108 protein-coding genes, 1 tRNA gene and 2 pseudogenes (2 of these 111 running past the window's edge) are annotated in these 113,603 nt (G+C 60.4%); 67 read left to right on the top strand and 44 right to left on the bottom strand.

The window, feature by feature from the left end:
- The 5 genes in view from gspD to gspG are tightly spaced (at most 8 nt apart) and all read right to left on the bottom strand, a layout consistent with a single transcriptional unit that may run on beyond the window.
- Positions 1–704 carry the 5' portion of a type II secretion system secretin GspD gene (gspD, locus tag J1N02_RS25380; protein ID WP_421147951.1) on the bottom strand. The gene continues 1,627 nt to the left of window position 1, outside the view, so the window shows 704 of its 2,331 coding nt (coding positions 1–704); it begins with the start codon at positions 702–704; its stop codon lies beyond the left edge, outside the window.
- Entirely contained in the window at positions 701–1,210 is a 510-nt protein-coding gene (gene gspM / locus J1N02_RS25375) for a type II secretion system protein GspM (protein ID WP_421147950.1), read from the bottom strand. Before gspM ends, gspD begins: the two co-directional genes overlap by 4 nt.
- Positions 1,203–2,342: a type II secretion system protein GspL gene (gspL, locus tag J1N02_RS25370; RefSeq protein ID WP_421147949.1), complete on the bottom strand. Its 1,140-nt coding sequence runs from the start codon at positions 2,340–2,342 to the stop codon at positions 1,203–1,205. Before gspL ends, gspM begins: the two co-directional genes overlap by 8 nt.
- Positions 2,339–3,262 (bottom strand): type II secretion system minor pseudopilin GspK, encoded by a 924-nt coding sequence (gspK, locus tag J1N02_RS25365; protein ID WP_027603443.1) that lies wholly within the window; start codon positions 3,260–3,262, stop codon positions 2,339–2,341. The genes gspL and gspK overlap by 4 nt, the downstream gene beginning before the upstream one ends.
- 8 nt (positions 3,263–3,270) lie before the next feature.
- On the bottom strand, positions 3,271–3,720 hold the full coding sequence (gspG, locus tag J1N02_RS25360) for a type II secretion system major pseudopilin GspG (RefSeq protein ID WP_027603442.1): 450 nt from the start codon (positions 3,718–3,720) through the stop codon (positions 3,271–3,273).
- Positions 3,721–3,857: 137 nt separating this feature from the next.
- On the opposite strand from gspG, the gene gspI reads away from it, so the two are divergent.
- Positions 3,858–4,244, top strand: coding sequence for a type II secretion system minor pseudopilin GspI (gspI, locus tag J1N02_RS25355; RefSeq protein ID WP_027603441.1), 387 nt, complete (start codon positions 3,858–3,860; stop codon positions 4,242–4,244).
- 4 nt (positions 4,245–4,248) lie between these two features.
- Here the strand turns inward: gspI and J1N02_RS25350 are convergent, their stop codons facing one another.
- Positions 4,249–4,680: a type II secretion system protein N gene (locus J1N02_RS25350; protein WP_421147948.1), complete on the bottom strand. Its 432-nt coding sequence runs from the start codon at positions 4,678–4,680 to the stop codon at positions 4,249–4,251.
- Positions 4,681–4,748: 68 nt separating this feature from the next.
- Between J1N02_RS25350 and gspH the strand changes: the two genes are divergently transcribed.
- The gene (gspH, locus tag J1N02_RS25345) at positions 4,749–5,210 is read left to right on the top strand and encodes a type II secretion system minor pseudopilin GspH (protein WP_027603439.1); all 462 of its coding nucleotides are present in this window, start codon (positions 4,749–4,751) and stop codon (positions 5,208–5,210) included.
- The gene (gspJ, locus tag J1N02_RS25340) at positions 5,207–5,812 is read left to right on the top strand and encodes a type II secretion system minor pseudopilin GspJ (protein ID WP_421147947.1); all 606 of its coding nucleotides are present in this window, start codon (positions 5,207–5,209) and stop codon (positions 5,810–5,812) included. Before gspH ends, gspJ begins: the two co-directional genes overlap by 4 nt.
- Positions 5,813–5,875: 63 nt before the next feature.
- Here the strand turns inward: gspJ and J1N02_RS25335 are convergent, their stop codons facing one another.
- Both J1N02_RS25335 and J1N02_RS25330 read right to left on the bottom strand, forming a co-directional pair.
- Entirely contained in the window at positions 5,876–6,619 is a 744-nt protein-coding gene (locus tag J1N02_RS25335; protein ID WP_421147946.1) for a YkgJ family cysteine cluster protein, read from the bottom strand.
- A 274-nt stretch (positions 6,620–6,893) separates the two neighbouring features.
- On the bottom strand, positions 6,894–8,012 hold the full coding sequence (locus J1N02_RS25330; RefSeq protein ID WP_027603436.1) for an NADH:flavin oxidoreductase: 1,119 nt from the start codon (positions 8,010–8,012) through the stop codon (positions 6,894–6,896).
- Between the two features lie 102 nt (positions 8,013–8,114).
- On the opposite strand from J1N02_RS25330, the gene J1N02_RS25325 reads away from it, so the two are divergent.
- Positions 8,115–8,498 (top strand): winged helix-turn-helix transcriptional regulator, encoded by a 384-nt coding sequence (locus tag J1N02_RS25325; RefSeq protein WP_027603435.1) that lies wholly within the window; start codon positions 8,115–8,117, stop codon positions 8,496–8,498.
- Positions 8,499–8,752: 254 nt separating this feature from the next.
- The gene (locus J1N02_RS25320; protein WP_027603434.1) at positions 8,753–10,180 is read left to right on the top strand and encodes an aldehyde dehydrogenase family protein; all 1,428 of its coding nucleotides are present in this window, start codon (positions 8,753–8,755) and stop codon (positions 10,178–10,180) included.
- A gap of 221 nt (positions 10,181–10,401) precedes the next feature.
- Here the strand turns inward: J1N02_RS25320 and J1N02_RS25315 are convergent, their stop codons facing one another.
- The gene (locus J1N02_RS25315; protein WP_421147945.1) at positions 10,402–11,010 is read right to left on the bottom strand and encodes a TetR/AcrR family transcriptional regulator; all 609 of its coding nucleotides are present in this window, start codon (positions 11,008–11,010) and stop codon (positions 10,402–10,404) included.
- A 78-nt stretch (positions 11,011–11,088) separates the two neighbouring features.
- Here J1N02_RS25315 and J1N02_RS25310 point away from each other — a divergent pair, with 78 nt between their 5' ends.
- A complete protein-coding gene (locus tag J1N02_RS25310; protein ID WP_098479883.1) occupies positions 11,089–11,973 on the top strand; it encodes an NmrA family NAD(P)-binding protein in 885 nt (294 codons plus the stop codon).
- Positions 11,974–12,171: 198 nt separating this feature from the next.
- Here the strand turns inward: J1N02_RS25310 and J1N02_RS25305 are convergent, their stop codons facing one another.
- The gene (locus tag J1N02_RS25305; RefSeq protein WP_027603431.1) at positions 12,172–13,089 is read right to left on the bottom strand and encodes a LysR substrate-binding domain-containing protein; all 918 of its coding nucleotides are present in this window, start codon (positions 13,087–13,089) and stop codon (positions 12,172–12,174) included.
- A 187-nt stretch (positions 13,090–13,276) separates the two neighbouring features.
- Between J1N02_RS25305 and J1N02_RS25300 the strand changes: the two genes are divergently transcribed.
- The 7 genes from J1N02_RS25300 (at position 13,277) to J1N02_RS25270 (ending at position 21,315) form a co-directional block, all read left to right on the top strand.
- A complete protein-coding gene (locus J1N02_RS25300; protein ID WP_027603430.1) occupies positions 13,277–14,797 on the top strand; it encodes an ABC transporter substrate-binding protein in 1,521 nt (506 codons plus the stop codon).
- Positions 14,798–14,878: 81 nt separating this feature from the next.
- Entirely contained in the window at positions 14,879–15,796 is a 918-nt protein-coding gene (locus J1N02_RS25295) for an ABC transporter permease (protein WP_027603429.1), read from the top strand.
- Positions 15,797–15,805: 9 nt separating this feature from the next.
- On the top strand, positions 15,806–16,708 hold the full coding sequence (locus J1N02_RS25290; protein ID WP_421147944.1) for an ABC transporter permease: 903 nt from the start codon (positions 15,806–15,808) through the stop codon (positions 16,706–16,708).
- 32 nt (positions 16,709–16,740) lie between these two features.
- Complete coding sequence (locus tag J1N02_RS25285; RefSeq protein WP_108574706.1) at positions 16,741–17,757, top strand: ABC transporter ATP-binding protein; 1,017 nt, start codon at positions 16,741–16,743, stop codon at positions 17,755–17,757.
- Positions 17,754–18,743 (top strand): ABC transporter ATP-binding protein, encoded by a 990-nt coding sequence (locus J1N02_RS25280; protein WP_092359177.1) that lies wholly within the window; start codon positions 17,754–17,756, stop codon positions 18,741–18,743. Before J1N02_RS25285 ends, J1N02_RS25280 begins: the two co-directional genes overlap by 4 nt.
- Positions 18,740–20,164, top strand: a complete 1,425-nt coding sequence (locus tag J1N02_RS25275) for a M20 family metallopeptidase (RefSeq protein WP_027603425.1) — start codon at positions 18,740–18,742, stop codon at positions 20,162–20,164. The genes J1N02_RS25280 and J1N02_RS25275 overlap by 4 nt, the downstream gene beginning before the upstream one ends.
- Positions 20,161–21,315, top strand: coding sequence for a M20 family metallopeptidase (locus tag J1N02_RS25270; protein WP_421147943.1), 1,155 nt, complete (start codon positions 20,161–20,163; stop codon positions 21,313–21,315). The genes J1N02_RS25275 and J1N02_RS25270 overlap by 4 nt, the downstream gene beginning before the upstream one ends.
- Positions 21,316–21,361: 46 nt before the next feature.
- On the opposite strand, the gene J1N02_RS25265 is transcribed toward J1N02_RS25270, so the two are convergent.
- From J1N02_RS25265 to J1N02_RS25255, 3 genes are all read right to left on the bottom strand, one after another.
- Entirely contained in the window at positions 21,362–21,784 is a 423-nt protein-coding gene (locus J1N02_RS25265) for a hypothetical protein (protein ID WP_098479887.1), read from the bottom strand.
- A 47-nt stretch (positions 21,785–21,831) separates the two neighbouring features.
- The gene (locus J1N02_RS25260) at positions 21,832–22,296 is read right to left on the bottom strand and encodes a hypothetical protein (protein WP_027603422.1); all 465 of its coding nucleotides are present in this window, start codon (positions 22,294–22,296) and stop codon (positions 21,832–21,834) included.
- Between the two features lie 128 nt (positions 22,297–22,424).
- Positions 22,425–23,441, bottom strand: coding sequence for a 1-aminocyclopropane-1-carboxylate deaminase (locus J1N02_RS25255; protein ID WP_027603421.1), 1,017 nt, complete (start codon positions 23,439–23,441; stop codon positions 22,425–22,427).
- A 198-nt stretch (positions 23,442–23,639) separates the two neighbouring features.
- Here J1N02_RS25255 and J1N02_RS25250 point away from each other — a divergent pair, with 198 nt between their 5' ends.
- Positions 23,640–24,149, top strand: coding sequence for an Lrp/AsnC family transcriptional regulator (locus J1N02_RS25250; protein ID WP_027603420.1), 510 nt, complete (start codon positions 23,640–23,642; stop codon positions 24,147–24,149).
- 7 nt (positions 24,150–24,156) lie between these two features.
- Here J1N02_RS25250 and J1N02_RS25245 read toward each other — a convergent pair whose 3' ends face one another.
- Positions 24,157–25,137 carry an AraC family transcriptional regulator N-terminal domain-containing protein gene (locus tag J1N02_RS25245; RefSeq protein ID WP_421147942.1) on the bottom strand — a complete coding sequence of 327 codons (981 nt, stop codon included), beginning with the start codon at positions 25,135–25,137 and terminating at the stop codon, positions 24,157–24,159.
- A gap of 188 nt (positions 25,138–25,325) precedes the next feature.
- Between J1N02_RS25245 and J1N02_RS25240 the strand changes: the two genes are divergently transcribed.
- Both J1N02_RS25240 and J1N02_RS25235 read left to right on the top strand, forming a co-directional pair.
- Positions 25,326–26,504, top strand: a complete 1,179-nt coding sequence (locus tag J1N02_RS25240; RefSeq protein WP_405125988.1) for an aldo/keto reductase — start codon at positions 25,326–25,328, stop codon at positions 26,502–26,504.
- A gap of 178 nt (positions 26,505–26,682) precedes the next feature.
- Positions 26,683–27,393, top strand: coding sequence for a hypothetical protein (locus J1N02_RS25235; RefSeq protein WP_421147941.1), 711 nt, complete (start codon positions 26,683–26,685; stop codon positions 27,391–27,393).
- A 106-nt stretch (positions 27,394–27,499) separates the two neighbouring features.
- Here the strand turns inward: J1N02_RS25235 and J1N02_RS25230 are convergent, their stop codons facing one another.
- Positions 27,500–27,910 carry a winged helix-turn-helix transcriptional regulator gene (locus tag J1N02_RS25230; RefSeq protein ID WP_098479891.1) on the bottom strand — a complete coding sequence of 137 codons (411 nt, stop codon included), beginning with the start codon at positions 27,908–27,910 and terminating at the stop codon, positions 27,500–27,502.
- Positions 27,911–27,998: 88 nt separating this feature from the next.
- Here J1N02_RS25230 and J1N02_RS25225 point away from each other — a divergent pair, with 88 nt between their 5' ends.
- The gene (locus J1N02_RS25225) at positions 27,999–28,847 is read left to right on the top strand and encodes an SDR family oxidoreductase (protein WP_098479892.1); all 849 of its coding nucleotides are present in this window, start codon (positions 27,999–28,001) and stop codon (positions 28,845–28,847) included.
- Between the two features lie 185 nt (positions 28,848–29,032).
- On the opposite strand, the gene J1N02_RS25220 is transcribed toward J1N02_RS25225, so the two are convergent.
- The gene (locus J1N02_RS25220) at positions 29,033–31,231 is read right to left on the bottom strand and encodes a TonB-dependent receptor (protein ID WP_421147940.1); all 2,199 of its coding nucleotides are present in this window, start codon (positions 31,229–31,231) and stop codon (positions 29,033–29,035) included.
- Between the two features lie 176 nt (positions 31,232–31,407).
- Between J1N02_RS25220 and J1N02_RS25215 the strand changes: the two genes are divergently transcribed.
- The 7 genes from J1N02_RS25215 (at position 31,408) to J1N02_RS25185 (ending at position 39,805) form a co-directional block, all read left to right on the top strand.
- Positions 31,408–32,637 (top strand): MFS transporter, encoded by a 1,230-nt coding sequence (locus J1N02_RS25215; RefSeq protein ID WP_421147939.1) that lies wholly within the window; start codon positions 31,408–31,410, stop codon positions 32,635–32,637.
- 117 nt (positions 32,638–32,754) lie between these two features.
- Positions 32,755–33,270 (top strand): sigma-70 family RNA polymerase sigma factor, encoded by a 516-nt coding sequence (locus J1N02_RS25210; protein WP_027603406.1) that lies wholly within the window; start codon positions 32,755–32,757, stop codon positions 33,268–33,270.
- A complete protein-coding gene (locus J1N02_RS25205; RefSeq protein WP_092359193.1) occupies positions 33,271–34,248 on the top strand; it encodes a FecR domain-containing protein in 978 nt (325 codons plus the stop codon). It abuts the gene before it with no gap.
- A gap of 101 nt (positions 34,249–34,349) precedes the next feature.
- A complete protein-coding gene (locus J1N02_RS25200) occupies positions 34,350–36,764 on the top strand; it encodes a TonB-dependent siderophore receptor (RefSeq protein ID WP_421147938.1) in 2,415 nt (804 codons plus the stop codon).
- Between the two features lie 64 nt (positions 36,765–36,828).
- A complete protein-coding gene (locus J1N02_RS25195; RefSeq protein ID WP_421147937.1) occupies positions 36,829–37,983 on the top strand; it encodes an ABC transporter substrate-binding protein in 1,155 nt (384 codons plus the stop codon).
- A complete protein-coding gene (locus J1N02_RS25190) occupies positions 37,980–39,026 on the top strand; it encodes a FecCD family ABC transporter permease (protein ID WP_065926092.1) in 1,047 nt (348 codons plus the stop codon). The genes J1N02_RS25195 and J1N02_RS25190 overlap by 4 nt, the downstream gene beginning before the upstream one ends.
- Positions 39,020–39,805 (top strand): ABC transporter ATP-binding protein, encoded by a 786-nt coding sequence (locus tag J1N02_RS25185; protein ID WP_098479897.1) that lies wholly within the window; start codon positions 39,020–39,022, stop codon positions 39,803–39,805. The genes J1N02_RS25190 and J1N02_RS25185 overlap by 7 nt, the downstream gene beginning before the upstream one ends.
- A 31-nt stretch (positions 39,806–39,836) precedes the next feature.
- Here J1N02_RS25185 and J1N02_RS25180 read toward each other — a convergent pair whose 3' ends face one another.
- On the bottom strand, positions 39,837–40,844 hold the full coding sequence (locus tag J1N02_RS25180) for an aldo/keto reductase (protein WP_027603400.1): 1,008 nt from the start codon (positions 40,842–40,844) through the stop codon (positions 39,837–39,839).
- Positions 40,845–41,117: 273 nt separating this feature from the next.
- Between J1N02_RS25180 and J1N02_RS25175 the strand changes: the two genes are divergently transcribed.
- A complete protein-coding gene (locus tag J1N02_RS25175; RefSeq protein ID WP_256592558.1) occupies positions 41,118–41,252 on the top strand; it encodes a hypothetical protein in 135 nt (44 codons plus the stop codon).
- A gap of 35 nt (positions 41,253–41,287) precedes the next feature.
- Entirely contained in the window at positions 41,288–42,274 is a 987-nt protein-coding gene (locus J1N02_RS25170; RefSeq protein ID WP_108574694.1) for an MDR family oxidoreductase, read from the top strand.
- Between the two features lie 149 nt (positions 42,275–42,423).
- On the opposite strand, the gene J1N02_RS25165 is transcribed toward J1N02_RS25170, so the two are convergent.
- Positions 42,424–43,011 (bottom strand): TetR/AcrR family transcriptional regulator, encoded by a 588-nt coding sequence (locus J1N02_RS25165; RefSeq protein ID WP_027603397.1) that lies wholly within the window; start codon positions 43,009–43,011, stop codon positions 42,424–42,426.
- 148 nt (positions 43,012–43,159) lie between these two features.
- Here J1N02_RS25165 and J1N02_RS25160 point away from each other — a divergent pair, with 148 nt between their 5' ends.
- The 3 genes from J1N02_RS25160 (at position 43,160) to J1N02_RS25150 (ending at position 46,133) form a co-directional block, all read left to right on the top strand.
- Positions 43,160–44,260 carry an alkene reductase gene (locus tag J1N02_RS25160; protein ID WP_027603396.1) on the top strand — a complete coding sequence of 367 codons (1,101 nt, stop codon included), beginning with the start codon at positions 43,160–43,162 and terminating at the stop codon, positions 44,258–44,260.
- 543 nt (positions 44,261–44,803) lie between these two features.
- The gene (locus tag J1N02_RS25155; RefSeq protein WP_098479898.1) at positions 44,804–45,649 is read left to right on the top strand and encodes an alpha/beta fold hydrolase; all 846 of its coding nucleotides are present in this window, start codon (positions 44,804–44,806) and stop codon (positions 45,647–45,649) included.
- Between the two features lie 22 nt (positions 45,650–45,671).
- Complete coding sequence (locus tag J1N02_RS25150; RefSeq protein ID WP_227432272.1) at positions 45,672–46,133, top strand: SCP2 sterol-binding domain-containing protein; 462 nt, start codon at positions 45,672–45,674, stop codon at positions 46,131–46,133.
- Here the strand turns inward: J1N02_RS25150 and J1N02_RS25145 are convergent.
- The 4 genes from J1N02_RS25145 to J1N02_RS25130 all read right to left on the bottom strand — a co-directional run bounded on the left by J1N02_RS25145 (position 46,033) and on the right by J1N02_RS25130 (position 49,982).
- On the bottom strand, positions 46,033–46,401 hold the full coding sequence (locus tag J1N02_RS25145; RefSeq protein WP_081744359.1) for an NAD-dependent epimerase/dehydratase family protein: 369 nt from the start codon (positions 46,399–46,401) through the stop codon (positions 46,033–46,035). The two genes, J1N02_RS25150 and J1N02_RS25145, sit on opposite strands and share 101 nt — an antisense overlap.
- 54 nt (positions 46,402–46,455) lie before the next feature.
- Positions 46,456–47,991 (bottom strand): amidase, encoded by a 1,536-nt coding sequence (locus J1N02_RS25140; RefSeq protein WP_027603393.1) that lies wholly within the window; start codon positions 47,989–47,991, stop codon positions 46,456–46,458.
- Positions 47,992–48,204: 213 nt separating this feature from the next.
- Complete coding sequence (locus J1N02_RS25135; protein ID WP_090404594.1) at positions 48,205–48,837, bottom strand: ANTAR domain-containing response regulator; 633 nt, start codon at positions 48,835–48,837, stop codon at positions 48,205–48,207.
- Entirely contained in the window at positions 48,834–49,982 is a 1,149-nt protein-coding gene (locus J1N02_RS25130) for a transporter substrate-binding domain-containing protein (RefSeq protein WP_421147936.1), read from the bottom strand. The genes J1N02_RS25135 and J1N02_RS25130 overlap by 4 nt, the downstream gene beginning before the upstream one ends.
- 650 nt (positions 49,983–50,632) lie before the next feature.
- Here J1N02_RS25130 and urtA point away from each other — a divergent pair.
- The 12 genes from urtA (at position 50,633) to J1N02_RS25070 (ending at position 61,344) form a co-directional block, all read left to right on the top strand.
- Positions 50,633–51,814 carry an urea ABC transporter substrate-binding protein gene (gene urtA / locus J1N02_RS25125; protein WP_065926081.1) on the top strand — a complete coding sequence of 394 codons (1,182 nt, stop codon included), beginning with the start codon at positions 50,633–50,635 and terminating at the stop codon, positions 51,812–51,814.
- A gap of 79 nt (positions 51,815–51,893) precedes the next feature.
- Complete coding sequence (gene urtB / locus J1N02_RS25120; RefSeq protein WP_421147935.1) at positions 51,894–52,796, top strand: urea ABC transporter permease subunit UrtB; 903 nt, start codon at positions 51,894–51,896, stop codon at positions 52,794–52,796.
- A gap of 1 nt (position 52,797) precedes the next feature.
- Positions 52,798–53,946, top strand: coding sequence for an urea ABC transporter permease subunit UrtC (gene urtC, locus J1N02_RS25115; protein ID WP_421147934.1), 1,149 nt, complete (start codon positions 52,798–52,800; stop codon positions 53,944–53,946).
- Positions 53,943–54,680, top strand: a complete 738-nt coding sequence (urtD, locus tag J1N02_RS25110) for an urea ABC transporter ATP-binding protein UrtD (RefSeq protein WP_027603387.1) — start codon at positions 53,943–53,945, stop codon at positions 54,678–54,680. Before urtC ends, urtD begins: the two co-directional genes overlap by 4 nt.
- A 2-nt stretch (positions 54,681–54,682) precedes the next feature.
- The gene (urtE, locus tag J1N02_RS25105; RefSeq protein ID WP_027603386.1) at positions 54,683–55,372 is read left to right on the top strand and encodes an urea ABC transporter ATP-binding subunit UrtE; all 690 of its coding nucleotides are present in this window, start codon (positions 54,683–54,685) and stop codon (positions 55,370–55,372) included.
- Between the two features lie 23 nt (positions 55,373–55,395).
- Positions 55,396–55,836, top strand: coding sequence for an urease accessory protein UreE (gene ureE / locus J1N02_RS25100; RefSeq protein WP_065947803.1), 441 nt, complete (start codon positions 55,396–55,398; stop codon positions 55,834–55,836).
- A complete protein-coding gene (locus J1N02_RS25095; RefSeq protein WP_027603384.1) occupies positions 55,833–56,588 on the top strand; it encodes an urease accessory protein UreF in 756 nt (251 codons plus the stop codon). The genes ureE and J1N02_RS25095 overlap by 4 nt, the downstream gene beginning before the upstream one ends.
- A 45-nt stretch (positions 56,589–56,633) precedes the next feature.
- On the top strand, positions 56,634–57,329 hold the full coding sequence (locus J1N02_RS25090; protein WP_421147933.1) for an urease subunit beta: 696 nt from the start codon (positions 56,634–56,636) through the stop codon (positions 57,327–57,329).
- Positions 57,330–57,332: 3 nt separating this feature from the next.
- On the top strand, positions 57,333–59,045 hold the full coding sequence (ureC, locus tag J1N02_RS25085; protein ID WP_027603382.1) for an urease subunit alpha: 1,713 nt from the start codon (positions 57,333–57,335) through the stop codon (positions 59,043–59,045).
- A gap of 26 nt (positions 59,046–59,071) precedes the next feature.
- On the top strand, positions 59,072–59,725 hold the full coding sequence (gene ureG / locus J1N02_RS25080; protein WP_027603381.1) for an urease accessory protein UreG: 654 nt from the start codon (positions 59,072–59,074) through the stop codon (positions 59,723–59,725).
- Complete coding sequence (locus J1N02_RS25075) at positions 59,722–60,600, top strand: urease accessory protein UreD (protein ID WP_098479903.1); 879 nt, start codon at positions 59,722–59,724, stop codon at positions 60,598–60,600. The genes ureG and J1N02_RS25075 overlap by 4 nt, the downstream gene beginning before the upstream one ends.
- A gap of 450 nt (positions 60,601–61,050) precedes the next feature.
- Positions 61,051–61,344, top strand: coding sequence for a LysR substrate-binding domain-containing protein (locus J1N02_RS25070; RefSeq protein ID WP_421147990.1), 294 nt, complete (start codon positions 61,051–61,053; stop codon positions 61,342–61,344).
- A gap of 94 nt (positions 61,345–61,438) precedes the next feature.
- Here J1N02_RS25070 and J1N02_RS25065 read toward each other — a convergent pair whose 3' ends face one another.
- On the bottom strand, positions 61,439–62,464 hold the full coding sequence (locus J1N02_RS25065; protein ID WP_027603379.1) for a LacI family DNA-binding transcriptional regulator: 1,026 nt from the start codon (positions 62,462–62,464) through the stop codon (positions 61,439–61,441).
- A gap of 199 nt (positions 62,465–62,663) precedes the next feature.
- On the opposite strand from J1N02_RS25065, the gene J1N02_RS25060 reads away from it, so the two are divergent.
- The 5 genes from J1N02_RS25060 to J1N02_RS25040 all read left to right on the top strand — a co-directional run bounded on the left by J1N02_RS25060 (position 62,664) and on the right by J1N02_RS25040 (position 67,171).
- Complete coding sequence (locus J1N02_RS25060; RefSeq protein ID WP_256221047.1) at positions 62,664–62,792, top strand: hypothetical protein; 129 nt, start codon at positions 62,664–62,666, stop codon at positions 62,790–62,792.
- A gap of 13 nt (positions 62,793–62,805) precedes the next feature.
- A complete protein-coding gene (locus tag J1N02_RS25055) occupies positions 62,806–63,834 on the top strand; it encodes a Gfo/Idh/MocA family oxidoreductase (RefSeq protein WP_368961760.1) in 1,029 nt (342 codons plus the stop codon).
- Complete coding sequence (locus J1N02_RS25050) at positions 63,831–64,790, top strand: sugar phosphate isomerase/epimerase family protein (protein ID WP_421147932.1); 960 nt, start codon at positions 63,831–63,833, stop codon at positions 64,788–64,790. Before J1N02_RS25055 ends, J1N02_RS25050 begins: the two co-directional genes overlap by 4 nt.
- 96 nt (positions 64,791–64,886) lie before the next feature.
- The gene (locus tag J1N02_RS25045) at positions 64,887–66,305 is read left to right on the top strand and encodes a sugar porter family MFS transporter (RefSeq protein ID WP_051429288.1); all 1,419 of its coding nucleotides are present in this window, start codon (positions 64,887–64,889) and stop codon (positions 66,303–66,305) included.
- 116 nt (positions 66,306–66,421) lie between these two features.
- Positions 66,422–67,171: a nitroreductase gene (locus J1N02_RS25040; RefSeq protein ID WP_108574685.1), complete on the top strand. Its 750-nt coding sequence runs from the start codon at positions 66,422–66,424 to the stop codon at positions 67,169–67,171.
- A 90-nt stretch (positions 67,172–67,261) separates the two neighbouring features.
- On the opposite strand, the gene J1N02_RS25035 is transcribed toward J1N02_RS25040, so the two are convergent.
- Positions 67,262–67,387 carry a hypothetical protein gene (locus tag J1N02_RS25035; protein ID WP_256592556.1) on the bottom strand — a complete coding sequence of 42 codons (126 nt, stop codon included), beginning with the start codon at positions 67,385–67,387 and terminating at the stop codon, positions 67,262–67,264.
- On the opposite strand from J1N02_RS25035, the gene J1N02_RS25030 reads away from it, so the two are divergent.
- A complete protein-coding gene (locus tag J1N02_RS25030; RefSeq protein ID WP_098479905.1) occupies positions 67,386–68,168 on the top strand; it encodes an IclR family transcriptional regulator in 783 nt (260 codons plus the stop codon). The two genes, J1N02_RS25035 and J1N02_RS25030, sit on opposite strands and share 2 nt — an antisense overlap.
- Here J1N02_RS25030 and J1N02_RS25025 read toward each other — a convergent pair.
- Positions 68,165–69,643 (bottom strand): class I adenylate-forming enzyme family protein, encoded by a 1,479-nt coding sequence (locus tag J1N02_RS25025; protein ID WP_098479906.1) that lies wholly within the window; start codon positions 69,641–69,643, stop codon positions 68,165–68,167. The two genes, J1N02_RS25030 and J1N02_RS25025, sit on opposite strands and share 4 nt — an antisense overlap.
- Positions 69,644–69,645: 2 nt before the next feature.
- Positions 69,646–70,668: an alcohol dehydrogenase catalytic domain-containing protein gene (locus J1N02_RS25020; protein WP_098479907.1), complete on the bottom strand. Its 1,023-nt coding sequence runs from the start codon at positions 70,666–70,668 to the stop codon at positions 69,646–69,648.
- Between the two features lie 148 nt (positions 70,669–70,816).
- On the opposite strand from J1N02_RS25020, the gene J1N02_RS25015 reads away from it, so the two are divergent.
- From J1N02_RS25015 to J1N02_RS24960, 12 genes are all read left to right on the top strand, one after another.
- Positions 70,817–71,530 (top strand): enoyl-CoA hydratase/isomerase family protein, encoded by a 714-nt coding sequence (locus tag J1N02_RS25015; RefSeq protein ID WP_098479908.1) that lies wholly within the window; start codon positions 70,817–70,819, stop codon positions 71,528–71,530.
- A gap of 107 nt (positions 71,531–71,637) precedes the next feature.
- On the top strand, positions 71,638–74,163 hold the full coding sequence (locus J1N02_RS25010) for a TonB-dependent receptor plug domain-containing protein (RefSeq protein WP_146477435.1): 2,526 nt from the start codon (positions 71,638–71,640) through the stop codon (positions 74,161–74,163).
- Entirely contained in the window at positions 74,163–75,476 is a 1,314-nt protein-coding gene (locus J1N02_RS25005) for an MFS transporter (RefSeq protein ID WP_222935656.1), read from the top strand. Before J1N02_RS25010 ends, J1N02_RS25005 begins: the two co-directional genes overlap by 1 nt.
- A gap of 20 nt (positions 75,477–75,496) precedes the next feature.
- Positions 75,497–76,681 (top strand): acyl-CoA dehydrogenase family protein, encoded by a 1,185-nt coding sequence (locus tag J1N02_RS25000; RefSeq protein ID WP_098479911.1) that lies wholly within the window; start codon positions 75,497–75,499, stop codon positions 76,679–76,681.
- A gap of 9 nt (positions 76,682–76,690) precedes the next feature.
- Complete coding sequence (locus J1N02_RS24995) at positions 76,691–78,013, top strand: amidohydrolase (RefSeq protein ID WP_115487928.1); 1,323 nt, start codon at positions 76,691–76,693, stop codon at positions 78,011–78,013.
- A gap of 126 nt (positions 78,014–78,139) precedes the next feature.
- On the top strand, positions 78,140–79,060 hold the full coding sequence (locus tag J1N02_RS24990; protein WP_027603372.1) for an ABC transporter substrate-binding protein: 921 nt from the start codon (positions 78,140–78,142) through the stop codon (positions 79,058–79,060).
- The gene (locus J1N02_RS24985) at positions 79,057–80,169 is read left to right on the top strand and encodes a phosphotransferase (protein WP_419480287.1); all 1,113 of its coding nucleotides are present in this window, start codon (positions 79,057–79,059) and stop codon (positions 80,167–80,169) included. Before J1N02_RS24990 ends, J1N02_RS24985 begins: the two co-directional genes overlap by 4 nt.
- A complete protein-coding gene (locus tag J1N02_RS24980; RefSeq protein ID WP_421147931.1) occupies positions 80,166–81,038 on the top strand; it encodes a sulfurtransferase in 873 nt (290 codons plus the stop codon). The genes J1N02_RS24985 and J1N02_RS24980 overlap by 4 nt, the downstream gene beginning before the upstream one ends.
- Positions 81,039–81,165: 127 nt before the next feature.
- Positions 81,166–83,313, top strand: a complete 2,148-nt coding sequence (locus tag J1N02_RS24975) for a TonB-dependent siderophore receptor (RefSeq protein ID WP_368961748.1) — start codon at positions 81,166–81,168, stop codon at positions 83,311–83,313.
- Positions 83,314–83,388: 75 nt separating this feature from the next.
- The gene (pnuC, locus tag J1N02_RS24970; RefSeq protein ID WP_092359234.1) at positions 83,389–83,982 is read left to right on the top strand and encodes a nicotinamide riboside transporter PnuC; all 594 of its coding nucleotides are present in this window, start codon (positions 83,389–83,391) and stop codon (positions 83,980–83,982) included.
- Positions 83,983–84,096: 114 nt separating this feature from the next.
- Entirely contained in the window at positions 84,097–85,470 is a 1,374-nt protein-coding gene (locus J1N02_RS24965) for an LLM class flavin-dependent oxidoreductase (RefSeq protein ID WP_027603367.1), read from the top strand.
- A gap of 81 nt (positions 85,471–85,551) precedes the next feature.
- Entirely contained in the window at positions 85,552–86,286 is a 735-nt protein-coding gene (locus J1N02_RS24960; protein ID WP_027603366.1) for a UTRA domain-containing protein, read from the top strand.
- A 128-nt stretch (positions 86,287–86,414) separates the two neighbouring features.
- On the opposite strand, the pseudogene J1N02_RS24955 reads toward J1N02_RS24960, so the two are convergent.
- From J1N02_RS24955 to J1N02_RS24930, 6 genes and pseudogenes are all read right to left on the bottom strand, one after another.
- Positions 86,415–86,936, bottom strand: a pseudogene (locus J1N02_RS24955) (methyl-accepting chemotaxis protein); the annotation flags it as partial.
- 1,802 nt (positions 86,937–88,738) lie between these two features.
- A tRNA-Gly gene (locus J1N02_RS24950) sits at positions 88,739–88,814 on the bottom strand.
- 60 nt (positions 88,815–88,874) lie between these two features.
- Positions 88,875–89,435, bottom strand: a complete 561-nt coding sequence (gene pgsA / locus J1N02_RS24945) for a CDP-diacylglycerol--glycerol-3-phosphate 3-phosphatidyltransferase (RefSeq protein ID WP_027603207.1) — start codon at positions 89,433–89,435, stop codon at positions 88,875–88,877.
- Positions 89,436–89,467: 32 nt separating this feature from the next.
- A complete protein-coding gene (gene uvrC, locus J1N02_RS24940; protein WP_027603206.1) occupies positions 89,468–91,291 on the bottom strand; it encodes an excinuclease ABC subunit UvrC in 1,824 nt (607 codons plus the stop codon).
- Between the two features lies 1 nt (position 91,292).
- On the bottom strand, positions 91,293–91,934 hold the full coding sequence (uvrY, locus tag J1N02_RS24935) for a response regulator transcription factor GacA (RefSeq protein ID WP_003190387.1): 642 nt from the start codon (positions 91,932–91,934) through the stop codon (positions 91,293–91,295).
- Between the two features lie 151 nt (positions 91,935–92,085).
- Entirely contained in the window at positions 92,086–92,451 is a 366-nt protein-coding gene (locus J1N02_RS24930) for a helix-turn-helix domain-containing protein (protein WP_027603205.1), read from the bottom strand.
- Between the two features lie 81 nt (positions 92,452–92,532).
- Between J1N02_RS24930 and J1N02_RS24925 the strand changes: the two genes are divergently transcribed.
- Positions 92,533–92,772: a DNA-binding protein gene (locus J1N02_RS24925; RefSeq protein WP_065947535.1), complete on the top strand. Its 240-nt coding sequence runs from the start codon at positions 92,533–92,535 to the stop codon at positions 92,770–92,772.
- A gap of 35 nt (positions 92,773–92,807) precedes the next feature.
- On the opposite strand, the gene J1N02_RS24920 is transcribed toward J1N02_RS24925, so the two are convergent.
- Positions 92,808–93,239 carry a GNAT family N-acetyltransferase gene (locus J1N02_RS24920; protein WP_098479918.1) on the bottom strand — a complete coding sequence of 144 codons (432 nt, stop codon included), beginning with the start codon at positions 93,237–93,239 and terminating at the stop codon, positions 92,808–92,810.
- Positions 93,239–93,988: a carbon-nitrogen hydrolase family protein gene (locus J1N02_RS24915; RefSeq protein WP_027603202.1), complete on the bottom strand. Its 750-nt coding sequence runs from the start codon at positions 93,986–93,988 to the stop codon at positions 93,239–93,241. The genes J1N02_RS24920 and J1N02_RS24915 overlap by 1 nt, the downstream gene beginning before the upstream one ends.
- 622 nt (positions 93,989–94,610) lie before the next feature.
- Here J1N02_RS24915 and J1N02_RS24910 point away from each other — a divergent pair.
- Positions 94,611–95,675 (top strand): 3-deoxy-7-phosphoheptulonate synthase, encoded by a 1,065-nt coding sequence (locus J1N02_RS24910; protein ID WP_027603201.1) that lies wholly within the window; start codon positions 94,611–94,613, stop codon positions 95,673–95,675.
- Positions 95,676–95,846: 171 nt separating this feature from the next.
- Positions 95,847–96,665 carry a 2,5-didehydrogluconate reductase DkgB gene (gene dkgB, locus J1N02_RS24905; RefSeq protein WP_027603200.1) on the top strand — a complete coding sequence of 273 codons (819 nt, stop codon included), beginning with the start codon at positions 95,847–95,849 and terminating at the stop codon, positions 96,663–96,665.
- Here dkgB and J1N02_RS24900 read toward each other — a convergent pair.
- The 8 genes and pseudogenes from J1N02_RS24900 to J1N02_RS24865 form a co-directional block, all read right to left on the bottom strand.
- Positions 96,662–97,084: a chemotaxis protein CheY gene (locus J1N02_RS24900; protein ID WP_098479920.1), complete on the bottom strand. Its 423-nt coding sequence runs from the start codon at positions 97,082–97,084 to the stop codon at positions 96,662–96,664. The genes dkgB and J1N02_RS24900 overlap by 4 nt on opposite strands.
- A gap of 134 nt (positions 97,085–97,218) precedes the next feature.
- Entirely contained in the window at positions 97,219–100,833 is a 3,615-nt protein-coding gene (locus J1N02_RS24895) for a transporter substrate-binding domain-containing protein (RefSeq protein ID WP_421147930.1), read from the bottom strand.
- A gap of 1 nt (position 100,834) precedes the next feature.
- Positions 100,835–101,464 (bottom strand): response regulator transcription factor, encoded by a 630-nt coding sequence (locus J1N02_RS24890; RefSeq protein ID WP_027603197.1) that lies wholly within the window; start codon positions 101,462–101,464, stop codon positions 100,835–100,837.
- A 268-nt stretch (positions 101,465–101,732) separates the two neighbouring features.
- Positions 101,733–102,449, bottom strand: a complete 717-nt coding sequence (locus J1N02_RS24885) for an MgtC/SapB family protein (RefSeq protein WP_421147929.1) — start codon at positions 102,447–102,449, stop codon at positions 101,733–101,735.
- A 16-nt stretch (positions 102,450–102,465) separates the two neighbouring features.
- Positions 102,466–105,171: a magnesium-translocating P-type ATPase gene (gene mgtA / locus J1N02_RS24880; RefSeq protein WP_146477418.1), complete on the bottom strand. Its 2,706-nt coding sequence runs from the start codon at positions 105,169–105,171 to the stop codon at positions 102,466–102,468.
- Between the two features lie 506 nt (positions 105,172–105,677).
- Positions 105,678–106,022 carry an FKBP-type peptidyl-prolyl cis-trans isomerase gene (locus J1N02_RS24875; RefSeq protein WP_169899765.1) on the bottom strand — a complete coding sequence of 115 codons (345 nt, stop codon included), beginning with the start codon at positions 106,020–106,022 and terminating at the stop codon, positions 105,678–105,680.
- A 279-nt stretch (positions 106,023–106,301) separates the two neighbouring features.
- Positions 106,302–106,703, bottom strand: a complete 402-nt coding sequence (locus tag J1N02_RS24870) for a type II toxin-antitoxin system HicB family antitoxin (RefSeq protein ID WP_108574650.1) — start codon at positions 106,701–106,703, stop codon at positions 106,302–106,304.
- A 54-nt stretch (positions 106,704–106,757) separates the two neighbouring features.
- Positions 106,758–106,941: pseudogene (locus tag J1N02_RS24865) on the bottom strand (type II toxin-antitoxin system HicA family toxin).
- A gap of 317 nt (positions 106,942–107,258) precedes the next feature.
- Between J1N02_RS24865 and J1N02_RS24860 the strand changes: the two are divergent.
- The 3 genes from J1N02_RS24860 (at position 107,259) to J1N02_RS24850 (ending at position 111,402) form a co-directional block, all read left to right on the top strand.
- Positions 107,259–109,208 carry a flavin monoamine oxidase family protein gene (locus tag J1N02_RS24860; protein WP_421147928.1) on the top strand — a complete coding sequence of 650 codons (1,950 nt, stop codon included), beginning with the start codon at positions 107,259–107,261 and terminating at the stop codon, positions 109,206–109,208.
- 122 nt (positions 109,209–109,330) lie between these two features.
- The gene (locus J1N02_RS24855) at positions 109,331–110,218 is read left to right on the top strand and encodes a nitrilase family protein (protein WP_421147927.1); all 888 of its coding nucleotides are present in this window, start codon (positions 109,331–109,333) and stop codon (positions 110,216–110,218) included.
- A 14-nt stretch (positions 110,219–110,232) separates the two neighbouring features.
- Positions 110,233–111,402 (top strand): hypothetical protein, encoded by a 1,170-nt coding sequence (locus J1N02_RS24850; protein WP_169899763.1) that lies wholly within the window; start codon positions 110,233–110,235, stop codon positions 111,400–111,402.
- Between the two features lie 51 nt (positions 111,403–111,453).
- On the opposite strand, the gene J1N02_RS24845 is transcribed toward J1N02_RS24850, so the two are convergent.
- On the bottom strand, positions 111,454–111,675 hold the full coding sequence (locus J1N02_RS24845) for a hypothetical protein (protein WP_133822152.1): 222 nt from the start codon (positions 111,673–111,675) through the stop codon (positions 111,454–111,456).
- A 22-nt stretch (positions 111,676–111,697) separates the two neighbouring features.
- On the opposite strand from J1N02_RS24845, the gene J1N02_RS24840 reads away from it, so the two are divergent.
- Positions 111,698–113,194 (top strand): PAS domain S-box protein, encoded by a 1,497-nt coding sequence (locus tag J1N02_RS24840; protein ID WP_092359251.1) that lies wholly within the window; start codon positions 111,698–111,700, stop codon positions 113,192–113,194.
- A gap of 131 nt (positions 113,195–113,325) precedes the next feature.
- Positions 113,326–113,598, top strand: a complete 273-nt coding sequence (locus J1N02_RS24835; RefSeq protein ID WP_027603187.1) for a DUF1652 domain-containing protein — start codon at positions 113,326–113,328, stop codon at positions 113,596–113,598.
- Here the strand turns inward: J1N02_RS24835 and J1N02_RS24830 are convergent.
- Positions 113,561–113,603, bottom strand: partial view of an MFS transporter gene (locus tag J1N02_RS24830; protein WP_027603186.1) — the final stretch only. Its footprint extends 1,151 nt past the window's final position; only the last 43 of its 1,194 coding nucleotides appear in the window; its start codon lies beyond the right edge, outside the window; it ends in the stop codon at positions 113,561–113,563. The genes J1N02_RS24835 and J1N02_RS24830 overlap by 38 nt on opposite strands.

Genomic DNA, 113,603 nt, shown 5'->3' with positions numbered 1-113,603 from the left:
GCGTAGTCGGTGACAACGATGGTGTTGTTGCCCGGATAGGCGTTGATCGGGTTGTTCGGCGAAACGATCGGGCGCAGCACCGGGATCAGATTCACCGCGTTTTCGTATTGCAGGCGGAAGGTGCGCGTGAGCATGCCGCTGCCGCCCGGCTTGTCGGTACTGTAGATCGGCCCGCCGAGCAGCTTGGCATCGGCCTCGGGCACCACGTGCGCGATACCTCCCACATCCACCACGCTGAAGCCCTGCATGCGCAATGCCGCCAGCAGCATGTCGTAGGCCTGATGCGCCGGCACCTGCCCTTCGGAAACCAGCGTGAGGGAGCCCTTGACACGCGGGTCGACCAGGAACTGCTGCCCCGTCGCACGGGACAACGCCCGCACCACGGCTTGAATGTCGGCCTCGACGAAATTCAGCGTGACCGGTTGATCGCCCAAGGGTTTGCTCGGCGCCACGCCGCTGTGACCGGCACCGCCGCCACGTCCGGGATTGGTAACCTTGTGCAAGGGCCGCGACTGCCGTTCGATTTGCACTTGCGCACGCTGCCGGTCTACCAGTGCGTCGCCGCTGCGCTGGGTGGTGGCCAGGGGCAGGCCGAGCTCACTGTCCTGGGGTAAATCCGCCGTAGGCTGCGCGCTGCACGCACTCAGTGCGAGCAACAGAAACGGCGCAGCCGTGCGTACATAATGGGAACCTGACCACTTCATGATGCTTCCTTAGCGCCGTGCATCCGATCCATACGGACGGTTCCTGTGAGAGTGCCTGCCGTGTTGTCGGCCGAGGCCTCGCTGGCGCGTTGCAAACGGGCCTCCACCACGTCCAGCGAAAATTGCCTGGGGTCACTCAATAACCAGCCGAGCACCGCATCGGCGGGGGCCGCGTCCATTGTCAGTTGCCAGGACAGATCCTGGGCCTGCAACCGGTAGTGTCCCGCCAGTCCGGCGGCGTCGAGGGATTGCCGCAATGAGTGCTCAAGGTCCAGCCCGACAGGCGTGGTGACCTCGCGAAGCAACAGCGCCAGTGCCTGGCTCTGGGCGCGCAGCTTCGGGGTTTCGGCTTGCCAATAGTCAATGTTCTTAAGCGCTGGCTGGATCAGCGACAGCCAGACCAACAGGCTGGCAAGAAACACCGCCGCGCCGCTGAGCATGGTTTTTTCCCGCGGGGCCAGCGCTTTCCAGCGCCCTTTGAAGGCCATCAGCCGCGGATTATTCATCGTCGTTTTCCACGCTGGAATCACCCTCTCCCGACACGGGTTCGGCCATCGCACTCAGCGTCCAGATGCGCTCGTTGCGGTGGGCGGAAAGTCCCGCCTGGCTCAGCGCAGCCTGTACAGCGCCGTCGGCAGCGAGAGTGGCTTCGGCGGTCATCTGCAGCTGCAACTGGCGCTCGCTGAAGGTCAACTGCTGGACGCTGCCGGCCATGAACGGCAGCGCCATGGCGGCTTGCTGCACCAAGTAAGCAAAGTCGTGATTGAGCTGCGCGGGCCCGCCCCCTTGCCGGATCGCCAACTGCTGGCGGGCCTGTTGCAGAGGGTTGAGAATCACCGGCAGCTCGGGAAATGCGTGCTTCACGCGCTGGCTCATCTGCTGCTTGAGCTGCTGCCCTTGCGCAACTTCGCGGGCGGCGTAAAGGTTGAGCCCGGCCACCCAGACACCCACGGCCAACGCACAACAGCCCAACGCCCGCCCCCAACCGGCCGCCGGTGCAGTGCGCCGGCCGACCCCGGCGTGCAATCCCCAGCCAGGGGCAGCGCCGTTCCAGCGCTGGTGGTCCACGGGCCACAGCACACTTTCGCCGCTGGCGGCGAGCGCTTCCAGACGGTCCTCAACCAACGGTTCCACCGCCCCATGGGCGAGGCTGAAACGCAGCAGCAACTGGCCCTCTACCACACACCCATTGACCTGCCCGGCCGCTGGCACGGCTAAGCGGTAAGGCGCCGGATACAGGCCGCCCAGCTTCAATCCGTGCAGGCCAAGCAACTGACCGAGGCGATCCAGTACAGCCTTGGGCAGCCAGCTCAGGTGCACCTGTCCATCGGTATCGCGAGCGCTGTGCGCCACATGCATCTGCTCGCTGGGCCCCAGGATCAACGCCTGCGCAGCGCAGGTAACGGCCGCATCGATACGGGACGCTGACAGCGGCGGTAGCTCGATGCGAGTAAGTACCGTGTCCATGGGGTGAAGGAAACACTCGACGGCCTGAGACTTGACCCGTTGTCCCAGCTGGCCAAGGGTGCTGATGCCGGTATGGCTGACGTGCCCCTTGCAGTCCAGTTGCGCGAACTCAAGCTCGGTGTCCGACGTCAAGGACTCCAGCGGCGGCAAGGCAAGGCGCAGGCGCGTCATACGCCCAGCCTCGACCAGATCACCCTGGGCATTGCGTCTTCCGGACGATGCAGCAGCGCAGCCAGGTGCACACGGCGCTGATTGCGGCGGGCCTGCCCCTGGAGCAGGAACCACTCACTGGTGATCCCAACGTTGAGGTGATCCACGTTCAAGTTGGGCAATCGCGCACGGTTAACGAAGTCGCCGCGGTTGATAAACCACTGGCCGCGATCGCGCTCGGCGACCAACGCCTTGGCCTGCGCCCAGGACAAACCCGGCACCACCGCGGCCAGCACCTCAGCGCTGGCCGTATTGCCATTGACCCAGGTGTTGACCGGAAGAATGCTGACGTAACGCTCGAGCCGCGCCAGGACCCGCTCATTGAGGCCTTCGATACCGCGTAATTGATCAAGACTGCGCAGCATCGGCTGGGTGGCGGGTAATGGAGGGGGTGGCTGCCCCACTGTTGAGGCAACCGGCCTATGTGGGTAGGCTGCAATCACGCGTTGGCTGATGCGCTGCGCCAGGCGGGCCTCGACACCGATCATCTCGCACAACCGCTCAAAGCTGCGCATCTGCCCGAGATCAACAGACTCTTGGGCGATTAAATTGCGCAGGTTGAACTTGCCTTGCAGGTCCTCAAGGCGGCCTTCGAATTCGCCGTCCTGAGCGGTGTTGATCGGCCGGGCCCATGGCTGGTCAAGCCGCGTCAGCACATCCTGCTCACGGGCGTCCCGGAGCAATCGCCGGCTGACTTCCAGGCCGCCCAGCAGTGATGCACTGCCCTGCACTCGCGCCTGCTCGGCCTCAAGCGAACGGGTAAAAACGCTCTGGCGGGTGAGCATGCCGGCGGCGAACACAGCGACCACCGCCGCGATCAGCATCGCGCTGATAATCGCCATGCCGCGCTGTTTCGCCCCGGTGGGCGAGTGTGATTTCATGGCCGCGCTTAGAGCTGCCAGGATCCGATATCGGCATTCACACCGTCGCCATCAGGCTGTCCGTCGGCACCGAGGGAGAAGATGTCGACTTCGCCGTTCGCGCCGGGATTCAAGTAATGGTAAGGACGGCCCCAGGGGTCGTTGGGCAGGCGCTCCAGGTAAGAACGCCAGTTGGTATTTTTTGCATCTGCCGGGCGCTCGACCAGTACCTTGAGGCCCTGGTTCATGTTGGGATAGGTGCCGTGGTCGAGGCGATAAAGCTTGAGCGCCTGCATCAGGCCGGCGACGTCCTGCTTGGCCGCAATCGCCCTGGCCTGGTCCGGACGGTCCAGCACTTTAGGCACGACAATCGCCGCCAGAATGCCGAGGATGACCACCACCACCATGATCTCGATCAGCGTGAACCCTTGCTGAGCGTGGCGGGCGCGAGGCCCATATTTGATGCGCGCGAAATCCATATCCACCATCCTTGGCTCGATCCTAATTCGGCGCGCAGTGTAACAAAACTAACTATCTGGATAGCAAAAATAATTGGCCGCTGCCCGCGGCTCCCTGAGTGCTACTCTACGGCGTGTTTTTACGCCAAGAGTGACCCATGGAGCTGTCGCGCAAGGAGCAGGGTTTTACATTGATCGAGGTGCTCGTGGCCTTGGCGATCATTGCCGTGGCGATGGCGGCGGCGGTCCGCGTTGCAGGCTTGATGACCCAGAGCAATGGGTTGCTGCGCGACCGCTCGATGGCGCTGCTGTCGGCCCAGGGCAGGCTCGCCGAACTGCGCCTGGAGGGACGCCTGCCCAGGGGGCACAAAGCGTTTGACTGTGATCAGGGCCGCTTGCTGTTGCGTTGCGAACAGAGCATCGCACCGAGCGCCGATGGACGCCTGATGCGCGTCACCCTGCTGGTGTCGGAGCGCAAGCGCGAGGCGCCGCCGCTGGCGCGGGTGGAAACGCTGCTCAACCCGCCGAAGGCAACGCCCCAATGAGCGTTCAGGGTCGGGTCAAGCGCGGTAGCACCACCGAGTCCGGCAGCGTGCTGACCTTGATGCGGGTGTGCTGCGTGCCCCGCTCAATCACTACTGCATCGCCCTCGATCGCCGCCAGGCGCACACCCTGGGCCAATGACTCGCCTACCCGAAAACTGCGCGGCGGCCCCTCGTTCAGGCTCAGGATCGCCACCGCCCCGCGCGCGCCGGCCATCAGGCCGGAGACCTTGATGTCCACCACCGCCGGCTGGTTGGAAAACCACTGCAACGCAGGGGTATCCGGGCGAGCGGCCAAAACCGGCCGCTCGACCGGCGGCACCTGGGACTCGGCCGACGTCAGCAACACGGAAGACCAGACCAGCACCCCCGCGAGCGCCGCGGCCAATGCCACTGCCTGCACCACTCGCGGCGCGGTCAAACGAAAAATAGCGACCAAGACAAAACCTCCTTGTTGTCCTGCCGGGCAGTCTACAGGAGAGACCCACGACGAAGGAGCGTTGTGTCATGACCAAGGCCAATCAACAAGGCTTCACCCTGATCGAATTAATGGTGGTGCTGGTGATCATCGGCATCGCCTCGGCGGCGATCAGCCTGAGCATCAAACCCGACCCGTTGCAATTGCTGCGCAAGGACGCCAACCGCGTGGTCCAGATGCTGCAGATCGCCCAGGCCGAAGCCCGGGCCGACGGCCGCCCCATCACGTGGCGGGCCGACACTAAAGGGTTTCGCTTCAGTCGGCGCCACGAGTCTGGCCAGGGCTGGGATCACTTCATGAGCGACCCGCAACTGCGTCCCCGTGCCTGGGAAACCCCCTCGATGAGCGTGCGGGTAACCCCCAGGCAATCGGTGGTGCTGAATGCCGAATGGTTTGCCTCGCCCTTGCAACTGCAGCTTTCGGATGGCCAGCACCGCCTCGACATTCAACGCACGGCGACCGGCCAGATACGCGTGGCAAATGCACCATGAAAACTCACCAGCGCGGCTTTACCCTCATCGAAGTCATGGTGGCGATCATGCTGATGTCCATTGTCAGCCTGATTGCCTGGCGCGGCCTCGACAGCGTGAGCCGTGCCGACAGCCATCTGCAGGCCAGCACTGAACAAACCGAAGCGTTGTTGCGCACACTCAACCAGCTGGACCGCGACCTGGCCCTGCGCGCCAGCGTTGAACTGAGAACGCCAGCCTTGAACGATGACGAACAGCCCGACGGTCTCGCCGCAATCAGCGTTCGCAGCTCCGACCAGCATGATTTTCAACTGAACGTGATTCGTAACGCAGCCCTTCCCGAAAACGGTCTGCAACGGGTGCGCTGGTGGCTGGAGGGTGACACGCTGTACCGCGCCACATCCGCAGCCAGTGATCGATACCCGTTACCTGCGCCCAAAAAAGCAGTGGCTGTCTTGTCCGGCATCAGTGACCTGCAGGTGCGCATCTGGGAAGCGGGCCAGGGCTGGCGTCAGCTGGCCGGCAACCGTAAGGCCGATCCCATCGGCCTGGAAATCAACCTGACCCGCCAGACGCCGCAGGGGGAAGAACGCTATCGGCAAGTGGTGGGGCCGCTGCAATAAGCGAGTCAGCGACGACCAAGGTATCCACACGCCCTGGAGCGGGCAAAGCACTGAGCTCTCCGACTAAAGCGAGTGAAAGATGTATTCAGTCTGTGCACGAAGATCCAGTTCAACACCTGCCCCCTGCAGACGAGTGTGAAGGTCTGCATCATCGACGCGGACTTTCCAGGACACATTGGCCAGTACATCGCCTCCCGCGCGAACGAGACTGATGGCCTGCTGCAACTGCGCACGGTCGGCTAAGTAAACAGCCAGCGCGTTGCCTTTCCAAGCGGCAACACTTATCCCCAGCGCCGCGCAGACTGAAACTTTTGCCTTGGCATCGTCGCGGTCAGCCTGCCGGGAGCGTTGAATCTGATCCTCCAGGACAGGATCAACTACACGGTCAGACCATAGTACCTCTCCCGACTCCCAGACTTCCGGCGGGCAGACCTTTTCTTCGGGGCGCAGGGTTAGAAATGGATTGATTTCCATCGGATAGATTCGACACACCAGCGGTCGATCTTCATAGATCGTGCAGCGATTATCCTCCCCTAGACTTGGACACTGGGTCAGTGCGTTACCCGCAAAAATGGCAATGACCTGAATACGTGCCTCTCCACTGGCCACATCGACCGCGCGTTGCACGCTGTGGTTGTAGTGCCCTGGCAACGGGAAGACTGATGTGTCGAAAGCTTCGAGTATGACTGCGACGTTACCACCGCGATTTAACCATTCCTCGGCCTCTTGAAGCGTCAGAGGGATAAGACGTTCTTTACAGCAAGTTCCACACCCATTGCAGGTAAACCGCGTGACGTTGTTTTTCATGGGCGTCACTGATTGGCTTATAGGTGTCATGATCAATCCTGTTTCTCGCTTCCAAACTTCCAGTAGAGGCGATGGTTAAAGAAACCAATGATATAGGCTGTATACCTGGCTTCAATCAGGCACTGAATCCCTACCTGGTATACTTGAACACCCCTTCCCATGACAGGTCGCCACCGCTTGCCAGATCGCTCGGCATCATCCGTGGCGACGCCGTATCACCCGGACTCCGGGCCTCTACGACTCGCACGTAGATGCCCGAAATCCGGTCCAAGGCTTAAACCAATTCGGCTAAAGATGCCGGATTGAAGCCCTTCAGATCTGCGTAATCGCCTTTTTCCACTTTGGCGACCCAATCCTTGTCACTCAGCAGAACACGCCCTACTGCGATCAGATCAAACTCTTCGCGCTCCATTCGCTCGACAAGCCGATCCAGGCTCGCAGGGGTCGATCCCTTGCCGGCGAATGCGTGAGTAACATCATTATCCAGCCCGACCGAACCGACGCTGATGGTCGTGGCGCCAGTGACTTTCTTCGCCCAGCCCGCGCAGTTCAGCCCGTTCTCACCATCAATTTCGGGGAACTCAGGGTCCCAGAAGCGTCGCTGTGAGCAATGCAGAACATCCACACCCGCTTCAACCAGCGGCAGCAGCCAGTCTTCCATCAGTGCAGGCGTCTCGGCGAGGCGCACCCCGAAGTCCTGCTGCTTCCATTGACTGACGCGCATGATGATGGGGAATTCGGGCCCGACCGCATGACGCACAGCAGACACGATCTCAGCGGCAAAACGGGAGCGCTCTTTGATCGTCGGTCCGCCATAACGATCGGTGCGCAGATTGGTGCCGGCCCAGAAGAACTGATCGATCAAATAACCATGCGCCCCATGGATCTCAACGGTGTCGAAACCCAGGCGCCTGGCATCCGCCGCCGCCTGGGCGAACGCAGCAACTGCGTCTGCAATATCCTCCTCGCTCATCGCCACACCGCGAGGGACGTTTGGCGAATCGAGGCCAGACGGGCTTTCAACCGGCGCATCAGGCTCCCAGCCGCTGACGTCACGCACTGCGCCGGTGTGCCAGAGTTGCGGCCCCATACGGCCCCCGGCAGCGTGAACAGAATCGATCACGTTCTTCCATCCGGCCAGCGCTGCTTCACCGTGAAAAAAAGGAATACCGGGACCGTTACGTGAAGCGGGACGATTAATGACGGTGCCTTCTGACAAAATCAATCCGACCCGACCCTCAGCCCGCCGCCGGTAGTAGGCAGCGCTACCTTCACCAGGGATGCCCTCTGGGGAAAATTGCCTGGTCATCGGCGACATGACAATCCGGTTTTTCAGTTCAAGCGAGCGGATGGAAAGAGGACGAAATAAAACGCTGGTATCTGGGTTTGACATTGGATGGACTCCATTTGCTTTTGGAAACCATATAAGTATATTTTGTAAACTAAATGTCAATTAGTCACCTAGAATCGCCTAGGTATACATGAGGAAACTTCGATGCTGGAATTAAAGCCGCAATGTTTTTCGTCGGAGTGCCCAAGCCGGGCGCTGTTCGACCAAATCGCAGACAAGTGGTCGATGATGGTTCTGGCGGTACTTGATGACGGGCCGCATCGCTTTAACGCCATCAAGCGTCGCCTCGAGGGCGTCACTCAGAAGGCCCTGACACAGTGCCTGCGGCGACTGGAACGAAATGGTCTTGTCTCGCGCCAGGTCATCTCGTTTTCGCCCGTGGCAGTCCAGTATGAGATCACCCAACTGGGTCGAACACTGCAGCAGCCATTTCGCGAATTGCATAAATGGACGCTCGACAAATTGCCTGAGGTTGAAACGGCCCGGTTGAAGTTTGACGAGGCCGCGCAGGTAAGCCTGGCGGAGTGAATGCCTTCGCAGGTTTGCCCGCGGTATCCCTGAACCTACCAACGCTACTTTAAGTGCCTAATTGACTCCAGGTTTATCGCGTATACCTTGTAAGGGTCGCCCAAGATGGCCGCATTTCGATGCCTTATTGCGACCTTTGATCAACGCCTCTCTGCGACTCTCGACGATTGGCCAAGCGCCTTCGATATCGACGCGGCAGCGCTGATCCCAACGGCCTGACCTGTTTTGGAAAGCCCAATATGACGAGGACTAAAATGCGCGAAAATCTTCAGTTTTACATCGATGGCTCGTGGGTGGAGCCCGCTGGCAATATCGTAATGGATGTCATTAATCCGGCTGACGAAACGGTTGCCGGCCAGGTTGCGCTCGGCGGCCCCCTCGATGTCGATAAAGCGGTCGCGGCGGCAAGAGCCGCCTTCCAGACGTTCTCGCAAATATCGGTTGAGGAGCGTCTTGCACTCTTTGATCGAATCATCGCGGCCTACCAGTTGCGCGCACAGGATCTTGCGACAGCAGTGTCCGACGAAATGGGCGCACCGCTATGGCTTGCCGAGCAATTGCAAGTCACGGCCGGCCTGGCCCACATTCAAATCGCTCGCGCCGCGTTAGCCAAATACAGTTTCGAACACGAGATGGGCACCACTGAGATCGTACGCGAGCCGATTGGCGTTTGTGCGTTGATCACGCCATGGAATTGGCCGCTCAACCAGTTGACCTGCAAGGTGGCCGCAGCGTTGGCGACAGGCTGCACGATGGTGGTGAAGCCTTCTGAAGTGTCGCCCTTCTCAGCGACGATCTTTACCGAAATCATGCATGATGCCGGTGTACCAGCCGGTGTTTTTAATCTGGTACATGGAGACGGCAAAGGTGTTGGCGACGCACTGACGGGCCATCCTGAAGTCGATCTCGTCTCGTTTACTGGATCCACCCCCGCCGGCATCCAGGTAGCGCGCAATGCTGCACTGACGGTGAAACGCGTACACCAGGAACTGGGCGGAAAGTCGCCGAACATCCTTTTGCCGAGTGCCGATTTTCCGTCAGCCGTGGCGGCAGGCGTGGCTCAAATGATGCTCAACAGCGGTCAATCATGTAATGCGCCGTCACGGATGCTTGTTCCATTTACACGAATGGATGAGGTAGCCAATCTCGCGCGCACGGCGGCAGCGCAGTGGGTTGTCGGACACCCGGCAAGTAACGCGAAAATGGGTCCGGTCGCCTCCGAGGCACAGTGGCGCAAGATCCAGAACCTGATCCAGGTCGGCATCGAAGAAGGTGCAACGCTGATAACAGGTGGTCTCGGCCGACCCGAAGGGCTCGACACCGGTTTCTATGTGCAGCCGACCGTCTTCTCCAACGTGACGAATGACATGACTATCGCCCGCGAGGAGATCTTCGGCCCGGTGCTTGTCATCATCGGTTATGCCGATGAAGCCGACGCCGTGGCGATCGCCAATGACACCGTATTCGGCCTTGCCGCTTATGTTCAAGGCGAACATGCAGCCGCCGAGGCAGTGGCGCGTAAACTTCGGGCCGGACAAGTCACGCTCAATTATGCCGACATGGATTTGGCGGCCCCGTTCGGGGGATACAAGCAGTCGGGTAACGGTCGTGAATGGGGAGAAGTTGCGTTCGGCGATTTTCTCGAAACCAAAGCGATCGTCGGCTTTCGCCGGGCGGTGTGACATGCCTGCTGCTGGCCATGCGGCCATGGGCAGAGTAACCGTCAAACACCAACCAACCATGCCAGGACATTCGGTTACGCTTTATAAATCGGCACCTATGGCTTAGATGACGTAGCGGTATGATCACGTACCGCTACTCACCGTTATTGAGCACGGGGCAGACTTATCAGATGTCCAGGCGCGACTGCGGAAAAGATACCCCTACCATCGGGGTTACTCACTCATATCGTTTCAGTACCCGAACTATCTTGGCTCTCAGGCCATGCTGACATCGCGACATCAATGAGGCCGCCAAGTACCTGGTTAGTCGCCCCGACTGAAGGCAGATTTACCACAGCCTGCAGTATTCCGAAGTAATACCAAGCCAGTAGATCCAAATCGACATGCTGCCCTATCTCACCCTCCAACCGGCCATGAGTCAAAATATCCACAAAAATCTGTCGCTGCTGACAAGCCGCAAAATTCGCGGTTTTCTTTCCTGTGGCAGTGAGGTCTTCTTGCTCAGCGTTACTGCGAGATATCAGGCAACCAGGCGGACGCTCCACGCCAAATTCCTTCGGAAGAAACTCTCGTAGCAGCGCGTCTATGCTCGCCATGGAGGTCTGTGCCCGGGTCGATCTCATTCGCGTTAATACACGGTCGGTATATAGCTGAAGCGTCTCGTTGAAGAGCCCATCCTTATCATGGAACCGCTGGTACAGGCTTGATCGAGACAACCCCGTTGCCTCAGTCAGATCGCTGACCGATGCGTTTGCGTACCCATGCCGCCAGAAAACAGCCGTCGCCGCCTTCAGGACTGCACTTTCGTCATATTGCGGTTTACCGCTCATAAATCCTCCGCTGACAACATGGAACGATCAGACCAGGATACTTGGACTGATCGTTCCACCATATAGGAAGATTTCATCATGCTCAATCAATCGACCAAACGGACGCAATCACTGAGCATCGCCGTTGCTGGCGCGACAGGCCGCGTAGGCAGGCGATTGATCAGTCAGTTAGCGCAAGACCCAGTCACCCTGCTGGCGCTCACACGGCAAAAATCATCCACCGCTTTTGCCCCAGGGGTGGTCGCTGCCGAGTTGGATTTTGATCAGCCGGCAACGCTCAGAAAAGCGCTTGCCGGTGTCGAGAAACTGTTCATTGCTCACGGCACTTCACCCCAACAAGTCGCCAACGAGATTGCCCTTATTGACGCTGCCGTAGAAATGGGCGTGCAGCACATCGTAAAGCTTTCGGTCATGGGACCATCGACCCCTATCAATCCATTTGCCTGGCATTCATTGATAGAAGCCCACCTGGGTCAACAACCTATCGCTTCTACCGTATTGAGACCTACCACGTTCATGGACGTGCTCAAGCGTGCTGGCAACGCTGTTGCAACGGGCACTTGGGCCGGCGCCGCAGGCCATGGACGTGTGAACCTGATAGACACTCGAGATGTAGCGGACTCGGCGCGCATAGCATTACTGGAGGAGGTAGCAGAAGGCTCACAACGTGCGTATCACCTGACAGGGCCGCGAAACTGGACAATGCCGCAAGTTGCCGAGGAATTATCCAGTCTGTTAGGCCACACAGTCGCCTATACCCATCGGTCTCCAGCCGCACAGCATTCAGCGCTAGTTGCCGATGGACTCTCCCCGTTTGTAGCCGAGATTCTCGTGGGGCTTGATCGCATCTTCCATGATTCCATACTGACAGAACGAACCTTTACGGTTGAAGACCTCACGGGTACCCCACCCCGTTCGCTGTCCGCCTGGCTCCGTGAAAACCTTGAGGCCTTCAAGAAATAGGAACTACCGAGCATTAGAACTCGATAGCAGACGCACACCTTTTAAATCTCAAACTAGAGGTTGCTGTTCATGAGGGCATTCAAACATCCGGAAGCCAGGGAGTTCATCCTTGAGCGTGTTCTCTATGCGTTAAGCATCAGTCAGCACAGAAAAACTCGCTGATCTTCCAAGGTGGAAGATGGGAGTAACCTCATCTTTTCAAAGCCGCTTCGCCTTCGCCAGCTCAGCGATCAGAAAATCCCTGAACGCCGAAACCGCCGCCGGTAGATTGCGCCCAGCCATGCTTTGCAGTTCGATGCGCCGCGCCTGCATGCCTTCATCAAGGATCGGCAAGCATTGCAACTGCTTGTCCGCCACCTGTTGGTGCAAGGTCATTTCGCTGGCCAGGCTGATGCCTCCCTCTTCACGGACGAAACTGTAGAGTGCGGCAACGTAATTGGTGGTCAATACCGGGTCGAACAACAACCCCTGGACGCCGCAACAGATGTCGAAGAGTTGCCGTATCGTAGTGTCGGCCTTGGGTAACGCAATGGGCCAGGGTTGCAACTCGGCGAGGTTGACAGACTCCCGCCCGGCCAAGGGATGGGCATTGGAGACCACGGCAAAAATCGCCCCGCTCAGGACATGCTCGACCTTGATTTCCTTTTGCGGCGTCAGGCTGAACGTCATCGCCAGGTCGGCTTCACCGGAGCGAACCTTCTCGGTCGCTTCAGCGGGCGCACAGACCTCCAACGTAAAATGAATGCCCTGATACTCACGCCTGAACGCGCTGATGCTCCTGGGCATGTATTCCAAGGCAAATCCTTCCGAACAGGCAACATGCACATGACCGCGCTGCAAGCCATGCAACTCGGTAATTTCCAGCACCACCTGCTCGGCCTCAAGCTGCGACTTGCGCGCATAAGCCGCCAGTCGCGCCCCCGCCTCGCTGAGCACCATGCCGCGGGCACGACGCTCAAACAGGCTGGCATCCAGGGCCAACTCAAGCTTGGAAATTTGTCGACTCACCGCTGATGCCGCCACATTCAGCCGCATTGAGGCCTCGCTGATTGATCCGCATCGCGCGACCTCAAGAAAATAGCGCAGTGCCGTGGACTGCACGCCATACAGCTGCATCGGAGCCTCCAAGGATTGCCTTTTCGGCAAAGGAAGTATCGAAATATTGTGCTTGTGGCATTGATAGCCCTTCCCTACATTCGTGTCCAGACCAAAAAAAACAGCGCCCGACCTTTTCCTCCTCCTTCTACGCATTTGCGATTCGCTGCCCTTTGATTCAACCACTCTCGCCAACGGAGACGACGGCATGGGCATCAAAGGTTTCGCCTGCAGTATCGCGCTGATGGGCCTTATCAGCAGCTTTCCGGCACATGCCGGCAAAGCCAACGACACCCTGGTTTACGCTTCCGACAGCGAGCCTGAAAACATCAGCCCCTATCACAACGATTTACGCGAAGGCGTGATTCTCGGCCGGCTGATCTGGGACAACCTGATCTACCGCGATCCCAAAAGCGGCGAATACAAACCCATGCTGGCCACCAGCTGGAAGCAGGTCGACGACACCACCCTCGACTTTGAGCTGCGCAAGGGCGTCAAATTTCACAACGGCGACGCCTTCACCGCCGACGACGTGGTGTTCACCCTCAACTACGTGGTGTCGCCCGAAGCGAAAGTCGTTACCGTGCAAAACGTAGACTGGATCAAGGGCGCCGAAAAAACCGGTGACTACAGCGTCCGCCTGTATTTGAAGAAGCCTTTCCCGCCGGCACTGGAATACCTGTCCAACGCCGTTCCGATGTTTCCCAAGCAGTACTTCGAGAAGGTCGGCCTGGCCGAATTCAGTCGCAAGCCCATTGGCACCGGGCCGTATAAAGCCGTGTCGGTGGTGGCCGGCGAAGGCGTGACCATGGAGATCAACAAGGACTACTTCCCGGACAGCCCACAAGGCAAGCCCCATATCAGCCACCTCAAGTTCCGCGTGATCCCGGATGCAGAAACCCGTCTGGCCGAGTTGATGACCGACGGTGTCGACTGGACCTGGCGTGTGACCTCGGATCAGGCGGTCGACCTCAAGGGTATGCCGAACCTGACCGTGACCAGTGGCGAAACCATGCGCATCGGTTTCCTGATTCTTGATGCACGGGGCACCTCCACTGAAAACTCACCGATGAAGAACCTCAAGGTGCGCCAGGCCATCAACCATGCGATCAACCGCAATGCGCTGGCCACGCAATTGGTGGGGGGCGAAGCCAAGCCCTTGCAGGTTGCCTGTTATCCCGGTCAGTTCGGTTGCGATACCACTGCGGCCACGGTCTACGACTATGACCCCGCCAAGGCCAAGGCGCTGCTCGCCGAAGCCGGTTACCCAAATGGCTTCGAGACAGAAATCTTCGCTTATCGCGACCGTGATTACGTCGAAGCCATCATCGGCAACCTGCGCGCAGTGGGCATCAACGCCAAGCTGCGCTACTTGAAGTACGCCGCCCTGCGCGATCAGCAACGTGGCGGCAAGGTGCCCATGTCGTTTCAGGCCTGGGGCTCGTTCTCGATCCTCGACACCTCGGCGTCGGCCGGTACCTGGTTCAAGGGCAATCCGGACGACAATATCAAGGACCCACAAGTCCAGGGCTGGTTGCAGACCGCCGACAATGCCCTCGACCCGCAAGTGCGCAAGGACAACTACCGCAAGGCCTTGCAGCGCATCAGCGAGCAGGCCTACTGGGCGCCGCTGTTCAACTACTCGATGAACTACGCCTACACCTCGGAACTCGCGTTCACACCGTACCCGGATGAGCTGCCGCGTTTCGTCGAGTCCACGTGGAAGTAATACGTAACCGGGCGCACGGACTCTCGTGCGCCACGGACACGTCCTCACACTTGTCATTCATTGGATATGAGGAAACTTGCCATGCTTGGATTCCTTCTGCGCCGCCTGGGCATCGCCATTTGCGTTGCCATTACCGTGTCGGTGATCAGCTTTTCTCTTTTGCACCTGTCCGGCGACCTCGCCACTGCCATTGGCGGACCGGAAGCCACCAGCGAACAGATCGAACAGATTCGCGTGCAGTACGGCTTGAACAAACCGCTGCCGACCCAGTACTTCAACTGGCTGGGCGATTTGCTGCGGCTGGACCTGGGCAACTCGTTTTTCTTTCAGGAATCGGTCTACAACCTCGTCGCCAGCCGCTTGCCGATTACCCTGGGGCTGGGTGCCATGGCGCTGGGGATCGCCTTGCTGGTGGCCATTCCACTGGGCGTGCTGGCCGCGGTCAAACGCGACACCTGGGTTGACCGGCTGGCCTTGAGCATCGCGGTGCTGGGTCAGGCGATGCCAAGTTTCTGGTTTGCGCTGATGCTGATCGTGGTGTTCGCGGTGACGCTCAAGTGGCTGCCGGTGTCCGGCAACGCGACCCTGCTGCACTTCGTCATGCCGGCCATTGCCCTGGGCTACTACGCGACGCCGGCAATCATGCGCCTGACCCGCGCCGGCATGCTTGATGTGCTCAGTTCCGATTACATCCGCACCGCCCGCGCCAAGGGCCTGCGCCCTGCCCGCGTGCTGTTCAAGCATGCGCTGCGCAACGCGCTGATTCCGGTCGTCGCGCTGGCGGCGGTGGAGTTCGGCTTCATGCTCGGCGGCTCGGTGGTGATCGAAACCGTATTCTCCCTGCAAGGCATCGGGCAACTTGCCTGGGACGCCATCGCCCGTGACGACTTTCCAGTGGTACAGGCCGTGGTCCTGTTGATTGCGGTGATCTACATCATCCTCACGTTGCTGGCCGATGTGCTCAACGCACTGCTCGACCCGCGTATTCGCGTGCGCTAGGAGGCCTACATGAGCACCCCCACTACCCTCGCGATCAATGACTACCTGCCATCACCGAGCAGCCTGAGCCGAGTGCTTGGCAAGAGCTTGCGGCATCGGGGTTTCGCCATCGGCGCGGTGTTGTTGCTGATTATCTTCGCAGGTGCACTGTTCGCGCCGTGGCTGGCACCTTACGACCCTTATGCGCAAGACGTGATGCTGCGCATGAAACCACCGGTATGGATGGCCAACGGCACCTGGGAATACGTGCTCGGCACCGACAAGCTGGGCCGTGACTACCTGTCGAGGCTGCTCTACGGCGCACGTATTTCGCTGTTCATCGGCATTGCAGCGGCGCTGATTTCCGGCTTTATCGGCACGCTCATGGGGCTGTTGGCGGGCTACTACGGCGGCAAGGTCGATGGGTTTATCAGCTACCTGATCACCACCCGGCTGGCGATGCCGGTGGTGATGGTCGCGCTGGCCTCGGCCTCGCTGATGGGCGGCTCACTGAAAGTGGTGATCGTGCTGCTCGGCTGCCTGTTATGGGATCGCTTCGCGGTGGTGGTCAGGGCCTCGGTGCAACAGATTCGCGATGCTGAATATGTGGCGTCGGCCCAGGCGCTCGGCTGCTCGACCCTGCGCATTCTGGTCAGTGAAATCCTGCCCAATCTGGTCGGCGCACTGATCGTTGTCGCGACGCTGGAAATGGCCCACGCGATCCTGCTGGAGTCGGCCCTCTCGTTCCTCGGGGTTGGCGTGCAGCCACCGACGCCGTCCTGGGGCCTGATGATCGCGGAAGGCAAGCCCTACATGTTCTTTTCCCCGTGGGTCATCGCCATTCCCGGCGTCGCCCTGATGATTCTGGTGCTGGGCATCAACCTCGTCGGCGATGGCCTGCGCGATCTGATCCTGCCCGACGGCCGTAACTGATAGACCGCCGTAACTGATAGAGGGAACCGAACATGGCACTACTCCATGTGGAAAACCTGCGCGTGGACATCCCCATGGGCAACAGCCCGACGCCGGATGACATGCTGCATGCCGTACGCGGCCTGAGTTTTGAAGTCGAGCGCGGTGAGATGCTGTGCATCGTCGGGGAATCCGGCTGCGGCAAATCCCTGACCTCGCTGGCGTTGATGGACCTGTTGCCACGCAAGGCCAAACGCACCGCGTCCCGGCTGACGCTGGACGGCATCGACATGCTCGGCCAGAGCGAGCGGCGCATGTGCGACCTGCGCGGCAACCGCCTGGCGATGATCTTCCAGGAGCCGATGACCTCGCTGAACCCGGCCTACAGCATTGGCGATCAACTCAGCGAGGTACTGACCCAGCATCGCAAGGTCTCAAGCAAGGAGGCCCTGGGGCGCGCCGCGCAGATGCTGGAGAAGGTCGGGATCAGCAATGCCACCGAGCGCCTGCGCCAGTATCCGCATCAACTTTCCGGCGGGCTGCGCCAGCGGGTGATCATCGCCATGGCGTTGATGTGCGAACCGGACCTGATCATCGCTGATGAGCCCACCACGGCGCTGGACGTGACCATTCAAGCGCAGATCCTGCGCTTGATCCGCGACATCCAGAAAGAACTCGGCCTGGCGGTGATCTTCATCACCCACGACCTTGGGCTGGTGGCACGGATCGCCGACCGGGTCGCCGTGATGTATGCCGGGGAAATCGTCGAAACCGCCCCTGCCCTGCAACTGTTCGAGAATCCGCAGCATCCGTACACCCGGGGGCTGCTGGCGAGTATTCCAATCCCTGGCCGGACCAAACCGGGTGAGGCGCTGGGTTCGATTCCAGGCCTGGTGCCGAGCCTGGTCGGCGAACAGCAAGGGTGTGCGTTCCGCAATCGTTGCGGTCAGGCGATCCCGGCCTGCGCGCAACACATCCCCGAAGTCGAACAGGACGGGCACATGGCGCGCTGCCTGTTCGCCGCACCGGCCCCGGCACCGATTCGCCTTCAGGAGCGTGCAAGGTCATGAAAAAAGACATCGCTTTGGAGCTGTGTGACATCCGCCGTGAGTTTCGGATCAACCAGGGCTTTTTCAAACCCGCCGCCACCCTGAAGGCCGTGGATGGTGTTTCCCTGCGCCTGATGCGTGGCGAGACCCTCGGTCTGGTGGGCGAGTCCGGTTGCGGCAAAAGTACCCTGGCCAAGATGCTGCTCGGCCTGTTGCCGCCCACCAGCGGCGACGTGTTGGTCAATGGCAAACACCTGGCGACGACTGATCGCAAGGAAATGTCCCGGCATATCCAGCCGATTTTCCAGGACCCGTATTCCTCGCTGAATCCACGCAAGACCCTGCGCGAAATCGTTACCCTGCCGCTGATCGTGCATGACATCGGCAGTACCGCCGAGCGCCGCAGGAAGACCGAAGCGATGCTTGATGTGGTCGGCCTGCCCAAGCGGGTGATCGACAGCTACCCGAGCCAGCTGTCCGGCGGGCAACGCCAGCGGGTGGCGATTGCCCGGGCGCTGATCATGCGCCCTGACGTGTTGATCTGCGACGAGCCCACCTCAGCGCTGGATGTGTCGGTGCAGGCGCAGATTCTCAACCTGCTGCAGGACCTCAAGCGCGAATTCGGCCTGACCTATCTGCTGATCAGCCATAACCTGGCGGTCATCGAACACCTCGCCGACCGGGTCGCCGTGATGTACCTGGGGCGCATCGTCGAAGAACGCACGCGCGAATCGTTGTTCGCTCAACCCGGTCACCCATATACCCGCGCCTTGCTGGATTCGGTGCTCACGCCCGATCCGCGCCTGGGCATTCCCGAGATCGGCCTGCACGGCACCTTCCCCAACCCCATGTCACCGCCGTCCGGCTGCGCCTTCCACCCGCGCTGCCCGAGCTGCTTCGCCCCCTGCAAAACGGCCTACCCGGCCAATGGTCCGCTTATCGGCGGCAACGTGCGTTGCCACCTTCACGACACTTCTGCCCAAACACTGGAGCTTGTCCACTCATGAGTCGTTCACTGGCTATCAGCAACACCACAGCGCAATTCGACAATGGCGAATTCTTCAATCTGCTCCAACGCAGCGTCGCCCTGCACACCGAAAGCCAGGCAGCGGACAGCCAGCCCGAGCTGTATCGCTACCTCAATGAGTTCATCACCCCACATGTCGAGGCGATGGGTTTCAGCGTCAAGATCTATGACAACCCCGTGGCCGAGCGCGGCCCCTTCATGATCGCCACGCGCATTGAACACCCGGACCTGCCGACCGTGCTCAGCTACGGCCACGGTGATGTGGTGCGCGGCTATGAGGCGCAATGGCGCGAAGGCCTGTCGCCGTGGCACGTCATTGCCGAAGGCGATCGCTGGTACGGCCGCGGCACGGCGGATAACAAAGGCCAGCATCTGATCAACCTGACCGCCCTGGAACAAACGCTCAAGGCGCGCGATGGCCAGCTGGGCTTCAACGTCAAGCTGCTGCTGGAAATGGGCGAAGAGGAAGGCTCGCCGGGCTTGAACGCATTCTGTGCCGCCCACAGCAAAGAGCTTGCGGCGGATATCTTCATCGCCTCGGACGGCCCGCGCCTGGCGGCATCACGCCCGACGATTTTTCTCGGCTCGCGCGGGGTATTCAACTTCGAGCTGGTGGTCAATTTACGTGAAGGCGCCCATCACTCCGGCAACTGGGGCGGGTTGCTGGCCAATCCCGGCATCATCCTGGCCAATGCCATCGCGAGCATGGTCGATGAACACGGTCGGGTGAAAGTGGCCGGCCTGATGCCCGAGACACTGCCGGAGCCGGTTCGGCAGGCGCTGGCCGATATTGCCGTGGGTGGCGGACCGGGCGATCCGGACATCGACGCCAATTGGGGTAACCCGCAGCTCTCGCTGAGCGAAAAGGTGTTCGGCTGGAACACCCTCGACGTCATCGCCTTCAAAACCGGCAACCCAGACGCCCCGGTGCATGCGATTCCCGGCAAGGCTAACGCCCACTGCCATATCCGTTTCGTGGTCGACAGCGACTACACGACCTTTATCCCGGCGGTACGTACCCACCTGGATGCGCATGGCTTCAGCAATGTCGAGGTCAAGCAAAGCCGCATCGATGTGATGCATGCCACTCGGCTGGATCCGCAGAGCCCTTGGGTCGATTGGGCGCTCGGCTCCCTGGCACAGACCACCGGCAAAAAACCTGCGCTGCTGCCAAACCTCGGTGGTTCGCTGCCCAACGATGTGTTCGCGGACGTGCTGGGCCTGCCGACATTGTGGGTGCCGCACTCGTACCCGGCCTGTTCACAACATGCGCCGAACGAGCACTTGCTGGCGCCGGTGGTCAAGGAAAGCCTGCAAATCATGGCCGGGCTGTTCTGGGACCTGGGCAACGACGCGGCACGCCTGACCCGGGAACATCAGTTACGGGAGCAGGCGCAATGAGCGCCACGCCACAACAGGCCCTGGACTGGCTTGCCGAGCAGCGCCCAGCCATGGAAGCGCTGCTGCGGCGCATCGTCGACACCGACTCCAACAGCTATGACAAGGCGGGTGTCGACGCCGTGGGCGCGCTGCTCGCGGCTGAACTGGAGGCCGACGGCATCCTGCTCAAGCGCATACCGGTCGAGTGTTTTGGTGACGTGCTGCTCGCCGAAGTGCCAGGCGATCCTGGAAAACCGGTGCTGTTGCTGGGCCATCGCGACACGGTCTTCCCCAAGGGCACCACCACGACTCGCGGCTACAGCCGCGACGCCAACCTCGCCTATGGCCCCGGCGTCGCCGACATGAAAGGCGGCCTGGTGCTCAATTGCTTCGCCCTCATGGCCCTCAAGCGCGCCGGCCGGTTGCCCTATCCGGTGCAGGTCCTGTACACCGGCGACGAAGAAATCGGCTCCGGCAGCGCCAGGCCCCATATCGAAAACGCCGCCCGTGCCGCCCGCGCCGTGCTCAACACCGAACCCGGCCGGGCCAGCGGCAATGTGGTCAGCGCACGCAAAGGCGGGGCCACGCTGATCATCGAAGTCAGTGGCCGCGCGGCGCATGCCGGGGTCAACCATGCCGACGGGGCCAGCGCCATCGAGGCCCTGGCACGCAAGATCGTCAAGCTGCATGCCTTGACCGATTACCCGGCCGGCGTCACCACTAACGTTGGGCTGGTATCCGGTGGTACATCGAGCAACACCGTCGCGCCCAGCGCCTGCGCGCGGCTGGACGTGCGCTTCATCGAACTCAAGCACTGGGATCGGATCTTCAGTGCAATCCAGGCCATCGTCGCCGAAGAAGAACTGATCGGCACCCGCGCCGTCCTCAAGGAAGCGACGACCTTTCTACCGATGGAAGCACGCCACAGCGAACGACTGCTGCATCTCTACCAACAAAAAGCACGGGCATTGGGTTTCAGCGTCGAAGGCGAATTCACCGGCGGTTGCGCCGACTCCGGCTTTACCGCCAGCCTGGGCGTTCCAACCCTGTGCGGGCTCGGCCCGGTGGGTGGCAAGGTCCACACCGATCGTGAATACCTGGAGCTGGACACCCTGGTACCTCGCGCCCTGGCCCTGGTGGCGACCATTCTGGCGGTCGGCGACAGCGTTTGAGGTCATGGGTTTCTACGCGTCGCCGAGGTCAGGGTATCCGACAGGTTCACAGGCAGCTCCTGGCGCTGTCGGGTATCGCTTCAAGGTGACGGGAATGGCTCACTCGGGCGAAATTTTTGACCTGTTCTACTGCTGCAATCACCGAGCATTCGGCCGACCCGTCTGGCGCTATGGAGTAGAGGCATCGCTTACCCATGGAAAGGCTATGCAATACACGCTCATCCAGTTCACCGAGCACGACAAAAGAACAGTCACTTCTGGTCACTTGCACATCAACGCGCTTGCCAGGCACGGTGTCCACCGCATCGACATGGAGCAGCGCAACATTGTCAAAACAGCTGAACCCCTGATGGATCAAGTCAATATGAGCGCTATCAAGCCCGCACACGATGACCACGATGCGCGTGCAACTTGATGGCTCGCGCATCCACTTCATGGCGTTGGGACGACAATCGACAGCTTGGCTCATAATCGATGCCTTTATGGTTCCAACCGGCGAATGGACCAGGTCATTGGTTAAATGACGCCGCGTGCCTGCAACACGCTTTTCGCCAGGCTTCGGGTCGCCGCTAACACCGCCTCCACCTGTTGATCCATCTGTGCAGTGGAGGAGGCTACTTCTCCAAGCTCGACCACGCGCAGCGGATGACCAAAGACGGACCCCAGCCACGTCATGCCGCAATTCGTGCCAGTTTCGACATCCAGTAAAAAGCTGCCGTGGGAGACGCCGCGCAACAGTTGGCTGGCATGGCACGCGTAGGCCCCGTCGGACGGCTCCGGGCTGGACCCGACCTGCAACCAATCGAGCCTCAACGCCTCGGACTGTTTGACGGCTAGATAAGCCACCTGGTCCCACTCATCTATCGCCACATGCAGCTTGTCGATCATGTACGGGGGCAACGCGGCGCTGGTAACGATCACCACTCCGGCATCCGCCGAAGGCTCCTTGATCCAGACTGCGGATTGCGTTATCGCATGCATGGCGGTACTCCCGGCGGTTGGATAGGAGCAACGTGCTCCGGGTGGCGATTCGACGATGGGATCGTGACATTCAATATTGATGCCGACTCACCCATCGCGTCGTGAGCTCCCTGGTTTTTTGGCGTTAATCAGCCGTTGCGAAACAGGAAGCTGTAGGCATTCAGCGCAGGCGCCCCACCCAAGTGCGCATACAGCACTTTGGAGCCTTCGGGGAACTCACCACGGCGGACCATTTCAATCATCCCGTGCATGGATTTGCCCTCGTACACCGGATCGGTCAGCACGCCTTCCAGGCTCCCGCACAAACGAATGGCTTCCAGCGTGCCTTCGTTGGGCAAACCGTATTCCGGGTAGGCAAAACGTGTATCGAGCACCACGTCGTCTTCGGTGATCTCACGGCCCAGTTCCACCAACTCTGCGGTGTGCCGGGCGATACGCAGGATCTGCGCCTTGGTTTGCTCCGGCTTGGCCGAGGCATCAATGCCGATAACGTTCTTCGAACGGCCGTCCGCGGCGAAACCGACGACCATGCCGGCCTGGGTACTGCCGGTCACAGAGCAGACCACGATGTAGTCGAACGTGAACCCCAGTTGTTTTTCCTGCTCTCGCACTTCCTCGGCAAAGCCGACGAACCCAAGGCCGCCGTAGGGGTGTTCGGAACACCCGGCAGGGATTGGAAACGGTTTGCCACCCCGCTCCACCACATCGTCCATGGCCTTCTGCCAACTGGGCCGGATGCCAATGTCGAACCCGGCGGCGTCCAGTCGTACGTCGGCGCCCATGATGCGCGACATCTCGATATTGCCAACGCGGTCATACACCGCATCGGAGTAGTTCACCCAGTTTTCCTGCACCAGCACACACTTCATGCCCAGGTGAGCGGCAACGGCGGCCACCTGGCGGGTCTGGTTCGACTGGATACCGCCGATGGAAACCAAGGTATCGCAGCCTTGCTCGAGCGCTTCGGGAATCAAGTATTCGAGCTTGCGCGTTTTGTTCCCGCCGAAGGCCAGGCCACTGTTGCAGTCTTCACGTTTGGCATACAGCTCGACCTTGCCACCCAGGTGTTCACTGAGGCGCTTCAAGGGCGTGATGGGAGAAGGACCGAAGGTCAACGGATAACGTTTAAAACGATTCAGGTTCATGACGCTGCTCCTTGATTACTGGACATCAAAGCGCCAGACCGAAAGGCAAAGGTTGCCTTCCAGGTTCTTTCAGTCGGGCTTCGATGAGTTCAATATTAAGAAGTTTTCCAAAAAGATGTATTGCAAACTTCTAGCACTTAAAGAACTATAATTTCTCGCTATAAATATCTAACATACTTTAATTGCGAATAAACAGTCATGAACGCAACAAACACTCGCAAGAAGCCAAGCGTATCAGCCCCGGTGCCGCAGCCGCTGGATCGAACCGACCGCGCCATTCTCAAGGCCCTGCAACGAGATGCCTCCATCTCCAATGTGGCGCTGGCAGAGAAGGTGAAATTGAGTGCACCGGCGTGCCTCAGGCGCGTCGAGCGGCTCAAGCAAGTCGGCCTGATCAAAGGCATAGTCGCGCTGCTCGACAATGTCGCGCTGGATGCGGGAATGGTGGTGTTGATCGGCGTGGTGCTGGACCGCTCCACACCGGAATCCTTCGCCGCATTCGAGGCAGCCGCACAAAAAGTGTCCGGCTGCATGGAGTGCCATGTGGTGACCGGGGAGTTCGACTACTTCATGTTGATACGAACCAAGGACAGCAACAGCTTCAACCGGCTCCACGCGGAACAGTTGCTTTACCTGCCTGGGGTTCGCCAGATTCGATCGTTCATGGGCTTGCGTCAGGTCTTGTCGACCACCCACATTCCCCTTTGAAGCGTCGCTAGTCGAGCAGTCCGCCCTGCTCCCGTACGTGCTTGATGTCTCTCGAGGGCGGGGCTCCGAAACGCCGGGCATATTCACGGCTGAATTGAGCGACACTTTCATAGCCGACGCGCAACGCGGCGGTGTTCACGTCAACACGATCGGTCAACATCAGGCTGCGTGCGGCTTGCAGCCGTAACGCCTTTTGATACTGAACGGGGCTGGTGCCTGTCAGCTTGCGAAAACTGTGATGCAGCGTAGAGCTGGCCATTCCTGATCGTTCGGCGAGATCGGCCACGTGCAGCGGTTTGTCGTAGTGATGTTTCAGCCATTCAATGGCTCTCACGATGCCCTTGTCTCGGTAACCGTCGCGGGTGACGCTGCGCAACCACTGCCCTGCACCACTTAACAACAGCCGAACGCATATTTCCCGCTTGATCAGATCCGACATCAAGCCTGCTTCAAGCGGCCGTTCGATCAGCGTAGCGAGTCGAGCGAATGCATCGAGCATCTCACTCGACGCCGCACCGGATACGAAGCCCCGCGCTTCTGTAGCTATTTCCTGCGTGGGGGGGGCCAAGGTCTGGATCACCTCGTTGAGCATGGAAAGGTTGAGCTTCAACACCACGGATAAATAGGGGGTTGCCTCGCTGGCGGCGGTAACGCGGGCCAATGTGGGGATGTCGACCGATGTGACGAAGAACGCCCCCGGCCCGAACTCACAGGCCTCCTCGCCGAACGTGATCTCCTTCGCCCCCTGCAGAATGATGGCCACGCAAGGCTCATAAATGCAGTAAGTGGGCGTACCCAGCTCAGCCATTCGATAAAAGGCCAGGCCTGGAATCGATGTTTTGCAGACCTCGTTCAAACCAATCTGCCGGGTGACTTTTTCGATCAGCCGTCCCAGTGCCTGGAGACGCTCGTTGGGCTGTATGGGATCGCGCAACGTCAGAGAATGCAGGTGGCCGGAACCGAACTGCGAGAAGGAACCGCTCGTCATCACATGCGCCCCTGTTTACGGAATGTTCGAGTCTGCTGAGAGTGCGTGACCAACACAAGCGCATCGGCAGGATTGTGCAAAAAATATGGCGTATTAGGGTCACCCGGCCACCCCTCGTTGTTCTAACTTCCAGTACGAATACCGGCTTCGATGATCCCGTGAAACCTCGGTCGCGAAAGGAACGTTGGATGGACAGACGAGATTTTCTTACTTACTCGGCAGTGGGCACTGTTGCAGCCGCTTTGCTGCCAGCCTCGAGTGTCGCCAGTTCGACAGCCCCAGCGCCCTCTTTACTGACAGAGCGCGGGAGCGTGATGCGTACTGAAGGCCGGCCAGTGCGCACAGGCCTGCCCCTCAATTCACCCTCGCCTACCCTGCGATACATGACGCCTCAACGCTTTGGCATGGGCGGGACACAGATTGGCAATATCTTTGCGCCGCTCAGCGACGAGCAGGCGGGCCTGGTTCTACAGGCCGCCTGGGACGCGGGTGTAAGGCTTTACGACACGTCGCCGTTCTACGGGTTTGGTTTGAGTGAATATCGGGTAGGCCGCTTTCTGCACGGCAAAAATCCGAACGACTATGTGGTCTCCACCAAGGTAGGAAGGGTTTTGACTGCCGCGGGTGGCCCGCGCGCGGACCATGCCATCTGGAAGTCACCCGCGCCCTTCAACTACCGGTATGACTACACCGCAGCAGGCGCACGGCGTTCCGTGGAAGACAGCCTGCAGCGGCTGGGGCTGCCGCGTATCGATATCGTCTTTATCCATGACATCTCGCCCGATAACAGCGAACTGGAAGGCGGTTGGGAAGCGGCGTATCGCATTGCGCGCACAGGGGCGATGGTCGAACTTGAAAAGATGCGTGATGAGGGCCTCATCAAGGCTTGGGGCTTCGGCGTCAATACGCCAAATGCTGTGGTCCAGGCAATGGCCGGTGATGACCCGACTCCCGACATCGTGTTGCTTGCCTGCCAGTATTCCCTGCTCGAGCACGGCGATGCGTTGCGCAACACCTTTCCGGCGTTGAGCAGGAAGGGCACCAGCGTTGTGGTTGGAACACCACTGAACGATGGATTCCTGGGAGGACGCAGCCGATACAACTTCAGTTTGGACCTGCCTGCCGGAGCGGTGGAAAAGCGCGCGCGAATCATGGCGGTTACCAAACGACATGGCATCGATATTCATACTGCCGCCCTGCAGTTCGCGGCAGCACATCCGCAAGTGTCAGCGATCATTCCGGGTGCCCGCACGCCGGGGCAGATCGTTTCCAATGTGCAGGCGATGAAGGTCGGTATCCCGGCAGCCTTTTGGGAGGAGCTCAAGAGCCGGAACCTGATCGATGCCCAAGCACCGGTCCCTTCCTGAACAGGGTCTACGCCCGTGCAACCTGCTGATGTGGCGCTAGCGTCGCTGGCCTCATTTAACCCGAAACCTATCTTCCTGGTTGCAGCAACGCTGCAGATAGCAGCCGCTTGATCCGCCTGTTCCAGTAAACAAACTGCGCACGCGTCCAACTAAAAACACTCGTCCAAGGCCGCAATAAATGAAGATACGCACGTCTTTCATGATTTTAGGCGGCCTGCTTGCGCTGTCCGGCAGTGGCTACTTACTCGCCGACACACTCGCGCTGAGCGTTCCATTGCCGGCTCCACTCCCACAGCTAAAAGTGCTGACATTCCTTATAGGTATACACCTGCTCGGCATGTGCTTCGGTCTCGGTGGGGCGACGATGCTGGACCTCTGGATCTTGCGTTGGATGCGCCGGGGCAGCCTCCCGGTTGAAATCGGACGCACCTTCCACTTCATCAGCGACGCGGTCACTATTGGACTCTGCCTCCTGTGGCTTTCAGGCCTTGGTTTCCTTGCCCTTTACGCGATGGAGTCGCCGGAAAAGTTTGAAAACCCCAAACTCTGGGCGAAAGTCATTGTGGTGATCGTGCTGACTATCAATGGAATAATCATCCACGCGCTTGTGCTGCCAGAAGCCCTACGCGACCTGAGTCGCCCCCTGCTCTTTGGCGTGTCCCGCAAAAGAGCGGCCTTGTTTCTCGCCTCCGGTGCAGTTTCGGGGGTGTCTTGGTACACGGCTTTTGCCTTCGGCATTTTTCGTGAGTTAAACAACAGTGTCACCTTCACCCTGCTGGTCATCATGTGGCTTACGCTGATAGTCGCCGCCTCTCTCGCCGCAATGCTGCTCTGGTTAAACTCTGCCGCGGGAACCAGAAAACCTCCGTCGCTCAGTCATCCGACGTGAAGATAAAGACCCGCTTGGGCATTGCGTGTAACTGCAACGCTTGCCAATCACGGCAAAGCGGCCGGGTCGTCCTCACGCATAGCCTTACCTGTAGCTCGCAAGCCCGTTATGAAATCTGGCGAGAGCGTTGTTCCTCCAGAATCTTTGGCAGATTGCCTTCGATCCAGTCAACCAGGCCTTCGACATGGCGGGCTACTTCAGTTCCCATAGGGGTGAGGCTGTACTCAACGTGGGGTGGCACGACCGGATAGGATTTGCGCAGGACGAAACCATCGAGTTCCAAAAACTGGAGGGTCTGCGCAAGCATCTTTTCGCTGACGCCTCCAATCTTGCGACGCAGATCGCTGAAGCGATGCGTACCCGCGAGCAAGGCCACCAATACTAATACTCCCCAGCGGCTGCTGACGTGCTGGAGGACGACCCTCGAGGGACAATCCGGGTCGAATAATTCACCGCTGCGCAGTCGGTTGGCCACTGTTGCGGGACGGGTTGCTCCAGAGGACTCGGAATCCGGCATGCTTACTTACCTTTAGGTACGTACTTACGAAAAGTTAGTTAAGGCCCTACTCTGCCTGCTCTATCACTTTTTGTAAAAGGCCCCCCTCATGATCGCCGTCACCGGAGCCACCGGCCAACTTGGCCGCCTCGTTGTCCAGCAACTCAAGCAAAAAGTACCCGCGTCCAACCTGGTCGCGCTGGTGCGCAGCCCTGACAAGGCGAGTGATCTAGGCGTGGAGGCACGTGTTGCCGACTATGACAATCCGCAAACCCTGGTCGCGGCGCTCAGCGGAGTCGACACGCTTCTACTCATTTCCTCAAGCGAAATAGGTAAGCGACTCTCACAGCATCGAAATGTCATCAACGCAGCAAAGCAGGCTGGTGTGGGTCGCGTCGTTTATACCAGTGTACTGCACGCGGATACCTCTTCATTGAGCCTCGCCGAGGAGCATCGGCAAACGGAAGCCGAGCTCACAGCATCGGGGTTGGCATTCACGATATTGCGTCATGGTTGGTATACCGAGAACTACACCGGCTTTATCGCTGGCGCGTTATCGGCCGGTGAATTTATCGGCAGCGCAGGTGATGGAAAGATTGCCGCGGCGACACGGGAAGATTTCGCCCAGGCCGCTGCCGTCGTGCTCACCCGCGACGATCAAGAGGGGAAGGTCTACGAGTTGGCGGGTGACAGCGCCTGGACGTTATCGGAACTCGCAGCCGAGGTTTCTCGGCAAACGGGTAGGAACATTCCCTACAAGAACTTGCCTGAAACTGACTACGCCTCTGCGTTAATCAATTTCGGCCTCCCGGAGCCACTCGCACAGGCCCTGGCTGGCTACGATGTCAACGCATCCCAAGGCGCACTTTTCGATGATAGCCATCAGCTTTCGACGCTGATCGGCAGGGCCACGACTTCACTTTCAGCAGCAGTGGCAATCGCGCTCAAAGGGCAATGATCGCAGGACACCGTGTCGCCGCCTGTTCGCAGAACGATCACCCGAGCAGCCACGCCAACAAAGAGCGCAAGGGCTGTAAACCCCTGCGCACCGTTGAGCAATGGCGAATTCGGGTCAGTGACGATCGGGCGACCAGCAAGCCTGAAGGTTATTGCTGGTGCATGATTGCTCCAAACCGGCGCCCGTCAAAAATCGACGGTCGCCGATAGTTGCAAGGTACGCGGATACCCCGGGGAAAACGCACCATAGGAGGCCACGCCGGACCAGTACTCACGGTCGAACACGTTCTGTACCGTGGCGCGGAATGTCGTCGGCCGCCCTTCTATCTTGGTGGCGTAACGCGCACCGGCGTCAATGCGGGTCCAGGCGTCGAGTTCCTGGGTGTTGGCCTGGTTGACGTATTGGCTGTCGGTGTAGATCGCACCACCCGTGAGGGTGAAACCTTCCAGCCAGGGGGTGTCGTATTCCGCCCACAGGTTGGCCTGGATATCGGGCACGCCGACCGGCTTGTTGCCCTGGTTAGCGGCAGTCGCCGACTGGGTCAGCTCGCCATCGAGGAAGGTCACGCCCCCCATCAAACGGGTGCCGGTGGCCACTTCGCCGAACACGCTGAGTTCCAGGCCACGGTTGCGCTGTTCGGCCTGCACCGAATACACGCCATTGGCGCCCAGTTCGCCGGCAGGTTTTTCGATCTGGAACAGCGCCAGTGTGGTCATGAAGGTGCCGTGTTCATACTTCACCCCCAGTTCGTGCTGCTTGGACTCATACGGCGCAAAGGTTTCCCCGGCATTGCTCGCCGTGCCCGGTGCCGCATCGCCTTTGCTCAGCCCTTCGACGTAGTTGTAGTAGAGGGAGACGTCCTCCCAGGGCTTGACCACCACACCCAGCAACGGCGTGGTGGCGTTGGCGCTGTAACGCGAGCTGACGGTGCCGGCGGCATTGTAGTTACGCGACTCGATAAACTGCCGGCGTACGCCCAGGCTCAGTTGGAGACGGTCATCCAGCATCCCCAAGGTGTCGGTCAACGCCACGCCGGACAGCTCCGACTCGGAGATTCGCAGCACCTTGGGCGTGTTGATGTATTGCTTGGGCGTGTCCACCGGGTGGTAGATATTGGAGAGGATCGTGGTGCCGTTGTTGATGCCCCGCGACAGCTCATCCTGGTAACGGGTCGCCATCAGCGTGGTGGTATGGGTTACCGGCCCGGTGGCGAAGAGCCCGCGCATCCCCACATCGGCGGTAGAACGGTCGACGTTGAATTTGTAATAGCCCGGGACGTTGCTGGTGTCGCCCGCGTCATTGAGGATGCGCGGCACCTGGTCGGACATGCGTTTCACATCCGACCTGCCGCCCCCTGCATGGGCGAAAACGGTGAGGTTGTCGCTCAGATCATATTCACCGCCGAGCAATGCGGACTGTTCCTTGGTATCCGACCAACCCCACTTTTGCGGCAGGCTGGTGCGGCCATTGGGGGCGGATGGCACGTCAACGCCCGGCGCGATGGTGAACGGGCGTGAGGCACCGTCGAAGCTTTCTTTCTGGCTGATGTAGTCCAGGTTCAGGCGCAGTCGCTCGCCACGATAATCCAGGGCAATCGCACCGATCCCTACGTCGCGATGCTGGTCGTTCACCGCCGTGTCGCCGCCCTGCAGGCTGCCGTTAAAGCGCACGCCGAACTGGTTTTCCTCACCAAAACGCCGACTGATATCCAGGTGCCCGCCCGCCTGGGAGTCCGACGCGTAGCTGCCGGTGAACCGGGTCAGGTCTTCCTCCAGCGGCCGTTTGGGAACGATGTTGATGACCCCACCCACACCACTGTTGGGCGAGATGCCATACATCAAGGCACCCGGCCCCTTGAGCACTTCGACACGCTCGGCGTACTCGGTAAAGACCCGGTAATTGGGGGCCACGCCATACACACCGTCGTAGGCCAGCTCACCCAGATTGCCTTCGCCGATGGCAAAACCGCGAATGAAAAACGAATCGACGATACCGCCGGTCTGGCCGGTCGAGCGCACCGACGGGTCGCGTTCCAGGGCATCGGCAACGGTGACGGTTTGCAGGTCGGCGAGGGTTTTGGCGGTGTAGCTGGTGACGCTGAACGGCGTGTCCATCACGTCTTTGTTGCCCATCATGCCCAGCCGCGCGCCGCGCGCCACCTGTCCACCGGGGAGGACTTCGGGCAACGCCGTCGGGCCGTTGTAGCGGCCGTCGATCGTGGTGGTGTCGAGGGTCAGGCTGGGCGTGCTGTCATCCGTGGCGGCAGGCGTTGGTGTCTCAGCCCAGGCAGTGGCGCCCGCTGCGACCATGACGAAATTCAACAGGGCGGTTCGAATGGCGAGGGTTAACGCGCGTTCACCGCAGGGCCGACTGGCAACAGGCATGACGAGAGGATCCTTTCAACGAGGGAAAATTGGAATTACTCGTAATGCCAGTCGACATGCGAAAAGGTATCACCCTCCCGTGTGATTTTTTTTTGCACGGTGCGCAGGGTTGTGCTGGACGCCGCGTTCCTCACACACTGGCATGAAATGGCCCTGTGGCTGACCAAGGAGTACGCATGTCCCAAGCAGGTGCCATCCCGGGTTCCCATGTAAGAATCCTCATTTATCTTCTGTTCGCGATCCAGTTGGTCTCCATGGGTGCGATGGAAATGAGCGGGCCGTTCTGGCCCGTGCACCTGCGCGGGCTGGCGTCCTCGGAGTCGGTATTCAGCTTCGCCAGCATCGCCGTGTACGTCGGGCCGATGCTGGGCATCATGCTGACCAGTGCATTCTGGGGCCGTATCGGCGATCGCTGCGGCCACAAACTGATGATGATCCGCGCACTCGCGGGGTTGTCCCTGACCCAGCTCGGACTGGCGTTTTTCAGTGACATCTGGGTCATCCTGATCCTGCGTTTTCTACAGGGCGCCTTTGCCGGCTATATAGCCCCGGCGCAGGCTTACGGGGTCAGTATCGAAGCGCCGTCGCGACGGGCGCGGTTATTCGCGATCCTGCAGATATCGACCAATGTCGGCTCACTGCTGGGTGCGGTCGCAGGCGGCCTGATCCTCGATTACGCGACGTTTTTCTGGATCAACATCGTCGCCTCGGTGCTCTGTGCACTCTGTACCGTCATCGCCGCCGTGACGTTGCCGGATGTACCTCCCGTACCGAAAAAACCGGCGGTGGCCACCCGCGCGCCGGCCGCAGGCACCGAAAGCATATGGCGCGGCTCTCCCCTGCTGTCGCTGCTGTGCGTCATGGGGATCCTGCTGCTGGCGCGCATGCTGCCGCAGACATCCTTCTCGCTGTACGTGAGCTCGACCTTCGAGGTCAGCCACTCAATCGTGGGCCTGTGCTACGGGTTGCTGGCGCTGGGCTTTATCCTGTCGGCAACGGCATGGTCGCGCTACTTCGAGCATCGTTCCCAGGCAGAAACCCTGCAACGCATCACGTATATCGTCATGGCCTGCATCGCCCTGACTGCCGTGGCGGGCATAACGCGCAGCCCCGGGGTATTTATCCTCGCCTACTTCATTTGGGGAGTCCTGCTGGGGGCGACCACCCCCGTGCTGATGGCGCTGGTCTCGAAAACCGCCGACAGCTCGCGACAAGGCTACGTACTGGGTATTGCCCAAAGTACCGCGCAGTTCGCCTCGATTGCCGGCATCTCCATCGGTGGCTTGTTGAGCCAGGTCTACGGCCTGCCATACACCTATCTTTTCGTATGCCTGGCCTATGCCGTGGCGCTGGTTCCCATGGTGGCGTTGCGGTACTGGTGGGCGTCCGCGCCGTCCAATCGCTGATTAGCGCCTTGATACGCCTGTCACACGCCTGATCACCGGACATGATCGCGCTTGCGCTCACGTCGGTTTGTCAACTAGCATTGGGAATACTTCTCAATTACAAACAAATCTGCCGCCATGAGCGAAACCTCTTCCGCGAATCACCTCAATCACCTGCGCGCCATCGAGGCCCTGTACAGCGGGCATCACGGCTGGCTGTATGCCACGCTGAAGAGAAAACTGGGTAACGCCATGGATGCGGCGGATCTGGCGCAGGACACCTTCACCCGGATCCTCGCCTCACAGGTCACGGTGATTGACCAGCCACGGGCGTACCTGAGCTGCGTGGCCAAGGGCATCCTGGTCAACTGGTACCAGCGCAAGGCACTGGAACGCGCCTACCTGGATGCGCTGGCGAACGTGCCCACCCACGAAGCACCGTCGCCCGAGGCGCACTTCATGGTGCTGGAAACCCTGCACGAAATCGACGCCATGCTCGATACTCTGGCGCCCCTGGTCAAGCGCGCCTTCCTGTTGTCGCAGATCAACGGCCTCAAGTACGACGACATCGCCGAGCAACTGGGTGTATCGCTGATCACCGTCAAGCGCTACATGAAACAGGCCTTCGTACAGTGCCTGATGCTGGTGGAGTGAATGCTCGGTCTGCGCAGGGAACCGCCGCTGGACCCGCAGGTACTCGAAGAAGCCGCCGAGTGGCTGATGCGCTTGAGCGAACGCGAACTGAGCGAGCACGAGCGCGCCGAATGGGAGCGTTGGAAGGTCAGCAGCCCGGAGCGGGATCGCGCCTGGTCGCGGGCGCAATTGCTGCAGAGCAAGTTCGGCGGCCTGCCGCCCGCCCTGGCAATGTCGGCGCTCGACCGGCCAGACAGCCCTGAACGTCGTGCAGCACTGGGCAAGCTGGCGATCCTGCTGGCGCTGGCGCCCGCGGGTTGGGGGAGCTGGAAGCTGGCGCAATCGCAGCAATGGTCAGCGGACTATCGCACCGACGTTGGCCAGCGCCGCGAACTGACCCTGGCCGATGGCTCGCGCATCACCCTGAACACCGCTACCGCCATCGACGTCGTATTCGACGACCGCCAACGCCTTATTCACCTGCGCGAAGGCGAAATCCTGGTGCAGACCGCCGTGGACACCGCCCCCCTGCCCCGACCGTTCCTGATCAGCACCCGCCAGGGAAGCATGCAGGCGCTGGGCACACGGTTTACCGTGCGTGAAGTCAGCCCCCGCACCCATCTTGCGGTCATCGACGGCGCGGTGAGGGTGATATTGGCCGATAACCGCCAGACCCCGCCGCTGATCGTCAATGCAGGGCAGCGCACCGACTTCTCCTCACAGACCTTTGGTGACCTGGCGCCGACCGATCGCTACATCGGTTCATGGACCCAGGGCATGTTGATGGCCGACAAGATGCGCCTGGCGGATTTCGTCGCGGAACTGACGCGCTACCGCCGAGGTTTCCTGCGCTGTGATCCGGCCATCGCCGACTTGCGCATTTCCGGGGCCTTTCCGATCAGTGATACCGATCGCACCTTGAGCATGCTGGTGCACACTTATCCCGTGCTGGCGAACAGTCATTTGCGCGGTTACTGGGTCACCCTGTCGCCCGCCTGACTCCCACGCAAAAATAAACGGCGGCCGGGGTGATACTTTTTTCGATCTCGACTGGCAAAGACAGGAACAGCCTTTTCCTCTCGTCCATGGGTCATCCTTTCATGCTCGTAGCACGGCCCCTGCGTCCGGCTCGTCCGCTCAAACCGATGGTGCACGGCGTCGTGCTCAGCCTGCTGCTGGCCGGTGCCATGTGCCCGGTGGCATTGGCGGAGGCACCGGCCCAATTGGATTCGGTCGCTGTGCAGGCCTACCACATCGCCCCCGGCCCGCTCGGCGCGACGCTCTCGAGCTTTGCCGTGGACGCCGGTATTGCCCTGTCGTTCCAGCCGTCGATCACGGAGGGCCTGATCAGCCCCGAACTGAACGGCACCTACTCCACGCAGGAAGCCGTCACGCGTTTGCTCGAAGGCAGCGGCCTGGAGATGGTATTGCGCAGCGATGGCAGCTACACCCTGGTACTGCGCCGGCTGACGCTGTCGGCGACCACGGTGGAGGCGGCGCAAAAACACACCGATAGCCTGCCGCCGGTGTACCCGGGCGGCCAGGTAGCCGAGGGCGGGCGTCTCGGTCTGCTGGGCAATACGGATGTGATGGACGCGCCGTTCAGCATCAGCACCTATACCGCATCATTGATCAAAGACCAGCAGGCGACCACCGTGGGCGACGTGCTGGAGCGCGACTCTTCGGTCCGCTCCACCGGCCAGACGGGGGGGATCGTCGACTCATTCTTTATCCGCGGCTTTCCGGTGGGGGAAGGCAACCTCGGGGAACTGGCGTTCGACGGTGTGTACGGCGTGGCCTCCAATTACCGGGTATTCACCGACTACGCCGAACGCATCGAAGTGGTCAAAGGCCCTGGCGCCCTCCTCTACGGCATGTCCCCCAACAGCGCCGTCGGTGGCGTGATCAACGTGGTCCCCAAGCGCGCCCTGGACGAGGACCTGACCCGCGTCACGGCCTCCTATGCCCAGGACCTGCAACTGGGCACCCATATCGACCTGAGTCGGCGGTTTGGCGAGGACCGGCGATTCGGCATGCGCGTCAACGGCCGCGTGCAGCAGGGTGACACTGTCATCGACAAGCAATCGCGGGATGTCGGGGTCAGTGCCATCGCCCTGGATTACCAGGGCGATCGCCTGCGCACCAGCCTGGACCTGATCAACCAGCAAGAGCAATTCGACGCGGCGTCACGGCCCTTCCTGATCGCGCCCGGCGTGCCGATTCCCCACGCCGCCAACGGGCGTACCAACGTCAGCCAGGCGTGGGGCTGGTCCAAGACCCGCGACAAGTCGGCATTGCTGGGTGGCGAGTATGACGTGAGCGACGCACTGACCCTGTTTGCCCATGCCGGCGGTGGGAAGTCGAACGTGGCACGCCTTTCCGACCAGACCCCGACCATCATCAACACCGCCGGCGACACCTCGTCGATCCCCGGCTATTACAAATTTAAAGTACGGCGCTACACGGTCGACAGCGGTGCCCGACTGCGTTTCGACACCGGGCCGATCAGCCACAGCACCACGCTGCAGGTCACGCGCTATCGCGATGAGTTGTCGCGCGGCATTATTTCCGGCCCGCCGATCCTGTCGAACATTTACCACCCGGTCTCACGACCCGAGGCCGACATTGCCACGCCGGCCACGCCGAAAGTCTCGGCGACCGAATTGTCCGGCGTCGCGGTTGCCGACACCTTGTCGATGCTCGAGCAGCGCCTGCAGGTGACGGCCGGCCTGCGCAAACAGACCATCCGCTCCAACAACTACGACGCGGCGGGTACGGTGACCACGGCTTACGACGACGGCAGGACCACGCCGCTGTTCGGCGCAGTTGTCCGGCCCTGGGAGCATGTGTCGTTCTACTACAACTACCTGGAAGGCTTGAGCAAAGGCGATATCGCCCCCGCCACGGCCTCGAACGCGGGCCAGATCTTTGCCCCCTACGTCTCACGCCAGCATGAGGTGGGGGTCAAGCTCGACTACGGCACGGTCATGTCCACACTCGCGCTGTTCCAGATCACCAAACCCAGTGGCGAGCTGTCAGGCACCACCTTTGCGGTACAAGGCGAACAGCGCAACCGGGGCCTGGAGCTGAACGTATCCGGCGAAGCCGGCCAAGGCACACGCCTGCTCGGCGGGGTGACGCTGCTGGATGCGCAACTGACCAAAAGCGCGGTTGCGGCCAACCGGGGCAATACCCCGGTGGGGGTGCCGAAGGTGCAAGCCAACCTCTGGGCCGAGTGGGACGTGCCCTGGGTCGAGGGGCTGACGCTAACCAGCGGGGCGTTGTACACCGGCAGCCAATATGTGAACCAGGCCAACACCCAGCAGTTGGCCCCCTGGACCCGCTTCGACATGGGCGTGCGCTACAGCACGCGCATCGCCCAGCGGCCGACGACCTTCCGCGCCACGGTACAGAACGTGTTCGACCGCGAGTATTGGTCGGGGGTCGCTTCCTATGGTGCGTTCTCTCAAGGCTCGCCACGCACCCTTCTACTGTCGACCACGGTCGATTTCTGAAACCTTCGGCCCGGCGCGACTAGCTGCACCGCCACCCGGCCCGACCACTGCAAAGGCTTTAACCATGGTTACCATTGTTCGACGCAGCCACGCCTTCGCCGGGCTGCTGCTTGCGGGTTTGCTGGGATGGGCGCTGCCGTCGACGGCCGCCGAGCCGCAGGCACCACGCAGCACCGTCACCGATTTGCTCGGGCGCCAGGTCAAGGTGCACCTGCCGGTCCGGCGCGTGATTCTGGGGGAAGGCCGCCAGTTGTACCTGGTTGCCGCGCTGGATACGCAAAACCCCATCGAGCGAATCGTCGGCTGGCGCAAGGACCTGATCCAGTCCGACCCGGACACCTATGGCGCTTACCTGCGTAAATTTCCCGCCATCGCCAAAATCCCCACCTTTGGCGGCTTTGAAGACGGCACCTTCGATATCGAGCAGGCCATCTCCCAGCGCCCGGACGTGATCATCCTCAATATCGAGGCCCAGCACGCGACCGAGGACGCCCGCTATATCGAGAAGCTCGATGCCCTGGGGATTCCAGTGGTGTACGTCGACTTTCGCAACCACCCGATGCAGAACACCGAACCGACCATGCGCCTGTTCGGCCAGTTGTTCGGCAAAGAGGCGCGTGCCGAAGCGTTTATCTACTTTCGCAACCAGCAGATCCGCCGCGTCACCGACGTGATCAACGCGCAACACCCTTCGCGCCCCAACGTGTTCATCGAGCGTATCGGTGGCTACACCGACGATTGCTGCCTGAGTTTCGGCAATGAAAACTTCGGTCTGTTCGTCGATATGGCGGGGGGCAATAACATCGCCAGAGACGTTATTCCCACCACCTTTGGCCAGCTGAATCCCGAGCAAGTGATCGTCGCCAACCCGGAACAGGTGGTGGTCACCAGTGCCAACTGGGAAGCCTTTGCCCCCGGTGGCCACTGGGTCGGGGTGGGTCCCGGTGCCGACATGGCCCAAGCCCGGCGCAAACTGGCCTGGTATACCCAGCGCCCGGCCTATGCCGGGATCAAGGCCCAGGATGACCAGGCGTTCCATGCCATCTGGCACCAGTTCTACAACAGCCCTTATCAGTTCGTGGCCATCCAGCAGTTGGCCAAGTGGTTTCATCCGACACTGTTTACCGACCTGGACCCTGAAGACTCGTTTCGCCAATTGCACGAGCGATTCCTGCCGGTGCCCTATGAGCCGGGTTACTTCGTGAGCCTCAAGCCATGAGTGCCGTGATCCAACGCGACACCTACCGGGCCCTGGTGCTGCGCAAACGCCTGATCCTCGGTGGCCTGCTCTTGCTGCTGTTGTGCAGTGTGCTGCTTGACCTGGCCCTGGGGCCGGCGCGTTACAGCTTCAATGAAGTACTCGGTGCACTGTTTGCGCCGGACAGTGCGCCGGCACAGGTTCGCGTGGTGATGTGGGACATCCGCCTGCCGATCGCCCTGATGGCCGTTGCCGTGGGTGCGGCGTTGTCACTGGCCGGCGCGCAGATGCAGACCATCCTCAATAACCCGCTGGCCAGCCCCTTCACCCTGGGCATTTCCGCCGCCGCCAGTTTTGGTGCAGCCATGGGGCTGGCGTTTGGTGTGGCGCTGTTTCCGTTGGCGGCGCAGTACATGGTGCCGGTCAACGCGTTCATCATGGCCATGCTGTCGGCGTTGCTGATTCACTTCCTGAGCATGCGTCGCGGGGTCACCGCGGAAACCATCGTGCTGCTGGGCATCGCCCTGGTCTTCACGTTTAACGCGTTATTGGCCCTGGTGCAGTTTTTCGCCACCGAGCAAGCCGTGGCAGCCGTGGTGTTCTGGACCATGGGCAGCCTGACCAAAGCCACCTGGCCCAAACTCGGGGTGATCTGCCTGGTGATCGTGATCACCCTGCCGATCTTTGCCAAGCGCGCCTGGGCCCTGACCGCACTGCGACTGGGTGACGACAAGGCCGCCAGCTTCGGGATCAATGTACGCAGCCTGCGCTTTCAGACGCTGATCATGGTCAGCCTGCTCGCCTCGTTCCCCGTGGCCTTTGTAGGCACCATCGGCTTTATCGGGCTGGTCGGCCCGCATATTGCGCGGATGTTGATCGGCGAGGACCAACGCTTCTTCCTGCCGGCCTCGCTGCTCACCGGCGCACTGATTCTGTCCGCCAGTTCAGTGGTGAGCAAAACCCTGATCCCCGGCGCCATCTTCCCGATCGGGGTGGTCACTTCACTGATCGGCGTGCCGTTCTTCATATCACTGATCCTCAGCGGGAAGAAAAACACATGGTGAAGATTCAGCTGCAAGACCTGGGTGCCCGCTATGGCCAGCGCACGATCATCCGTGGCGTTACCACCGCCGCGTTCACCGGCGGCCAGGTGGTCGCGGTGGTGGGGCCCAATGCGGCGGGCAAGTCGACCCTGTTCAAACGCATGGCCGGGCTGATCGACGGGCCTGGACAGGTGATCCTGCAGGACTCGAAAAAGGGCCGGCAGGGCATCTGCTACATGCCCCAGGGCTTGAATGCCAGTGCGCGGTTGACGGTCTACGAATCGGTACTCCTGGCCCGCAAGCAACTGTCGCCGCAATGGACCGTCCACGATGACGAGTTGAACCTGGTGGAGGAAATGCTCGAGGCTCTTGGCATCAGCGACTTGTCATTTCGCAACCTCGGCGAACTCAGCGGCGGCCAGCAGCAACTGGTGTCCATCGCCCAGACCTTGGTGCGCGAACCGGAAATTCTGCTGATGGACGAACCCACCAGCGCCCTCGACATGCATCGCCAGGTGCAAGTGTTGAACTTCATGGGCGCACTGGCCCGCCAACAGCAGGTCATCGTGTTTATTGCCCTGCATGACCTGAACCAGGCGTTGCGCTTTGCCGACCAGGTATTGGTGATTGCCGACGGCACCGCCCAGGGCAGCGGCGCGAGTCATGAGGTGATCACCGAACGCATGCTGCGCGAGGTGTACCAGGTTGAGGCGCGGATCGAGCAGTGCAGTCGGGGACAACGGCATATTTTGATCGACGGCATAAACTTGACCGCGTACCCAAGGCGAACCACAGCTTGATGCGAGAAACCGATATATGCACCTTCACGGGTCAGGCAACGACACGCTCTGGAGCGCCGTCAGCCCAAGCAACAGGGACCCTGGCCACTGCCGACGGCGCCAGGTCACTCACGCTGTCAAGTCGACCAATTTGCTCCGCAGAGAGCTGCAGTGTCAGCGCTCCAAGGTTATCGGTAAGTTGACCAAGTGAGCGCGGGCCGATGATGGGAACCGCACCATGCGTGCCTGCCCAAGCAATGGCAACCTGGCCCGGGCTGACGCCGTGTTCACCCGCTATAGCGACTACCGCGTCCAGTGTCTGCGTGCGCTGTGCCGAGTTCTCCGGCTGGAACACACGGCCTGCGAACCCTTCAGCACGCCCCGTTTCACCTTGCCGGTACTTTCCGGTCAACATACCGCCCCCCAGGGGCGACCACGTCACGATGCCGAGACCGAGCGCATGCGATGCCTTGAACAAATCGGCCTCGGGCTCGCGATGCACCAAGCTATGTTCGAACTGCGCAGCCGCAATCGGAACGGCATGGGACAGTTCGGCCAGCGTGACCGCACGGGCGAGGCGCCAGGCGGGGAAGTTCGACAGGCCCGCGTACAGGATCTTGCCGGCACGCGCCAGGTCCTCGAAGCCTCGGACGATTTCCTCAAGGGGCGTGGTGCCATCCGGGTGATGCGCCCAGTAAATATCAATCCGATCGGTTTTGAGCCGTTTCAGGCTTGCCTCCACGGAAGCCACCATGGCCTTACGGCTGTTGCCGGTGACCAGTCGGTTCGCATTCTGCACTGCGCCACTGCTGAACTTGGTGGCGAGCACAAAATCCTCACGCCGCCCTTCCAGCAATGTACCGAGCAGTTCTTCGGATTGCCCGAATTGGTAGACGTCAGCCGAATCGATGAAGTTGCCGCCAGCTTCGGCATAAGCGTTGAACACAGCTTTGCTGGCGTCGGGATCGGCGCCATAACCCCAGCCTGTGCCGAAGTTGCCCGTGCCGAGCGCCACCTGTGAAACCTGCAAACCGGTCTTTCCAAATGATGTGTACTTCATGCTGTGCTCCGTCAATTGAATCGGCCCTGTTGTCGCGATCGACTGGGCGCATGACCGCCTTGATAGCGTTCCCCTGCGCTTTAGTGACTTTCATCTTCAAGATCTGTGTAGATAGACCAGCAGTGAAGCCTACAGCCCTCATTGATGTCAATCGCAATCAAAGATCTTGACGACGAAGATTATGATCGACATCATTGAAGTACTTGCCTCGCAAGGGTGCTGGCAATTCGCGCGCCCATCTGACCGCGCCCACCTGCTTTCGTCGAGGCGGGCTTGGCCTTCGAGTTTGCCGCCATGGTCCAGGAAAACCTCGCCGGGACGCGCAAGGACAAGGGCATCGTCACCTTCAACGACCCTCAGGTGGGTCGCAGGCGAACCCAAGGTTTCCAGCTGGGTCAACTGATTTAGCGCAACGCACGTGGTCACCTGACCAGGAGAAGACGATGACATTCAAGGCACTGCTCGCCAGCAAGACCGGTGACACCCTTTCAACTCGCTTGGTTGACTTTGAGGACGAGGATTTGATGCCGGGCGACGTCACCGTCGCGGTCGAATACTCAACGGTGAACTACAAGGACGCGATGGCGCTCAGTGGCCGGTCACCGATCATCCGCAGGTTTCCGCTGATTCCGGGGATCGACTTTGCCGGTGTCGTAGAGTCGTCGACCTATCCCGGCATTGTGGCCGGCGACCGTGTGCTGGCCAACGGCTGGGGACTCAGCCAGACTCACCACGGCGGCTTCGCCCAGAGGGCACGGGTGAGCGGTGATTGGCTGGTCAAGATTCCCGCAGCGTTTTCGGCCCGGGATGCCATGGCCATCGGCACAGCGGGGTACACCGCAATGCTGTCCGTGCTGGCACTGGAACATGGCGGTCTGACGCCCGCGCGCGGCGACATCCTGGTGACCGGCGCCAATGGCGGCTCTGGATCGGTGGCGATTGCCCTGCTGTCCAAACTGGGCTATCGCGTGATCGCATCGACCGGGCGGCTTGATGAAGCCGATTACCTGCGCGCGCTCGGCGCGAACGAAATCATCGACCGCCACACCCTGTCCTCACCGGGCGCACCGATTTCCGAAGAGCGCTGGGCGGGCGCCATTGACTCTGTCGGCAGCCATACGTTGGCTAACGTGCTGGCGCATACCCGGTATCGTGGCGTGGTCGCGGCCTTCGGACTTGCACAAGGCGCGGATCTGCCCGCCTCTGTGCTCCCCTTCATCCTGCGCAACATCACCCTTGCTGGCATTGATTCGGTCAATGCGCCTCAGCAGATACGGCAGCAGGCTTGGTCGCGCCTTGCCAGCGACCTGGATCTGGACAAGCTTGCCCGAACCTCAAAGGTGGTTGGCCTCGGCGATGTTCCTGACATCGCCAGCCGCGTGCTCGCAGGGAAAATTCAGGGGCGCACCATCGTTGACGTGAACGCGTGACGGGGCGGCGGGGTTTTCCAGTGCCACCACACGCTGTTGTCCGAGGCGCTGCCTCTGCTGGCGAAAATCGATGATCAACCGAGGATCGACCGCTTGCTCTCTCGCACGCCCATGAAGCGCATCGGCAGGCGCGCTTGAGGTCTCCCGGACTATTGCTCGCTGCCTGGCGATACCGGCAAGGAAGCCGATATCCGGGCGTGGCAAACCTCGAGTATTTCATCGGCGAGCGGCGAATCATCCGGACACGCTCGCGACAACACCACCGCGCCAACGGCATGAGCCAGTACGTCGATCATCTTCGCTCTCGTCTCGCCCGGCGCAGCGTCTTCGACGGTCGGAGACTTTTGCACCAGCGCTTGCAGCATGCGGTCTATGCCTTCGGCGAATGCACGCTTCAGCTCATCCGACTGACGCGCCGCGTCTCCACACAGGGCCGCCATGGTGCAGCCCTCGCCACGCCGGTCACGGTGATCCCTCGACACGTAGATATCGATGAACGTCTGAATATCAAGCGCCTCGGTGCCGGCGAGCGACCGGGAAAGACTGCTGGCTGCAGCCTCGGCCATCAAATCGGCCTTTGAGCCGAAATGTTTGTAGAAACCTCCGTGGGTGAACCCGGCGGCCCCCATGAGATCCACCAAACCTACGCCGTCAAACCCCCGCTCACGAAACAACACGGAGGCCGTCTCGACGATGTGCTCGCGATTTGCCTGCGCCTGCGCTTTGGTCACTTTCACCTGCGATACCTCGAACTTGCACAAAAAACCTACGCCCATAGTACATAGATGTTGATTGCAATCAAAATAATTGACAGTTTTGATTATGACCACCATCATAAAGACAAGCCAAATCCCTCTTCCGCCACAGCCACAGAAGACACCTCACATGACCGATCAAAATCTGTTTACTGCCTATACCCTTGGCTCACTGACCCTCGCCAACCGCATCGTGCTCGCGCCCCTGACGCGCAATCGCGCCGGCACTGGACTGGTGCCCAGCGAGTTCGCCCCCACTTACTACAGCCAGCGCGCTTCAGCCGGGCTGCTGATCACCGAGGCCACCCAGATTTCGGCGCAGGCCCAGGGTTACCAAGACACACCCGGTCTTTACACCCAGGCGCAGATCGACGGCTGGCGCCGGGTCACCGAAGCGGTGCATGCCAAGGGCGGCAAGATTTTTGTGCAGCTGTGGCACGTTGGCCGGGTTTCCCATGTGGACCTGCAACCGGGCGGTGCCGCCCCAGTAGCGCCTTCGGCCATCCGTGCCCAGACCAAGACCTTCGTCAATAACGGCTTTGCCGACGTGTCCGAGCCACGCGCGCTCGAACTCGACGAACTGCCAGGCATCGTCAACGATTTCCGCCAAGCGGCGGCAAACGCCATTGCGGCCGGCTTCGACGGCGTGGAACTCCACGGTGCAAACGGTTATTTACTCGATCAATTCATCAAGGACGGCGCCAACCAGCGTACCGATGCCTACGGCGGTTCGATCGAAAATCGTGCGCGCCTGTTGCTGGAAGTGACCGCTGCCGTGGTCGCCGAGATTGGCGCGGACCGCACGGGCATTCGCCTGTCGCCGGTCTCGCCCGCCAATGGTGTGTCGAGCAGTGAGCCGCAGGCTCAGTTCGATTACATCGTCGACCAACTCAATGCGCTCGACATCGTTTACCTGCACGTCGTCGAAGGCGCGACCGGTGGGCCACGCGACGTGGCGCCGTTTGATTTCGATGCGTTGCGCCAGCGCTTCCAGAACACCTACATCGCCAACAATGGCTACGACCAAAACCTGGCCAACTCGCGGCTTGCGCAGGACAAGGCTGACCTCATCGCCTTTGGCCGCCCGTTTATCGGCAACCCGGATCTGGTGGAGCGGCTCAAGGCCGGTGCGCCGCTGTCCGCCTTCGACCCCACCACCCTCTACGGCGGCGGTGCGACGGGCTACATCGACTACCTGACACTGGCCGAAGCCAGCGCTGTCGCCAACTAGGCAGTGCCTGACCGGGCCAGGTTTTATTTGTGCCCCCCTCTCACTGAGTGACCGAAGCTTGTATCCGGGAAGGTCCAGGTAACTCCGTATAAATGGCGTGCTTGGTGTCGTTACCTGTGTTCTGGCACCAAACGAGCCAGCGTCGATTACAGAACGACCACGACTGGGGGCACAAGGGGTAAGGCAGGAGTGCGCAAAAGGCTGGAAAGATGAAGTTGAATAACGATAAGTGCGACATCAATGAGTGCGTTGAATCAACCGCAGCCGCACCGCCCGATACAGGACACACAGGCCCACATCAGGATCAAGCGACACCCGCGAAATCACCGACCAGCAAAGTACCTGAAGACGCGGCTCAGCCTGTAATCGTCTGGCGTAGCTTGATGTTGCAGCAGTAACACTGCGAAGTCGCATTGCTCCGTCAACACCCGTCGCCGTGCAACCAGACATCGAGCCCGGAGCGGCCAACCCGCGCGGGTGCAATCTGTACCCAAACAGCCATGGTTTGCTGCATCAGATGACAACCCCTTGGAGGACTTCAAAATGAGCTATAGCCATTTAACCGCCCCTACCCTGTATATCGATGTCGATGGCGAGACATTTGCCTATCGCCGCTGGGGCAATGACAAGACAGATCAGCCTCCGCTGTTCCTCCTCCAGCATTTCCGTGGCGGCATGGATCATTGGGACCCCATCATGACGGATGGGCTGGCGGCAGGGCGCGAGGTCATCCTCTACAACGGTCGCGGCATTGCCTCTTCTTCCGGAGAGCCGCGTAACCGAATTGAGCTGATGGCCGACGACGCTGCCGCAGTGATCCGCGCACTCGGTCTATCAACAGTCGATGCGTTGGGTTTCTCGCTTGGCGGTTTTATCGCCCAGGACCTGACACGACGCCATCCCGACCTCGTGCGCAAACTGATGCTGCTGGGTACCGGGCCTCGTGGCGGTAATCCGGACTCAGACCCTGGCGTGCTGGAGGCCGCACCACGGCCCATTCCCACAGTGGACGATTTTCTGTTTCTGTTTTTCGGTCGCTCCGAGGCGGCGCGGCAGGCAGGGCTCGAGTTCTGGGAGCGCCGTCATCAGCGTGTCGACCAGGATCCACCCAGCTCGATGCAGGTGATGCAGGCACAGATCGAAGCCCACATGCACTTTATGCCCAAGCTGGACCCAAATGATCCCTTCAATCATCTGCGCGCTATCAAACAGCCAACGTTCATCCTGAACGGCATGAATGACGTCATGATTCCAACAGTCAACTCCTGGTACATGGCCCAGAACATCCCGAACGCCCAGTTATTCCTGTACCCGGATGCGGGCCACGGCGCCCAATTCCAATGCCCTGAGCGCTTTCTGAAACACGCCATCGCGTTCCTCAGCGAATGACAACTTACGGAGCCAGCACATCATGCTGAAGTTTAAATTTTTGTTGTGGGCGCTGACCAAGCTGTTACAGCGGGCCATCAAGAAAAACCCCGGCTGCGCAAAATTTGTTAATGGCAAGTCGTTGGTCTTTCAGATTCGAACAGAGGATGGCGTGGGTCGCTACTTCACCGTTGCGAACGGAAAGATAAAATCCGCCGCAGGTTTAACGCAAAAGCCGGCATTCACGCTGTCGTTCAGAAACACAGAAAGAGGCTTCGCCATTCTGTCGGCTAAAGACAGCAAGGATGAATTCCTGACGGGCTTGCGTACAGGCGATCTGAAAATCAGCGGTGATTTTGTCGAGGTGATGTGGTTCCAGGGATTAACAGAATACTTGCAGCCGGCTAAAGACCCCGCGCAGGTCTTTTCACGACGCCTTGCATCGTGCGGCTGCCGATCATCACGATTCGGGCGCCGGGGTGCAGCCTGGCGTGCAGGGTGTTGACCAAATGGCTCGCCGCCGCCACGTGAACCTGCCACATGGCTTGGCCATCCTGCGGCTGCAACTGCCCCAACGGGGCGGTACGCATGAAACCTGCCGCGTGGACGATGGCATCCACCGTTTCGATGGGCTGCAAGGCTTGATCCAAGGCCTGCAAGTCACTCAGATCGCATTCAGTCCAGTGAACGCGCGGATGGTCGATACCGGCAGCGCGGCGACTCAGCCCCTGCACACGCCAGCCTTCTGACAGCAGGCGTTGCGCGATGGCCATTCCAGGCCCAGTCGCCAGCGAACGTATTCGCCAGCGCCTGGGCAGGCCATCGGTTTACAGCGCCGGGGGTTTAGGGAATACGCCACGGGCGTGTTCGTAGGCCTGGGCAACGCGCAGTGCGAGGGCGTCCTGGAAGCGCGGAGCAACGATCATCATGGCGACCGGCAAACCGTCCGCAAGCCCCGCCGGGATCGATGTCGCGGGGTGCCCCGTGAGGTCAAACGGCGCGGTATTGGCGAGCATGTCCAGTGCACTGTGCACGTACTCCTCGACGGGGGCGTCCGCGGCGGTCAACGGCGTGGCTACGAAGGGCATGGTGGGCATCACCAACACGTCAAAATCCTTGAATGCCTCGTCGTACTGGCGCGTCAACTCCGGTACCAGCATCCGCGCCTTGGCGTAGTAGGCGCCATGCAGGTTTTTCAGGCTGTAGTGACCGGTCAACGCAACCGCTCGCACGCTACTGGACAATGCATCGGCATGTTCGCGGCGTTTTTCGCCGAAGTAACTCATGATGTCCGGGTCGTAATAACCGTCGACGTTCATGCCGTAGCCATTGCCCTGCAGCATCTGATACGCCGCGCCGTCAGTGGCAATCACGTTCCACAGATCCAACGCCACGCCCGTGTGCCACGGCGCACTCGCTTCGCCGACGCTGGCGCCCAGGCTTTCAAGCTGGGCAACCGCCGCCTTGACCAGCGCGTCCACCTGCGGCTCGGACATTCCCGGGATCGCAAAACCTTCTCGCAGCAAGCCGATTTTCAAGCCGGCCACGCCCTGCTCCAGCGTCGCGAGGCAGTTGACCGCTGGCGGATTTTTCTGCCGGGAATCAAGCCCATCGGCCCCCGCAATGACATCGAGCATCGCTGCCACATCGCGTACGTTATTGGCCATCGGGCCCACATGGTCGATGGTCCGCTCAATCGGAAAAGCGCCGGTGTAAGGCACCAGGCCGTAAGTCGGCTTGTGCCCGACGATGCCGCTCCAGGCCGACGGCATCCGGATCGAACCGCCCTGATCGCCGCCGATGGCCATGTCGACTTGGCCAAGCGCCACCAGCACCGCACTGCCGCTGGACGAGCCGCCTGCGTTGCGCGTCAGGTCCCAGGGGTTTTTAACCGGGCCGCTTGCGGAGGTAAAACTTGCCCCGGAAAAACACAAGTCTTCACACACCGACTTGCCCACCACCGTGGCCCCGGCCGCCAGCAAGCGTTTGACCACAGTGGCGTCTTCGGACGGGATATAACCGTCCAGGCTCAATGAGCCGTTAGCCATGGGCACGCCAGCCACCGACACATTGTCCTTGATGACCACCGTCCTGCCGGCCAACGGGCCTTGCGCCGCGCCGACGATTCGGGTTTTCACGTACCAGGCGCCGTGCAGGTTGTCTGCCTCGGCGGCTTTGTTGTATTCGCGTTCAGGCGGTTGCTGCGCGACGTTGGCAGCGTAGAGCGCATCGATGGCTTCGTAGGAATTCAACGTTTCATCGGCCAGGTTGAGGAAGGCCTCCATCTGGCTATCTGTCAGGTGATAACCGTGGTCTTCGGCGGCAATCAGAAAGTCGGCTTTGCCGGGGCGTTTTACGGACATGGTGTTCTCCAAATGACGTTAAGAACCACCCGATCTCGGGCGATCATTGACGCGCGCCACCCGTGCCCACTGCACAGGTTACGGCTCGCTCCGGAGGACTCCATTGTCCACGCCGGTCGCCACGCGGTGATCCATACCTGCCAAGGGAGGCGTATGGCAAACGTCCACGCAGAAGAGGATCAAGCCCTCACAAGCTTGATGCTCAAAGGCTGTTCAGGAACAGGCTTGTCGGAACAACTCATGGGCCTTGACCAGCGCTTCGGCGATTTTTTCCACCGGTTCGCGCTTGGCCATGGCTTGATCTCGCAAGGCGTTGTAGGCATCGGTCTCCGACATGCCCTTGGTTTCGATAAGGATTATTTTCGCCTGCTGCACGGTGCGCATGACCGCCATGCGCCCTTCCAGGCGCTTGACGTGTCGTTCCCGTTCGCGGGCCTTGCGTGACTGACTCAGCGTGATCGCCAAAGCGGTCAGCAACCCGAACGACTTCACGGGCGAAGGAATGACAGAGCAAGCGTTCAACTGCACCAATGCCTCGACGATGATCGGGTTCTCATAGGCAATCACCGGAATGATCGGCGGCGTGCTGGCGTGGAGCAGCCATGGCGTGTTGGTCGACAGGCTTTCCGGCGACACCGCCAACACGATCACGTCCGCCTCGGCGCTCAAGCGCTCCGGGATCGGCCATTGCACACGCACCTGACAACCGATGCGCTGCAACTGCTCGATCAGGTTGCGTCCATCCTCGTCATCCGGGTGCATTACCAATACGCTGACGTCGCGCAGGTCCTTGATGCCTGTCGCGCTGTCGTTGCGCAGGCGTTTCTTGGCGGCGCGCAAGGTCATGGACGTCTCCCCACCGAGCCGGACCATTCATTGAAATTGGGTGCAATGGCGTAAGGGTCAGGCTTGAGTGCACTCTGGCTTTCGTAAAGGATGTCGAATTGGCCCTCGACGTTGGCCCGGCCGATCCGCGAAAACAGGTACGTGTGGTGATTGTTGGCATCGACCCGAATGCGTCCTTGTGGCGCTTCGAATTCCAGCCCGCGCATAGCCTGCAGCACATCCTCCACTTGCGTGCTGCCAGCTCGAACGATCGCCTTGGCCAGCAAGTGCACCTGAAAGTACGCCGCCTCCCAGCAACGGTCAGTGACCTGGTGTTGACCAAACAACTCGCGGTATTGGGCGATGCATTGGCGGTTGGTCGGCGTGTCCACCGACTGAAAATACGTAGCCGCCGAAATATGTCCCACCCCCAGGTGAATCCCCATTTGCTGGATGTCGGTTTCGCTGGTCGTCAGGCTGGCAATCGGCATCACCGAGGGGTCAAAGCCTGCGTCGGCGTAGGCCTGGTACAAATGCCCCATGGTTTCGCCGACGACCGTCGAGAAAATAAACGAGGGCTTGAGCTCCCTGGCCTTGAGCATCAGCTTGGCAAAATCTTCCGGACGCGCGTTTTTCAGCGGCAGGTAATACTCGCCCAGCTTGGTACCGCCACGCTCGTACAACAGGTCGCTCATCAAGCGATTGGTTTCGTACGGGTAGACGTACTCGGAACCGATCATCAACACGCGATTGCCGAAGTTGTCGAGCATGTAATTGCCCAGCGGCAGGGCATTGTGATTCGGTGTGGCGCCGGTGTAGATGATGTTGCGCGAATACTCGAAACCTTCGTAATACACCGGGTACAGCAACAGGGCGTCGTAGCGCTCGACAATCGGCAGTGCCGCCTTGCGTGCAGCCGAAGTGTAGCAACCAAAGAAAAACCGCAGGTGTTCTTCGCGGATCAGCGATTCGATGTGCATGGCGTACAGCGCAGGCGTTGAATCGGGGTTACGGGTGATCAACTGCAGCGGGCGACCATCGACCCCGCCTGCCGCATTGATCTGCGCAATTGCGAACTGCGCGCCGCGCATCGTCGAGCCCTCGGCAGCCGCCGTGACACCGGTATCGGAAAACAGACCGCCTATGCGGATCGACTGGTCAACCATGCCTATCAACCTTGTTCAACGTGAGAAAAGACACCCGCTCGTGGATGGGGGTCTGGAGGCCTGTGCAAATAATGATTGAGCGAGACGCCGTATAACAAAATGGCTGCTCTCAGGCGGGTTGTGCCTGGGGCTGGCGCGACAACACTGTCAGGGCCAGTCATGCGAGGGGCCTTCCACACCTGCCGAGGATGGGCGTGTGACAAGGGACCCTGCGAGGGTGTTGCCTGTCGCTCATGCAGATAGTGGGCCACACGCCATGGACGAGCTGCACCCGCGGCGCCGGCCGGTTTCAATCCTTGCCGTGGAGCCCATCCATGCCGCCCACACGCTCACGGTATTGGTGCATTCAGGGTGCATTCGCGCCAAAGCAGCGCAGGCCAGTGACACGCGGCAATAGATGCAGGCGTCACTCGCACGCCCCTTCGACTGCCCGGAAAACGCCCTGGTCGCAATTGGCACTGCCCTTGCTATAACTCTCCAGAGACATCGCGCCAGCTGTTTGCCCTACGCCCCCTTGGCAAGTAGGGAAGCACCTCGCGTACGACTGGATCGGACACAGCTGTCCCGCCAGATTCGGCACAAGAAGCCTGATTTCCCGACTATTGATTTAGCCGGGATGTCGGGCTTTTTTTATTCCTGGAGAGAAGTGAATGCACAACGACAAACGCCGTTTGATCAAGCATGCCCTGTTGCTGGGCGCCTTCAGCCTGTTGCCGTTTTCCCTGGTCAGCCAGGTGCAGGCAGCCGAGACCGTGAAGGTCGGCATCATCCACTCGCTGACCGGCACCATGGCCATCAGTGAGGCCTCGGTGGTGGATGCGGAAAAACTCGCCATCGACGAAATCAACGCCAGCGGTGGCGTGCTCGGCAAGACCATCGAACCGATCGTCGAGGACGGTGCCAGCGATTGGCCGACCTTCGCCGAGAAGGCGCGCAAGCTGTTGGAAAACGATCACGTTGTCGCCACGTTCGGCGCCTTCACCTCGGCGTCGCGTAAAGCGGTGTTGCCGGTGTTCGAACGCAACAAGGCGTTGCTGTATTACCCGACGTTCTATGAAGGCCTGGAAAAATCCCCGGCCATCATCTACACCGGCGCCGAAGCGTCGCAGCAAACCCTGGCAGCCGTCAGCTGGTTGATGGCCAACAAAGGCAAGACCGTCTACCTCGTGGGCTCGGACTACATCTGGCCGCGCACCACCAACAAGCTGGCACGGGCGTCGGTGACCAAGCAGGGCGGATCCATCGTTGGTGAGGATTACCTGCCCCTGGGCAACATCGAGTTCTCCTCGGTGATCAACAAAATAAAGGCCGCCAAGCCCGACATCGTGCTGTCCACCATCGTCGGTGGCTCAAACGTGGCGTTCTACAAACAGCTCAAGGCCGCCGGCATCGACAGCAGCAACCAGACACTGATGGCGCTGGCCGTCACCGAAGAAGAAGTCACCGGCATCGGCGCCGAAAACCTCACCGGTTTTCTCACCTGCATGAGCTACTTCCAGAGCCTGAAAAACCCGGTCAACGAGAAATTCGTCGCCGCCTTCAAGGCCCGCTATGGCGACAAACGCGTAGTCGGCGACCCGATGGCGGCCGCGTACACCGCCGTGTACCTGTGGAAGAAAGCCGTGGAAAAAGCCGGCAGTTTCGACGTCCCGGCCGTGATCGCCGCGTCCTCGGAGCTGACCCTCGACGCGCCTGAAGGCGAGGTCAAGGTCCACAAGGACAACCATCACCTGTGGAAGCGCGCGCGCATCGGCACCCTCAACGCCCAGGGCCAGGTTGACGTGATCTACGAGTCCGCGCCCATCGAGCCCAACCCTTTCCCGAAACTGTGATGCAGGGTCGGGCGCGATCTGACTCGCGCCCTCTCCCGCCCACGCGGTCCGCCAACGTGCAGCGACAGGTAGCGACGCAATGACTTTCGATATTTTGGTGATGCAGGTCTTCAGCGGGTTTTCGCTGTTCTCGGTGTTGGTGCTGATGGCCCTGGGGCTGACCATCGTGTTCGGCCTGATGGGCGTAATCAACATGGCCCACGGCGAGTTGATGGCGATGGGGTCGTACATGACCTACGTCACGTCCGTGGTGTTTGCGCGCTACTTTCCCGACTACATGGGCTGGTATTTCGTGATCGGCATCGGCGTGGCCTTCGTCGTGACCTCCGCGTTCGGTTTCCTGCTCGAACGCTGCTTTATTCGCTTCATGTACAACCGCCCGCTCGACACGCTTCTGGCGACCTGGGGCCTGTCGCTGGTGCTGCAGCAGGTGTTCCGCCAGGTCTTCGGCCCCAAGGAAGTCAGCGTGCCCACGGTGCAATGGCTGCAAGGCGCGTGGAAGATCAGCGAAGGCCTGGAACTGCCGCTGAATCGGATTTTCATCATCGGCCTGACACTGGTGATCGCCGGCGCCGTGTTTCTGTTTTTGTACCGCAGCCGCTGGGGGCTGCGCATTCGCGCGGTGACCCAGAACCGCGCCATGGCCGGGGCAGCCGGCATTAACACCGCCCGTGTCGATGCGGTCACGTTTGCCCTGGGCTGCGGGCTGGCCGGGATCGCCGGCAGCTCGTTCACCATGCTGGCCTCGACCGGCCCGGTCAGCGGCCAGCAGTACCTGGTCGACACCTTCATCGTCGTGGTGTTTGGCGGGGTAGAGAGTTTGCTGGGCACCTTCCTGTCGGCCTTCGCCATCGGCCAGACGCAGATTTCGCTGGAATACCTCACCACCGGGTCCATGGCCAAAGCCATCACGCTGCTGGTGGTGATCGTGCTGCTGTTCTTCCGCCCCAACGGCTTGTTCGCCGCGAAAGTGAGACGCTGAGATGAACGATATGACTGAGACGCCCCTCACCCGCCCCAACACCTCGACGCCGAACACGCGCCGGCTGCGCACCAGGTTGCTGCCGTTGCTCGAGCGCCACAGCCTGGTCTGGCTGTCGCTGCTGTTGCTGGTGATATTGCCCCTGAGCCTGGGCGACTTTCGCCTGGGCCTGGCCGGCAAATACCTGAGCCTGGCGTTCTGCGCCGTGGGCATGGTGATGATCTGGGGCTACGGCGGGATACTCAGCCTGGGCCAGGGCATCTTCTTTGGCCTTGGCAGCTACATGATGGCGATGTACCTGAAACTTGAAGCCACCGCCAACGACGAAGCGGCGAGCGCGCTCGCCGCCTTCTACGGCTCGGCGTTGCCGGACTTCATGATCTGGAACAGCGTCGACGCGCTGCCCTGGTGGTGGAAGCCTTTCGAGTCGGCGACATTCACCTTTGCCGCGATCCTCGTCCTCCCGGCATTGCTCGCGTTTGTGTTCAGCTACGCGTATTTCAAGAAGCGCGTGGGCGGCGTGTACTTCTCGATCATCACCCTGTCGTTGGCGGCGATCATGTCGATCATGATCATCGGCCAGCAAGGCTACACCGGCGGTGTCAACGGCCTGACCGACTTCAAGACCGCCTTTGGCCTGAGCCTGCAAACGCCTCAAACGCCCTGGATTCTGTACCTGATCACCACCCTGTTGCTGCTGGGCTGCGTGGCGTTGTGCGGGTTCATCCTGCGCAGCCGGCTGGGCAAAGTGGTGGTGGCGATCCGTGACCGTGAGGACCGCGTACGGTTTTCCGGCTACAACACGGCACTGTTCAAAGCGTTCATCTTTGCCGTCGCAGCACTGATCTCCGCGCTCGGCGGGGTGATGTTCACCCTGCAGGTCGGCCTCGCGTCGCCGTCGCTGGTGGGCATCATTCCTTCGACCGAAATCGTGATTTACGCAGCCCTTGGCGGGCGTCTGTCGCTGGTCGGTGCGGTGTACGGCACGCTGTTGATCGGCGTGGCCAAAACCTACCTGTCGGAAAATTTCGTCAACTTCTGGCAGTACTTCATCGGTTTCCTGTTCATGGGCGTGGTGCTGTTCTTGCCGACCGGGCTGGCCGGTTTGCTGCAACGCCTTGGCCACAACAAACAGGAGGTGCAGTCATGAGTGGCCTGTTGCTGAGTGTCGAAGACCTCACGGTGTCGTTCGACGGTTTCAAGGCAGTGGACAGCCTTAATTTCTATGTCGAAGAAAACCAGGTGCACGTGGTGATCGGGCCTAACGGCGCGGGCAAGACCACCCTGCTTGACATGATCTGCGGCAAAACCCGACCGAGTGCCGGCAGCATCCGTTTCAAGGACCTGCAACTGGCCAACATGATCGAGTACCAGATCACCCGCGCGGGCGTTGGGCGCAAGTTCCAGAACCCTTCGGTGTATGAAGACCTCACCGTGCGCGAGAACCTCGACATCTCGTCGCCCGGCAAACGAGGCATTTTCAACTGCCTGTTCGCCCGCAAAGACCCGGCCCTGCAAGCAGAGATCGAGCAGACCGCCGAGATGATTTTCCTGCAGGACCAGCTGGGGCGCAAAGCCGGGCTGTTGTCCCACGGGCAAAAGCAGTGGCTGGAGATCGGCATGCTGCTGATGCAGCGCCCGGAACTGTTACTGCTGGACGAGCCGGTGGCCGGCATGAGTGCAGGCGAGCGGGAAAAGACCGCAGGCCTGCTCAAGCGCATCGCCAAGGGCCGCGCCATGGTGATCATCGAGCACGACATGGAGTTCGTGAAGTCAGTGGCTGACAAAGTCACCGTCCTGCACCAGGGCAAAACCCTGGCCTACGGCTCGATGGATCAGGTGCAAAACGATCCTCGCGTCATCGACGTCTACCTGGGGCACTGAGCATGCTGACCGTCAATAACCTGAACGTGTATTACGGCGACAGCCATGTGCTGCGCAATCTCGACCTGACCCTCGCACCGGCCGAGTCCCTGGCGATCATGGGTCGCAACGGCATGGGCAAGACCACCCTGCTCAGAAGCCTGGTGGGCATGCTGCCGGCGCGCAGCGGCAGCATCACGCTGGCGGGCCGGGAACTCACCGCCAGCAAGAGCTATGAGCGGGTCGCCGCCGGGGTGGGCTTCGTGCCGCAGGGGCGGATGATTTTTCCGTACCTGACGGTGGAGGAAAACATCCTCACCGGCATGCAGGGCGCCCCTGCCGCACCGATTCCCGACTACATCTACGAGTACTTCCCGGTGCTGTTCGAGATGCGTCGACGCAAGGGCGGCAACCTCTCCGGCGGCCAGCAGCAACAGCTGGCGATTGCCCGCGCGCTGGTCTCCAACCCCAAAGTGTTGATCCTGGATGAGCCGACCGAGGGCATTCAGCCGTCGATCATCAAGGACATCGCCCGGGCCCTGAACCTGCTGAAAAAAGAACGGGGGTTTTCGCTGATCGTCTCCGAACAGGTGCTGTCGTTTGCGATGGCGGTGGCCGACCGTTACCTGATCATCGAGAAAGGCGAGTTCGTGCACAGCGAGGTCCGCGAAACCGTCGACCGCGAGCGCATCCTGCGCTACCTGACCATCTGAAACCGGACCTGGGAGCACACACCATGTTGATCCTCGACCGCATTCTGGGCCAGGCCAGCGACCCTGCCCTCGCCGACCGTTTGCATGACCTCAGCCACGCAGGCCTGGTCGAAACCCTCAGCCTGTCGGCCAGCGACATTCAGCGTCATCGCCTGCGCCTGGCCAGTGATCGCGGCACCGACTGTGCGATTCGACTGGAGCGCCATCAGCAACTGCGTAACGGCTCGGTGCTGATGCTCGACGGTCAGCGCGCCATCGTCGTGCACATGCAGGACGTGCACTTTCTCGACCTGCAACCGCGGGACGCTGCCGCAGCGCTGGAGCTGGGGTATTTCGCCGGCAACATGCACTGGGCCGTGCGCTTTGCAGGCACTGCGTTACGAATCCCGCTGAATGGCCCGGAGGCCGACTACCTCGAGCGTCTTGCGCCGCTGCTCGCGGACGGCCGGGTGCTGCGCCTATGAACGCCGCACCGGCCGAGTTGCGCAGCAGCCTGTTGGCGCTGCAACAGGCCGACAGTTTTTTCCCTGGTGGTGCGGTTGCCTGGTCATGGGGCCTGGAAACGCTGGTGGCCGATGCACGCCTGGGGCAGAACGCCGCGATGACCGACCCAGTCCCTGTCAGGCGCCGTCAGCGCGGCCTGCAGAATGATCGCAGCGCTCAGGTACGGGCCTTCGTCGAAGGTCAATTGCGTCATCGCTGGAACAGTTTTGACCGGGTGTTTTTATGCGCCGCCTGGCATGCAGCGGCTGACCTCGCCACCCTGATGGACCTCGACAGTCACATCGAGGCCCTGACCCTGGCCGAGGAACTGCGCCAAGGCTCACGTCGCGTCGGCCAATCGTTGCTGGGCGTGCATGTCGCGCTCGGTACCCCCGGCGCTGCCGCTTACCAGCAACACGTGCTCGCCCGGGCAACGCCGGGGCATTTGCCGGTGTTGCAAGGGCTGCTGTGGCAACAACTCGGCATGCAACTCGAGCACTGCCAACTCACCGCCGCCCATGGGCTGTGCACCGGACTGGTCAGCGCCGCTGTGCGCCTGGGCGTAATGGGGCATGTGGATGCGCAGCGGGTACTCACCGACATCCAGCCCTTGCTGCTGCAACTGCTTGCTCAGGCGCCGCTCGCCCTCGACGACGCCAGCGGCTTCACGCCCATGGCCGAGATCGCCGTGATGCGGCACGAAACCCAGGACCTCCGTCTTTTCGCCAATTGAGGTGGCAGGCACGAAAACGCCTGCTGCCGACACAGGAGCTTGAACATGCTGCTGACGCCCACCGAACTTGAGCGGCTGACGCTGTACACCGCCGCCGAACTCTCGCGCAAACGCCGCGCCAAAGGGCTGCGCCTGAACTTTCCGGAAGCCTCGGCGCTGATTGCCGATGAAATCCTCGAAGGCGCCCGTGAGGGGCGCAGCGTGGCCGAGCTGATCGGTTTCGGCTCGACACTCCTCAACACTGACGACGTCATGCCCGGCGTGGCCGAGCAGCTGCCGGTACTGCAGGTGGAAGGTACGTTCCCCGATGGCACCAAACTGGTCACCGTGCATCAGCCGATTCGACCCGGCCGGTTGCCGTTGGCCGTCATGCCGACGCCTGGCGAAATCATCTCGCCCGAGGGCGATATACAACTCAACAGCGGTCGCCCCACGACCACCGTACGGGCCATCAATACCGGCGACCGGCCGGTGCAAATCGGCAGTCACTACCACTTTTTCGAAGTCAACAAGGCGCTGGATTTCCCGCGCGCCGCCGCCTTCGGCATGCACCTGGACATTCCTGCGGGCACCGCCGTGCGTTTTGAGCCGGGGGAGCTGCGCGAAGTGCAGCTGGTGCAATTCGGCGGCACGGGGGACATCCACGGTTTCAGCGGTTTGACCAATGGCAACCTGCACGATCCGGCCTGCAAAGCCATCGCGCTTGATCGAGCCCGCGCACAACAGTTCAAGGGGGCATGACCCATGGCAACGATGACGCGCAAGGAATACGCCGCGATGTACGGCCCCACCACTGGCGACGCGGTGCGCCTGGGGGATACGTCGCTGCTGGCCGAGGTGGAATTCGACTACGCGGTGCCCGGCGATGAATGCCTGCACGGCGGCGGCAAGACCCTGCGTGACGGCATGGGCCTGATGCCAGGGCATGACAGCGCAGACGGCGCGCTGGACATGCTGATCTGCAACGCGCTGATCATCGACCCGGTGATCGGCATCGTCAAAGGCGACATCGGCATCAAGGACGGCAAGATCGTGGCCATCGGCAAGGCCGGTAATCCGCAGGTCATGGACGGTGTCCATGCGCAATTGATCTGTGGCGTCGCAACCACCGTGCGCGACGCAGAAGGCCTGATCGTCACGCCGGGCGGGATCGATGTGCACGTGCATTTCGACTCGGCGCAACTGTGCGATCACGCGCTGGCGGCGGGCCTGACGACGCTGATCGGCGGCTCGCTCGGGCCGATTACCGTGGGGATCGACTGCGGCGGCGAATGGAACGTCGGCAAGATGCTGCAGGCCTCTGAAGCCTGGCCAATCAATTTCGGCTTTCTCGGCAGGGGCAATTCCAGCAAGCCGGAATCGCTGCTCGGCCAACTGCGCGGTGGCTGCCTGGGATTGAAGATCCACGAGGACTGGGGCGCGATGCCCGCCGTGATCGATACCTGCCTCAAGGTGGCCGATGAATACGACTTCCAGGTGCAGTTGCACACCGACACCTTGAATGAATCGGGTTTTCTCGAAGACACCCTGGCCGCCATCGGCGACCGCACGATCCACATGTACCACACCGAAGGCGCAGGCGGCGGCCACGCCCCGGACATCATCAGCGTGGCGGGAAAAGCCAACTGCATCCCCTCCTCGACCAACCCGACCAATCCGTACACCGTCAACACCTTCGACGAACACCTGGACATGATCATGGTCTGCCATCACCTTAATCCGGACGTGCCGGAAGACGTGGCGTTCGCCGAATCCAGAGTGCGTCCGCAGACCATCGCCGCCGAAGACATCCTGCACGACACCGGCGCAATTTCGATCCTGGGTTCCGACAGCCAGGGCATGGGGCGCATCAACGAGGTGATCTGCCGCACCTGGCAACTGGCCTCGAAGATGAAAGAGCAACGCGGCCGTCTACCGGAAGAAAAAACCGGATTGGGCGACAACGAACGCATCAAGCGTTACATCGCCAAGTACACGATCAACGCTGCGCGGGTGTTCGGCATCGACAGTTACATCGGCTCGCTGGAGCCGGGCAAGCTCGCTGACCTGGTGCTATGGCGGCCGGCCTTTTTTGGCATCAAGCCGGAGCTGGTGGTCAAGGGCGGGTTTATCGTGCACGGCGTGATGGGCGACTCGGCAGCCTCGCTGTACACCTGCGAACCCCTGATCATGCGCCCGCAATGGGGGGCCTTTGGTGAGGCCAAACAGGCACTGTCGGTGAATTTCGTCAATCGCCTTGCGGTGGAGGCCGATACCGCTGAGAAACTGGGCCTGAAAAAAGCCCTGTTGCCGGCCTTCGGCACCCGCACGCTGCGCAAGTCCGACATGCTGCACAACCACGCCTGCCCGGACATTCGCGTCGACCCCCAGACCTTCGATGTGTACGCCGACGGTGAGCGCCTGACCTGCGAGCCGGTCAGCGAAGTGCCCTTGGCCCAGCGCTACATGCTGCGCTGATCACAGCCAATAAAAGGAACCTGCTAATGAGCACTGCATTCAACGCCGCACCGCAGCCGCAACCCCACCCGGGCGCCGCGCGCGTCGGGATCGGCGGCCCGGTCGGCTCGGGCAAGACTCGCCTGCTGGAGCAACTGATTCCGCGCTTCATCGCGCGCGGCACCGAGCTGGCCATCATCACCAACGACCTGGCCACCCGCGAGGACGCCGAACGCGTGCAGCGCAGCGGCCTGATCGACCCACAACGGGTGCTCGCGGTGGAAACCGGCGCCTGCCCGCATACGGCGATCCGCGAAGACCCGACGCTGAACCTGCAAATGGCCGACGAGCTGGAAGCGCGATTCGAGAACCTGGACCTGATCCTGATTGAGTCCGGCGGCGATAACCTGGCCTCGACCTTCTCGTTGGATCTGGTGGATTACTGGATCTTTGTCATTGATGTCGCCGGCGGCGATGACATCCCGCGCAAACGAGGGCCCGGCGTGTTGAGCTGTGATCTGCTGGTGGTCAACAAATATGATCTGGCGCCCTATGTGGGCGTGGATCTGCCACGCATGCGTCGCGAATCAGCCGAAGCCCGCAACGGCCGGCCCGTGCTGTTCACCAACTGCGCGACGGGTGACGGGGTCGACGCGGTCGTCGACGCCATCAGCCGCGCCGTGTTGTTTGACCGACCATGAACGCGCCGCAGGAACTGTTTCGCCCGTTGATTGCACCGCCCAAGGCATCCTCGCAGGTGCAGGCCCGGATTGCCTTCAGCAAAGCGCCGTCCGGCGCCAGTTATATCAGCGAACAGCGCGTGGGCTATCCCTTTCACCTGGGCCGCACCCTGAAGCTGCCGGACGACCCGAAAGGCATGGCGGCCGTGTATGTGCAGTCGTGCTCGGGCGGGATTTTCGCAGGCCAGGATTTGCGGATGCACCTGCATGCCGGGCCGGACACTCAAGTGCATGTCAGCACTGGCGCGGCGACGGTAGCCCACAGCATGCTCGAGCAATCGGCACGCCAGACCGTCAACCTCACTGCAGAACGCGGAGCATTACTGGAGTACCTGCCTATGGCGACGATCCTGTTTCCCCAGGCAAAACTGCACAGCCAGGTAAGGGTGAATCTGCACCCGGGCGCCAGGGTGATGCTGTGCGACGCGTTTTGCCTGCACACCCCCCAGGACAGTGCCGGCCTCTTCGATGTCTACCGCGCCGACCTGGAAGTGCGCTGCCCGGCAGGCCGTTTGCTGGCCGGCGATCGCCTGGCGCTGAACGGGCAAGACCTGCTGCGGCAATTACCGGGCGTCGGTGGTGCCTTCCAGACCCTGGCGACATTCATGCTCGTGGGTCAGGGCTTGCCTGTCGAAGCGCTGAAAACCGCATTGCGCAATGCCCTGCCCACTCACCCCGACAGCTACCTGGGTGTCAGCGCATTGCCCAACGACTGCGGGGTTTCATTACGCATCATGACCCTTGATGCCGTGTCACTGCGCAACAGCCTTCACAGAGCCTGGGCGTGTGTACGTGAGCATCTGACCGGTGTGGCACCACGTATGCGCCGCAAATGAGGAGTGACGATTGCAGCCCACGCCGGCTGACGGCGTTCAGCGATTTTCTGTTCCACCGCTGGCAGGAGGCGCCGTGGGATCAATGACCTCATTCGCCGCAGCCGATGCATCGTAGGCATCTCGAACAGCCGCTAAGTTTCGTAGGAAATTTTGTAGGTCTTGCCTATCCGCTCGACATGTGCAAATCCAAGCTCGCCAAGGTGCATACCCGCGATAAGAATCTTGTCCGAGCGCATGGACCCCTTCGTCCTGGCCGGGAGCGGATTCGATGCTGCCATCCATTTCGAGCACCCAGCGTGGACGGGTATGCGGACTCACCACCTTTTGCATGAAGTGCTGGTTCCTGTTTGTCATCCTGCATTGCTCCAAGAGAGCACAGGAGCAGCAACACTGGACATGCTTCCACGCCTGCACCGACGGCAGAACCCGGATGCCTGACAGCGCTATTCCCTGGAAACGGGGATCCCACTTACCAATCCAGCGATTGGTGCGCGCTACGATCTTCACGGCATGTTGATCGAGGCGGCATTGGCCGGCCTCGGTGTTGCGCTGGTCCCGCGTCTTTACGTTGAAACTGAACTGGCGTTAGGACGTCTGGTCGCTCCGTGGCCAGAGGGGAAAACCATTTCCAAAACCTTCTGCCTCATCCTCCCCGAGCCCATCGCATTGAGCAGAGAGCCAATACAAGCGTTTGCTCAATGGATGCTGGACGAAGCGAAGAAAGCAACGACGGTTGAGTCGTAGGGAACCTCCTTTTGCAGGCCTGCCACCAGGCTGTCCCATACGCTTTTATGTATGCATCGATGCATGCAAATTAGATACCGACCGCAACCTGGCCTTACGTACCACAGTTATATCGAGTGTGAATCAAGATCTGTGTTGAAGGTGGCGTTGTCGCCGCTCCCTCAATCGCTCCTCGTATCCAGCGCACCGCTGCGGCAGTCTCGCCAACGAAATCATGAGAGATAACATAATCCATGACGCCGGACTCAAGCATCGCCCGCGTATGAACCGTAAGCTCATGACCGACAAAAATAGGCCGATCCTCAACCGCAATGGTATCTATCGCTTGAGCAACGCCCCGATTGGCGCCGGCCACGTTGTAGATGGCTGCCGGGTAGTAGTGCTTGGAAAAATAACGCGTCAATTGCTCAGTAGTGGTATAGGGGCGATCATCGGAAATCACCCGCTCGTCGATCTTCAGATAGGGAAACTCCGAGCGAAGCACCCTGCGAAACCCCATCTCCCGCTCTTGCTGGCAGCGAAACGGCACACTGGTCACTAACAGAATTTTTGCCGGCTCCTTGGGTAACGCATTGCCTATCAGTAGCCCGGCGACACTGCCTGCCGCATATTGATCGTTGCCTACGTAAGCGCTTCGTCCGGAATTAGGCAGGTCGGTGGTCAGGCAAACGACGGGGATACCCAGGCTGCACAGTTTGCGAATCGCTCGGTTGATCGCCGGATGCTCGCGCGATACGACAATCACTCCATCCGCTGAGGCACCCTCAGCCTGAACCTGATCAGCAAACGCGGCGGGATCGACCTGGTTAGTCGGTACATAGTAGCCATGTACGACGACACCAGGTGTCGAGGCGTTCACCACTGTCTCGGCGCCGGCCAGCGTCGCATTGAAGGTTTCGCCCGAATCGCAGAATAGCTTGATCTGCAACGTTGCCATGCCGTCAGCCAAATCTTTCTTTAGCTTATCCAGCGCCGCCAGCACTTTCAGACGAGTATTTTCCCGTACGCCGGGGCGGTTATTCAGCACACGATCGACGGTCGCTGCCCCGACCCTGGCCACCTTAGCGACCTGTTGAACAGTGGGGCCCTTCCATAAGCGCGCCGATGTTTGCATGGTCATATAGCCAGCCCTTTTTTGATGTTATTTACACCATATACGCATTGCTGATGATTGTTTTCAAGAGCAATGACAGGCATCAATGCATCTTCGCATTTGAGGTGTTTTACATCATAAACCGCCTATGGCGCTGCTTGATGATTGCTTTTTCGGTGCTAATAATCGAGGCATAACAAACACAACAAACCGCCAGGATCGCCCCATGAGTAACTCGTCCCCACCGGTTGATTTCGACCGCCACGGCTACGCCGCTTGTGCCCTATTGCGCACCTCCTTTCTCAATCAACACGCTCGCGAGTTCGACGCGGCGTTGATGACTTTCGCCCATTGATAGGTAGTTGAATATGAGCATACGAATCGCCGTTATCGGCGCAGGGATTATGGGGGAAGATCACGCCCGCATCATTGCCCAGGACCTTCCGGGAGCCACTTTGCATGTGGTGTGTGATGCGTCGCCAGAGCGAGCGAAGCTGATAGCTGACCGTTATGGCGCCGCTGACGTTTCCACTGATCCACTGTTCACGCTTTCAAGGTCCGATGTCGATGCAATCATCATCGCCAGCCCGGACGAAACCCATGCGGTCCTGACCATGGCAGCCATCGATGCAGGGAAACCTGCACTGTGTGAGAAACCGCTGTCTCAAAGCCCGGACCAGTGCCTGGCGGTCATCGACAAAGAGGCCTCCCGGGGTCGCCAATTCGTGCAACTGGGCTTCATGCGCCGGTTTGACCCTTCGTACAGGGAAATGAAAAGTGCCTTGAGCGACGGCGTGATCGGTCGGGCTGTGATGATGCACAATTTCCATCGCAACGTAGAAGCCCCCGCCAACTTCAGCGGGCAAATGGCGATCAGTAACTCCGCGCCTCATGAATTCGATGTGGCACGTCACGTGCTCGACACTGAATACGTTGCCATTTCAGTGTTCCAACCCACCCACACGTCTAAGGACGGCGTCGGCGCCCCGGTATTCATGGTGCTGGAAACCCGGGAAGGCCATCTGGTGAACATCGAAATCAACAACAACGCCCATTACGGGTACGACGTCCGTGGCGAGCTGGTGGGCGAGCTGGGTTCCGTGCAACTGGCCAGCCCCGTACATGCTCGCTTCAACACCTGTCTTCAGGGTTTTGAACGGTACGCTGCCGATTGGCGGCCGCGTTTCGCCGACGCCTACCGCCTGCAGAACAAAGCATTCGTGGAGTTCATCACCACAGGAAGGTTCCCCGTCGATGCCGCGAGTGCCTGGGACGGCTATTGCGCAGCCATTGTCGCTCAAGCTGGCATCGAGGCGCTCAATCAGCGTCGCCGGGTCGTTTTGCCAACGCTGGAAGCACCGCCCCTCTACCGATCGAGAGAAGGAGCTACGTCATGAAGCTGGGATTCGTCACCGATAGCCTCGGTCACCTGCCATTGCGGGAGATGCTCAAGCAGGCGGAACGCCTGGAAGTGTCGGGCCTGGAGATCAACACCGGCGGATGGTCGACCGCACCACACTTTAACTTGGCACAGATGCTCGCCAGCGCCGAAGACCGCAAGGCACTCAAACGCAGCTTCCAGGAGCACAATCTGGAAATCATTTCCCTGAACGCCAACGGCAACCCTTTGCATCCTACACAGCCCGAACAAGGCCAATGCCTCCGGGACACGATACGCGTAGCCGGTGAACTGGGAGTCAAGACCGTCTGCACCATGTCTGGCTTACCGGAAGGTCGGGCCGGCGACAGGATGCCGAACTGGGTGGTTGCCTCATGGCCTCCCGAAACCCAGACAATGCTGCGCTATCAATGGGAAGAACGCCTGCTGCCCTTCTGGAGCGAGATCGCTGACCTGGCCAAGGAAAATGGTGTGGAGCGTATCGCGTTGGAATTGCACGGTAACCAATGCGTCTACAACGTCCGTTCGCTTCTGAAACTACGCCATGCGATCGGACCGGTGATAGGCGCCAACCTGGATCCCTCTCATCTGTTCTGGATGGGCGCTGATCCGCTGGTAGCCGCCGAGGCACTAGGCGCTGCCATCTACCACGTACATGCCAAGGATACCTTGCTTAATGCGCCAGTCCAGGCCGTGGACTCACTCCTGGAAAATGGCTCATTGATGGATATCTCATCCCGTAGCTGGTCCTACATCACACTTGGATTCGGCCACGGCGAGCAATGGTGGAGGCAGTTCTGCTACCGCTTGAAAATGGCTGGCTACGATGGCTGGCTATCGATTGAGCATGAGGACGTTTTACTCAACAGCCTCGAGGGCTTGGAAAAGTCCGTAAGACTGCTAAAGAGCGTCATGCCGGTTGCCGCCAGCGATTTCAAACCCCAGTCCATCTGAATCGCACCACGAGAAAAAACCAATGTAATTCCATATTAAATCGCTCACCGCAATGGCGAGTGAGCCTCCCCATGAGTTTCAGTCAGGAATATCACAATGACAATTAATTCCTACGGAAATACGGCAGACACTTCAGCCGCCTATGTAAGTCCTGAAAAACGCCAGGCACAGCGCTACCTGCAAAAAGTGACTTGGATCGCCACGTTTGGCGGCCTGCTGTTCGGCTTCGATACCGGCGTCATCAATGGCGCCCTGCTCTACATGAAGGATGACCTGGGCCTGACGCCATTTACGGAAGGCCTGGTCGCCAGTGCCTTGTTGATCGGCGCAATGATGGGGGCGCTGTGCAGCGGTCGCTTATCAGACCTCAAGGGGCGCCGCCGTATCATTCTTTTCCTCGCCGTGCTGTTTTTTCTTGGCGCATTGGCTTGTGCGCTGGCGCCCACCCTCGATGTCATGGTGGCCGCCCGCTTCACGCTCGGGTTAGCGGTGGGCGGCGCATCGGTCGTCGTGCCGGCGTATCTTGCAGAGATGGCTCCGTCCAGCATCCGCGGTCGCATCATTACCCGTAACGAGTTGATGATCGTCACCGGGCAATTCCTGGCCTTCACCACTAACGCCACATTGGGCAATTTGTTCAGCGATCTCGATGGTGTGTGGAGATGGATGCTTGCCTTGGCAACCCTGCCAGCAGTGGCACTCTGGTTGGGAATGCTCTACATGCCCGAAAGCCCGCGCTGGCTGGCAACCAAAGGCCGCTTCAGAGAGGGCCTGGAAGTACTGAAACTAGTACGGGAAGAGTACTATGCCAAGGCTGAAATGGAGGCCATTACCCAACAGATCAGCAACGAACGATTCATCAAAAAAGGTGGCTGGCGCGACCTGTCTCAAAAGGGCGCGCGACGAATCTTTTTGATTGGCATCGGTATCGCTGTTACGTCGCAGCTGACCGGAGTCAATTCAATCATGTACTTCGGCACCCAGATCCTCACAGAAGCAGGCCTGGAACAACGTAGTGCACTGATCGCCAATGTCGTAAACGGCGTTATCTCGATTGGCGCAACGTTCGTGGGTATTGCTCTGCTGGACCGCGTGGGCCGTCGCCCAATGATGCTGCTCGGTTTCACCGGCACTACATTGTCTTTATTGTTGATTGGCCTGGTCTCAGTTTTTGTCGACCCCTCCGTTACCCGCGCCATGCTCATTCTCGGAGCCATGGCGATGTTCCTTGCCTCCATGCAAGGGCTGATCGGGCCTGCTTTCTGGGTACTTTTGGCAGAAATTTTCCCAATGCGCATCCGCGGCGGATGCATGGGTATGGCTATCGCAGCCTTCTGGTTGACCAACGTGATGATCGGCATGTTCTTTCCAACTCTGGTTGCGACAATCGGGATCGGCCAAACCTTCTTTGTATTCGTGGGAGCGGGACTTCTGTCACTGACCTTTGTCGCTGTGTGGGTACCGGAGACACGAGGCAGCACGCTCGAAGAGATTGAACAGCGGTTGTATGGTTAGACGAGATCGAGTATGACGCGCCCATGACCATGGTCAGTTTCGACGAAAAATCCCTCGACATGAAAATCGCGCAGTCGCCGGCCGACGACTCCCCCTGAACGGAACCCGCTAAAAGGATGCGTATCTTGAATCGCTTATCACCACCACCGCTGTCTGCGCTAGAAACCCAGCGCACTGTCGATTGGGCAATCATGTCACGGCGCAGCATCAGGGCCTTTTTGCCGACAGCCGTGCCCCATGAGGAAGTCGAAGCGATTCTGGATGTCGCACGCTTCAGTGCCTCGGGTGTGAACATGCAGCCCTGGCAAGTGCACGTTGTAACCGGTGAAGCGAAAGAGCGCCTGTCAATGGCCATCAGCGCGATCGACAACGACCCACGGCTCAGCAGCGATATGCAGGAGCCCTACGCCTACTACCCGAACGAATGGATCACGCCTTACATCGATCGCCGGCGCAAGGTGGGTTGGGATCTCTACGGGCTGCTTGGGATTGCCAAAGGTGAAAAACAACGCATGCACCGACAGCACGGGCGCAATTACCGGTTCTTCGACGCGCCGGTTGGCTTGCTGTTTACCGTGGACAACGTGTTGGAGCAAGGCAGCCTTCTGGACTACGGCATGTTTTTGCAAAACATCATGCTGGCGGCACGCGGGCGGGGGTTGCACACCTGCCCGCAGGCCGCCTTCCTCAAATACCACAACGTCATTTCAGAGATGTTGAGCATTCCCGCCGACCAGATGCTGGTGTGTGGCATGAGCCTTGGCTATGCCGACCCCAAGGCCGTTGAAAACACTCTGGTAACAGCCCGGGAACCGGTCAGCGCTTTCGCCGTTTTTCACCATAATAATAAGGAGACCCAGCCATGATCAGTGGTGCATACGCAGCCAGGGCATCGGCGTCGGGCCATTGGGCGTTTTGCAGTAGGGACTTGAACACATACAGACGATTGCGACGGGTCAGGTGTTCTTCGACACGTAAATCAAGGCTTCACCCAGCAACGGATCGCGGCTAACCTTGGCCACCGGCCAAGCCTGCGATCCGCGCTTGCCGAACATAATGATTTCGGAAGCTGCTGCCACCATGGATATTTCTTCGACGCCTTCTCCGCCTGCCAGTAACAAGGAAAATACCGGTGGGCGCGTACAGGTCATCGACCGCTCGATTGTACTGCTGCGCACCCTCTCGGGGCTCAAGCATGGCGCCAGCGCTCTGGACCTGGCGCGGCTGACCGGTATAGACCGCACCACCATTCATCGCCTGCTCAAGACCCTGACCCACTGGAGCCTGATCGAGTCCCAGGGCGGCACCTATCGCATCGGCCCGGAATGCCTGATCTATTCGGCGGCGTACCTGAACCGCCTGAACCTGCGCAAGATCGCCCTGCCCTACGCCATCGAGTTGCAACGGGTGATCGGCGAGCGCCAGGCGATTGTGTCGCTGTCGGTGCCGGTAGGTGACCAGGTGGTGTTGATCGAGCGGATGTGGACGCCGACCACGCCGCTCAACGTGATTGTCGACCTCGCCGACCAGTTCCCCATCGACGGCAGCCCCAGCGGGCGTGCGGTGCTCGCCACCTACAATGAGGCGGCCGCGCAGGCGATCCTGGGCGAAGCGCGGTATGCCAAGGTACGGCCGGCGTTGGAGTTGATCCGCAGCCAGCAGGACTTCGCGTTTGGCCATGGCGAGTTCAAGCCTGGCCTGTCGTCGGTGGCGTTTCCGATACGCGTGGAAGCCGGGCAGGCCATTGGCGCGGTCGTCGTGGCCGGGCTTGAGATGGAAGACGAAACCCACCCCGGCTCGTCCCTGGCCAGCCATGTGCGCCGCGCCTGTGAAGGTATCGCGGCGCAGTTGGGCAACCTTTAGGGCCTGAGGCCCAGGGCGGCGAGCAGGCGGTTTTTCTGCACCTTGCCGTAGTGGGAGCGCGGTAGTTCGTCGATGAAGTAAATGCGGCGCGGCACCTTGTAGCGCGACAAGCCGGCGCGGCAGTGGTCCATCAACTGCTGCGCCGACAGGTCTTGCGAACCCTCTAATACCACGGCTGCGCACACTTGCTCGCCCCATTCCAGGTCCGCCAGGCCAAACACGTGGGCGTCCTGCACGCCGGGATGGCTCAGCAGGTTCTGTTCGACTTCACCGGGCTGCACGGATTTGCCGCCGCTGCGGATGATGTCCTTGCAACGCCCCAGCACGCGCAGCAGCCCATCGGCACCAATGCGCCCGAGGTCACCGCTGCGCAGCCAGCCGTTGTCCAGGGTCTTGGCACTGAGGCCCTCGAGCTGCCAGTAACCACTCATCAATTGCGGCCCGCCGAGCAGAATCTCGCCCACACCGTTTGCGTCCGGTTGATCGATGCGGATCGCGGCGCTGAACAACGGTCGGCCCACCACGCCTTCACCACTGTCGCCGGCCGCGCGCACCGTCGCCATTTGCGCGGGCGAGAGGTAGCAACTCCAGGGCGCTTCGGTCATGCCGTAGAGCACGCCGATGCGTTCACTGAACAGGCTGCATGAGCCTTCCAGCACTTCGCCGGTCAACGCGGCAGCGCCGACATCGAGGCTCTTGAATACCGGAAGATCCGCCGCTGCAGGGCCGGTTTCGCGCAACAGGCGCAGTAATTGCGTCGGCACCAGGGAACTGAACGCCACCCGGTACTCAGTAAGCTGAGCGATGAAGGCCTTGCCGTCGAAGCGACCACCCAACACCACTCGGCCGCCGCTGAGCAAATGGGCCAGCACCGCCACCGCTGCAATCGGCCATAGCGGACGGACGTTGAGCAGTACATCGCCAACCACCGCGCCCCGGCCCATGACGATGTTCTGCAACACCGCGCACAAGCTGGCATGCCGATGCATCACCGCCTTGGGCGTGCCGGTGGTGCCGCCGGTGTAGTTGAGCGAGGCGAGTGCCTGAGGGGATTGCGCCGGGCGTGGGAGGATGTCGACGGGGTTGGATTCGGTGACGGTGTGCAGCGGCAGGCAACGGATGCCCAAGCCTTGCGCCACACCGGTGTACTGCTCGGAAAACAGCAGCAAGGCAGCGCCCGCGTCCTGTAGCTGAGCAAGCAATTCGTCAAGCACCAGGGCCGGGTCCAACGGCACGCGCACGCGGCCGCTGGCCATGCAGCCATAGTCGGCCAGCAGGTAGTCGATGCTGGCGTCGGCCAGTAAGGCCACCCGCGCACCGACCGGGATTTGCAACCGCTCCAACGCTTGGCCGACGCCGCTGAGGGCGCGGTCCAATTCGTCAAACGTGAGGGTGCGAGCACTGGCCGGTTCGTGCAGTGCGATGTGGTCCGGCCATTTAAAGGCCGCCTGGCTGAGCAGCGTACTGATGTCCATGCTTACCACCCGCTCAACACAATACGCCCATTGACCTGACGCGACTCCAGCAGCGCATGGGCCTCAGCCACTTGGTGAAACGCCAGCACCCGGTCGATCAGCGGCTTGACCTGCCCGCCCTTGATCAACGCCAGTGCCAGGCGCACCTCTTCCAGCGTCGCGCTGCCCGAACCCTGCACCCGCAGGCGTCGGCCGATCAACAGCCCCGGGTTGATCGGCACACTGGCGGGCGTCACATTGCCCAACACCACCACGCGCCCTCCGAGGGTCATGCTACGCAGGGTGTCTTCGAGGGTGCTGCCGAGGTTTTCCATGGCAACGTCCACGCCGCGTTTGCCGGTGAGTTTCCAGACCTCGGCGCTGTAGCTGCCGCTGCTCACAATCACGTCATCGGCGCCCAGGCTGTGGAGAAAGTCACGCTTGTCCGCACTGCCCGTGACGGCAATGACCCGCGCGCCCGCTGCCTTGGCCAATTGAATCTGATGGGCGCCCAGGCCACCGCTGGCGCCATTGATCAACACGCTTTCGCCGGGTTTGAGCGCGGCCTCGCCGTGCAAAGCGCGCACGCTGGTGCCGATCGGGCAGGACGCCAAGGCGGCCTGGATGTAGTCCAGACCGTCGGGCAGTTCGATGGCGGAGATCGCCGGTACTCGCAGGTATTCGGCATAGGCGCCTTCAGTATCCACCGATGGCAGGCCCAGGGCCCGGCACAGATCCTGGCGACCGCGCAGGCAGTCACGACACTGACCGCAAAAGCGTCGCTGGTAAACCACCACCCGGGCGCCGACCGTCAAGTGGTGCACACCCGCGCCCACCTCAACCACTTCACCCGCCACCTCATGGCCCAGTACCACGCCGGTATGGGCTCCCGGTAACCGCCCGGCACGATGCAACAGGTCGTGATGGCAAACCCCTGCTGCCGCGACCTGGACCAACACTTCACCCGCACCAACCTGCGGGGTCGGCACCTCCTCGACCTGCAATTGCTCCGGCCCGCCGAAGGCTTTTAGAACTATGGCTTTCATTTTTTATAACCGTTTTTGACCCGATAAGAATATGTTCATATAACAAACATATTGTTTGCATTGTGCACATCGATTAAGTTTTCCTCACTTTGACGCAGACCTCAAGGGGCAATCGCGTCTTTCTTTCTCTCTCAATGAAAAGCACACCATGACAGTCGAGTACCAAGCTATTGGCGAAGGAATTCTGGTCGTCACCCTCAACCGCCAGGAGCGCCTGAACGCACTGGACAGCCAGGCCAAGCACGAGTTGGCCGAGGTTTGGCAACGCGCTCAACACGACCACGCGGTGCGCGCCATCGTGCTGCGCGGTGCCGGCGAGCGGGCGTTTTGCGCCGGCTCCGACCTCAAGGAAATCGACGCCACCGGCGAGACGGTCAGCAGTGACGTCTTGGCTCGCGCCCTGCCCGGCGTCGGCAACGACCTGAGTAAACCGGTGGTTGCCGCGTTGCACGGCCACACCTTGGGCCTGGGCATCAGCCTGGCGATTCATTGCGATTTCCGTATTGCGCGGCATGACACGCGGTTCCACTTTCCGGAAGTGCAGCACGGCATGTTGTCGGGTTTCAGTGCGATCACCCTGCCCAGCCTGATCGGCGAAGCAGCAGCCCTGGACATCATGCTCAGCGCGCGCAAGTTCAACGCCCAGGAGGCGCTGGCCATCGGCCTGGTCAATCAGGTGGTGGACGACGCCTACGCCAGCGCGCTGGAACTGGCCGCACGCCTGGCCAACCATTCCTCTAAGGCCGTGGAATGGACCAAGACCTTGCTGCTGGCCGAACGCAAAGCCCGACTGACGCGGCAGATGGCACTGGTCGACCAGGCTCGCCAGGACGTGATGCTAGGGCGCGATGCGAAGGTGTAGCCCCCACCCCTATAACTAGAAACAGCCAACACATAAGCCTCCCCAGTACTGTCAGGAACTCCCACCATCAGGAATGGAAAGCGGCACCTAACCATTGGAGCCTCACCATGTCTCGCCCTTACACCCGCTTTCGTCCCAGGCTCAGCCTGCTGACTGTCGGCATCCTCGGGCTGTGCGCCCAACCGACAGCCCACGCTGAAGAGAACCCGTCACGACCGTCGGCGGCCAGTGACACGGCCCTGCAAACCGTGGTGGTCACCGGTGCCCGGGACAGCGGTCGCACCGTGGCCAAGAGCCTGGCGCCGATCGATGTGATCAGCGCCGACGACCTCGCCCGCTCCGGTAAACAGAACCTGCGCGACGCCCTGGCCGCCAGCGTACCGTCCTATACCAATGCTGCAGGGTTTACCGGCGGCACCGGGTTGTCGGTCAAGTCCGCGACTTTGCGCGGCCTGGGCGGTAACCATGTGCTGGTGCTGGTCAACGGCAAGCGCCGCCACAATACGTCGCTGATCTTTGTCCAGACCGCCGCCACCTCAAGCGGCCAGTCGCCCGCCGACCTCGACCTGATCCCCATCGCCGCGGTGGACCACGTGGAAGTGCTGCGCGACGGCGCGGCGGCGCAATACGGTTCGGACGCGATTGCCGGGGTGATCAACATCATCCTCAAGACCAACCGCTCCGGCGGCAGCGGCAGCGCCCTATATGGGCAGTACGCCAACCGTGTGGGCGGCAAGGGCAATTTCGGCGCGCGGGGCCAGGGCCAGATCAACCAGGGCTTTGAGCTGCCCAATGACGGCTTTTTCAGCCTCAGCGCCGATATCGGCCTCCAGGAAAGCTCCAACGTGGCCGGCGCCGTGCCGGACCGCACCAGCATCTATTTCCGCCAGAACGGCCAGCCCGACCCGCGCGAAACCAGTGAAAGCCGTTACCGCCAGCAACTGGGCCAGCCCCGTTCGCAAACCTATAACTTCGGCTACAACGCCGAACTGCCGCTGAACGAGGACTACACGCTGTACTCGTTCTCCACCCTCAGCCACCGCAACTCCACCAGTTGGGGCACCTACCGCACCGCCAACTCGCCGCAGAACATTGTCTCGGTGTACCCGGACGGTTTCTCGCCGCGTTTCGTGGTGGAAGAAGACGACTTCCAAAGCGTGTTCGGCGTGCGCAACGACGACCTGCTGGGCTGGGCTTGGGACCTGAGCAGCAGCTACGGCTACAACAACGCCAACACCCGCAACGAGCGTTCGCTGAACCCGTCCCTGGGACCAAACAGCCCTCAGGATATGGACGGCGGCAACCTGATCGCCAGCCAATGGACCAATAACCTCGACCTGACCCGTGCGTTCGATACCGGGCTGTTTGCCAAGCCGCTGAACGTCTCGACCGGCCTTGAGTTCCGCCGCGATGGGTTCGAGATCCAGGCCGGCGAATACGCCTCTTATGCCGATGGCGGCTACGTGTTCCCTGCCGGCAGCCCACTCGCCGGCCAACGCCCCAACCCTGGCGCGCCTGGGCTGGTGGGTTTCACCCCGGCCGACGCGCACAACTACTCACGCACCAACACCGCAGGCTACGTCGACTTCAGCCAAAGCCTGACCGACCAATGGGACGTGAGCCTGGCCGGGCGTTTCGAGCACTACAGTGATTTCGGCGACACCGGCAGTGGCAAGTTCTCCACGCGTTACGCGTTCACCCCGCAATTCGCCGTGCGCGGCACCGTGAACAACGGCTTCCGCGCGCCGTCCCTGCAACAGCAGTTCTATTCGTCGTCGCTGACCGCCTGGCGCACCAGCCCGCTCACCGGGCAACTGGAGCAGGCCACCACGCGCTACGTCACTGTCAACGACGCCGCCGGCCAGGCCCTGGGCGCCAAGGAGCTCAAGCCTGAACGCTCGATGAACTACAGCCTCGGCTTTGTCGCCACACCGACCGAGAACCTGGACATTACGGTCGACCTGTACCAGATCGACATCAAGGATCGCATCCTGCAGACCAGTAACCTGCAAGGCACGGCGGTCTCCAACGTGCTGGCCGCCCAGGGCCTGAACCCGAACCAGATCGTCTCGTACTTCGGCAACCTGGCCGATACCCGCACCCGTGGCATCGACCTGGTGGCCGACTACCGCTATGACCTGGGCCGCTACGGCAAGACCAAATGGACCTTGCTCAGCAATCAGAGCCTGCAGACCATCGAGAAGATCAAGGAGCCCGCAGCACTGGCCGGCACCGGCGTCAGCGTGATGGGCCGTGACCGCCAGGGCAACCTGACCTCGGCCTACCCGAAAAACACCACGTCGCTGAATGCCGCCTGGCAACTGGGGGATTTTGAGGTGAATCTCAAGGAAACCCGCTATTCCAAGGTCACCGGGCGTAACCAGATTTCGGCCAGTCGCGATGAAAAAATTCGCCCGGCATTCATCACCGATCTGAGCGTGGGTTACTGGTTGAGCGACGCGGTGAAAGTCACCGTCGGCGGCGAAAACATCTTCGACCGGCGCCCGCAGCAACTGAATGATGAGGCCAAGCGCTTCTACTTCTTCCCCACCGACAACCCCACCTACAGCTGGTACTCGCCCTATGGCCTGGAAGGCGCCTACTACTTCGCTAAAGTCGACGTGAGCTGGTGATGACGAACTTCGAACGCCCGCAGGCGACCTTCGACCAACGCCTGTATCGCAAACTGGCGTGGCGGATCATGCCGTTCCTGTTCCTGTGCTTCGTGCTCAACTGGCTGGACCGGGTCAACATCAGCTTTGCGCATTTGCAGTTCAAGACCGACCTGAACATCAGCGACGCCACGTTCGGCATCATCGTCGGGGTGTTCTCCATCGGTTACCTGCTGTTCGAGATTCCCAGCAACCTGCTGCTGGAAAAGATCGGCGCGAAAAAAACCATGATGCGCATCATGGTGCTGTGGGGACTGGTGACCATCGCCACCGCGTTTGCCCAGACCCCGGCGCAGTTCTATGTGCTGCGGGTGTTGCTGGGCGCCGCCGAAGCCGGATTCTTCCCAGGGGTAATCCTGTACCTCACCTACTGGTTCCCGGCCAGCCACCGCGCGCGCATTACCTCGCGCTTCATCATGGCGATTGCGGTGTGCGGAATTATCGGCGGGCCGCTGTCGACCAGCATCATGGCGCACTTCGCCGGTATCGGCGGCTTTACCGGCTGGCAATGGCTGTTCGTGATCACCGGCATTCCGCCGGTGCTCGCGGGGTTGTTCGCCTGGTACTGGCTGGACGACAAACCGGCGTCGGCCAAGTGGTTGAGTGCGGATGAAAAACGCGCCATCGAACAGGCCCTGGCCCAAGAACGCCAGCAGCGCAAACCCGGTGGGCACTCGCGTTTTGTAGAGGCGCTGAAGGATCGCAAGGTGTGGTTTATCACCCTGGCCTACTGCCTGACCATCATGTGCACCGGCAATGTCACCAACATCTGGGCGCCGTCGATCATTCGCGATTCCGGGGTCAGCAACCTCGGGCAACTGGGCTTGCTCTCGGCTTTGCCCTATGTGATCGGCGTGTGCGTGATGCTGTGGGCGTGCCGCCATTCGGATGTGAATCAGGAGCGGCGCTGGCACTTCGCGCTGGGCGGCCTCACGGCGGCGCTGGCAATGCTGGTGCTGCCCAACTTTCTGTTCAGCCCGTACTCGGCAATCGCCGTACTGACCCTGATGACCAGCGGCTACCTGGTGGCCACGGCGATTTTCTGGACCATCCCCACGTATTACCTGTCGGACCACGCCAAGGCCGCAGGCCTGGCGCTGGTCAATTGCTGCGGGCAGATCAGCAGCCTGCTGACACCCATCATGATCGGTGCGATCAAGACCTCCACCGGCAGCATCAGCCTGGCGCTTTATATCGTGGCGGCGCTGGTGGCCTGCGGCACCTTGATCCTGTTGCTCGGCGTCCCGCGCAGCGCTCTGCGCGACGCTTCCTGACCTCTTTGATGGACCTTTCCATGACCGATTACCTTGCCCTCGCCCACCAACTCGCCGCGCAGATCCAACCCGGTGCCGCCGAACGCGACGCCGGCAGAATCCTGCCTTATGCGCAGCTCGACCTGATCCGCGAATCCGGCCTGGGCGCCGCCCGGGTCCCCACTGAGCTGGGCGGCGGCGACGTCAGCCAACTGCAGGTGGCACAGATTTTCATCACCCTGGCCAAGGCCGATCCGAGTGTGGCCCAAGCGCTGTTTCCGCATTTCGCCACGGTAGAGCACCTGCGCCTGATCGCCAACCCCGAGCAGCAGCGCGAGTACCTCGGTGCCTTTGCCGAGCGCCAGTTGTCATCGGGCGCGATTGCCGAACGCAGCGGCACCTTTCGCGGTGAAATCCACACGCGCCTGGAGCGTCGCGGCGATCAACTGGTGCTCAATGGCAGCAAGTTCTACAGCACCGGTTGCCTGTTTGCCGACCTGCTGAAGATCCAGGCCGTGGACGAGGCCGGCAACGCGGTCTACGTGATGCTGCCCGTCGATACCGCCGGGATCACCCTGCTGGATGATTGGGACGGCATGGGCCAGCGCGTCACCGCCAGCGGCAGTACCCTGCTGGACAATGTGCCGGTGCGCCCCGAGCAAGTGATCCCGTTGGCGCAGTGGTATCAACGCCGCAACTATGTCGGCGCCAGTGCGCAACTGATCCACTGTGCCCTGGATGTCGGCATCGGCCTGGCAGCCTTGGATGACGCGGTAGCATGGGCGCGCACTGGCTCGCGACCGGTGCGCGAAAGTGGCGTGGACCAGGCGCGCCACGACCCGTACATCCTGCACACCCTCGGCGATCTGGCCGCGCGCATCCATGGCGCCGAAGCGCTGGTGGAGAAAGCCGCCGGGGCGGTCGACCTGGCCGCACGCACGCAGTTGCAGGGGCTGGCGCAGGGTGAGGAATTGGAAGCTATTTTGGTGAAGTCCTCGATTGCCGTGGCCGAAGCCAAGATCGCCTCAACCCGCGCCGCCCTCTTCGTGTGCGAGCGCCTGTATGAAGTCGGCGGCGCAGCCACCACCCAGTCGCGCTACAACTTCGACCGTCACTGGCGCAACGCACGCACCCACACCACCCATGACGCCCTGGCGTACAAGTACAAGGCAATTGGCGATTATTTGCTGAACGCGAAAGCACCGCCGATTGCGTTTACTTATTGAGCCCTGGATATGTTGAAGCTACCGATTTCCCTGCTGCTTCTGTCTGGCTCCGTGTCGGCCGCCGAGCCTTGGGACGACCTGGACGCGCAGATCAGCCAGGCATTGCCCGGCGTGATAGAGCTGCGCCACGCGATTCACCAACAACCCGAGCTGGGCAATCGCGAGTTCCACACCGCCGAGCGCATCGCCCAACGCCTACGGGAACTGGGGCTGGAGGTGCAGACCGGCATCGCGCATACCGGTGTCATTGGCATTTTGCGTGGTGGCAAACCTGGCCCGGTGGTCGCGATTCGCGCCGAACTGGACGCGCTGCCGCTCACCGAGGAAACCGGCCTGCCGTTCGCGTCGACAGTGCGCAGCAAAGATGAAGGCGCTGACTTTCGCAGCCGTGGCAAGGACGTCGGGGTGATGCACGCTTGCGGTCACGATGCGCATATGGCGATGGCGCTAGGGGTTGCCGAGGTGTTGGCGGCCCATCGCGAGCAGTTGCCGGGCACCCTCAAGCTGATCTTCCAACCGGCCGAAGAAGGGCCGCCGCTCGGTGAACAAGGCGGCGCGCAATTGATGATCAAGGACGGCGCGCTGCAAAATCCCGCGCCAGCGGTGATCTTCGGCATCCACGTAACTGCGGGTACGGCGGGGACTTTCACGCTCAGCCGGCAACGCACCACGGCGGCAGCCGACACCTTTGTCGCGCGCATCATCGGCCGCCAGACCCATGCGGCCTTCCCGTGGACCGGCATCGACCCTGTGCCCGTCGCCGCCCAGGTGATCCTGGCCTGGCAGACCATTCCCAGTCGCCAATCCAACCTCAGCCTGTTGCCAGCACCGGTGATTTCCGTGGGCCGTATCGAAGCCGGGGACCGCCACAACATCATCCCCGCCGAAGTGCGCCTGGAAGGTTCGATTCGCACCGTCAGCGATGAACAGCGCGAGGACGTGTTGCAGCGCATGACCCGCACCGCCGAGCACATCGCCGAAGCCTCGGGGGCCACCGCCAAGGTGGACTACCTGCCGGGGAATTACCGCGCCGGCTACAACAACACTGCGTTGGTCGACCAGTTGATGCCGGTGCTGCAACAGGTGTCGACCACGCCAGTACGGATCGACAACGGCACTTACGGTGCCGATGACTTCGCTGAATACGCCCGCCAGATTCCGGGGATTTTCATGCGTATGGGCGTGACACCGCCTGCGCTGGAGGGCAAAAACGTGTGGCCTACCCATTCGCCGGGCTTCCAGGTGGATGACCCGAGCCTGGCGGTGGGGATCCGGGCACTGAGTCGGATGACGTTGAGCTACATGATTGACGCTCCTCGGTTGTCGCCCTAGGGTCCGGAACGGTGAATTCAGACCGCGCTGCGGTTATATCCATAGCAATAAAGGATATTGGTATATACCAGATCACTCCCTTATAAATCGCTTCCATCAAAACACGTTGGACTGGAGTGGCAAGCGATGGTGTCGGTAAAGGTAATGCTCGAGTACTTCCATCCCTGGCCGAATTCGGCGGGTTTGTACCTGGCGCGGGAGCGCGGCTGGTATGAAGAGCTTGGCCTGGATGTGGAATTGGTGGTGCACGACCCCTACCGTGGCGACACCCTGCAGCACCTGCTGGCCGGTGCGGCGGATTTTGGCGTATTTCCCAGCAACCGCCTGCTGGTGCGCCGTGCCCTGGGCCAACCGTTGCAAGGCATCGCGGCGATCAACCATGCGGGCCTGGAGTCGATCCAGACCCTCACCGATTCCGGCATCCGTCGCCCGCGAGACCTGGTCGGCAAGCGCCTGGCCCTCAACCCGACACCACGTGGCCTGGCCATGGTGCGCCACTTGGTGAGCCGCGACGGAGGTGACTTCGACGCGGTGATCCTGGTGGACAGCGGTGTGCGCGAACTGCGCCCCGAGCAGCTCGCCGAAGGTATCGCCGACGCCAGTTTTGGCGGTTACTGGGCCTGGGAAGCGTTGATGCACAGTCCTATCGAAGCGGCGCGCCGCGTGGTGTTGCCGGTGGACGACATCGGCGCTCCGGCCTATCACAGCTACCTGCTCGGCACCCACGAACGCACCCTCGCCGACAAACCTGAAGTGGTGCGTGACTTCCTCGCGGCCACCGCCCGCGGTTACCTGGCCGTGGCGCAGGATCCGGCGATTGCCCTCGCCGCCTACGAACACACCACGCCGTATTTCCCGGCCGAATTGCTAAGTGCCTCGCTGCATAAAATCGCCCCGACCTGGCTGCATGAAGGCCGCTGGGGTGAGCAACGCCAGGCGCTGCTGGCACCCTACGCCGAATGGCTGCACGAGCATGCGGTGCTCGACGATCCGCAGGTGTGGCAAGGCGCAACCAGCAACGCTTATCTGCCCGAGGTGAGCGCATGAATCCCCAACGCACCGCTCACGGCCTGGGGCTGGAGCCGGTTGCCGCCGATTGGCCGGCCCTGCACGAAACCGACATCGCACACCTGCTGCGGGAGTACCCGCAACTGGGTCCGCTGCATAGCCTGCATTGGCATAGCCCACGGCCGTTTTCCGCCGCCGGATTGATCACCACCGGTAACGCGACGCTGTTCGTCAAACGACATCACCAACGGGTGCGCCAAGCCGCGTGGCTGCAAGAAGAACACCAACTGATCGCCCACCTGCATCGCCGGGGCGCGCCGGTGGCGGCGGTAGTGCCGAATCGACATGGCGCGACGGCCACGGTGCAAGGTGAGTGGACCTATGAAGTGCACCACGTTGCCAAGGGCCTGGACCTGTACCGCGATGCGCTGTCGTGGTCGCCGTTCCAGAATCTTCAGCATGCCTTCGCCGCCGGCCAGGCGTTGGCGCGTTTGCATCAGGCCGCCGAACACCACGACGCGCCCCGACGCCGGACCCATGTGCTTCTGGCCAACGCACGGCTGATCGAACAGTCTGCGCCCCTGGAAGCCGTCGCCAACATCGCCAGCCCTTACCTGGCAGGCAAGGATTGGCGAGCCCAACTCAGCGAACTGTTGTTGCCGTGGCACAACGCGTTGCACCCGTTGCTACGTGAACAACCACCGTTGTGGACTCACAACGACTGGCACGCCTCCAACCTGTTATGGAATGCTGATGGCAGCGTTTCGAGCGTGCTGGATTTCGGCCTGGCCGACCGCACTTTCGCCCTCTTCGACCTGGCCACGGCCATCGAACGCAACGCCATACCCTGGCTGGAACTGGACACTGGCGGTGCGGCTCGCGCCGATCTCGACAGCGTCGATGCGCTGCTTGCCGGTTATCACCAGGTGCGCCCGCTGGGCGCGAAGGATCTACATACCCTCAGCGCCTTGCTGCCGTTGGTGCATGTAGATTTCGCGCTGTCCGAAGTGGCGTATTACCAGGATGTGGTGGGCTCCACGGCCAGTGCAGATGTGGCGTACTACAGGTATCTGCTGGGCCATTTGCGCTGGTTTGCCGGGCTGCAAGGGCAACGTCTGCTCGGCCATATCCGACGGAAAACCGTATGAGTATTCTGGTCGATAGCCAATGGCTGCAGGCGCATCTGGACGACCCTGGAGTAGTGGTGCTGGATGCCACCGTCGTGCTGCCCTCACCCGAGTTCGATGGCGATTACCGCGTCGATAGCGGTTACGACGGCTGGTTGCAGGCACATATCCCAGGCTCGCGGCATGCCGACCTCTTGACTGAACTGGCGGACACCCAGGCCAGCTTCAGCTTTGCCTTGCCGCGCCCCGAGGCACTGGTGAACGCCCTGGCAAACCTTGGCGCAGGCGAAGAAAAAGCCGTGGTCATCTATGACCGTGCCGACGGCTTCTGGGCCGCACGGTTGTGGTGGATGCTGCGTGGAGCAGGTATCGACGCCAGGGTGCTGGATGGCGGTTTCAACGCCTGGCGTGAAGCCGGTCTGCCCGAACACAGCGGCTCTGCCAAGCCGATAACGCCTGTGTCCCCTTGGTCAATCAACCCACGCCCAGAGCTATGGATTGACCGCAGCGGCGTAGAAGCAATCGTCGCTGGCAACGCACGGGGACAACTGATCTGCGCCCTCGGCGCGGCCCTTTTTGAAGGTACCGCTGCCACCCGCTACGCCCGACGCGGGCATATCCCCGGCAGCCTTAACCTGCCGGCCCGCCTGCTGTTCGACGCCCACGGCCGCTACCTGCCCAAGGATGCCCTGGCCCTGGCGATTGGCCCCACGCTGCTGCACAGCGAAGGCCCTTTGATCCTGTATTGCGGCGGCGGTATCTCCGCGGCTGCCAACGCGCTGGCCCTGACCCTGCTGGGTCGCCAGGACATCGCGATCTACGACGGCTCCTTGCAGGAATGGGCCGCCGACGCACGTTTACCAATGACTACCGGAGCAGCTCCGGCCTGACGCCACTTTCGGCGAATTCGGCTTTTTCATCACGAACTGGCAACCCGTCCGTTGCGCAGCGCTGGGCCCCTTTGCGCCCGATAAAAGCGTACGGCAATGGCCGGCAGACCTTTGGAGCGCTCTTTATATGGCTACACCTTACCGTCACACGCTGCTCGCCCTGAGCATCACCCTCGCCGCTGCGGCGGCCCATGCACAGGATGCGACGCTGGACACCGTTACCGTCGTCGGCCAGGAAACCACCGACTATCAGGCAAAAAAAGCCGCCGTGGCCGGCTTCGATAACGCGCCGTTGCTGGACACCCCGGCGTCCGTCGCCGTGATCACCGAAGCGCGCCTGAAAGACCAGCAGGCACGCCTGCTCAGTGAGGTGTTGAAGAATGACGCCTCGGTGGGCGACAGCTATGCGCCGGTCGGCTACTACGAGAATTTCGTGATCCGTGGCTTCGCCCTCAACCCGGCCAGCAGCTACAAGATCAACGGTCGCACCATCACCGGCGAGCAGAACGTGGCGCTGGAAAACAAGCAACAAGTGGAAGTGCTCAAGGGCCTGGCCGGTTTGCAAAGTGGCGTCTCCGAGCCCGGTGGGCTGGTCAACTACGTGAGCAAGCGCCCGGAAAATGTGCGCTCGGTGACGGTGTCCACCAACGAACAGGGCGAGCGCTACCTGGCCACCGATGTCGGCGGCTGGCTCGGCACCGAACAGCAAGTGGGCGTACGCATCAACCTGGCCCACGAAGACATCCGCTCCTATGTCGAGCACGCCGACGGCAAGCGCGACTTCGCCTCGTTGGCGCTGGATTGGAACATCAGCCCCAACGCCCTGCTGCAACTCAACGCCGAGTACCAGGACCGCGAGCAGCGCTCGGTGCCGGGCTATCAATTGCTCGGCGGCACCGAGGTGCCGCATCACGTTTCGCCCAAGGACCTGCTGGCGTACCAGAGCTGGTCGAACCCGGTGGGGATCCGTTCCCTGAACCTCGACGGGTTGTTCGAATACCGCTTCAACGACGCCTGGAAGGCCAGCTTCAGCGCCTCCCGCAGCCGCGTGGTGATCGACGACTACAGCACCTTCGCCTGGGGTTGCTACGGTGCCGCCAGTTGCGCCAATACCGCTGTGCCCAACCACTTCAGCGCCGAGGGCGATTATGACATCTCCGACTACCGCAGCCCCGACGACACCCGCCGCAACGAAGAAGCACAGGCTGCACTCAATGGCCAGTTCGACACCGGTTTCCTCAAGCATGACCTGACCTTCGGCACCACCGCGTTCCGTCGCCTGGTGGACCGGCGCACGTCGGTCAACGCGTACATCGGCGAGGGCAATATCTACCAGCCGTCACCGGTACTGGAACCCTACGACGGCCCGCTTGGCCACACCTACCGGCGCCTCGACAGCCGCCAGTACGGCCTGTTCGCCAGCGACCGCATCAGCTTCAACGAGCAGTGGCAAACCATCCTCGGCGGGCGCCAGGTACGCCTCGATGAAGAGACTTACAACCAGGCCGGCGCCACCACTCGGCACACCCAGCGCAGCGTGTTCCTGCCCCAGGTGGCGCTGATCTATAAACCGCGCCCGGACACCTCGTTGTACGCCAGCTACAGCAAGGGCCTGTCCCTGGGTGGCGAGGCCGCGTGGTTCAGCAGCAACGCCGAGGAGGTGCTGCCGCCGACCACCTCGCGCCAGCTGGAGGTGGGGGTCAAGCGTGACTTCCAGCGCCTGAGCCTGACCGCGGCGCTGTTCCAGATCACCCAGGATTTGCAATACAACCGACCGAACGACGACGGCACCATCACCTTCGTGCAGCAAGGCAAGCAGAAAAATGTGGGCCTCGAATTGTCCGCCAACGGCCACCTGACTTCCGACCTGCAAGTGTCGGCCAGCGTTGCAGCGATCCGCGCCCGGGTCAGTGGCAGCGGCACCGACGACTACGACGGCCACCAGGCAATCAACGTGCCCAAGCTGCGCGCCAGCCTGCACGGCGACTACAGCATTCCCGGCGTCCCTGGCCTGGCCTTGCTCGGCGGGGTGCAATACAGCGCGAGCAAATACGCCAACCGCGAAGCTACGGTGAAGGTCGACGACTACGCGGTGTTCGATGTGGGCGGTCGCTACAGCACCAAGGTGGGCGATTACGCCACTGTGCTGCGCCTGACTGTCGACAACCTGTTCGACAAACGCTACTGGCGCGATGTGGGTGAATCCGCAGGCGACGGCTACCTGTTCCTGGGTGCGCCGCGCACGGCGCGATTGTCCGCCACCGTCAATTTTTAAGGCCGAGCGTTACCCTGGCCGACCAGCTCAAGCAACAGGCGTTGCACCTGGAAAATTGGTTTTTGAGAGAACCCTATGTCGCCACTCGAAATCGTCGCCGTACTCTTCAACATCGCCGGGGTCTGGCTCACCGCACAACGGGTGCGCTGGTGCTGGCCCGTCAGCGTGGTCGCGGTGTTGTTGTATGCCTGGATCTTCTTCGATGTGAAGCTGTATTCGGACATGCTCCTGCAACTGGTCTTTGCCGTGCTGCAAGGCTATGGATGGTGGCGCTGGAGCACCGGCCGCGTTAATGCCGGCAAGGTGCGGGTGGAACGCCTGCCGCTTCAGGAAGCGTGGCGGCACGTGCTCGCGGGCGTGATCGGAGCCGTGGCCCTGGGTGCGGTGATGCACCACTTCACCGACGCCGCCCTGCCCTGGCTGGATTCGCTGCTCACGGCCTTCAGCCTGGTCGCCAGCCTATGGGCGGCGCGCAAGTACGTGGTCAGTTGGTGGCTGTGGATCGTGCTGGACGCGGCCTATGTGGGCTTGTTCCTGTACAAGGACCTGCAACTGACCGCTGCGCTGTATGCCGGTTTTGTGCTGCTGGCCGCCTACGGTTTGCGTGCCTGGCAACGTGACCTGCAGCAGCAGGAGCATATAACCAAAGTGTCGGCTAACAGCGTTTAATATCATTAAACACAAAGCATTTATCACGTTTAAATATAAACAAACGCCCGGCTGTTCTTAGGCAGCAGACCTGCCCCCGCGTGTCCCCCAACCTTTTTTCCCGCAGGAAGCACCATGTCCGATCCCACCCCGCTGTTATTCGGCCTTTATGAACAAGCCAGTGTCGGCTGCGGCGGCGCGCCCAGCCTGTGGACCCACCCGGCGGATGAACGGCTGAACATCAACACCCTCAAATACTGGTCGAACCTGGCCCGCACGGCGGATGAAGCTAACCTGGACCTGATGTTCTTCGGCGATGTGCTGGGCTTTTACGACGTATTTGGCGGCTCTGAAGCGATGGCATTGAAATGGGCCGTCGAAGCCCCCGCCAACGACCCGCTGACGATCATTCCGGCGCTGGTGGCCCTCACCGACAAACTCGCGTTTGGCGTCACCGTCACCACCAGCTACGAGCACCCGTTCACCCACGCCCGACGCTTCAGTACGCTTGATCATTTGTCCGATGGGCGCATCGGCTGGAACATCGTCACCTCGTATCTGTCCAGCGCCGCGCGCAATTTCGGCCTGGAGCAGATGATCAAGCACGATGACCGCTATGAGCGCGCCGAAGAATTCCTGGAGGTGGTCTACAAGCTCTGGGAAGGCAGCTGGGCGGATGACGCCGTGGTTGCCGACAAACGTTCGCAGACCTACGCCAATGGCGCGCGGGTGCGCCCGATCCAGCACGCGGGTGAACATTACCGCGTCGCCGGCCCGCACCTCAGCTCGCCGTCGCCACAGCGCACGCCGTTGCTGATCCAGGCCGGCTGGTCGGCACGGGGCCGGGAGTTCGCGGCCAAGCACGCGGAACTGGTGTTTATCGCCAAGTCCAACCCGCTGGATATCCGCGAGGGCCTTGAAGATATCTGGCGCCAGGCCGAAGCCCGTGGCCGTCAGGCCGCCGATGTGAAGTCGCTGACCGTGCTGCGCATCGTCACCGCTCCCACCGCCATCGAGGCACAGAAAAAATACGACACCCTGCAAAGCAACTATCACCTGCAAGCACAGTTGGTGAGCTATGCCGGCGACACCGGCATCGACATCAACCGCTACGCCGACAACGAAGCGCTGTCGACCCACACCGAAGGCATGACCTCCTACGTGATGCGACCCGATGGCAGCGGCAAACCGTTGACCGCAGGCGAGGTGCGCCAACGCTTTGCCAATGTCACCCGTGGCAGCGACCTGATCCTGGTGGGCACCCCGGAGCAGATCGCAGAAAAGATCGAGGAGCACGCACGCATCTCCGGCACCAGCGGCTACATGCTCAACCCGCTGATCAGCCCAGGTTCGTTGAATGACTTCGTCGAACTGGTGATCCCGGCCCTGCAAAAACGCGGGCTGTACCGCACCAACGCGCAAAGCGGCACACTGCGCTCGCGCCTCAGCGTCGATGGCAGCGATCGCCTGCCAAGCTCGGCCCATGGCGCTTCGTTCCGCTTTGCCTGAAGCCTGCGTGGGACCAGGTGACCTGCGCCAACAGGAACGGTAGAGTCACCCCCACGCCATGCCTGCACACGGAACCCCAGGATGCCTTTCGACCCTATTTCCCCGCACTACCAGCGTATCCGCGAACAGATCGCCAACGACATCGCCGCAGGCAGGCCCCAGGCCGACGAGAAATTCCCCTCCGAGCGGGACATGATCGAACGCTTCGGCTGCACCCGCGTCACCTTGCGCCAGGCCCTGCAGCAACTGGAAGCAGAGGGCCTGGTGTATCGGGAAAATCGCCGGGGCTGGTTTGTCAGCCCGCAGCGCATCCGCTACGACCCGACGCGCATCAGCGGTTTTATGGATTACGTCAGTGCCCAGGGTCGCACACCGCGCACCGAGTGCCTGCACGCCGAACTGCGCCCGGCTGGCCCGTGGCTGGCCAAGCGCATGGGTTTGGCTTCGGTGGATGAACCGGTGTTTTTCCTGCAACGCCGCCGCTGGATCGATCGTCGCCCGGTGCTGCTGGAATTCAACGCGCTGCTGGCCAGCTGGTGCCCAGGCCTGCTGGAAGCCGACCTCAATACCTCGCTGACCCAACTGCTGCGCGAGCGGTTTGCACGGGTGCAATCCCGTTGCGAGCTGGAGATGCACATCGGCACGGTGAATGAAGAACAGGCCGAGCTGCTACAACTGTCGCCGGGTTCCACCAGTGTGTACCTGGAGCGTTTGAATTTCGGTGAGGACAACCGGCCGGTGGAATTCGACCAGGAATTCTGGCGCCCGGATGCGTTGTCGATTGTGATGGAGACTCGGTACCCGGGAACTCACTGAGACGTCAACACGTCGCTGACAAGTCCAGTGCAGTTGATATTTATCACTTCTTGTCGAAGCATCCTGCTGAGTAGCCCAGCGGTCGCGCATAAACGTCAGTCCGGCTGTGAAAAGCTGTCCTGAATCCACTAAGCCGCAGAGAAGAACGCCACTTTAGCGGTAAGACGATCCGCTAAATCTGATAGCTCGATGCTGGCTGCTGCCACTTGGCGCGCGCCATTGGCCGACTCAACCGTCGAGCCATGAATGCGGTTGATGTTTTCAGCGACCTCGTCGGTCACGCTACTCTGCTGCACGGAGGCACTCGCGATCTGGGCGTTCATATGACTGATAGCGGCCACCTGCTCACTGATCCTCGCCAACGCCTCCTGCGCACTGCGCGTTTGAGTGACCGTTTGGCTCGCCAGCTCACAACTATCGCGCATGGTTTGAGATGCTGTTTCGGTACCCGATTGCAACGTACTGATCATCTCTCGAATTTCTTCGGTCGACTGCTGTGTCCGGTTGGCCAAGGAACGTACTTCGTCCGCTACCACCGCAAATCCACGTCCGTGCTCGCCAGCTCTAGCAGCCTCGATAGCTGCGTTCAAAGCAAGCAAATTGGTTTGCGAGGCGATGGAGTTGATTACGTCGATCACTGACGCAATATTTTCACTATGTTTGGAGACCTGGTTCACGGTAGCAGTCGTTTGCTCGAGGGTTAATGCCAGCTGTTCGATAGCAACCGTGGTGCTTGCAACCAATTTGTTCCCACTTCCCACGTCAGTATCAGCCAACCGGGAGGCATCAGCTGCCTGCGCGGCATACCCGGATACTTCATTAACCGTCGCCGCCATTTGCATGATGGCTGCGGCTACCTGCTCGGCTTCGCGGGTTTGCAAGCTGGTCTGCTCATTATTAGCCGATGATGCGGCAGACAACTGGGTGGCCGAGTAATTGACTTCTTGGGCCGCCTTGCGTACTTGACGAATGGTCTCTGCGAGATGGCCCAGCGTGTCTTTCAGGACGCCCATGACACTGCCGGGATACTCTGTGGAAATCGTTTGATTCAGATCACCAGCTGCCAGTCGCTCGATGGCCAATGCAACGTCTGTGGGCTCAGCACCCAGCGTGGATTTAACAAAGCGAATAAGTACGGCCGACAACGTGATGCTCAGCAGCAGGGCAATACCTGTCGCGATAAGCATCAGCGTACTGAACTGGCTGGCGGTTGCCTGCACTGCGCCCAACTTCGCCTTGATTGATACTTCCTCGTAGTCGATCAATGCATTGACGCGCTTGAGCCACTCACTGTAATCCAAAGACGTTTGACGCATCAGCAGCGCCTGAGCCCCTGGTATGTCACCCGCCTGGCGCAGGGAGATTACCGCCCTGGTGGAGTTAAGGGTTTGTTGTTCGATGTCCTTGATAGCGCTCAGTAATCGAACCTCCTCGCCAGTTACGCTTGCGCCCTTGAACAACTGATCCATTGGAGCTGCCGAGTCAGAGTAGGCCTTTTCCAAGGCTGAGACTTCCGATAAGTGTTTTGCCAAATCCAAATCAGTCGTTACCAGCACGGCATCCCGAATAGCGATGGCACGGTTATGGACACTGCCTCGGAAATTGATTGCGTAGCGCTGCACCTTTGCGGCATTTTCGCTTACGTCGCCCAAGGTGGAGTCAATGAACGCAACGCGGTGAATGCCGATGGTGGTTATCAATATGAGCAGCGCCAGGATGGCCGCGAAACTAAGCCCTATGCGTGTGGCCAACGAAAGCGTTTTCTTCATGGAAATCTCGGAAACATGACCTGTACAGGCCTGTGTTGATTTGGAAGACGCGAACGGTGCTACCGGCCCATCACGCTTAATGCCTCTACGATACGTAGACGCAGAATGGTCATCTAGTTAGTAATACGCACGGCCATGATAGCTCATGGCTATCATGGCCGTGCGCATGCTTCACAGTGGGCCTCGCGAGTTAGGCAGCAGGTACCAAGGCAGAGAGCGTATGGGTAACCGTGCGGTAGACACGTATTGACGAAATCATCTTAGGCCGGGCATTTACGAGCTTTTGGTGTCCGGGAGAGAGCCTTTAGCCCAGTGGTCAGATGCTTCGGCAGAGCCTCGCGGGCCGCATCTGCGAACCGAGTAGTCCTGTTCGCTCCTTGCCGTTGTCTTTTGGAATGCGCTTTCCCGTAGAGGTGGCGGGAAATACGACACTGAACACAACCGGTTCCAGATGCGGTAGAGGTTATGATCGCGTTGCCGATCAAAGTCCGTGTGCTCTACCGCATTACGCACAGAGCGACGTAAACCGATTCAGTGTGCGTCCGAACTCAAGACTCTCATTCAGGACTTAAAAACACTGGATGGTGCTGGATTTAAGGGGTTCCCGCCGGAACGAAAAAAGGACCCGAAGGTCCTTATTTCAATCGCTTGCAGAATTCAGTGGAACTCTGCAGCGCAATATTTGGAGCGGGAAACGAGACTCGAACTCGCGACCCCGACCTTGGCAAGGTCGTGCTCTACCAACTGAGCTATTCCCGCTTGGTGATGCGCATTCTATAGAATCCTCAGCACCCGTCAACCCCTTGATTCAAAAAAGTTTTATTTCTTTTCAACGGTGGTGCGCAGATGCGGCCAGGCGGCGCGCAGATATTGGAGCATCGACCACAGGGTCAGGCCCGCGGCGATCAGCAGCAAGGCATAACCCGTGAGGACCCAGAACGAGAAGTCCGATGGGTTGGCCAGCAGGATAACCAGCGCGAGCATTTGCGCGGCGGTTTTCCATTTGCCCATGTTGGACACGGCCACGTGGGCGCGGGCGCCGATTTCGGCCATCCATTCGCGCAGGGCCGAGACGACGATCTCGCGGCCGATGATGACCGCTGCCGGCAGGGTCAGCCACAGGTTGCCGTGTTCCTGCACCAGCAGGACCAAAGCGACGGCCACCATGAGCTTGTCGGCCACCGGGTCGAGGAACGCGCCGAAGGGCGTGCTCTGTTCCAGGCGGCGCGCCAGGTAGCCGTCGAGCCAGTCGGTGGCGGCGGCAAAGGCAAACACTGAACTGGACGCCAGATAACTCCATTCGTACGGCAAATAGAACAACAAAATGAAAATAGGGATGAGCAGGACGCGTAGAACGGTGATCAGATTAGGGATATTCATCGGCACAACTGGCTACGAGGTGGAAAGGCATTCTATTCGCTATGCAGATTCGCATAAATCAACTCAGCGAGCTTTTTACTGATACCGGGTGCTTTGGCTATCTCGTCAATGCTGGCACGGGACAGCTCCTGCAAGCCACCAAAATGTTTAAGCAAGTCGCGACGTCGCGTCGGGCCAACCCCTGCCACCCCTTCCAGGGTTGAGGTTCGTCGGGTTTTGCCACGGCGGGCGCGGTGGCCGGTAATGGCGAAACGGTGGGCTTCGTCACGAATCTGCTGGATCAAATGCAACGCGGGTGAGTCGCCCTTCAAAGTGAACTCATGGGCGGCATCATTCAAGTACAACGTCTCGAAACCCGCCTTGCGCGTCGTGCCCTTGGCCACGCCCAGCAGGATCAGGTCAGGCACCGCCAGCTCATTGAGCACGTCACGGGCCATGGACAGCTGGCCCTTGCCGCCGTCGACCAGGAGGATATCCGGCAACTTGCCCTCGCCGTCCTTCAACTTACTGAAGCGGCGCGTGAGGGCCTGGTGCATGGCGGCGTAGTCATCGCCGGCAGTGACGCCTTCGATGTTGTAGCGCCGGTAATCGGACTTGATCGGCCCTTCCGGCCCGAACACCACGCAGGATGCCACCGTGGCCTCGCCACTGGAGTGGCTGATGTCGTAGCACTCCAGGCGCTGGGGCGGCTCCTCCAGGTTAAGGACTTCAGCCAGGGCGTCAAAGCGTGCGGCGACGTGCTGTCGGTTGGCCAGGCGCGCGCTCAGGGCTTGCTCGGCGTTGGTCACCGCCAGTTGCTGCCAGCGTGCGCGGGTGCCACGCACGCGGTGGCTGATATCCAGCTCGCGGCCGCGCAATTCGTGGATGGCTTCGATCAACGCGGGGAAGTCTTCGTGCACCACATTGACGATCAACTCCGACGGCAGGTCGCGCTCGGGGCTGCTCACGTAGTATTGGCCCAGGAAAGCGGCCATGACTTCGGCGACCTCCTCGTCAATACCGGTCTGCGGAAAGAAGTTCTTGCTGCCCAGCACTCGCCCACCGCGCACGCTGATCAGGTGCACACAGGCACCGCCCGGATTGACGAAGGCCGCGATCACGTCGACGTCGCCGGTGCCGCCTTCCATGCTTTGCTGGTCCTGGACACGGCGCAGCAGCGAAATCTGGTCGCGCAGCTCGGCGGCCCGCTCAAAATCCAGGGTGCTGGCCGCCTGCTCCATGGCGGTGGAAAGCTCATCGGTGAGGGCATTGCTGCGCCCTTCGAGGAACATCACCGAATGGCGCACATCCTCGGCGTATTCGGCCGGCTCAACCAACCCCACACAGGGCGCCTTGCAGCGCTTGATCTGGTACTGGAGACAGGGCCGGGTGCGGTTCTTATAGAAGCTGTCTTCGCACTGGCGTACAAAAAAGGTTTTTTGCAGCAAGCTCAGGCTTTCCCGAATGGCCCCGGCGCTGGGATAAGGCCCGAAGTACTTGCCCTTCGCCTTCTTCGCCCCACGGTGAATGCTCAGGCGCGGGAAGTTGCCGTCGGATAAAAACACATAGGGATAGGATTTATCGTCACGCAGCAGAATGTTGTAGGGCGGTCGCCATTCCTTGATCAGCGTCTGCTCAAGCAGCAGCGCTTCGGTTTCGTTGGCAGTGATGGTGGTTTCGACCTGGGCGATACGCGCCACCAGGGCGGCGGTTTTCGGCGCGAGACCGGTCTTGCGAAAGTAGCTCGCCAGACGACTCTTGAGGTTTTTGGCCTTACCGACATACAGCAGGCGTGCCTCGCTGTCGAACATGCGGTACACGCCAGGGCGGCCACTGCAGGTTGAGAGAAAGGCACTCGGATCAAACGGTGTGGTCATGTCAGGCGCTGGCGTCCACCATGCCGTGGCGCACCGCGAGCAGGGTCAATTCAACATCACTGCTGATGGCGAGCTTCTCGAAGATGCGATAGCGGTAGGTGTTGACGGTCTTGGGCGACAGGCACAGCTTGTCGGAGATCGTCTGTACCTTCTGGCAACCGACGATCATCAGGGCAATCTGGATTTCCCGCTCCGACAGCGCATCAAACGGCGAGTCGCTGGTGGGCTGGAAGGACTTGATAGCCAATTGCTGGGCGATCTGCGGGCTGATATAGCGCTGGCCGGCAAACACCAGCCGAATGGCCTGGACCATTTCCGCCAGGCCCGCACCTTTGGTGAGGTAACCGGCAGCGCCAGCCTGCAGCAGGCGTGTCGGAAACGGGTCTTCCTCGCACACAGTCACCACCACGACCTTGATGTCCGGATGGCTGCGCAGCAATTTGGTCGTCGCGCCAAGACCGCCGATACCAGGCATCTTGACGTCCATCAACACCACATCGGGTTTCAACTCCCGGGCCTTGATCAGGGATTCCTCGCCTGACTCGGCCTGACCGACTACTTGCAGGCCATCGATGTCAGCCAGCATTCGTGTAATGCCTGTACGAACGAGATCATGGTCATCGACTACTAGCACCCTAATCAAGCAGACACCTCGCGAAATGGTCTTATAGGTTGCTGAACACCTTAGCAAAAAACCAAGGCACAGACCTAATAGCACGCGTCATATAGAGAGAGATTGATTGAGCGACAGCCATCCGCCGGGCGGCAGATGGCTCAATTTGCTGGGCGAAGGGTCAGGAATCCTGGGGCTGTGGCTTGGGTTTTCCATTCATCGCAATCGAGTGCTCGGCCAACGTCGAGGTCAGGCGACGGATCGCAGCCTGGTCTTCCTTGAACATTGCGCGATAATCCCCGAGGACTTTTTCTTCAATCTGGCTCAGATTCTCCAATTGAATCGGCGTGGCTGCGCCGGTCAACACGTAAAGTACATCCACGCCTCTTTCGGCGACACGAGACAGGTAATCCGCTTTAGGCGCGCGCCCTCCACTTTCATATTTACCTTGTGCGTTGGCTTCAACGCCTCCGATTTCACCAAACACTTTTTGCGACAGGCCAAGTCGCTCCCTTTCTTGCCGTAAACGCGAACCGATTCCACTCATTTGGATGTATGATCCTATTTGGCACACCCCAAGAGGTGACACATTCATCTCTTATTAAACAAACTTGAACGGTTTTGAACTATGCCCGGAATCCGTACCGCTGCACAAGCCAAGGCCTGGCTGGAACATCAAGGAAAGTCAGTTCAAGCGTTCGCCCGTGAACATGGCGTAGATCCGGCAACCACCTATCAAGTGCTCGCTGGGCGCAAAAAGGGACGGCGTGGGGAAGCCCATAAGGTAGCGGTCCTTTTGGGCATGAAAGAAGGGATCATCCTTGCTGAGACGGGAGACCTGAACAACGATCAGGAAGTCGGCGCCTGAGGCCAGTATGCGCTTATAAGGAGTGGGTGCACGTTTTAGCTTGAGCGACAAACACGCTCCATACGCCAGAAGCAGTCTTCTTCACCTACGATGCTGAGCCCCATGCGCTGATAGAGCCTCCTGGCCGGGTTGGTCTTGAATACGGTCAAACGCAACAGTCCCAACGTTTGCGCCTTGAGCGCCATCTGCTCCAACACCCAGCCACCCGCACCCAACCCGCGATACGCCTCGAGCAGATGCAACTCGCGAATATAGAGGGCCCGGCTGTCGCGGCTCAGGCTGATAAAGCCCAAGACACTGTCGTCCCGGCAAATCAGCCAGTTTTCCCGATCGGCCCAGGCCGTATCAAAGCCGTCGTTGGACCACCACAACCCGTACTGCACGTAGTAGCGGGCCATGGCCTCGTGGGTCAACTTCCGCGCAAAGGGCAGGTCCTGGTCCGTTGCAGCGCGCAGGTGAAAAGCCATTAGACAGCCATCACGTGGCTGACCCAACCCCCGCCATCGCGACGGGCAATCAGCAACGCATCCCCCACGCCAGGTACAGCAGCAAGCAAACGGCCATTGGCGGCCCAGATCGCACTGCGACCGGCGCAGGCCCAGCCACCCGACGGGCCGCCATGATTGGCCATCAACACCAGCAGGCCATGTTCAGCGGCATAGGCTTGGAGCAGCGCACTGTCCGTGGCGTAGCCGCCTTCACTGATCAACACCCCGGCGGCATACACCGTGGCGCCCGCTCGCGCCGCGGCACGGGGATGGCTGGCCTGGGAAAAATCTGCGCACACCGCCAGCGCAATCCGTTCATCCCCACGCTCAAGGACCGCACCGCCCTGCCCTGGGACAAACACAGCCTCTTCGCCGGCATGCAGATGCTGCTTGGTGTAGACCGCCAGGGAGCCATCCGCTCCCAGCACCAACGCACCGATCAGCACGCCCGCCTCTGGCGTCAGTCGGATCGGCATTCCCACCACCGCCGTCAATCGCAGCTCACGTGCCATCTCGCGCAGGGGTGCCAGCACCTTGTCCCACGGCGCAATCGCCAATTCAGCGGCCAGCGACGGCTCATACCCTGTCAACGACAACTCGGGGAACACCAGTAATTGCACACCCTGTTCCGCCGCCGTGCGCATAAATACGAGGTGCCGTTCAATATTGGCTGGGACATCGCCCGCGATGGAAATGGATTGAGCAGCAGCAAGGGTGAAGGCAGTCATGGTCGCGTCCAAGCAATCAGTATCAAAGTGCAAACAGCATATCGGCACTCCCCCCATAGCCGTAAGTCCCCCACCGCAATAGAAATTACTGATTGAATCTGCCTGCGTGCCTCGAGTAAGCTCCCCCATACATTTGGAGACACACCATGTTGCAACTCACCCACACTCAGGTTTGCCCTGCTGCCAGCGCCCAGCGCTCGGTGTCGGCTACCCGTGTGAACGGTTCGAGCGCACTGGTCAGCTTTTATTTTGGGTATTGGTTTAGCCACTGGCGCGCCTGATACCTGAAATCGGCGCCCACTTACCAAGGGGTCGCCTACCAGAGAAATCTAACCCCCGGTCGGCTCCCCGACCGGGGGTTTTGTTTTTCAGGTCTCCATAAACTTTTCAACTTGATCAAGAACACTTAGAGGAATCACGACATGAACTACGCCACCTATTACCGCTACGACATGTGCACTGCATGGCGATTTAGCCAGCTCCGCTCGGGACAGCCTGCCGCCTCCGATCGGTCACCTATCGGTGGCAAACCAACACACGTCGCCGATACGGCGAATTGTCGAACACCCCAGTAGGCCGAGCGCGCGGGAATAGCCCGCCGCTTGCCCAGGAAACCTTGAATATGAACTCCTCCGTCGCCGCTCTGCCCCTCTCTGCCTTGAACAGTGCCAATGAAGCCCTGACCCAGCGCCTGCCCAGCTCGCTTGAGCTCAAGCACCAGTTGCCCCTCAGCCCGTTCCTCAACGAACAGATCCACGCCCACCGCCAAGCCGTGCGCGCCATCCTCAATGGCGAAGATTCACGCTTGCTGGTCATTGTCGGTCCGTGCTCGATCCATGACCCGGAATCGGCCATGGAATACGCCCGTAACCTGAAGAAGCTGGCCCTCGACGTCGGCGACCAGATGCTGCTGGTGATCCGCGCCTATGTCGAAAAACCCCGCACGACGATCGGCTGGAAAGGCCTGGCCTACGACCCTCGCCTGGATGGCAGCGATGACATGGCCGCCGGCCTGACCCTGTCCCGCGAGCTGATGCGCGAAATGCTGCGCCTGGGCCTGCCGGTCGCCACCGAGTTGCTGCAACCCATGGCCGCCGGCTACTTCGATGACCTGCTCAGTTGGGTGGCGATTGGCGCGCGTACCACCGAGTCGCAGATCCACCGCGAGATGGCCAGCGGCCTGGGCATGCCCGTGGGCTTCAAGAACGGCACCGATGGCGGCGTCGCGATTGCCTGTGACGCCATGCGCTCGGCGTCTCACCCGCACCGCCACTTCGGCGTCGACAGCCAAGGCCATCCGGCGATCATCCAGACCCCGGGCAACCCCGACACCCACCTGGTGCTGCGCGGCGGGCATCACGGGCCGAACTACGATGTGCAGAGCGTGGCGCGGGTAAGACACGACCTGGCCAAGTCCAAGGTCACCCCGCGGATCATGGTCGACTGCAGCCATGCCAACAGCAACAAGGACCCGTTGCGCCAACCGGCCGTGTTCAACGATGTGCTGGAGCAGCGCTTGCAGGGTGATACCTCGCTGATCGGCATGATGCTCGAAAGCCATTTGTTCGAAGGCTGCCAGCCATTGAGCCCGTCGATGAAATACGGGGTGTCGGTGACCGATGGCTGCCTGGGCTGGACCGCCACCGAGCAGTTGCTGCGTGCGGCTGCCGAGCGCCTGCGCGCTTAAGGCTGATGGATCGAGGCGCTGCTGCCGCAGGTACAGCGCCTCATGAGAACCTGCGGCACACAGGCCATTCGTGACGTGCAGGCAAGAGTCCTTTTCGGCGTCGACGGTGTTTCCGAAGCAACGACGAGGGGATACTCAACGCCATTGCCTACGGCCCTATTGGAGTTACCGATGTCTACCCTCACGCCAAAAGTCCCTGCCTTCGGCCTCGGTACCTTTCGCCTGCAAGGCCAGGTGGTGATCGATTCCGTCAGCACCGGCCTGGAACTGGGCTACCGTGTCATCGACACCGCGCAGATCTACGAGAATGAAGCAGACGTTGGCCGGGCCATCGCCGCCAGCGGCATCCCGCGGGACGAGCTGTTTGTCACCAGCAAGATCTGGATCGCCAACCTTGCTGAAGGCCGGCTGATCCCAAGCCTCAAGGAAAGCCTGCGCAAGCTCGAGACCGATTACCTGGACCTGACCCTGATCCACTGGCCATCGCCGGAAGACCAGGTGCCCGTCACCGAATTCATGGGGCAGTTGCTGGAAGCCAAACGCCTGGGCCTGACACGCCAGATCGGTGTTTCCAACTTCACCATCGCCCTGATGAAGCAGGCCATCGCAGCCGTGGGTGCCGAGCACATCGCCACCCACCAGATCGAATTGCACCCTTATCTGCAAAACCGGCAGGTTGTGGATTTCGCAACCGCCAACGGTATCCAGATCACCTCGTACATGACCCTGGCCTACGGTGAAGTGCTCAAGGACCCGGTGATCCAGCAGATCGCCGAGCGCCATCAGGCCACCCCGGCGCAAGTGACCCTGGCCTGGGCCATGCAATTGGGCTATGCGGTCATCCCGTCCTCAACCAAGCGTGCCAACCTGCAAAGCAACCTCAAGGCCCTGCAACTGACCTTGAGCGCAGCTGACATGGCGCACATTGCCGGGCTGGAACGGGGCCAGCGCTTGACCAGCCCCAAGGGCATCGCGCCGAAGTGGGATTAAACCCCCGCCACCGGTGTGCGGGATAACTCGCGCAGCCATGGCAACACCCGCAGGCCGGCAGTGGCCTCGGGGGGATCGATGATGTCCATGAAGTGTTCGAGATTGACGTTGTCCGGCACGCCGGGCAGCCGCACCAGCACCGCCGGCGTTACGCCGGGGTGTGCGCCCACATCCAGGTGATCGTAGACCAATACATGGCGCACCTGGGGCTGGGGCCCACGGGCCTGGGCCGTCAGCCCCGCATTGATGATCAGCACGTCGAAGGGTTCGGCCGGGATGGCCGTGAGTATCTGGACTTCCTCGAAGGTTTGTACCGGCACGATCCGGTGGTACCCCAACTGATTGAGCATTTTTTCGATATACAACCGTTGCAGGTGTTGTTCATCGGCAATCAGGATGGTCAGTGCTTTGTTCGGCATGGCAAACCCCTGGGCAGGCAGCGCTCGTCAGTGAGCGAGGCCCATTTTCCAGACATATCCCGAAGACAAAATCAGGCATGTTCCCCCTTCTTGTAGGAGTTCTCCCAAATCAACCGAATGACCACATTCCGCGGTCAAGCCTGATTGCGGTAACGGCCCAGGCTGTGATGCAACTCTTCGATGGCCTCTTCCAGCGCCGCTACCGCAGCGCCCAGTTCCCCGCTGTCACGTCGTTCACAGACGCTTTCCAGGATCTCGCAACAGTTGATCAACGCCTTTGCCCTGACCATACGCGCGCCCCCTTTGACCCGATGAGCCAGGTCATGGAGCCTGGCGAAATCAGCCTGGGATTTCAGCGGCTGCAACAGCGCACAGTCCTCGTTGAGGCTGCCGAGCAACGGCGTCAGCAGCTCGTCGAGAGCATCGTTATCACCCTCCGTCAGCGTGATCAGCGAGCTTAAGTCAAACGTAAGCCCAGCCTCAGTCGTTGAAACGTCGGCGGTGCGTGACGCCAAGGCCAGGCGCAAGTCCTCAAGCCCGGTCGGCTTGAACAGGCAACCGTCCATGCCTGCTTGCCGGCAGCGTTCGGCTTCCTGCGGCAAGGCATTGGCGGTGAACCCGAGGACCAGGCACGGCGCCAGCCCACGCTGGCGTTCCTGTGCGCGAATATCACGCGCCAATGCGTAACCGTCCTTGAAGGGCATATTGCAATCGGTGATCACGCCGTCAAAATGCCCGGCCTGCCACAGTGACAATCCTTGGGCGCCGTCCTCGGCCAAGGTGATGCGATGTCCCAGGAAACTCAGCTGTCGAGCCAGCAACAAGCGGTTGGCCGGGTAGTCATCCACCACCAGGATATTCAACCCGCGCGCTGGCGGAACGTGGGGGACCGGTACATTGGCAGGCATGGCCGTGGTCAGCGCCAGCGTCAACGTCACATCCACCCGCGTGCCCTTGCCCAGCACACTGCTCAAGTGCAATTGACCGCCCATCATCTCGCACAGGTTGCGACTGATCACCAACCCCAGGCCCGATCCGCTTCGCGCCGGCTGTTCGTTATTGCTGCCCTGGATAAAGGGGTTGAACAAACGCTGCTGATCTTCGGCACTGATGCCAATACCCGTGTCCTCCACCCACAACCGCAGGTGCAACTGGTCGTCGGTCAATACCGGTGCACCCTGGGCGCCCAGGCGCACATGGCCGGAGGCGGTGAACTTGATCGCGTTACCCAACACATTGGACACCACCTGCTTGAAGCGCAGCGGGTCAACCAGCACCGGCCGGTCGATCAACGGGTCGAGTTCCACCTGCAGCACCAGGCCCTTGTCCCGCGCCAGCCCCTCGAACACCCGCGCCACTGAGGCCAGCAGTTCGTGCAGATTGGCCGGTTCCAGGCTCAGGGACAGGTGGCCGGATTCGATTCGCGCAATGTCGAGAATATCGCCGATCAACTCCAGCATGCTCCGGGACGCCACCGACGCAACCTCCAGCGCATCGCGGTCAGCCACGCCCTGCTCGGCGTTTTTCAGGGCCAGTTCGATCATGCCGATCACGGCATTCATGGGGGTACGGATCTCATGGCTCATGGTCGCCAGGAAGGTGGTCTTGGCACGGTTGGCGGCGTCGGCCTCCTCCTTGGCTTCCTGCAACTGCCCCAGCAAGCGCTGGCGCTCGCTGACATCCACCCAGCCGGCGATCATGCCCACCACGCTGCCATTGCTGTCACGGTACGGGAGCATCCATTGGTAGATGGTCAACACCTCGCCGCCGGGCACCTTGAGCACGCGGTCATGAACCTGCGGCTCGCCCAACGCCATCAAACGCAAATAGTCGGCGTGGAACGACTGGGCCTGGGGCGGGTTCCCCGTGTCGGTTTCCACCACGGTCTTACCGATGACGTCTTCCAACTTGAAGCCGAACACATCGAGGTAGGCATTGTTGCAGGCCATCAGGCGCCCCAGGCGATCGCGCACATAGATCGGGTGCGGCGTGCCGTCGATCAACACACTCATGAACCGCATCTGGTCGCTCAACGCACGCTCGGCCTGGGTGCGCTTGCGAATCAGGCTGCGCAGGTAGAACACCCATCCCAGGGTGACCAGCAGCAGCAGCGCGGCCAAGCCAAACCCCTGGAGGATGATGTTGCGGTGACGTATCCAGTAGTTGTCTTCGATGATGATCTCGCTGCGCCAATGATTGGTCAGCTCGTCCATTTCTTCTGGAGTAATGCTCAATAACGCCTTGTCGAGGATCGAGTACAGCTCCAGTTGGCTGCGGTTGACCCCAAAGGCAATGCGTGCAGGCTCACTCCCGACAGTGCTGGTGATGCGCAGCCGCTTGCGGTAATTGCGGGCGATCATGTAGCGCGCGCTCATCAGTGAAACCGCAGTCGCATCGACGATGCCGTTGACCACCAATTCCATGGCCTGCTCCGGGTTCTCCACGTCGACAAACCCGATGCCCGGGTAGTCCCGGCTGATTTGCCCGGCCAGGCTGTTGCCGCGAATAAGCGCCATGCGTTTGCCAGGCATATCTTCCAGGGTCACCAGATGCTCGTCGTGGGTGCGCACCACCAATACATAGGGACTGGACAGATAAGGGCGAGTAAAGCGGATCTTTTCGGACCGCTCGACACTGGGCGTGACGACCGCCAGCATGTCCACGCGACCGGCACTGGCCTGTTCAATTTGCCGCGGCAGCGAACTGCCCCGTTCCACATCAAACCGCAAGCCTGTACGCAGACTGATACGCGAGAGAACCTCGGAGCTCAATCCCTCGAATTGCTCTTGTTCGTTGAAAAAAGACAACGGCACGAATTTATCGAGCACCGCCACTTTCACCCGCGGGTGCTTCTCCAGCCAGCGCTGTTCACTTGCGCTCAAGCGCAGTTGCTCCGCCTCCAGGAACCCGCTGCCGCCAGCACTCCAACGGCGCAGGATTTCCATCTGCTGGTTGGCCGGAACGGCGGCCAGTGCGCTATTGATGATGCCCAACAGGCGGGTATTGTCCTTGGCGAATGCGAACCCGAACGGGTTGACCTCCAATGCGGAGAAGTCCGCCATGCGCACGTTATTAAGGTGGTTCTTGTTGATCAGGTAGCGGGTGCTGATGGCGTCACCCAGGTACACATCCGCCTGGCCGAACGCAACGGCACCAATGGCTTCGAAGGTCGAGGCAAACAAGAGCAATTGCGCATCGGGGTAAAAGGCCTGGACGGCCTCGGGCTGCATGTAGTGGTAGAGCATCGCCAGGCGCTTGCCGGCAAGGTCAGCCTTCAGCACCTGATTCTCCCCCGCGCGTGTCACCAGCGCGGGTTGGTCATTGGCGTAGGATCGGGACAGCACCAGCTCCGGGTCGGCCGCCTCGAACCCATTGGCCGATCCCACAAAATCCACGGCGCCGGTCTTCAGGGCTTCGATCACCTCATCACGGGTGTCGTAGCGCTTCACGTCGATGGTGATATTCAGCGCCTCGGCAACCAGTGCCGCAAAATCGGCCGTGATGCCCTCGAGCTCGTCATTGTTGCTCAAGTCAAAGGGCGCGTAGTCGGGGGCCGACACCCCCATCAGGAGCGTGCGGCGCTCGCGTAGCCAGCGCCAGTCGGCTTCGTCCAACACCACCGAGGGATTTTCAAGAGTGGAGTGACCCAGCAGTTTCAGATCGTGGGATTCCTCCAAGGCCATCACCGCCCAGGGCAACAGCCCCATCAGCAGGATGGCCGCGCGTTTCACCCGCCGGGAGGTGAGCATTTCAGATCAGATGATTGCGCTGGGCGAACTTGGACAGATGCACCACCGACGACATACGCAACTTCTCCTTGAGCCGCGTCTTGTAGGTACTGATAGTCTTGTGGCTCAACAGCATGTCCTCGGCAATATCCTTGTTGCCCAGGCCCAGGGCCAGCTTCTGCAGCACGGTCAATTCGCGATCGGATAACGCCTCCACCAACTCCTGCTCGGTCGATTGCAGGTCGTCGCGACGCACCGAACTGGTGGGCAGGCTGGGGAAGCAACTGTAGCCGGACCTGATCGCCCTGATCGCCTTTTGCAGCTCATCCAGTTCACCGGTCTTGGCAACAAAACCCATCGCCCCGGCGCGCATGCAGCGAGTGGAAAAAAACACCGCCAGATACGAGGTCAGCACCAGGATCCGGCAGGGCAACTCCAGCGCCTTGATCCGGCTGATCACCTCCAACCCACCGAGCTTGGGCATCGCCAGGTCGAGAATGACCAGGTCCGGACGTTCTTCGCGAGCAATCTGCATGGCATCAGCGCCATTACCCGCTTCGTAGATAGTATCGAAACCTTCCTGCCTCAATAGATACTTCACGGTAGCGCGTATAAAAGGGTGATCATCCACGATTAAAGCTTTGTTGCTCATAAGACTCCCCTGGGAAGATCAGTACGCTTACATATCACTCGAGACCCCACTACCTGTGAAAAGTAACAGTTCCGACAAGCGGCACTGATTACTCAGTCAAACACCTCAGGCAGTACAGGCCCCTCCTTTTGAAAAACACAGTAAACATGTGAAGCCACGCCTTGATTCCTGAACAGGCGCAAGCGCGCAACCTTAGCAACCGCGTGTTTTTGCCAATGAAGGGATAATCTCGACTAAATGTAGGACTTTTCCTCGGAACTCTCCAAAGCTACTCGGTGGTGCTGGGGCTCCAGAAGGCCTGAACCACCAGGGTCGACCTGGAAATTCGCGCCACCAGGGCGTCCAACTCGTCACCGTCTACCGAGGTCACCGCCAGGGTGGCTTCGATTTCAACTTCCTCAGTGCCGAACGGCCGCACATCGACATCGCTGGCCGGGTAGTTACAGCGCGCCAGTTCGGCTTCCAGCAACGCCAATACCGCGGTTTGCTGGGTGCGCCGGGCAATCACATAGAGGACGTTGGTGACCTCCGCCGACACCACATCCAGCGGTTGGCGGTTGATGTTATTGACGATGGGCCGCAGCAGCGTATTGGCCGCCAGCACAAACAGCGTGCCCAACAACGCCTCGAGGACCAGGTCGGCACCGGCGCACGCCCCCACCGCCGCCGACGCCCAGAGCGTGGCGGCGGTGTTGAGACCGCGCACATTGCCTTCTTCGCGCATGATCACACCGGCCCCCAGAAAGCCGATGCCCGACACCACATACGCCACCACCCGCACGGAGCCTTCCGCACCGCCGAGGCGGTTGGCCATGTCAACGAAAATCGCCGCCCCCACCGCCACCAGTACGTTGGTGCGCAGGCCCGCCGTGCGTTGGCGGTACTGGCGCTCGAAGCCGATCAGGCCACCGAGGATAAACGCGGCGGTGAGGCTGACCAGGGTATCGACCAGAGAGTTGAGGTTGATATTGTCGATTGCTTGCATGGGAAACCGTCCCTGTTCACTGCCAGCCAAACTTACGGATGTAGTAGCCCTTCACCGCCTGGGTCAGCGCCATGTACGCCAGCAGGATCACCGGCAGGAACACAAAGTACAGCGACGGCAGCGCCTGCAATTTGAAGTAATGCGCCAGCGGCCCCATCGGCAGGAAGATCCCCACGGCCATGATCACGCCGGTCATCACCATCAACGGCATCGCCGCGCGGCTTTGCAGGAACGGGATTTTCGGGGTGCGGATCATGTGCACGATCAGCGTCTGGGTCAGCAGCCCCACCACGAACCAGCCGGACTGGAACAGCGTCTGGTGGTCAGGCGTATTGGCATCGAAGACGTACCACATGAGTGCGAACGTGGTGATGTCGAAAATCGAACTGATCGGCCCGAAAAACAGCATGAACCGCCCCACGTCCCCCGGCTGCCAGCGTTGGGGTTTGGCGAGCATGTCCTCGTCGACGTTATCGAACGGGATCGCGATCTGCGAGATGTCATACAGCAGGTTTTGCACCAGCAGGTGCATCGGCAGCATCGGCAGGAACGGGATAAACGCGCTGGCCACCAGCACCGAGAACACGTTGCCGAAGTTGGAGCTGGCGGTCATCTTGATGTACTTGAGCATATTGGCGAAGGTGCGCCGGCCCTCCAGCACGCCCTCCTCCAGGATCATCAGGCTCTTTTCCAGCAGGATGATGTCGGCGGCTTCCTTGGCGATATCCACCGCGCTGTCCACCGAAATCCCGATATCCGCCGTCCGCAGCGCCGGTGCGTCATTGATGCCGTCCCCCATAAAGCCCACCACATGCCCGTTCGCCTTGAGCAGGCGCACGATGCGTTCCTTGTGGCTGGGCGTCAGGCGGGCGAACACATTGGTGGTTTCCACGGCCTTGGCCAGCTGGGCGTCAGTCATGTCCTCGATGTCGTTGCCCATCAACAGGCCCTGCTGCTCCAGGCCCACTTCGCGGCAGATCTTGGCGGTGACCAGCTCGTTGTCGCCGGTCAGCACTTTGACCGCCACACCATGGGCTTTCAGCGCCTTGAGAGCGGGCGCAGTGCTTTCCTTGGGCGGGTCGAGGAACGCGACGTAGCCGATCAGCGTGAGGTTGTTTTCATCCGCCAGGCTGTAAGTGTCGCGCCCCGGGGCCATCGGTTGCGCAGCCACGGCCACCACCCGCAGGCCTTCTTCGTTGAACGCGGCAGTGACCTGGCGAATGCGCGCCAGCAGCTCGTCGGTCAGCGCTTCGTTGACCTCGCCATGGCGCACGCTGTTGCACACCGAGAGGATCTCTTCCACCGCACCTTTGCAGATCAGCAGATGCGGCCGGCCCTGTTCGGCCACCACCACCGACATGCGGCGGCGGTTGAAGTCGAACGGGATTTCATCCACCTTCTGGAACGCGGTGCCGACCTTCAGTTCGCGATGCACCTCCACGTGCTCGAGCACCGCCACGTCCAGCAGGTTTTTCAGGCCGGTCTGGTAGTAGCTGTTGAGGTAAGCCATCTCCAGCACGTCGTCGGACTCCTCGCCCCACACGTCCACATGACGCGCCAGGAAAATCCGGTCCTGGGTCAGGGTGCCGGTCTTGTCGGTGCACAGCACATCCATCGCGCCAAAGTTCTGGATCGCATCCAGGCGCTTGACGATGACCTTCTTGCGCGACAGGAACACCGCGCCCTTGGCCAGGGTGGACGTGACGATCATCGGCAGCATTTCCGGGGTCAGGCCCACGGCAATCGACAGTGCGAACAGCAGCGCTTCGGTCCAGTCGCCCTTGGTGAAACCGTTGATGAACAACACCAGCGGCGCCATCACGAACATAAAGCGGATCAACAGCCAGCTGACCTTGTTGACGCCCTGCTGGAACGAGGTGGTCGCACGGTCGGTGGCGGTCACGCGTTGGGCCAGCGCACCGAAATAGGTGCTGTTGCCGGTGGTCAGAATCACCGCCGTCGCGGCGCCGGACACCACGTTGGTGCCCATGAACAGGATGTTCTCCAGGTCCAGCGGGTTGCGGGTGTTGGTGTCGTGCTGCTGGGCGAACTTCTCCACCGGCATCGATTCACCGGTCATCGCCGCCTGGCTGACGAACAGGTCCTTGGCGCTGAGCACGCGGCAGTCGGCGGGGATCATGTCCCCGGCCGAGAGCACGATCAGGTCGCCTGGCACCAACTGCTTGATGGGCAATTCAATGCGCTTGGCATCCTCCCGGCGCAGCACCGTGGCGGTGTTGCTCACCATGGCTTTCAAGGCATCGGCGGCCTTGTTGGACTTGGCCTCCTGCCAGAAGCGCAGCAGGGTCGAGAGCACCACCATGGAGAAAATCACCGTGGCGGCCTTCATGTCTTCGGTCAGCCAGGAGATCACCGCCAGCAAGGTCAGCAGCAGGTTGAACGGGTTCTTGTAGCAATGCCACAGGTGCACCCACCACGGCAGCGGCTGCTCGTGCTCGACTTCATTGAGGCCGTATTGCACGCGCAGGGCGTCGGCTTCCAGGCCGCTCAAGCCCTCGGTATGGCTGCCCAACGTACCGAGCAATTGCACGGCACTGCTATTGGCCGCGACCACCAGGGTTTGCGCCAGGGTGGGCGGCACTTCGCGGCTGACGCTGGCATCGGTGACGGTTTCGAGCATCGCCAGGCGGCGGAAATGCCGGGCGATATGCCGGGTCCGCAGGAAGCCGGCGAAGAACTCTTTCAACAGAGTGAGGTTCATGGTGTGTTACTCCTGCGCGAGGAAAAAAACCGTCGTGCAGGTACTGCCTGCCCCACCGCGCCCGCTTCGTAGGCACAGTCAGCCCGGCCCGCCCGCCGTAAAAAGCAGGCGCGTCCGTAGCATCCCGAGGTTAACCGGGTGCTGGTCAGCGTCGATGAGAGGGATCGCACAGGGGCCAGGACTGGCCGCTGTCGGGATGCCGCTTCTCGCTAGGTGGCGAGACAACGGCATCGAAAAAAATGCGCGTTATCTTGCCAAGTATGTGCCGGTTACCGAGACCGGCCGACAACTGTCACTCGAACAAGTACCCACAGAGGGTCTCCGCTATTGATGAAAACGCGCGAAGCTTACGCCCCGATTTAAGGAGAGTAAACCGTAGGAAAGTTTCCATATGGTGAATAAGAGGATTCTTCAGGGAGGGTTCAGGAACCCCCATCCTGAAGCCGCCGATGCTTGAATGTGAGGTGGCAGCTGCGTACGAGGTGGTGGGCCAGGTTTTTGCGAAATTAATCGTCCCGCGTCAGCACTTCCAGCAACTCAATCTCAAAGCGCAGATTGCTGTTGGGCTTGATATGCGCGCCCATCGACCGCTCGCCATAGGCCAGGTGCGCCGGCACAAACAACCTGCGCACCCCGCCGACCTGCATGCCCATCAACCCTTGGTCCCAGCCCTTGATCACCCGCCCGGTGCCGATCACACACTGGAACGGCTTGCCCCGCTCCCGGGACGAATCGAAGACCGTACCGTCTTCCAGGGTGCCGGTGTACTGGGTGGTGATCAGTGCGCCCTTGACCACGGCTTTGCCGGTGCCTGGGCGGATGTCGGTGATTTGGAGTTCGTCGGGGCTCATGGGGTTCTCGTTGAAGGCGTAAAGGCTGGGGTTTTCCCAGAATCGGTGGGGTTTGGCAAGTGCAGGAACAGTCGCAGCCGTGACATTTCCCTTTAACTTGCAGGACGTTTCCGAGAGAATCCCAAGCGCTTGCGTCGCTCAAGCGAGGGAGCTTGCTTCCGTTGGGCTGCGCAGCGACCCCGTTGCTTTAGTACTGCCCCCCACAAAAATCCCGTAGATATAGCGTCGGCCCGACTTGAACACGCCATAAGCCGATACAGAGTGCTCGCTTGTGCTTACTTACGCAGAGAGCTCACGCAGCGCTGCCGTCGCCAAAAAACCTGACCGCGATGCATAGCGATGATCCTTTTGCACACGCTCGTCAATCCGCTGCAAGAGGTGTTCCGGCAGAGAGGCATTGAACCGCACTGATTTCCCCAGATAAGGCGTGAGGTCAAAGTCGACTATCGCCCAGACACCACCGGCAAAATCCGGATTACCCAAATGGGCATCAACCTCCAGCGCCTGAGGAAGCTGTTCCTGATCGGCAACCAGGCCTTCGAGATGCAGAGCCAATGCCTCATGTACATTGTCCAGCGCTTCGGAAAAAGACCCGCCCGCCGAGAAACACCCCGGCACATCAGGGACGGTCACGCTGTAATCCGAATCAGCATCTTTGTGTACTACCACAGGGAATTTCATTGCTCCTCCTCTGACCGAGCCCGTGGGAGCTCGCCCAATTCATCCAGCAGGCAATTATTTGAGACCGGCTGATTTGAGAATACTGTGCAGAGTGCCCTTGGCAATCTCTGACTTGGGATGAGGGACGGTGACTCTTCCCCGCTTCACGGGGTGCTTGAACTGATGATGACTGCCCTTCACCGCCACCTCAAACCAACCATCCGCAACCAGCAGGTCAATCATCTGCTCGACTTCTCATCGCCTCACCCTTGGGTGTGTATATACACCCCACTAAATAGTAATGCGTTTTTTGCACACACGAGACACACGGATAAAAAATCTTGCGACTTGATGACGGCGGGTAAACCCCTTACGCCAGTGAAGTAATATCAATCTTTGTGCTCTGGATCGCTTTCACGCGGAGCGTGGAACAATCAAATACTCGGGCCAGTTCCCCTTCACCTACAACAGAACACGACATACCCTAGCCAAAAATCACATCCTGCTTATTGTCTCTTCCAGAACCTATATTCAACCTATAAGTAGAAAATCAATTCTGAACGAGAAACATCAAAAATGACCATCGGTTCAAACTTTAATTATCCAGCAGATATAGTCCAACAAAGTCATCGTAAAAAGCGCACTGTAAAGAATAAATGGAGGGCACGATTCCCTAGCCCGCCAGATTTGTGTTTCGATTACCGAGCATTGGTAGAGCAAGAAAACGGCGTTGCTCAAGCGACCGACACTGCTCACAAAATTTGCATTATTGGTGCGGGAATTACAGGTTTAACAACTGCACGCGAGCTGCATAGGTGCGGCTTCAAAAATATCACACTAATAGAAAAGTCAAAGCGTATAGGCGGTCGACACCTGACAGCTCTTGGTAGTAATAATACGAATACTGTTGGCCGCCCTCCTTTTGAGATGGGCGCAATGAGAATGCCGTTCTTCAATAGATCAAATGAGCAGCCCAAAGATGGTCGTTCGCTCATGGCTTATTACGCAAATGAATTTGAATTGGTCTGCTCCGACTTCCCAAACCCCGGCAGCCCCAGCGTCCACTCAACTGGAATCTACCTGAGAGAAGGAAGCCTGGAAGGAGACAGTGAACCCACAATGCTTATCTGGAAAAACCCAAACGGAAAAACATCACCACCCGGTGAAATCTTAGGGTCCGTTTTTGCGAAGTGGAAGGCATTTGCTGAACGGATGGCCCTGCACGTTTCCGAGCATTTCGGCTCTGACGCTTGGGAATACATGTGGGATGCCATAGTAAAAAAATATGAGGGCACGTCATTTCGTGACTTGGTGAAGATGCCAACCATCGATCACTGGCGGCAAAGTGATCCTGGCAACTTTGGCGGAATGGGAATGACCGCACAGGAGTCGGCTGTTTTTTACTCAATCGGCATTGGTGATGGCAGTTGGGGAGCGTTCTATGATGTCTGCTCGATTTATCCAATACGCACGGCGATATTTGGTTTCAGCAGTCATTTGCAACTGATCCACGGCCGTGTGAACTCAGAAGGTGCCCCCCTGGCGTCACCTTATCTTGACGTCACAGAGACAGTTGACTCGAGAGGCCTAAAATTTAATAAACCAAATTACATTGGTCTTGGCTCACTGGCCGAATCCCTGCTTTTTATAAAAGCGCAAGAGACCACCGAATCATTATATGAACACTTACTGAAAAGCCCATACGGTTTGCTGACCAACAGTACTGCAACGAAAATAAAAAAACTTGAGAATGGAAAAACAAGGGTTTACTACGACTGGAACACTACACAGCCGAGTAAAACAAAAAGTGAATTTATCGATGTCGATTCACTTGTAATCACCCTTCCATCATGGCTGATAGAAACACAAATTCTTATCGAGGATTTCAGCCAAGACATGCTTCCCTTCGAAACAATCGCAGCCTACAAAACGGCTCATTGGGAAACCAGCTGCAAGGTGTACGCGCCCCTCAAAAAATCTTTCCTCTCACTCAATAAAAACATACCTCAAGCCATTGTAACCGATAGCTTCATACATGATATCTACACCTATCGCTACAATGAAAACCACACTTACGACTGTATCCTCTTAAGCTACACGTGGGAGGATGATGCAACAAAGCTTTCGCTGTTCAGCGACGGAGAACTGGTCGACAAATGCATAGAAGAGCTGGACAGGATACTTTTGAAGTCAACAAATATTAAAAAACGCATTTCTCCCTATATAGGACGTGACCAAGCAATCGTTCAGCGCTGGATGAACGATAAACACGCCCTTGGCTGTGCAAAACTCTATCGCCCTGGCACCTACTACGACGCCGTAGGCCTGATGAAATACAACAGGGACTTCTCTCTCACATCCGGGCTTTATCTTTGTGGTGAATCTTTTTCTGTGGATGCTGGCTGGACAGAACCTTGCTTCAGAGGCGCCATTGATACTGTGATCAATATCTGCAACAAGACCCAAGCAAAATTCAATGGAGATTTTTGCATGCAAGATTATCCAGAGTACAAGACAGAGACTTAAACTACATCAAGAGAATCCGGCTACGTCACAACAGGAATTATCTGACTTTTCTTTAAACATTTCTTCACCTCTTATAAACATCCAACCAAAACCCGGTTGCATAACAATAAGAGGTCATCCCCATGAGTGAACCAACAAGCCGAGCCCGCGTCGCCGTCGTTCAGTTCAACCCACAGGTCGGTATAGCCAACCGAAGCGACAACCTGCGTCAAAGTCTTCTACTGGCGACTGAAGCAGTAAACGGCGGCGCCAATCTGATCGTGCTGCCGGAGCTTTCCAACTGCGGCTATTTCTTCAGCAGCCGCCAGGACGCGTTTGATCATGCAGAGGCAGTGCCGAACGGACCGAGTGTGCGGGAATGGATCGATTTTGCCTGCAAGCACCAGGTGTATCTGGTCGCCGGTCTTAGCGAAATCGATGGTATGCAGCTGTTCAACACAGCCGTATTGCTGGGGCCCGACGGGTTCATAGGCAAATACCGAAAAGCCCATTTATGGAACCTGGAAAAGCTTTGGTTCACCCCGGGGAATTCTGGCTTTCCAGTGTTTGAAACGCCGATCGGTCGTATAGGCCTGCTGATCTGCTGGGACATCTGGTTTCCGGAGGTACCGCGCATTTTGAGCCAGCAAGGCGCCGATATCATTTGCAGCTTGAACAATTGGGTATGGACACCCCCGCCGTTGTTCGATGAGGCAGGAAAGTGCATGGCGTCGTACCTGACGATGACCGCTGCACATGTGAACAACGTATTTATCGCGGCCGCGAGCCGCATTGGTGAAGAGCGGGATGCCCGTTATCTCGGATGCTCCTTGATTGCAGGGACAAATGGCTGGCCAATCGGCGCTGTGGCTTCGGCCAATCGCCAGGAGATCCTGTTCGCCGACATTGACATCACCAGCGCCCGCAGCGCGCCGATCTGGAACAGCCTCAATGATCTGCAACGGGACCGTCGCAATGATCTTTATGATCAGATGCTCGGGTATTCCCAGCACCCTGCCCTGCCTCGCTGAGAGGAGGGCAATCTATGGAAACGTTGTTTGCCAGGAAAACGCCAACCCGCTCACGAGCGGATATCACAGTTATTGTACTGGGACTCGTCGCTACCTTGCTCGCGGTATGGGTTGTATCCAGTCATCAAGGTTCATGGCCAGGATACAACGAGATGGTGACGGCCCTCCCCCAACCCGTAGCGTGGGTGCGGTGGGTAGTGGGGGATATAAGCGAAGTTGCCTTTTACAAGCATGAACTCGCGTCACTGGGCCTATTGAGTGGTGCCTATCTGGCATGGTGGGCAAACAAACGTGGCAAAGCCTGGCAGGGCTTTTCCATTTGCTATGGCACCGGATTGTGGCCTTGGGTGGTGAGCAGTTCGTTGATCGGGCTGTTGCTGAGCAACCTCCTGTGGGGTTGGAGCGTTACCGCCGAAACCTGGCAGCCTACGTTTGCGGCGTTTGTTTCATTGCCAGCAGCGATGGTGCTCATGTTTGGCAGCGGTTGGAAGGTCGCCCTCAATGGTGCAGTGCTGGGAGCTTTACTGGTTACTCCACTGTGCTTGTTGATCGTCAATCTGGTGTGTGTGCCACTGGGTTTACCAGCCGTGGTCGGTAATGTGCTGGGCATGGCTATCGGAAGCGTCATTGCATTTGCACTGTGTCGTCGGGTGCCCTCGCTGGTGCGTTCGGACTCTATCGCTCCAGACCGACCGATACCTGTTACCCCGCCCAGTTACGGAGTGTTCTGGAGCCTGCGCCGAGTGCTGGCGGACTTTTCCGAAGCACCCTTTTTTGGAAATGAGCTGGCCAGTCTCGGACTGTTGGCAGGCGTGTTGCTTGCCTATGCCCTCAACCCCATGAGCCCGGCTTATGGCTCCGGCCTGCTTTTGCACATGGTAGGAGCACAGGCACTGACGTCGGCTTTTGGCGTAGTGATCTGGCGCCATCAATGGATAAAACGGGGTTGGTATCCCACCTATGTACCGTTGGTATCTGTGGTACCGGCAGCAGTGTTGACCCACGGTGGCAGTTGGATGGTGGTGACTTCAAGTGCATTGCTGGGTGCACTGATCGCACCGCCGTTGGCCTGTGCAATTGCGGCGAGACTGCCTGCCCATTTTCATCCGTACATTGGCAATGTAGTTTCAATGGCGTTGAGTACGTTGATGATTGTGCCGATCGTAGGTTGGCTGGCAACTTGAAAGGTGTGGTTAGGCCCCCCCCTAACCACTTTTGAACACAACAATAATCGATCAACCCAATTGCACCCGACGCACCGTCAGTGCCATTCGCCCCACAAAGAAACTCAACGCCGCACGCGACAGCTGCTTGGGCGCCACTTCACGGGTTTTATACTCGGCCTGTTGCTTCAACTCCTCATCCTCGCGCAAAGGCACCAGGCCATCTGGTGCATTCGCACCCCACGCCGCGCAATTACCCTGCACTATCCTGACACCGGGCTGTCGTACTTTCATGCGTCTAAAACCCGGAGAAACCATGACCCAGGATGTCCTCGCCAAAGAAACCAACCGCCGCCAGCTGCAGCAGATTATCTCCGGGCTGTCCGACGGGATCATCCTGGCCGAAGTCGACCAGACCATTCTCTGGGCCAATGAAGCCGCGCTGGCCATGCACGGTGTGGAGGACGTCACGGCACTGGGTGCCAATACCCAGGAATACGCCAAACGCTTTAGCCTGCGCTATCGCAATAATCATCCCTTGCCCTTGGAGAATTACCCCCTCGCCCGCGTGGCGGCAGGCGATGAATTCAGTGATGTGGTAGTGGAGGTCATGCCCACCGCCGATGCAGAAAAAACCTGGGTGCACCGCCTGCGCAGCCTGGTCATCAGCGATTCCCATGGCACGCCTGAATTACTGGTGCTGATCCTCAGCGACGCCACCGAATGGGCCAGCGCCGAACAGCGCTTCGAGAAAACCTTCAACGCCAACCCGGCGCCGGCGGTGATCTGCCGCCTGAGCGACCTGCGCTATATCAAAGTGAACCAGGGCTTCCTGGAGATGACCGGCTACAACCGTGACCAGGTAATCGGCCGGTCCGTGTATGAACTGGACGTGCTGGAGCATGCCGAACGCAGGGAGCTGGCCATTCAGCGCCTGGGGGAAGGCGCGACCATCCCGCAGATGCAGGCCGAGCTGAAACTGCCCGGAGGCGGCAGCAAACTGGTGATCGTCGCCGGCCAGCCGCTGGACATGAACGAGGAAGACTGCATGCTGTTTTCCTTCACCGACCTGGAGCCACGCCGCAAGGCCGAGATTGCCCTGCGCCAGAGTGAAGAGCGCTTCGCCAAGTCGTTTCGCCTGACGCCGGTGCCCACCTTGGTGTGCAGCGCCGCCAACCGGCAGGTGGTGGATGTCAACGAAGCGTTCATGACCATTACCGGGTACACCAGCGAAGAGCTGATCGGTAAATCCATCGAAGACATCAACTTCATCGACAACCAGGAGGCGGCCGCGCAGTTGTTCGCCACCCTGGAGAAAGCCGGCAACCTCGATGGCCAGGACCTCAAGGTGCGCAAGAAAGGCAACGAGGTCATCGACTGCGTGGTCTCGGCAGACACGGTGATCATTGAGGATGTGCCCTGCTATCTGCTGGTGATGATGAACATCACCGAACGCAAGCGCTCGGAGCTGGAGTTGGTGGCGGCCATCGAGGAAGTGATGCAGGACGCGTCCTGGTTCAGCCAGACCCTGATCGAGAAACTGGCCAATGCCAAGAGCGTCAACAGCCCCAACCTGCCGAACGTGGCCTTCACCGACCTGACCGCCCGCGAGCGCGATGTACTCGGCCTGATCTGCGAGGGCCTGGCCGACAAGGAGATCGCCTCACGCCTGAAATTGGCGCCCAACACGGTGCGTAACCATGTGGCCACGGTGTACTCGAAACTGGGGGTGCATAGCCGTAGTGCAGCGATTGTCTGGGCCCGTGAACGCGGGCTGTTTGCCGGTGAATTGCGGGTTAAGAAAACCCGATAAAAGTGCAAATGCACTAGTGCGGCTAGTGCGAATTCGCCTTATCCCACGCAGTCCCAATCCCTAACCTTCAGGGTGTGAGTACAGGGCTTTCAACCTGTGCCGTCGTAAAACGACACCCTGAAGGAACCCACATGTTTACGCTCTCTCAACTGCGAAATTGCATCGAAGAAGGCCTCGCGCCGCTGACATGCGAGTTCACCCTGTGCCGGGATGCGTCGCTGACCCTCAAGGTCTACGACGCCGACACCGGCCGGGTGGACCTGGTGGTGACGGGGATCAGCACCAACCGGCTGCAGACCCCGCAAGACGTGGAAAAGATGGTGGAAGAACTGCGCTACGAACTGCAAAGCAACAACATGGGCAAGGTCACGCTGGAAGACGCGCCTTCAACGACGAACCAATGAAGTAG

Origin of the sequence: Pseudomonas sp. NFX5 (genome assembly GCF_049132125.1) — a bacterium.
GTDB lineage: Bacteria > Pseudomonadota > Gammaproteobacteria > Pseudomonadales > Pseudomonadaceae > Aquipseudomonas > Aquipseudomonas marginalis.
Note: the sequence above shows the minus strand (reverse complement) of the source record. Positions and strands in the feature narration are given on the sequence as shown.

What these genes read in the sequence shown, in the direction of transcription:
- J1N02_RS25075 (WP_098479903.1), top strand. Translation starts at nt 59,722, where the DNA reads ATGAACGCGCCGCAGGAACTGTTTCGCCCGTTGATTGCACCGCCCAAG.
- J1N02_RS24885 (WP_421147929.1), bottom strand. Translation starts at nt 102,449, where the DNA reads ATGCAAGCAATCGACAATATCAACCTCAACTCTCTGGTCGATACCCTG.
- gspM (WP_421147950.1), bottom strand. Translation starts at nt 1,210, where the DNA reads ATGAATAATCCGCGGCTGATGGCCTTCAAAGGGCGCTGGAAAGCGCTG.
- J1N02_RS25170 (WP_108574694.1), top strand. Translation starts at nt 41,288, where the DNA reads ATGACATTCAAGGCACTGCTCGCCAGCAAGACCGGTGACACCCTTTCA.
- J1N02_RS25270 (WP_421147943.1), top strand. Translation starts at nt 20,161, where the DNA reads ATGAGCGCCACGCCACAACAGGCCCTGGACTGGCTTGCCGAGCAGCGC.
- J1N02_RS25305 (WP_027603431.1), bottom strand. Translation starts at nt 13,089, where the DNA reads ATGCAGCTGTATGGCGTGCAGTCCACGGCACTGCGCTATTTTCTTGAG.
- J1N02_RS24875 (WP_169899765.1), bottom strand. Translation starts at nt 106,022, where the DNA reads ATGAGCCCCGACGAACTCCAAATCACCGACATCCGCCCAGGCACCGGC.
- urtC (WP_421147934.1), top strand. Translation starts at nt 52,798, where the DNA reads ATGAACGATATGACTGAGACGCCCCTCACCCGCCCCAACACCTCGACG.
- J1N02_RS25195 (WP_421147937.1), top strand. Translation starts at nt 36,829, where the DNA reads ATGGTTACCATTGTTCGACGCAGCCACGCCTTCGCCGGGCTGCTGCTT.
- J1N02_RS25000 (WP_098479911.1), top strand. Translation starts at nt 75,497, where the DNA reads ATGACCGATTACCTTGCCCTCGCCCACCAACTCGCCGCGCAGATCCAA.
- J1N02_RS25185 (WP_098479897.1), top strand. Translation starts at nt 39,020, where the DNA reads ATGGTGAAGATTCAGCTGCAAGACCTGGGTGCCCGCTATGGCCAGCGC.
- gspJ (WP_421147947.1), top strand. Translation starts at nt 5,207, where the DNA reads ATGAAAACTCACCAGCGCGGCTTTACCCTCATCGAAGTCATGGTGGCG.
- urtD (WP_027603387.1), top strand. Translation starts at nt 53,943, where the DNA reads ATGAGTGGCCTGTTGCTGAGTGTCGAAGACCTCACGGTGTCGTTCGAC.
- J1N02_RS25135 (WP_090404594.1), bottom strand. Translation starts at nt 48,837, where the DNA reads ATGACCTTGCGCGCCGCCAAGAAACGCCTGCGCAACGACAGCGCGACA.
- J1N02_RS24980 (WP_421147931.1), top strand. Translation starts at nt 80,166, where the DNA reads ATGAGTATTCTGGTCGATAGCCAATGGCTGCAGGCGCATCTGGACGAC.
- J1N02_RS25140 (WP_027603393.1), bottom strand. Translation starts at nt 47,991, where the DNA reads ATGTCCGTAAAACGCCCCGGCAAAGCCGACTTTCTGATTGCCGCCGAA.
- J1N02_RS25050 (WP_421147932.1), top strand. Translation starts at nt 63,831, where the DNA reads ATGAAGCTGGGATTCGTCACCGATAGCCTCGGTCACCTGCCATTGCGG.
- J1N02_RS25325 (WP_027603435.1), top strand. Translation starts at nt 8,115, where the DNA reads ATGCTGGAATTAAAGCCGCAATGTTTTTCGTCGGAGTGCCCAAGCCGG.
- gspK (WP_027603443.1), bottom strand. Translation starts at nt 3,262, where the DNA reads ATGAAATCACACTCGCCCACCGGGGCGAAACAGCGCGGCATGGCGATT.
- J1N02_RS25010 (WP_146477435.1), top strand. Translation starts at nt 71,638, where the DNA reads ATGTCTCGCCCTTACACCCGCTTTCGTCCCAGGCTCAGCCTGCTGACT.
- J1N02_RS24895 (WP_421147930.1), bottom strand. Translation starts at nt 100,833, where the DNA reads ATGCTCACCTCCCGGCGGGTGAAACGCGCGGCCATCCTGCTGATGGGG.
- uvrC (WP_027603206.1), bottom strand. Translation starts at nt 91,291, where the DNA reads ATGACCACACCGTTTGATCCGAGTGCCTTTCTCTCAACCTGCAGTGGC.
- J1N02_RS24920 (WP_098479918.1), bottom strand. Translation starts at nt 93,239, where the DNA reads ATGGCTTTTCACCTGCGCGCTGCAACGGACCAGGACCTGCCCTTTGCG.
- J1N02_RS24870 (WP_108574650.1), bottom strand. Translation starts at nt 106,703, where the DNA reads ATGAAATTCCCTGTGGTAGTACACAAAGATGCTGATTCGGATTACAGC.
- J1N02_RS25130 (WP_421147936.1), bottom strand. Translation starts at nt 49,982, where the DNA reads ATGGTTGACCAGTCGATCCGCATAGGCGGTCTGTTTTCCGATACCGGT.
- J1N02_RS25250 (WP_027603420.1), top strand. Translation starts at nt 23,640, where the DNA reads ATGAACGCAACAAACACTCGCAAGAAGCCAAGCGTATCAGCCCCGGTG.
- J1N02_RS24965 (WP_027603367.1), top strand. Translation starts at nt 84,097, where the DNA reads ATGTCCGATCCCACCCCGCTGTTATTCGGCCTTTATGAACAAGCCAGT.
- J1N02_RS24925 (WP_065947535.1), top strand. Translation starts at nt 92,533, where the DNA reads ATGCCCGGAATCCGTACCGCTGCACAAGCCAAGGCCTGGCTGGAACAT.
- J1N02_RS25045 (WP_051429288.1), top strand. Translation starts at nt 64,887, where the DNA reads ATGACAATTAATTCCTACGGAAATACGGCAGACACTTCAGCCGCCTAT.
- J1N02_RS25145 (WP_081744359.1), bottom strand. Translation starts at nt 46,401, where the DNA reads ATGGCCATCGCGCAACGCCTGCTGTCAGAAGGCTGGCGTGTGCAGGGG.
- J1N02_RS25275 (WP_027603425.1), top strand. Translation starts at nt 18,740, where the DNA reads ATGAGTCGTTCACTGGCTATCAGCAACACCACAGCGCAATTCGACAAT.
- J1N02_RS25225 (WP_098479892.1), top strand. Translation starts at nt 27,999, where the DNA reads ATGATCGCCGTCACCGGAGCCACCGGCCAACTTGGCCGCCTCGTTGTC.
- J1N02_RS24855 (WP_421147927.1), top strand. Translation starts at nt 109,331, where the DNA reads ATGAGTGAACCAACAAGCCGAGCCCGCGTCGCCGTCGTTCAGTTCAAC.
- pnuC (WP_092359234.1), top strand. Translation starts at nt 83,389, where the DNA reads ATGTCGCCACTCGAAATCGTCGCCGTACTCTTCAACATCGCCGGGGTC.
- J1N02_RS24910 (WP_027603201.1), top strand. Translation starts at nt 94,611, where the DNA reads ATGAACTCCTCCGTCGCCGCTCTGCCCCTCTCTGCCTTGAACAGTGCC.
- J1N02_RS24975 (WP_368961748.1), top strand. Translation starts at nt 81,166, where the DNA reads ATGGCTACACCTTACCGTCACACGCTGCTCGCCCTGAGCATCACCCTC.
- J1N02_RS25150 (WP_227432272.1), top strand. Translation starts at nt 45,672, where the DNA reads ATGCTGAAGTTTAAATTTTTGTTGTGGGCGCTGACCAAGCTGTTACAG.
- J1N02_RS25060 (WP_256221047.1), top strand. Translation starts at nt 62,664, where the DNA reads ATGAGTAACTCGTCCCCACCGGTTGATTTCGACCGCCACGGCTACGCC.
- ureC (WP_027603382.1), top strand. Translation starts at nt 57,333, where the DNA reads ATGGCAACGATGACGCGCAAGGAATACGCCGCGATGTACGGCCCCACC.
- J1N02_RS25255 (WP_027603421.1), bottom strand. Translation starts at nt 23,441, where the DNA reads ATGAACCTGAATCGTTTTAAACGTTATCCGTTGACCTTCGGTCCTTCT.
- gspG (WP_027603442.1), bottom strand. Translation starts at nt 3,720, where the DNA reads ATGGATTTCGCGCGCATCAAATATGGGCCTCGCGCCCGCCACGCTCAG.
- J1N02_RS25300 (WP_027603430.1), top strand. Translation starts at nt 13,277, where the DNA reads ATGGGCATCAAAGGTTTCGCCTGCAGTATCGCGCTGATGGGCCTTATC.
- J1N02_RS24860 (WP_421147928.1), top strand. Translation starts at nt 107,259, where the DNA reads ATGACCATCGGTTCAAACTTTAATTATCCAGCAGATATAGTCCAACAA.
- J1N02_RS25020 (WP_098479907.1), bottom strand. Translation starts at nt 70,668, where the DNA reads ATGAAAGCCATAGTTCTAAAAGCCTTCGGCGGGCCGGAGCAATTGCAG.
- J1N02_RS25230 (WP_098479891.1), bottom strand. Translation starts at nt 27,910, where the DNA reads ATGCCGGATTCCGAGTCCTCTGGAGCAACCCGTCCCGCAACAGTGGCC.
- J1N02_RS25190 (WP_065926092.1), top strand. Translation starts at nt 37,980, where the DNA reads ATGAGTGCCGTGATCCAACGCGACACCTACCGGGCCCTGGTGCTGCGC.
- urtE (WP_027603386.1), top strand. Translation starts at nt 54,683, where the DNA reads ATGCTGACCGTCAATAACCTGAACGTGTATTACGGCGACAGCCATGTG.
- J1N02_RS25290 (WP_421147944.1), top strand. Translation starts at nt 15,806, where the DNA reads ATGAGCACCCCCACTACCCTCGCGATCAATGACTACCTGCCATCACCG.
- gspH (WP_027603439.1), top strand. Translation starts at nt 4,749, where the DNA reads ATGACCAAGGCCAATCAACAAGGCTTCACCCTGATCGAATTAATGGTG.
- J1N02_RS24835 (WP_027603187.1), top strand. Translation starts at nt 113,326, where the DNA reads ATGTTTACGCTCTCTCAACTGCGAAATTGCATCGAAGAAGGCCTCGCG.
- J1N02_RS25180 (WP_027603400.1), bottom strand. Translation starts at nt 40,844, where the DNA reads ATGAAGTACACATCATTTGGAAAGACCGGTTTGCAGGTTTCACAGGTG.
- J1N02_RS24995 (WP_115487928.1), top strand. Translation starts at nt 76,691, where the DNA reads ATGTTGAAGCTACCGATTTCCCTGCTGCTTCTGTCTGGCTCCGTGTCG.
- ureG (WP_027603381.1), top strand. Translation starts at nt 59,072, where the DNA reads ATGAGCACTGCATTCAACGCCGCACCGCAGCCGCAACCCCACCCGGGC.
- J1N02_RS24960 (WP_027603366.1), top strand. Translation starts at nt 85,552, where the DNA reads ATGCCTTTCGACCCTATTTCCCCGCACTACCAGCGTATCCGCGAACAG.
- J1N02_RS25280 (WP_092359177.1), top strand. Translation starts at nt 17,754, where the DNA reads ATGAAAAAAGACATCGCTTTGGAGCTGTGTGACATCCGCCGTGAGTTT.
- J1N02_RS25040 (WP_108574685.1), top strand. Translation starts at nt 66,422, where the DNA reads ATGCGTATCTTGAATCGCTTATCACCACCACCGCTGTCTGCGCTAGAA.
- J1N02_RS25220 (WP_421147940.1), bottom strand. Translation starts at nt 31,231, where the DNA reads ATGCCTGTTGCCAGTCGGCCCTGCGGTGAACGCGCGTTAACCCTCGCC.
- J1N02_RS25095 (WP_027603384.1), top strand. Translation starts at nt 55,833, where the DNA reads ATGAACGCCGCACCGGCCGAGTTGCGCAGCAGCCTGTTGGCGCTGCAA.
- J1N02_RS25335 (WP_421147946.1), bottom strand. Translation starts at nt 6,619, where the DNA reads ATGAAAAACAACGTCACGCGGTTTACCTGCAATGGGTGTGGAACTTGC.
- mgtA (WP_146477418.1), bottom strand. Translation starts at nt 105,171, where the DNA reads ATGAACCTCACTCTGTTGAAAGAGTTCTTCGCCGGCTTCCTGCGGACC.
- J1N02_RS25320 (WP_027603434.1), top strand. Translation starts at nt 8,753, where the DNA reads ATGCGCGAAAATCTTCAGTTTTACATCGATGGCTCGTGGGTGGAGCCC.
- J1N02_RS25025 (WP_098479906.1), bottom strand. Translation starts at nt 69,643, where the DNA reads ATGGACATCAGTACGCTGCTCAGCCAGGCGGCCTTTAAATGGCCGGAC.
- J1N02_RS25315 (WP_421147945.1), bottom strand. Translation starts at nt 11,010, where the DNA reads ATGAGCGGTAAACCGCAATATGACGAAAGTGCAGTCCTGAAGGCGGCG.
- urtB (WP_421147935.1), top strand. Translation starts at nt 51,894, where the DNA reads ATGACTTTCGATATTTTGGTGATGCAGGTCTTCAGCGGGTTTTCGCTG.
- J1N02_RS25065 (WP_027603379.1), bottom strand. Translation starts at nt 62,464, where the DNA reads ATGACCATGCAAACATCGGCGCGCTTATGGAAGGGCCCCACTGTTCAA.
- gspL (WP_421147949.1), bottom strand. Translation starts at nt 2,342, where the DNA reads ATGACGCGCCTGCGCCTTGCCTTGCCGCCGCTGGAGTCCTTGACGTCG.
- J1N02_RS25200 (WP_421147938.1), top strand. Translation starts at nt 34,350, where the DNA reads ATGCTCGTAGCACGGCCCCTGCGTCCGGCTCGTCCGCTCAAACCGATG.
- dkgB (WP_027603200.1), top strand. Translation starts at nt 95,847, where the DNA reads ATGTCTACCCTCACGCCAAAAGTCCCTGCCTTCGGCCTCGGTACCTTT.
- J1N02_RS25030 (WP_098479905.1), top strand. Translation starts at nt 67,386, where the DNA reads ATGGATATTTCTTCGACGCCTTCTCCGCCTGCCAGTAACAAGGAAAAT.
- J1N02_RS25055 (WP_368961760.1), top strand. Translation starts at nt 62,806, where the DNA reads ATGAGCATACGAATCGCCGTTATCGGCGCAGGGATTATGGGGGAAGAT.
- J1N02_RS25330 (WP_027603436.1), bottom strand. Translation starts at nt 8,012, where the DNA reads ATGTCAAACCCAGATACCAGCGTTTTATTTCGTCCTCTTTCCATCCGC.
- J1N02_RS24850 (WP_169899763.1), top strand. Translation starts at nt 110,233, where the DNA reads ATGGAAACGTTGTTTGCCAGGAAAACGCCAACCCGCTCACGAGCGGAT.
- J1N02_RS25285 (WP_108574706.1), top strand. Translation starts at nt 16,741, where the DNA reads ATGGCACTACTCCATGTGGAAAACCTGCGCGTGGACATCCCCATGGGC.
- urtA (WP_065926081.1), top strand. Translation starts at nt 50,633, where the DNA reads ATGCACAACGACAAACGCCGTTTGATCAAGCATGCCCTGTTGCTGGGC.
- J1N02_RS25090 (WP_421147933.1), top strand. Translation starts at nt 56,634, where the DNA reads ATGCTGCTGACGCCCACCGAACTTGAGCGGCTGACGCTGTACACCGCC.
- J1N02_RS25310 (WP_098479883.1), top strand. Translation starts at nt 11,089, where the DNA reads ATGCTCAATCAATCGACCAAACGGACGCAATCACTGAGCATCGCCGTT.
- J1N02_RS25210 (WP_027603406.1), top strand. Translation starts at nt 32,755, where the DNA reads ATGAGCGAAACCTCTTCCGCGAATCACCTCAATCACCTGCGCGCCATC.
- J1N02_RS25155 (WP_098479898.1), top strand. Translation starts at nt 44,804, where the DNA reads ATGAGCTATAGCCATTTAACCGCCCCTACCCTGTATATCGATGTCGAT.
- gspI (WP_027603441.1), top strand. Translation starts at nt 3,858, where the DNA reads ATGGAGCTGTCGCGCAAGGAGCAGGGTTTTACATTGATCGAGGTGCTC.
- pgsA (WP_027603207.1), bottom strand. Translation starts at nt 89,435, where the DNA reads ATGAATATCCCTAATCTGATCACCGTTCTACGCGTCCTGCTCATCCCT.
- J1N02_RS24890 (WP_027603197.1), bottom strand. Translation starts at nt 101,464, where the DNA reads ATGAGCAACAAAGCTTTAATCGTGGATGATCACCCTTTTATACGCGCT.
- J1N02_RS25015 (WP_098479908.1), top strand. Translation starts at nt 70,817, where the DNA reads ATGACAGTCGAGTACCAAGCTATTGGCGAAGGAATTCTGGTCGTCACC.
- J1N02_RS24900 (WP_098479920.1), bottom strand. Translation starts at nt 97,084, where the DNA reads ATGCCGAACAAAGCACTGACCATCCTGATTGCCGATGAACAACACCTG.
- J1N02_RS25160 (WP_027603396.1), top strand. Translation starts at nt 43,160, where the DNA reads ATGACCGATCAAAATCTGTTTACTGCCTATACCCTTGGCTCACTGACC.
- J1N02_RS24985 (WP_419480287.1), top strand. Translation starts at nt 79,057, where the DNA reads ATGAATCCCCAACGCACCGCTCACGGCCTGGGGCTGGAGCCGGTTGCC.
- J1N02_RS24930 (WP_027603205.1), bottom strand. Translation starts at nt 92,451, where the DNA reads ATGAGTGGAATCGGTTCGCGTTTACGGCAAGAAAGGGAGCGACTTGGC.
- J1N02_RS24915 (WP_027603202.1), bottom strand. Translation starts at nt 93,988, where the DNA reads ATGACTGCCTTCACCCTTGCTGCTGCTCAATCCATTTCCATCGCGGGC.
- J1N02_RS25035 (WP_256592556.1), bottom strand. Translation starts at nt 67,387, where the DNA reads ATGGTGGCAGCAGCTTCCGAAATCATTATGTTCGGCAAGCGCGGATCG.
- J1N02_RS25260 (WP_027603422.1), bottom strand. Translation starts at nt 22,296, where the DNA reads ATGCATGCGATAACGCAATCCGCAGTCTGGATCAAGGAGCCTTCGGCG.
- J1N02_RS25235 (WP_421147941.1), top strand. Translation starts at nt 26,683, where the DNA reads ATGAAGATACGCACGTCTTTCATGATTTTAGGCGGCCTGCTTGCGCTG.
- J1N02_RS25265 (WP_098479887.1), bottom strand. Translation starts at nt 21,784, where the DNA reads ATGAGCCAAGCTGTCGATTGTCGTCCCAACGCCATGAAGTGGATGCGC.
- J1N02_RS25240 (WP_405125988.1), top strand. Translation starts at nt 25,326, where the DNA reads ATGGACAGACGAGATTTTCTTACTTACTCGGCAGTGGGCACTGTTGCA.
- J1N02_RS24990 (WP_027603372.1), top strand. Translation starts at nt 78,140, where the DNA reads ATGGTGTCGGTAAAGGTAATGCTCGAGTACTTCCATCCCTGGCCGAAT.
- J1N02_RS24840 (WP_092359251.1), top strand. Translation starts at nt 111,698, where the DNA reads ATGACCCAGGATGTCCTCGCCAAAGAAACCAACCGCCGCCAGCTGCAG.
- J1N02_RS25295 (WP_027603429.1), top strand. Translation starts at nt 14,879, where the DNA reads ATGCTTGGATTCCTTCTGCGCCGCCTGGGCATCGCCATTTGCGTTGCC.
- J1N02_RS25005 (WP_222935656.1), top strand. Translation starts at nt 74,163, where the DNA reads ATGACGAACTTCGAACGCCCGCAGGCGACCTTCGACCAACGCCTGTAT.
- J1N02_RS24845 (WP_133822152.1), bottom strand. Translation starts at nt 111,675, where the DNA reads ATGAAAGTACGACAGCCCGGTGTCAGGATAGTGCAGGGTAATTGCGCG.
- J1N02_RS25245 (WP_421147942.1), bottom strand. Translation starts at nt 25,137, where the DNA reads ATGACGAGCGGTTCCTTCTCGCAGTTCGGTTCCGGCCACCTGCATTCT.
- J1N02_RS25215 (WP_421147939.1), top strand. Translation starts at nt 31,408, where the DNA reads ATGTCCCAAGCAGGTGCCATCCCGGGTTCCCATGTAAGAATCCTCATT.
- J1N02_RS25205 (WP_092359193.1), top strand. Translation starts at nt 33,271, where the DNA reads ATGCTCGGTCTGCGCAGGGAACCGCCGCTGGACCCGCAGGTACTCGAA.
- ureE (WP_065947803.1), top strand. Translation starts at nt 55,396, where the DNA reads ATGTTGATCCTCGACCGCATTCTGGGCCAGGCCAGCGACCCTGCCCTC.